This window comes from Bacillus sp. FSL R5-0603, assembly GCF_038050295.1.
Lineage (GTDB): Bacteria > Bacillota > Bacilli > Bacillales > Bacillaceae > Bacillus > Bacillus subtilis.
Map to the genome: position 1 here is coordinate 738,015 of NZ_JBBOYP010000001.1, position 115,343 is coordinate 853,357.

At 45.7% G+C, this 115,343-nt stretch carries 113 protein-coding genes, 1 rRNA gene, 1 pseudogene and 1 other annotated feature (2 of these 116 cut by a window edge); of the genes and pseudogenes, 78 read left to right on the forward strand and 37 right to left on the reverse strand.

Going from position 1 to position 115,343, the window contains the following annotated elements:
• From NYE56_RS03720 to nosA, 8 genes are all read left to right on the forward strand, one after another.
• A protein-coding gene (locus NYE56_RS03720) for an anion permease (RefSeq protein WP_015383080.1) crosses the window boundary here: on the forward strand, positions 1 to 1,201 show its 3' portion. The gene continues 236 nt to the left of window position 1, outside the view; the window shows 1,201 of its 1,437 coding nt (coding positions 237-1,437); its start codon lies beyond the left edge, outside the window; the stop codon is at positions 1,199 to 1,201.
• A 126-nt stretch (positions 1,202 to 1,327) separates the two neighbouring features.
• A complete protein-coding gene (gene yflR / locus NYE56_RS03725) occupies positions 1,328 to 2,956 on the forward strand; it encodes a two-component sensor histidine kinase CitS (protein WP_341283485.1) in 1,629 nt (542 codons plus the stop codon).
• Complete coding sequence (gene citT, locus NYE56_RS03730; RefSeq protein WP_326211414.1) at positions 2,928 to 3,608, forward strand: two-component response regulator CitT; 681 nt, start codon at positions 2,928 to 2,930, stop codon at positions 3,606 to 3,608. Before yflR ends, citT begins: the two co-directional genes overlap by 29 nt.
• Before the next feature lie 2 nt (positions 3,609 to 3,610).
• The gene (locus tag NYE56_RS03735; RefSeq protein ID WP_160244146.1) at positions 3,611 to 4,570 is read left to right on the forward strand and encodes a tripartite tricarboxylate transporter substrate binding protein; all 960 of its coding nucleotides are present in this window, start codon (positions 3,611 to 3,613) and stop codon (positions 4,568 to 4,570) included.
• Positions 4,571 to 4,596: 26 nt separating this feature from the next.
• A complete protein-coding gene (locus tag NYE56_RS03740; RefSeq protein ID WP_003233716.1) occupies positions 4,597 to 4,722 on the forward strand; it encodes a hypothetical protein in 126 nt (41 codons plus the stop codon).
• 43 nt (positions 4,723 to 4,765) lie between these two features.
• On the forward strand, positions 4,766 to 6,067 hold the full coding sequence (gene citM / locus NYE56_RS03745; protein WP_003242978.1) for a citrate transporter CitM: 1,302 nt from the start codon (positions 4,766 to 4,768) through the stop codon (positions 6,065 to 6,067).
• Positions 6,068 to 6,122: 55 nt separating this feature from the next.
• The gene (locus NYE56_RS03750; RefSeq protein WP_341283486.1) at positions 6,123 to 6,914 is read left to right on the forward strand and encodes an MBL fold metallo-hydrolase; all 792 of its coding nucleotides are present in this window, start codon (positions 6,123 to 6,125) and stop codon (positions 6,912 to 6,914) included.
• Positions 6,915 to 7,032: 118 nt separating this feature from the next.
• Positions 7,033 to 8,124, forward strand: coding sequence for a nitric oxide synthase (gene nosA, locus NYE56_RS03755; RefSeq protein ID WP_268556151.1), 1,092 nt, complete (start codon positions 7,033 to 7,035; stop codon positions 8,122 to 8,124).
• Here the strand turns inward: nosA and NYE56_RS03760 are convergent.
• Entirely contained in the window at positions 8,115 to 8,390 is a 276-nt protein-coding gene (locus NYE56_RS03760) for an acylphosphatase (RefSeq protein WP_187957317.1), read from the reverse strand. The two genes, nosA and NYE56_RS03760, sit on opposite strands and share 10 nt — an antisense overlap.
• Before the next feature lie 66 nt (positions 8,391 to 8,456).
• On the opposite strand from NYE56_RS03760, the gene NYE56_RS03765 reads away from it, so the two are divergent.
• Positions 8,457 to 9,122 carry an MOSC domain-containing protein gene (locus NYE56_RS03765; protein WP_268556150.1) on the forward strand — a complete coding sequence of 222 codons (666 nt, stop codon included), beginning with the start codon at positions 8,457 to 8,459 and terminating at the stop codon, positions 9,120 to 9,122.
• Between the two features lie 40 nt (positions 9,123 to 9,162).
• On the opposite strand, the gene NYE56_RS03770 is transcribed toward NYE56_RS03765, so the two are convergent.
• The 4 genes from NYE56_RS03770 to map all read right to left on the reverse strand — a co-directional run bounded on the left by NYE56_RS03770 (position 9,163) and on the right by map (position 10,864).
• The gene (locus tag NYE56_RS03770; protein WP_003239885.1) at positions 9,163 to 9,300 is read right to left on the reverse strand and encodes a YflJ family protein; all 138 of its coding nucleotides are present in this window, start codon (positions 9,298 to 9,300) and stop codon (positions 9,163 to 9,165) included.
• Between the two features lie 156 nt (positions 9,301 to 9,456).
• Positions 9,457 to 9,612, reverse strand: coding sequence for a hypothetical protein (locus NYE56_RS03775; protein WP_003244572.1), 156 nt, complete (start codon positions 9,610 to 9,612; stop codon positions 9,457 to 9,459).
• A gap of 106 nt (positions 9,613 to 9,718) precedes the next feature.
• Complete coding sequence (locus NYE56_RS03780; RefSeq protein WP_341283487.1) at positions 9,719 to 10,033, reverse strand: DUF3243 domain-containing protein; 315 nt, start codon at positions 10,031 to 10,033, stop codon at positions 9,719 to 9,721.
• Between the two features lie 81 nt (positions 10,034 to 10,114).
• Complete coding sequence (gene map, locus NYE56_RS03785) at positions 10,115 to 10,864, reverse strand: type I methionyl aminopeptidase (RefSeq protein ID WP_003233698.1); 750 nt, start codon at positions 10,862 to 10,864, stop codon at positions 10,115 to 10,117.
• A 171-nt stretch (positions 10,865 to 11,035) separates the two neighbouring features.
• On the opposite strand from map, the gene nagE reads away from it, so the two are divergent.
• Positions 11,036 to 12,394, forward strand: a complete 1,359-nt coding sequence (gene nagE, locus NYE56_RS03790) for an N-acetylglucosamine-specific PTS transporter subunit IIBC (RefSeq protein ID WP_341283488.1) — start codon at positions 11,036 to 11,038, stop codon at positions 12,392 to 12,394.
• Positions 12,395 to 12,427: 33 nt separating this feature from the next.
• On the opposite strand, the gene ltaS is transcribed toward nagE, so the two are convergent.
• The gene (ltaS, locus tag NYE56_RS03795; RefSeq protein ID WP_003233694.1) at positions 12,428 to 14,377 is read right to left on the reverse strand and encodes a lipoteichoic acid synthase; all 1,950 of its coding nucleotides are present in this window, start codon (positions 14,375 to 14,377) and stop codon (positions 12,428 to 12,430) included.
• A 100-nt stretch (positions 14,378 to 14,477) separates the two neighbouring features.
• Here ltaS and NYE56_RS03800 point away from each other — a divergent pair, with 100 nt between their 5' ends.
• The 3 genes from NYE56_RS03800 to NYE56_RS03810 all read left to right on the forward strand — a co-directional run bounded on the left by NYE56_RS03800 (position 14,478) and on the right by NYE56_RS03810 (position 16,566).
• A complete protein-coding gene (locus NYE56_RS03800; RefSeq protein WP_160244143.1) occupies positions 14,478 to 14,615 on the forward strand; it encodes a hypothetical protein in 138 nt (45 codons plus the stop codon).
• An 18-nt stretch (positions 14,616 to 14,633) separates the two neighbouring features.
• Positions 14,634 to 15,026, forward strand: coding sequence for a DnaJ family domain-containing protein (locus tag NYE56_RS03805; RefSeq protein ID WP_003233692.1), 393 nt, complete (start codon positions 14,634 to 14,636; stop codon positions 15,024 to 15,026).
• A 124-nt stretch (positions 15,027 to 15,150) separates the two neighbouring features.
• The gene (locus NYE56_RS03810) at positions 15,151 to 16,566 is read left to right on the forward strand and encodes an alanine/glycine:cation symporter family protein (protein ID WP_015252561.1); all 1,416 of its coding nucleotides are present in this window, start codon (positions 15,151 to 15,153) and stop codon (positions 16,564 to 16,566) included.
• On the opposite strand, the gene NYE56_RS03815 is transcribed toward NYE56_RS03810, so the two are convergent.
• Genes NYE56_RS03815 through NYE56_RS03830 form a run of 4 tightly spaced genes read right to left on the reverse strand, consistent with a single transcriptional unit; the run spans position 16,563 to position 20,555 of the window.
• The gene (locus tag NYE56_RS03815) at positions 16,563 to 17,639 is read right to left on the reverse strand and encodes an endospore germination permease (protein WP_335450401.1); all 1,077 of its coding nucleotides are present in this window, start codon (positions 17,637 to 17,639) and stop codon (positions 16,563 to 16,565) included. The two genes, NYE56_RS03810 and NYE56_RS03815, sit on opposite strands and share 4 nt — an antisense overlap.
• A 23-nt stretch (positions 17,640 to 17,662) precedes the next feature.
• Entirely contained in the window at positions 17,663 to 17,863 is a 201-nt protein-coding gene (locus NYE56_RS03820) for a hypothetical protein (RefSeq protein ID WP_003233686.1), read from the reverse strand.
• A 15-nt stretch (positions 17,864 to 17,878) separates the two neighbouring features.
• A complete protein-coding gene (locus NYE56_RS03825; protein WP_268556147.1) occupies positions 17,879 to 19,033 on the reverse strand; it encodes a Ger(x)C family spore germination protein in 1,155 nt (384 codons plus the stop codon).
• Positions 19,014 to 20,555 carry a spore germination protein gene (locus NYE56_RS03830; protein WP_341283489.1) on the reverse strand — a complete coding sequence of 514 codons (1,542 nt, stop codon included), beginning with the start codon at positions 20,553 to 20,555 and terminating at the stop codon, positions 19,014 to 19,016. The genes NYE56_RS03825 and NYE56_RS03830 overlap by 20 nt, the downstream gene beginning before the upstream one ends.
• 192 nt (positions 20,556 to 20,747) lie before the next feature.
• On the opposite strand from NYE56_RS03830, the gene treP reads away from it, so the two are divergent.
• The 4 genes from treP (at position 20,748) to NYE56_RS03850 (ending at position 25,458) form a co-directional block, all read left to right on the forward strand.
• On the forward strand, positions 20,748 to 22,160 hold the full coding sequence (gene treP, locus NYE56_RS03835) for a PTS system trehalose-specific EIIBC component (protein WP_341283490.1): 1,413 nt from the start codon (positions 20,748 to 20,750) through the stop codon (positions 22,158 to 22,160).
• A gap of 70 nt (positions 22,161 to 22,230) precedes the next feature.
• Positions 22,231 to 23,916 carry an alpha,alpha-phosphotrehalase gene (treC, locus tag NYE56_RS03840; protein ID WP_123374176.1) on the forward strand — a complete coding sequence of 562 codons (1,686 nt, stop codon included), beginning with the start codon at positions 22,231 to 22,233 and terminating at the stop codon, positions 23,914 to 23,916.
• Positions 23,917 to 23,936: 20 nt separating this feature from the next.
• Positions 23,937 to 24,653: a trehalose operon repressor gene (treR, locus tag NYE56_RS03845; RefSeq protein ID WP_003233679.1), complete on the forward strand. Its 717-nt coding sequence runs from the start codon at positions 23,937 to 23,939 to the stop codon at positions 24,651 to 24,653.
• 139 nt (positions 24,654 to 24,792) lie between these two features.
• On the forward strand, positions 24,793 to 25,458 hold the full coding sequence (locus NYE56_RS03850; protein ID WP_014476144.1) for an NAD(P)H-dependent oxidoreductase: 666 nt from the start codon (positions 24,793 to 24,795) through the stop codon (positions 25,456 to 25,458).
• A 37-nt stretch (positions 25,459 to 25,495) separates the two neighbouring features.
• Here the strand turns inward: NYE56_RS03850 and NYE56_RS03855 are convergent, their stop codons facing one another.
• Complete coding sequence (locus tag NYE56_RS03855) at positions 25,496 to 29,884, reverse strand: multifunctional 2',3'-cyclic-nucleotide 2'-phosphodiesterase/3'-nucleotidase/5'-nucleotidase (RefSeq protein ID WP_341283491.1); 4,389 nt, start codon at positions 29,882 to 29,884, stop codon at positions 25,496 to 25,498.
• Between the two features lie 242 nt (positions 29,885 to 30,126).
• On the opposite strand from NYE56_RS03855, the gene yfkM reads away from it, so the two are divergent.
• Positions 30,127 to 30,645, forward strand: coding sequence for a general stress protein 18 (yfkM, locus tag NYE56_RS03860; RefSeq protein WP_047182280.1), 519 nt, complete (start codon positions 30,127 to 30,129; stop codon positions 30,643 to 30,645).
• Between the two features lie 39 nt (positions 30,646 to 30,684).
• On the opposite strand, the gene NYE56_RS03865 is transcribed toward yfkM, so the two are convergent.
• Positions 30,685 to 31,875 (reverse strand): MFS transporter, encoded by a 1,191-nt coding sequence (locus tag NYE56_RS03865; protein WP_003243812.1) that lies wholly within the window; start codon positions 31,873 to 31,875, stop codon positions 30,685 to 30,687.
• Between the two features lie 109 nt (positions 31,876 to 31,984).
• A complete protein-coding gene (locus NYE56_RS03870; protein ID WP_010330293.1) occupies positions 31,985 to 32,200 on the reverse strand; it encodes a DUF1128 domain-containing protein in 216 nt (71 codons plus the stop codon).
• Positions 32,201 to 32,402: 202 nt separating this feature from the next.
• Here NYE56_RS03870 and yfkJ point away from each other — a divergent pair, with 202 nt between their 5' ends.
• From yfkJ to NYE56_RS03885, 3 genes are read left to right on the forward strand one after another with little or no spacing between them, the layout of a single operon-like run.
• A complete protein-coding gene (gene yfkJ, locus NYE56_RS03875; RefSeq protein ID WP_268556139.1) occupies positions 32,403 to 32,873 on the forward strand; it encodes a protein-tyrosine-phosphatase in 471 nt (156 codons plus the stop codon).
• Positions 32,874 to 32,890: 17 nt separating this feature from the next.
• Positions 32,891 to 33,211 (forward strand): hypothetical protein, encoded by a 321-nt coding sequence (locus NYE56_RS03880; protein ID WP_003233665.1) that lies wholly within the window; start codon positions 32,891 to 32,893, stop codon positions 33,209 to 33,211.
• A 23-nt stretch (positions 33,212 to 33,234) separates the two neighbouring features.
• Positions 33,235 to 34,062, forward strand: coding sequence for a YihY family inner membrane protein (locus NYE56_RS03885; RefSeq protein ID WP_268556138.1), 828 nt, complete (start codon positions 33,235 to 33,237; stop codon positions 34,060 to 34,062).
• A 198-nt stretch (positions 34,063 to 34,260) separates the two neighbouring features.
• Here the strand turns inward: NYE56_RS03885 and NYE56_RS03890 are convergent, their stop codons facing one another.
• Complete coding sequence (locus NYE56_RS03890; RefSeq protein WP_003233661.1) at positions 34,261 to 35,436, reverse strand: MFS transporter; 1,176 nt, start codon at positions 35,434 to 35,436, stop codon at positions 34,261 to 34,263.
• A gap of 167 nt (positions 35,437 to 35,603) precedes the next feature.
• On the opposite strand from NYE56_RS03890, the gene cax reads away from it, so the two are divergent.
• Entirely contained in the window at positions 35,604 to 36,659 is a 1,056-nt protein-coding gene (cax, locus tag NYE56_RS03895) for a calcium/proton exchanger (protein WP_003242902.1), read from the forward strand.
• A 70-nt stretch (positions 36,660 to 36,729) separates the two neighbouring features.
• Entirely contained in the window at positions 36,730 to 37,524 is a 795-nt protein-coding gene (locus tag NYE56_RS03900; RefSeq protein ID WP_003233657.1) for a YfkD famly protein, read from the forward strand.
• Between the two features lie 38 nt (positions 37,525 to 37,562).
• Here NYE56_RS03900 and mscC read toward each other — a convergent pair whose 3' ends face one another.
• Positions 37,563 to 38,405 (reverse strand): mechanosensitive ion channel protein MscC, encoded by an 843-nt coding sequence (gene mscC / locus NYE56_RS03905; RefSeq protein ID WP_010886444.1) that lies wholly within the window; start codon positions 38,403 to 38,405, stop codon positions 37,563 to 37,565.
• On the reverse strand, positions 38,406 to 39,527 hold the full coding sequence (gene yfkAB, locus NYE56_RS03910; protein WP_003233655.1) for a radical SAM/CxCxxxxC motif protein YfkAB: 1,122 nt from the start codon (positions 39,525 to 39,527) through the stop codon (positions 38,406 to 38,408).
• Between the two features lie 144 nt (positions 39,528 to 39,671).
• Here yfkAB and NYE56_RS03915 point away from each other — a divergent pair, with 144 nt between their 5' ends.
• Entirely contained in the window at positions 39,672 to 39,857 is a 186-nt protein-coding gene (locus NYE56_RS03915) for an SE1561 family protein (RefSeq protein ID WP_003223132.1), read from the forward strand.
• Positions 39,858 to 39,957: 100 nt separating this feature from the next.
• The gene (gene pdaA, locus NYE56_RS03920) at positions 39,958 to 40,749 is read left to right on the forward strand and encodes a delta-lactam-biosynthetic de-N-acetylase (RefSeq protein WP_341283492.1); all 792 of its coding nucleotides are present in this window, start codon (positions 39,958 to 39,960) and stop codon (positions 40,747 to 40,749) included.
• 37 nt (positions 40,750 to 40,786) lie between these two features.
• Here pdaA and NYE56_RS03925 read toward each other — a convergent pair whose 3' ends face one another.
• Both NYE56_RS03925 and corA read right to left on the reverse strand, forming a co-directional pair.
• Positions 40,787 to 41,647, reverse strand: a complete 861-nt coding sequence (locus NYE56_RS03925) for an NAD(P)-dependent oxidoreductase (RefSeq protein WP_076458582.1) — start codon at positions 41,645 to 41,647, stop codon at positions 40,787 to 40,789.
• A 98-nt stretch (positions 41,648 to 41,745) separates the two neighbouring features.
• Positions 41,746 to 42,705 carry a magnesium/cobalt transporter CorA gene (gene corA, locus NYE56_RS03930; RefSeq protein ID WP_341283493.1) on the reverse strand — a complete coding sequence of 320 codons (960 nt, stop codon included), beginning with the start codon at positions 42,703 to 42,705 and terminating at the stop codon, positions 41,746 to 41,748.
• Between the two features lie 117 nt (positions 42,706 to 42,822).
• Here corA and NYE56_RS03935 point away from each other — a divergent pair, with 117 nt between their 5' ends.
• The 11 genes from NYE56_RS03935 (at position 42,823) to NYE56_RS03985 (ending at position 54,984) form a co-directional block, all read left to right on the forward strand.
• The gene (locus NYE56_RS03935; protein ID WP_341283494.1) at positions 42,823 to 43,686 is read left to right on the forward strand and encodes a DNA-3-methyladenine glycosylase family protein; all 864 of its coding nucleotides are present in this window, start codon (positions 42,823 to 42,825) and stop codon (positions 43,684 to 43,686) included.
• A gap of 113 nt (positions 43,687 to 43,799) precedes the next feature.
• The gene (rlmD, locus tag NYE56_RS03940) at positions 43,800 to 45,200 is read left to right on the forward strand and encodes a 23S rRNA (uracil(1939)-C(5))-methyltransferase RlmD (RefSeq protein WP_341283495.1); all 1,401 of its coding nucleotides are present in this window, start codon (positions 43,800 to 43,802) and stop codon (positions 45,198 to 45,200) included.
• Positions 45,201 to 45,622: 422 nt separating this feature from the next.
• Positions 45,623 to 46,600 (forward strand): tRNA dihydrouridine synthase, encoded by a 978-nt coding sequence (locus NYE56_RS03945; RefSeq protein WP_341283496.1) that lies wholly within the window; start codon positions 45,623 to 45,625, stop codon positions 46,598 to 46,600.
• Between the two features lie 176 nt (positions 46,601 to 46,776).
• Positions 46,777 to 47,229: a DUF6884 domain-containing protein gene (locus tag NYE56_RS03950; RefSeq protein ID WP_341283497.1), complete on the forward strand. Its 453-nt coding sequence runs from the start codon at positions 46,777 to 46,779 to the stop codon at positions 47,227 to 47,229.
• Between the two features lie 29 nt (positions 47,230 to 47,258).
• Positions 47,259 to 47,948, forward strand: a complete 690-nt coding sequence (locus NYE56_RS03955) for a YfjL-like protein (RefSeq protein ID WP_341283498.1) — start codon at positions 47,259 to 47,261, stop codon at positions 47,946 to 47,948.
• A 229-nt stretch (positions 47,949 to 48,177) separates the two neighbouring features.
• Complete coding sequence (gene acoA / locus NYE56_RS03960; protein ID WP_341283499.1) at positions 48,178 to 49,179, forward strand: acetoin:2,6-dichlorophenolindophenol oxidoreductase subunit alpha; 1,002 nt, start codon at positions 48,178 to 48,180, stop codon at positions 49,177 to 49,179.
• Between the two features lie 3 nt (positions 49,180 to 49,182).
• Complete coding sequence (gene acoB, locus NYE56_RS03965) at positions 49,183 to 50,211, forward strand: acetoin:2,6-dichlorophenolindophenol oxidoreductase subunit beta (RefSeq protein ID WP_167560157.1); 1,029 nt, start codon at positions 49,183 to 49,185, stop codon at positions 50,209 to 50,211.
• A gap of 13 nt (positions 50,212 to 50,224) precedes the next feature.
• Entirely contained in the window at positions 50,225 to 51,421 is a 1,197-nt protein-coding gene (acoC, locus tag NYE56_RS03970) for an acetoin dehydrogenase complex dihydrolipoyllysine-residue acetyltransferase (protein WP_341283500.1), read from the forward strand.
• Between the two features lie 20 nt (positions 51,422 to 51,441).
• On the forward strand, positions 51,442 to 52,818 hold the full coding sequence (acoL, locus tag NYE56_RS03975) for an acetoin dehydrogenase complex dihydrolipoyl dehydrogenase (protein WP_341283501.1): 1,377 nt from the start codon (positions 51,442 to 51,444) through the stop codon (positions 52,816 to 52,818).
• A 115-nt stretch (positions 52,819 to 52,933) separates the two neighbouring features.
• Positions 52,934 to 54,751, forward strand: coding sequence for an acetoin dehydrogenase operon transcriptional activator AcoR (gene acoR, locus NYE56_RS03980; RefSeq protein ID WP_341283502.1), 1,818 nt, complete (start codon positions 52,934 to 52,936; stop codon positions 54,749 to 54,751).
• Between the two features lie 53 nt (positions 54,752 to 54,804).
• Positions 54,805 to 54,984 carry a small acid-soluble spore protein H gene (locus NYE56_RS03985; RefSeq protein WP_003244276.1) on the forward strand — a complete coding sequence of 60 codons (180 nt, stop codon included), beginning with the start codon at positions 54,805 to 54,807 and terminating at the stop codon, positions 54,982 to 54,984.
• 35 nt (positions 54,985 to 55,019) lie between these two features.
• Here NYE56_RS03985 and NYE56_RS03990 read toward each other — a convergent pair whose 3' ends face one another.
• Genes NYE56_RS03990 through NYE56_RS04010 form a run of 5 tightly spaced genes read right to left on the reverse strand, consistent with a single transcriptional unit; the run spans position 55,020 to position 58,302 of the window.
• Positions 55,020 to 55,349, reverse strand: coding sequence for a YnfA family protein (locus NYE56_RS03990; protein ID WP_341283503.1), 330 nt, complete (start codon positions 55,347 to 55,349; stop codon positions 55,020 to 55,022).
• A gap of 49 nt (positions 55,350 to 55,398) precedes the next feature.
• Positions 55,399 to 55,956 (reverse strand): YfjD family protein, encoded by a 558-nt coding sequence (locus tag NYE56_RS03995; RefSeq protein WP_336155716.1) that lies wholly within the window; start codon positions 55,954 to 55,956, stop codon positions 55,399 to 55,401.
• A gap of 23 nt (positions 55,957 to 55,979) precedes the next feature.
• Positions 55,980 to 56,747: a hypothetical protein gene (locus NYE56_RS04000; protein ID WP_015252540.1), complete on the reverse strand. Its 768-nt coding sequence runs from the start codon at positions 56,745 to 56,747 to the stop codon at positions 55,980 to 55,982.
• A gap of 11 nt (positions 56,748 to 56,758) precedes the next feature.
• Positions 56,759 to 57,982: a hypothetical protein gene (locus tag NYE56_RS04005; protein ID WP_341283504.1), complete on the reverse strand. Its 1,224-nt coding sequence runs from the start codon at positions 57,980 to 57,982 to the stop codon at positions 56,759 to 56,761.
• Between the two features lie 5 nt (positions 57,983 to 57,987).
• Positions 57,988 to 58,302: a WXG100 family type VII secretion target gene (locus NYE56_RS04010; RefSeq protein WP_341283505.1), complete on the reverse strand. Its 315-nt coding sequence runs from the start codon at positions 58,300 to 58,302 to the stop codon at positions 57,988 to 57,990.
• A 335-nt stretch (positions 58,303 to 58,637) separates the two neighbouring features.
• Between NYE56_RS04010 and glvA the strand changes: the two genes are divergently transcribed.
• The 8 genes from glvA to NYE56_RS04050 all read left to right on the forward strand — a co-directional run bounded on the left by glvA (position 58,638) and on the right by NYE56_RS04050 (position 68,520).
• On the forward strand, positions 58,638 to 59,987 hold the full coding sequence (glvA, locus tag NYE56_RS04015) for a maltose-6'-phosphate glucosidase (protein ID WP_014476180.1): 1,350 nt from the start codon (positions 58,638 to 58,640) through the stop codon (positions 59,985 to 59,987).
• Positions 59,988 to 60,051: 64 nt separating this feature from the next.
• The gene (gene glvR / locus NYE56_RS04020; RefSeq protein WP_029317468.1) at positions 60,052 to 60,816 is read left to right on the forward strand and encodes a MurR/RpiR family transcriptional regulator GlvR; all 765 of its coding nucleotides are present in this window, start codon (positions 60,052 to 60,054) and stop codon (positions 60,814 to 60,816) included.
• Positions 60,817 to 60,830: 14 nt separating this feature from the next.
• A complete protein-coding gene (malP, locus tag NYE56_RS04025; RefSeq protein ID WP_341283506.1) occupies positions 60,831 to 62,414 on the forward strand; it encodes a PTS maltose transporter subunit IIBC in 1,584 nt (527 codons plus the stop codon).
• 105 nt (positions 62,415 to 62,519) lie between these two features.
• Positions 62,520 to 64,241, forward strand: a complete 1,722-nt coding sequence (locus tag NYE56_RS04030) for an ABC transporter ATP-binding protein (protein WP_268556126.1) — start codon at positions 62,520 to 62,522, stop codon at positions 64,239 to 64,241.
• Positions 64,235 to 66,049, forward strand: coding sequence for an ABC transporter ATP-binding protein (locus tag NYE56_RS04035; protein WP_153952060.1), 1,815 nt, complete (start codon positions 64,235 to 64,237; stop codon positions 66,047 to 66,049). Before NYE56_RS04030 ends, NYE56_RS04035 begins: the two co-directional genes overlap by 7 nt.
• A 153-nt stretch (positions 66,050 to 66,202) precedes the next feature.
• On the forward strand, positions 66,203 to 66,607 hold the full coding sequence (catD, locus tag NYE56_RS04040) for a DoxX family oxidoreductase CatD (RefSeq protein ID WP_335450347.1): 405 nt from the start codon (positions 66,203 to 66,205) through the stop codon (positions 66,605 to 66,607).
• 17 nt (positions 66,608 to 66,624) lie between these two features.
• Positions 66,625 to 67,482, forward strand: coding sequence for a catechol 2,3-dioxygenase (gene catE / locus NYE56_RS04045; protein ID WP_341283507.1), 858 nt, complete (start codon positions 66,625 to 66,627; stop codon positions 67,480 to 67,482).
• Between the two features lie 93 nt (positions 67,483 to 67,575).
• Positions 67,576 to 68,520, forward strand: coding sequence for an AraC family transcriptional regulator (locus NYE56_RS04050; protein ID WP_341283508.1), 945 nt, complete (start codon positions 67,576 to 67,578; stop codon positions 68,518 to 68,520).
• A 66-nt stretch (positions 68,521 to 68,586) separates the two neighbouring features.
• Here the strand turns inward: NYE56_RS04050 and NYE56_RS04055 are convergent.
• Positions 68,587 to 68,745 (reverse strand): annotated as a pseudogene (locus NYE56_RS04055) (MFS transporter); the annotation flags it as partial.
• 146 nt (positions 68,746 to 68,891) lie between these two features.
• On the opposite strand from NYE56_RS04055, the gene NYE56_RS04060 reads away from it, so the two are divergent.
• The 7 genes from NYE56_RS04060 (at position 68,892) to lnrN (ending at position 76,463) form a co-directional block, all read left to right on the forward strand.
• Complete coding sequence (locus tag NYE56_RS04060) at positions 68,892 to 69,833, forward strand: sugar phosphate isomerase/epimerase family protein (protein WP_341283509.1); 942 nt, start codon at positions 68,892 to 68,894, stop codon at positions 69,831 to 69,833.
• Positions 69,834 to 69,842: 9 nt separating this feature from the next.
• The gene (locus NYE56_RS04065) at positions 69,843 to 71,024 is read left to right on the forward strand and encodes a Gfo/Idh/MocA family protein (protein WP_341284381.1); all 1,182 of its coding nucleotides are present in this window, start codon (positions 69,843 to 69,845) and stop codon (positions 71,022 to 71,024) included.
• Positions 71,025 to 71,147: 123 nt separating this feature from the next.
• Positions 71,148 to 72,350: a sensor histidine kinase gene (locus tag NYE56_RS04070; RefSeq protein WP_032726624.1), complete on the forward strand. Its 1,203-nt coding sequence runs from the start codon at positions 71,148 to 71,150 to the stop codon at positions 72,348 to 72,350.
• Positions 72,347 to 73,009, forward strand: a complete 663-nt coding sequence (lnrK, locus tag NYE56_RS04075) for a two-component system response regulator LnrK (RefSeq protein WP_268556118.1) — start codon at positions 72,347 to 72,349, stop codon at positions 73,007 to 73,009. The genes NYE56_RS04070 and lnrK overlap by 4 nt, the downstream gene beginning before the upstream one ends.
• Before the next feature lie 143 nt (positions 73,010 to 73,152).
• Positions 73,153 to 74,088, forward strand: a complete 936-nt coding sequence (lnrL, locus tag NYE56_RS04080; RefSeq protein WP_341283510.1) for a linearmycin resistance ATP-binding protein LnrL — start codon at positions 73,153 to 73,155, stop codon at positions 74,086 to 74,088.
• A 12-nt stretch (positions 74,089 to 74,100) separates the two neighbouring features.
• The gene (gene lnrM, locus NYE56_RS04085; protein WP_341283511.1) at positions 74,101 to 75,291 is read left to right on the forward strand and encodes a linearmycin resistance permease LnrM; all 1,191 of its coding nucleotides are present in this window, start codon (positions 74,101 to 74,103) and stop codon (positions 75,289 to 75,291) included.
• A gap of 14 nt (positions 75,292 to 75,305) precedes the next feature.
• Positions 75,306 to 76,463, forward strand: coding sequence for a linearmycin resistance permease LnrN (gene lnrN / locus NYE56_RS04090; RefSeq protein WP_341283512.1), 1,158 nt, complete (start codon positions 75,306 to 75,308; stop codon positions 76,461 to 76,463).
• Positions 76,464 to 76,535: 72 nt separating this feature from the next.
• Here lnrN and padR read toward each other — a convergent pair whose 3' ends face one another.
• Entirely contained in the window at positions 76,536 to 77,084 is a 549-nt protein-coding gene (gene padR, locus NYE56_RS04095) for a transcriptional regulator PadR (protein ID WP_335388901.1), read from the reverse strand.
• Between the two features lie 277 nt (positions 77,085 to 77,361).
• Between padR and estB the strand changes: the two genes are divergently transcribed.
• The 3 genes from estB to bstA all read left to right on the forward strand — a co-directional run bounded on the left by estB (position 77,362) and on the right by bstA (position 79,968).
• Positions 77,362 to 77,994: an esterase EstB gene (estB, locus tag NYE56_RS04100; RefSeq protein WP_251188104.1), complete on the forward strand. Its 633-nt coding sequence runs from the start codon at positions 77,362 to 77,364 to the stop codon at positions 77,992 to 77,994.
• Positions 77,995 to 78,212: 218 nt separating this feature from the next.
• Positions 78,213 to 79,301 (forward strand): acyltransferase family protein, encoded by a 1,089-nt coding sequence (locus NYE56_RS04105; RefSeq protein WP_341283513.1) that lies wholly within the window; start codon positions 78,213 to 78,215, stop codon positions 79,299 to 79,301.
• 130 nt (positions 79,302 to 79,431) lie between these two features.
• Complete coding sequence (bstA, locus tag NYE56_RS04110; RefSeq protein ID WP_341283514.1) at positions 79,432 to 79,968, forward strand: bacillithiol transferase BstA; 537 nt, start codon at positions 79,432 to 79,434, stop codon at positions 79,966 to 79,968.
• On the opposite strand, the gene NYE56_RS04115 is transcribed toward bstA, so the two are convergent.
• Both NYE56_RS04115 and NYE56_RS04120 read right to left on the reverse strand, forming a co-directional pair.
• Positions 79,965 to 81,521, reverse strand: a complete 1,557-nt coding sequence (locus NYE56_RS04115) for an MFS transporter (protein WP_341283515.1) — start codon at positions 81,519 to 81,521, stop codon at positions 79,965 to 79,967. The genes bstA and NYE56_RS04115 overlap by 4 nt on opposite strands.
• 112 nt (positions 81,522 to 81,633) lie before the next feature.
• On the reverse strand, positions 81,634 to 82,116 hold the full coding sequence (locus NYE56_RS04120; RefSeq protein ID WP_003233577.1) for a MarR family transcriptional regulator: 483 nt from the start codon (positions 82,114 to 82,116) through the stop codon (positions 81,634 to 81,636).
• Between the two features lie 171 nt (positions 82,117 to 82,287).
• On the opposite strand from NYE56_RS04120, the gene mprF reads away from it, so the two are divergent.
• The gene (gene mprF / locus NYE56_RS04125; protein ID WP_341283516.1) at positions 82,288 to 84,858 is read left to right on the forward strand and encodes a bifunctional lysylphosphatidylglycerol flippase/synthetase MprF; all 2,571 of its coding nucleotides are present in this window, start codon (positions 82,288 to 82,290) and stop codon (positions 84,856 to 84,858) included.
• Positions 84,859 to 84,875: 17 nt separating this feature from the next.
• On the opposite strand, the gene NYE56_RS04130 is transcribed toward mprF, so the two are convergent.
• Positions 84,876 to 85,853 carry an ABC transporter substrate-binding protein gene (locus NYE56_RS04130; RefSeq protein ID WP_341283517.1) on the reverse strand — a complete coding sequence of 326 codons (978 nt, stop codon included), beginning with the start codon at positions 85,851 to 85,853 and terminating at the stop codon, positions 84,876 to 84,878.
• Between the two features lie 130 nt (positions 85,854 to 85,983).
• Between NYE56_RS04130 and NYE56_RS04135 the strand changes: the two genes are divergently transcribed.
• The 4 genes from NYE56_RS04135 (at position 85,984) to NYE56_RS04150 (ending at position 89,681) form a co-directional block, all read left to right on the forward strand.
• Positions 85,984 to 86,985 (forward strand): FecCD family ABC transporter permease, encoded by a 1,002-nt coding sequence (locus NYE56_RS04135; RefSeq protein ID WP_014476204.1) that lies wholly within the window; start codon positions 85,984 to 85,986, stop codon positions 86,983 to 86,985.
• Positions 86,982 to 88,013 carry a FecCD family ABC transporter permease gene (locus tag NYE56_RS04140; protein WP_003233568.1) on the forward strand — a complete coding sequence of 344 codons (1,032 nt, stop codon included), beginning with the start codon at positions 86,982 to 86,984 and terminating at the stop codon, positions 88,011 to 88,013. The genes NYE56_RS04135 and NYE56_RS04140 overlap by 4 nt, the downstream gene beginning before the upstream one ends.
• 114 nt (positions 88,014 to 88,127) lie before the next feature.
• Positions 88,128 to 89,009: a PhzF family phenazine biosynthesis isomerase gene (locus NYE56_RS04145; RefSeq protein ID WP_335450319.1), complete on the forward strand. Its 882-nt coding sequence runs from the start codon at positions 88,128 to 88,130 to the stop codon at positions 89,007 to 89,009.
• An 87-nt stretch (positions 89,010 to 89,096) separates the two neighbouring features.
• Positions 89,097 to 89,681: a nitroreductase family protein gene (locus NYE56_RS04150; protein ID WP_268556111.1), complete on the forward strand. Its 585-nt coding sequence runs from the start codon at positions 89,097 to 89,099 to the stop codon at positions 89,679 to 89,681.
• Positions 89,682 to 89,719: 38 nt separating this feature from the next.
• On the opposite strand, the gene NYE56_RS04155 is transcribed toward NYE56_RS04150, so the two are convergent.
• The 3 genes from NYE56_RS04155 to NYE56_RS04165 all read right to left on the reverse strand — a co-directional run bounded on the left by NYE56_RS04155 (position 89,720) and on the right by NYE56_RS04165 (position 91,054).
• Positions 89,720 to 89,911 (reverse strand): YfhD family protein, encoded by a 192-nt coding sequence (locus NYE56_RS04155; RefSeq protein WP_003233561.1) that lies wholly within the window; start codon positions 89,909 to 89,911, stop codon positions 89,720 to 89,722.
• Positions 89,912 to 89,977: 66 nt separating this feature from the next.
• Complete coding sequence (locus NYE56_RS04160; RefSeq protein ID WP_003223230.1) at positions 89,978 to 90,088, reverse strand: YfhE family protein; 111 nt, start codon at positions 90,086 to 90,088, stop codon at positions 89,978 to 89,980.
• A 54-nt stretch (positions 90,089 to 90,142) separates the two neighbouring features.
• A complete protein-coding gene (locus NYE56_RS04165) occupies positions 90,143 to 91,054 on the reverse strand; it encodes a TIGR01777 family oxidoreductase (protein WP_088325474.1) in 912 nt (303 codons plus the stop codon).
• An 88-nt stretch (positions 91,055 to 91,142) separates the two neighbouring features.
• On the opposite strand from NYE56_RS04165, the gene recX reads away from it, so the two are divergent.
• The 3 genes from recX (at position 91,143) to NYE56_RS04180 (ending at position 93,589) form a co-directional block, all read left to right on the forward strand.
• Positions 91,143 to 91,937 (forward strand): recombination regulator RecX, encoded by a 795-nt coding sequence (gene recX / locus NYE56_RS04170; RefSeq protein WP_003243354.1) that lies wholly within the window; start codon positions 91,143 to 91,145, stop codon positions 91,935 to 91,937.
• A gap of 1 nt (position 91,938) precedes the next feature.
• The gene (locus tag NYE56_RS04175; protein ID WP_003244592.1) at positions 91,939 to 92,253 is read left to right on the forward strand and encodes a YfhH family protein; all 315 of its coding nucleotides are present in this window, start codon (positions 91,939 to 91,941) and stop codon (positions 92,251 to 92,253) included.
• A 142-nt stretch (positions 92,254 to 92,395) separates the two neighbouring features.
• On the forward strand, positions 92,396 to 93,589 hold the full coding sequence (locus tag NYE56_RS04180; RefSeq protein WP_003243500.1) for an MFS transporter: 1,194 nt from the start codon (positions 92,396 to 92,398) through the stop codon (positions 93,587 to 93,589).
• A gap of 31 nt (positions 93,590 to 93,620) precedes the next feature.
• Here the strand turns inward: NYE56_RS04180 and NYE56_RS04185 are convergent, their stop codons facing one another.
• The gene (locus NYE56_RS04185; protein ID WP_003223241.1) at positions 93,621 to 93,773 is read right to left on the reverse strand and encodes a small, acid-soluble spore protein K; all 153 of its coding nucleotides are present in this window, start codon (positions 93,771 to 93,773) and stop codon (positions 93,621 to 93,623) included.
• 124 nt (positions 93,774 to 93,897) lie between these two features.
• Between NYE56_RS04185 and NYE56_RS04190 the strand changes: the two genes are divergently transcribed.
• The 6 genes from NYE56_RS04190 (at position 93,898) to NYE56_RS04215 (ending at position 99,971) form a co-directional block, all read left to right on the forward strand.
• On the forward strand, positions 93,898 to 94,167 hold the full coding sequence (locus NYE56_RS04190) for a YfhJ family protein (RefSeq protein ID WP_003243789.1): 270 nt from the start codon (positions 93,898 to 93,900) through the stop codon (positions 94,165 to 94,167).
• Positions 94,168 to 94,310: 143 nt separating this feature from the next.
• On the forward strand, positions 94,311 to 94,829 hold the full coding sequence (locus NYE56_RS04195; RefSeq protein WP_015252515.1) for an SH3 domain-containing protein: 519 nt from the start codon (positions 94,311 to 94,313) through the stop codon (positions 94,827 to 94,829).
• An 84-nt stretch (positions 94,830 to 94,913) separates the two neighbouring features.
• Entirely contained in the window at positions 94,914 to 95,246 is a 333-nt protein-coding gene (gene spdL, locus NYE56_RS04200; RefSeq protein ID WP_003242803.1) for an SdpC immunity protein SpdL, read from the forward strand.
• A complete protein-coding gene (ephM, locus tag NYE56_RS04205; protein ID WP_014479220.1) occupies positions 95,233 to 96,093 on the forward strand; it encodes an epoxide hydrolase EphM in 861 nt (286 codons plus the stop codon). Before spdL ends, ephM begins: the two co-directional genes overlap by 14 nt.
• A gap of 231 nt (positions 96,094 to 96,324) precedes the next feature.
• Positions 96,325 to 97,314 (forward strand): glycosyltransferase family 2 protein, encoded by a 990-nt coding sequence (locus NYE56_RS04210; protein ID WP_123374140.1) that lies wholly within the window; start codon positions 96,325 to 96,327, stop codon positions 97,312 to 97,314.
• A 71-nt stretch (positions 97,315 to 97,385) separates the two neighbouring features.
• A complete protein-coding gene (locus NYE56_RS04215) occupies positions 97,386 to 99,971 on the forward strand; it encodes a YfhO family protein (RefSeq protein ID WP_335450304.1) in 2,586 nt (861 codons plus the stop codon).
• Here the strand turns inward: NYE56_RS04215 and NYE56_RS04220 are convergent.
• Complete coding sequence (locus tag NYE56_RS04220) at positions 99,964 to 100,947, reverse strand: metal-dependent hydrolase (RefSeq protein WP_335450301.1); 984 nt, start codon at positions 100,945 to 100,947, stop codon at positions 99,964 to 99,966. The two genes, NYE56_RS04215 and NYE56_RS04220, sit on opposite strands and share 8 nt — an antisense overlap.
• 215 nt (positions 100,948 to 101,162) lie before the next feature.
• Between NYE56_RS04220 and mutY the strand changes: the two genes are divergently transcribed.
• Entirely contained in the window at positions 101,163 to 102,281 is a 1,119-nt protein-coding gene (gene mutY, locus NYE56_RS04225) for an A/G-specific adenine glycosylase (RefSeq protein WP_335450298.1), read from the forward strand.
• Here the strand turns inward: mutY and NYE56_RS04230 are convergent.
• A complete protein-coding gene (locus tag NYE56_RS04230; RefSeq protein ID WP_003233542.1) occupies positions 102,278 to 102,502 on the reverse strand; it encodes a hypothetical protein in 225 nt (74 codons plus the stop codon). The two genes, mutY and NYE56_RS04230, sit on opposite strands and share 4 nt — an antisense overlap.
• Before the next feature lie 81 nt (positions 102,503 to 102,583).
• On the opposite strand from NYE56_RS04230, the gene fabL reads away from it, so the two are divergent.
• The 5 genes from fabL (at position 102,584) to NYE56_RS04255 (ending at position 106,595) form a co-directional block, all read left to right on the forward strand.
• Entirely contained in the window at positions 102,584 to 103,336 is a 753-nt protein-coding gene (gene fabL, locus NYE56_RS04235; protein ID WP_003223262.1) for an enoyl-[acyl-carrier-protein] reductase FabL, read from the forward strand.
• Positions 103,337 to 103,404: 68 nt separating this feature from the next.
• A complete protein-coding gene (sspE, locus tag NYE56_RS04240) occupies positions 103,405 to 103,659 on the forward strand; it encodes a gamma type acid-soluble spore protein SspE (RefSeq protein ID WP_003233541.1) in 255 nt (84 codons plus the stop codon).
• Positions 103,660 to 103,831: 172 nt separating this feature from the next.
• On the forward strand, positions 103,832 to 104,092 hold the full coding sequence (locus tag NYE56_RS04245; RefSeq protein WP_003242708.1) for a YgaB family protein: 261 nt from the start codon (positions 103,832 to 103,834) through the stop codon (positions 104,090 to 104,092).
• Between the two features lie 143 nt (positions 104,093 to 104,235).
• Positions 104,236 to 104,766, forward strand: coding sequence for a nucleoside tri-diphosphate phosphatase (gene ntdP, locus NYE56_RS04250; RefSeq protein WP_003223272.1), 531 nt, complete (start codon positions 104,236 to 104,238; stop codon positions 104,764 to 104,766).
• A gap of 86 nt (positions 104,767 to 104,852) precedes the next feature.
• Positions 104,853 to 106,595: an ABC transporter ATP-binding protein gene (locus NYE56_RS04255; RefSeq protein WP_123374138.1), complete on the forward strand. Its 1,743-nt coding sequence runs from the start codon at positions 104,853 to 104,855 to the stop codon at positions 106,593 to 106,595.
• Between the two features lie 76 nt (positions 106,596 to 106,671).
• Here the strand turns inward: NYE56_RS04255 and NYE56_RS04260 are convergent, their stop codons facing one another.
• Both NYE56_RS04260 and NYE56_RS04265 read right to left on the reverse strand, forming a co-directional pair.
• Positions 106,672 to 107,733 carry an aromatic acid exporter family protein gene (locus tag NYE56_RS04260; protein WP_003233537.1) on the reverse strand — a complete coding sequence of 354 codons (1,062 nt, stop codon included), beginning with the start codon at positions 107,731 to 107,733 and terminating at the stop codon, positions 106,672 to 106,674.
• Between the two features lie 219 nt (positions 107,734 to 107,952).
• Positions 107,953 to 109,242: a glutamate-1-semialdehyde 2,1-aminomutase gene (locus NYE56_RS04265; protein WP_015715541.1), complete on the reverse strand. Its 1,290-nt coding sequence runs from the start codon at positions 109,240 to 109,242 to the stop codon at positions 107,953 to 107,955.
• Between the two features lie 151 nt (positions 109,243 to 109,393).
• Between NYE56_RS04265 and bcp the strand changes: the two genes are divergently transcribed.
• On the forward strand, positions 109,394 to 109,867 hold the full coding sequence (gene bcp / locus NYE56_RS04270; RefSeq protein ID WP_003233532.1) for a thioredoxin-dependent thiol peroxidase: 474 nt from the start codon (positions 109,394 to 109,396) through the stop codon (positions 109,865 to 109,867).
• A 122-nt stretch (positions 109,868 to 109,989) separates the two neighbouring features.
• Positions 109,990 to 110,427: a peroxide-responsive transcriptional repressor PerR gene (perR, locus tag NYE56_RS04275; RefSeq protein ID WP_003223285.1), complete on the forward strand. Its 438-nt coding sequence runs from the start codon at positions 109,990 to 109,992 to the stop codon at positions 110,425 to 110,427.
• Positions 110,428 to 110,461: 34 nt separating this feature from the next.
• On the opposite strand, the gene NYE56_RS04280 is transcribed toward perR, so the two are convergent.
• Positions 110,462 to 110,815: a YgzB family protein gene (locus NYE56_RS04280; protein ID WP_014113119.1), complete on the reverse strand. Its 354-nt coding sequence runs from the start codon at positions 110,813 to 110,815 to the stop codon at positions 110,462 to 110,464.
• Between the two features lie 207 nt (positions 110,816 to 111,022).
• Here NYE56_RS04280 and NYE56_RS04285 point away from each other — a divergent pair, with 207 nt between their 5' ends.
• Entirely contained in the window at positions 111,023 to 111,907 is an 885-nt protein-coding gene (locus tag NYE56_RS04285; RefSeq protein ID WP_268556106.1) for a nucleotidyltransferase-like protein, read from the forward strand.
• 291 nt (positions 111,908 to 112,198) lie between these two features.
• Positions 112,199 to 113,746 (forward strand): 16S ribosomal RNA (locus NYE56_RS04290).
• Positions 113,747 to 113,912: 166 nt separating this feature from the next.
• Positions 113,913 to 115,343 (forward strand) — a sequence feature (23S ribosomal RNA rRNA prediction is too short); it runs 422 nt beyond the window's last position.

Here is a 115,343-nt window from a genome sequence, read left to right on the forward strand (position 1 = left end):
ATCAATTGAGGATACATTAAGTGGATTCGGGAATAAGACCATTTGGCTTATCGTTATCGCATTCTTTATTTCCCGGGGATTTATCAAAACCGGGCTCGGTGCGAGAATTTCGTATGTATTCGTTCAGAAATTCGGGAAAAAAACCCTTGGACTTTCTTATTCACTGCTATTCAGTGATTTAATACTTTCACCTGCTATTCCAAGTAATACGGCGCGTGCAGGAGGCATTATATTTCCTATTATCAGATCATTATCCGAAACATTCGGATCAAGCCCGGCAAATGGAACAGAGAGAAAAATCGGTGCATTCTTATTAAAAACCGGTTTTCAGGGGAATCTGATCACATCTGCTATGTTCCTGACAGCGATGGCGGCGAACCCGCTGATTGCCAAGCTGGCCCATGATGTCGCAGGGGTGGACTTAACATGGACAAGCTGGGCAATTGCCGCGATTGTACCGGGACTTGTAAGCTTAATCATTACGCCGCTTGTGATTTACAAGCTGTATCCGCCGGAAATCAAAGAAACACCGGATGCGGCGAAAATCGCAACAGAAAAACTGAAAGAAATGGGACCGTTCAAAAAATCAGAGCTTTCCATGGTTATCGTGTTTCTTTTGGTGCTTGTGCTGTGGATTTTTGGCGGCAGCTTCAACATCGACGCAACCACAACCGCATTGATCGGTTTGTCCGTTCTCTTATTATCACAAGTTCTGACTTGGGATGATATCAAGAAAGAACAGGGCGCTTGGGATACGCTCACTTGGTTTGCGGCGCTTGTCATGCTCGCCAACTTCTTGAATGAATTAGGCATGGTGTCTTGGTTCAGTAATGCCATGAAATCATCCGTATCAGGGTTCTCTTGGATTGTGGCATTCATCATTTTAATTGTTGTGTATTATTACTCTCACTATTTCTTTGCAAGTGCGACAGCCCACATCAGTGCGATGTATTCAGCATTTTTGGCTGTCGTCGTGGCAGCGGGCGCACCGCCGCTTTTAGCAGCGCTGAGCCTCGCGTTCATCAGTAACCTGTTCGGGTCAACGACTCACTACGGTTCTGGAGCGGCTCCGGTCTTCTTCGGAGCAGGCTACATCCCGCAAGGCAAATGGTGGTCCATCGGATTTATCCTGTCGATTGTTCATATCATCGTATGGCTTGTGATCGGCGGATTATGGTGGAAAGTACTAGGAATATGGTAGAAAGAAAAAGGCAGACGCGGTCTGCCTTTTTTTATTTTCACTCCTTCGCAAGAAAACGGATTTTGAAAAATGAGAAAATTCCCTGTGAAAAATGGTATGATCTAGGTAGAAAGGACGGCTGGTGCTGTGGTGAAAAAGCGGTTCCATTTTTCCCTGCAAACAAAAATAATGGGGCTTATTGCGGCTCTGCTGGTCTTTGTCATTGGTGTGCTGACCATTACGTTAGCCGTTCAGCATACACAGGGAGAACGGAGACAGGCAGAGCAGCTGGCGGTTCAAACGGCGAGAACCATTTCCTATATGCCGCCGGTTAAAGAGCTCATTGAGAGAAAAGGCGGACATGCGGCTCAGACGCAAGAGGTCATTGAACAAATGAAAGAACAGACTGGCGCGTTTGCCATTTATGTTTTGGACGAAAAAGGAGACATTCGCAGCGCCTCTGGAAAAAGCGGATTAAAGAAACTGGAGCGCAGCAGAGAAATTTTGTTTGGCGGTTCGCATGTTTCTGAAACAAAAGCGGATGGACGAAGAGTGATCAGAGGGAGCGCGCCGATTATAAAAGAACAAAAGGGATACAGCCAAGTGATCGGCAGCGTGTCTGTTGATTTTCTGCAAACGGAGACAGAGCAAAGCATCAAAAAGCATTTGAGAAATTTGAGTGTGATTGCTGTGCTTGTACTGCTGCTCGGATTTATTGGCGCCGCCGTGCTGGCGAAAAGCATCAGAAAGGATACGCTTGGGCTTGAACCGCATGAGATCGCGGCTCTATATCGTGAGAGGAACGCAATGCTTTTCGCGATTCGAGAAGGGATTATTGCCACCAATCGTGAAGGCGTCGTCACCATGATGAACGTATCGGCGGCCGAGATGCTGAAGCTGCCCGAGCCCGTGACCCATCTTCCTATAGATGACGTCATGCCGGGAGCAGGGCTGATGTCTGTGCTTGAACAAGGAGAAATGCTGCCTAACCAGGAGGTAAGCGTCAACGATCAAGTGTTTATTATCAATACGAAAGTGATGAATCAAGGCGGGCAGGCGTATGGGATTGTCGTCAGCTTCAGGGAGAAAACAGAGCTGAAGAAGCTGATCGACACATTGACAGAGGTTCGCAAATATTCAGAGGATCTCAGGGCGCAGACTCATGAATTTTCAAATAAGCTTTATGCGATTTTAGGGCTGCTTGAGCTTGGGGAGTATGATGAAGCCATTGATCTGATTAAAGAGGAATATGCGATACAAAATGAACAGCATGATCTTTTATTCCATAACATCCATTCGCAGCAGGTGCAGGCCATTTTGTTAGGGAAAATAAGCAAGGCATCGGAAAAGAAGGTCAAGCTGGTGATTGATGAGAACAGCTCACTCGCGCCTCTTCCTGCGCATATCGGCTTGTCCCATCTTATTACGATTATTGGCAATTTAATTGATAACGCTTTCGAAGCTGTAGCGGAGCAAAGCGTGAAGGAAGTTTTGTTTTTTATCACGGATATGGGCCATGACATTGTCATTGAAGTATCAGACACAGGGCCCGGTGTGCCGCCAGAGAAAATAGAAGCTGTGTTTGAGAGAGGCTATTCTTCAAAGGGGATGAGGAGAGGCTACGGTCTGGCCAATGTGAAAGACTCAGTGCGTGAACTGGGCGGCTGGATCGAACTGGCGAATCAAAAAACTGGCGGGGCGGTATTCACTGTGTTTATACCGAAGGAGAAACAAAGGGGGAATCCATTTGATTCACATCGCGATTGCGGAGGATGATTTTCGAGTTGCGCAAATCCATGAGAGATTGATTAAACAGCTTGATGGATTCAAGATTATCGGCAAGGCGGCCAACGCAAAAGAGACATTGGCGCTTTTGAAGGAACACAAGGCTGATTTGCTTCTGCTGGATATTTATATGCCGGACGAGCTTGGTACCGCGTTGATTCCTGATATACGAAGCCAATTTCCTGAAGTGGACATTATGATTATCACAGCGGCAACAGAAACCCGGCATTTGCAGGAAGCGCTAAGAGCAGGAATTGCCCACTATTTGATCAAACCCGTAACGGCTGACAAATTCAGGCAGGTGCTGCTTCAGTATAAAGAAAAAAGGAAGCTGCTCATGTCTCAGCCGGAGGTCAGCCAATCCATGATCGACCATATTTTTGGGAACGGTGTGAAGACAGCTTTGACGGCAGAGGATTTGCCGACTGGCATTAATTCGATTACACTGCGAAAAATTAAGGAAGCGCTTCAGACTGCGTCAGAAGGATTGACAGCGGAGGAACTTGGGGAAAAAATGGGGGCGTCACGAACAACTGCCCGCCGTTATGCCGAGTACCTTGTGTCAAAGGAAGAAGCAAGAGCCGAGCTTGAATACGGGATTATCGGCAGGCCGGAGAGAAAATATTATTTGGCGGCGGATTAGTTATGAAAAAATCTATAAGCCTATTGATTTTTCTATTGATCTTTATGCAGGGTGATATCAGGCAGGCGGCTGCGCCGCGCCTTCCGGACGGGCCGATAGAAATTGTCGTCCCTGCCGAACCTTCTGGCGGCTGGGATGTCACAGCGCAGGCGATCCAATCTATTTTGAGGCAGAAGCAGATCGTGAAGGGTGATGTTCATATCGTCTATAAATCCGGCGGCGGGGGAGAGAAAGGCTGGAAATATGTCAAAAATAGCAGCAAACAAACCATCAGCATGACGTCCAGCCTAATATTGAGCAATGATCTTCTCGGGCAAAGCAAATTAAAAATGTCCGATTTTACGCCGCTCGCCATTCTCTCCAAGGAATGGCAGACGGTTGCATTGCCAAAAGGGTCAGCGTTAACAAATGGCAAGGATGTGCTGAATGAGATCAACATGCATCCCGGCAAGGTGAGAATCGGCTTTGCCCCGGGGTTTGGCAATGATGATCAGCTCTCGTTCGTCAGAGCGGCAGATATGTACGGCATTGACCCGTTTGACATTCAATTCTCACAGTATGACAGCAGTGAACAGCTCATTCAGGCGCTGATCAGACATGAGATAGAAGCGGCTTCCATGACACTTTCTGAAGCGAAACCATATGAACGAAACGGCGATATCACGTTAGCCGCTGTAACGTCTGATAAAAGACTTCCCGGTTTTCCAAATGTACCGACGTGGAAGGAGCAGGGAATCCCGTTTGTTTTTTCTCATTGGAGAGGGATTTTGGGCCCGAAAAATATGTCTGAGGAAGAGATTTCTTACTGGGATCAAGCGCTAAAGAAGGTCACCTCTTCACCTGAATGGAAGCGGAAAATAAACGAACAGGACTGGGAAAGCTTTTATTTGAACAGCAGGGAAACGAAACGGTTTTTAGAAGAGCAATCTGCTTTTTATCAAAGCATCATGACAGGAAATTAAGATCCCGGCATCCCGGGATTTTTTTCATGCCGAAAATTGATCAAAAAGAACAAAACGGTTTTAAAAAATTAAAAATACAAAAAAACCAAATTATTTACTTGCGGTTGGTTTTCCCATACGATGGCAAAAAGGCAAGACAAAAAGGGGAGTAAGGGAGAAAAAAATGTAAGCGGATTCATTTAAGGGGGAATGGATGTGTTAGCAATCTTAGGCTTTCTCATGATGCTTGTGTTTATGGCATTGATCATGACAAAGCGGCTTTCTGTTTTAACAGCATTGGTTTTGACGCCGATTGTGTTTGCGCTTATCGCCGGATTTGGATTTACTGAAGTTGGGGACATGATGATTTCGGGGATTCAGCAAGTCGCGCCGACTGCGGTCATGATTATGTTTGCGATCTTATATTTTGGAATTATGATTGATACAGGCCTGTTTGATCCAATGGTTGGCAAAATTTTAAGCATGGTCAAAGGAGACCCTTTAAAAATTGTTGTCGGGACAGCGGTTCTTACAATGCTCGTCGCCTTGGACGGAGATGGCTCGACAACGTACATGATTACGACAAGCGCCATGCTTCCGCTCTATTTGCTGCTAGGCATCCGGCCAATTATCTTGGCGGGAATCGCGGGAGTCGGCATGGGAATCATGAACACGATTCCATGGGGCGGTGCGACGCCGAGGGCGGCGAGTGCGCTGGGGGTTGATCCAGCTGAGCTTACAGGGCCGATGATTCCTGTCATTGCAAGCGGGATGCTTTGTATGGTGGCGGTTGCGTATGTGCTTGGAAAAGCGGAACGAAAGCGCCTTGGTGTGATTGAACTGAAACAGCCAGCCAATGCCAATGAACCGGCTGCTGCGGTTGAAGATGAGTGGAAGCGGCCGAAGCTTTGGTGGTTCAATTTGTTGTTAACGCTTTCTTTAATAGGATGTTTAGTATCGGGTAAAGTCAGTTTAACCGTACTGTTTGTCATTGCGTTTTGTATTGCGCTGATTGTGAATTATCCCAATCTCGAGCATCAGAGACAGCGCATCGCGGCGCATTCCAGCAACGTGCTGGCTATCGGTTCAATGATTTTTGCCGCGGGGGTGTTCACGGGGATTTTGACAGGCACGAAAATGGTTGATGAAATGGCGATCTCGCTCGTGTCCATGATACCGGAACAAATGGGCGGATTGATCCCAGCGATTGTTGCCTTAACAAGCGGCATTTTCACATTTTTGATGCCGAATGACGCGTATTTCTACGGGGTGCTGCCGATTTTATCAGAAACAGCTGTCGCATACGGTGTGGATAAAGTGGAAATTGCCAGAGCCTCTATTATCGGCCAGCCGATTCATATGCTGAGTCCGCTTGTGCCATCCACTCATTTGCTTGTCGGACTCGTCGGAGTTTCTATTGACGACCATCAAAAATTCGCATTGAAATGGGCGGTTCTCGCAGTGATCGTCATGACGGCTATCGCTCTATTGATCGGTGCGATCTCTATTTCCGTATGATAATTCAGGCGTAATGACACACACTAACGGCATACAACATTCCGGAGGTGTCATTATGAGTGATCCTTATATGCCGCTGACTTCAGTCAGAAGCGCGGGGTTCGAAGCGGCAAAAGGGGTGCACGGCCTGACTGTGCAAATTGCGAATGTCTATTTTATTCAGCTGCCTTCTGAACCTCACTCATTTGTTTTAATTGATGCCGGCATGCCTCAATCAGCCGGCATGATTGTCAATGAAGCCAAACAAAGATTCGGTGAAGGGTTTCAGCTGAAGGCGATTATCCTTACACACGGGCACTTTGACCATATCGGGGCAATCGAAGAGATTCTTGAGCATTGGGATGTACCTGTTTATGTTCATTCTCGGGAAATGCCCTATGTAACAGGTAAAGAAGATTATCCTCCGGCTCGTCCTGACAGCAAGAGCGGGCTGGTCGCCAAGCTGTCGCCGCTGTTTCCGCGGCACTCCATCGATATTTCCTCACATGTCCAGGCACTGCCGGAAGACGGTTCAGTTCCTTTTCTTGACGAGTGGATGTGGATCGCGACACCAGGACACACGCCGGGCCATATTTCGTTATTCCGCGATGACGGCCGCGTGCTTGTGGCAGGTGATGCTGTTATTACAGTGGAACAGGAGAAAATGGCTGACGTCTTGATACAAAAACAGGAGCTTCACGGGCCGCCGGCTTATTTCACGCCTGACACAGAGACGGCCGCGGAGTCCATTCTAAAGCTGGCCGGTCTTGAACCGGAAGCGTTATTGACCGGGCACGGCATACCGATGACCGGCAAAAACTTTCGAAGTGACTTAACTGAATTGGCAAATCGGTTATCGTCTATTTGACACCCGCACCACGCGGGTGTTTTTTATTGTTTTCCAGGAAGTTGCAGAAAAATCATTTGTCTTGCCGCTTAAAAACGATACAATGAAAAGCATGAAGTGATGTGAAGGGGAGAGTTTGTTGGAAGAAAAAGAAATACTCTGGAACGAAGCGAAAGCGTTTATTGCCGCATGCTATCAGGAATTGGGAAAGGAGGAGGAAGTGAAAGACCGTCTCGAGGGCATTAAAAGTGAAATTGACCTGACCGGAAGCTATGTACATACGAAGGAAGAGCTGGAGCACGGAGCGAAAATGGCTTGGAGAAATAGCAACCGCTGCATCGGCAGATTGTTCTGGAATTCGCTGAATGTTATTGACAGACGAGACGTCCGGACGAAGGAGGAAGTGCGTGACGCCCTCTTTCACCATATTGAAACCGCCACCAATAACGGGAAAATCAGACCGACCATTACGATTTTCCCTCCGGAAGAGAAGGGTGAAAAGCAAGTCGAGATTTGGAATCATCAGCTGATCCGGTACGCTGGATATGAGTCAGACGGAGAAAGAATCGGCGACCCGGCTTCCTGTTCCCTGACAGCAGCCTGCGAAGAGCTCGGCTGGCGCGGAGAACGAACGGATTTTGACCTTCTGCCGCTCATTTTTCGCATGAAAGGCGACGAACAGCCTGTCTGGTATGAGCTGCCGCGTTCACTTGTGATCGAGGTTCCAATCACACATCCGGACATCGAGGCGTTTTCTGATTTGGAGCTGAAGTGGTACGGCGTGCCTATTATTTCTGATATGAAGCTTGAGGTCGGGGGCATTCATTATAATGCCGCGCCATTTAACGGCTGGTATATGGGCACGGAGATCGGAGCGAGAAACCTCGCAGATGAAAAGCGGTACGACAAGCTCAAAAAAGTAGCGTCCGTGATCGGCATCGCCGCTGATTACAATACGGATTTATGGAAGGATCAAGCGCTAGTTGAATTGAATAAAGCTGTGCTGCACTCGTATAAAAAGCAGGGTGTCAGCATCGTTGACCATCATACAGCGGCAAGCCAGTTTAAACGGTTTGAAGAACAGGAGGAAGAAGCGGGCAGAAAGCTGACGGGGGACTGGACGTGGCTGATTCCGCCAATTTCACCCGCTGCCACTCATATCTTCCACCGCTCCTATGATAACTCAATCGTTAAACCGAACTATTTTTATCAAGATAAGCCTTATGAGTAAACAATAGAAAATCGATGATGGCCTTCAAGGCTGCGGGATTCAGTCACAGAGATGTCGGTAACCTTTGAGAAAGGGCTGCCTTTCTTTACTGCCTCAACAAACGATTGCAGGGCGTTTTCCGGACCCTCTGCCAAAATCTCGACACGCCCGTCATCACGGTTTTTGACCCAGCCGGCCAGTTTTCGTTTATCAGCTTCCATTTGAACAAAATAGCGAAAGCCCACACCTTGAACCCGGCCGTCAACAATGATTCGGTATTGAAGCATGTAAAAACCACCTTTTCTTTTTATGATAATCAATCATTTTACAACCTGTAAAGGGGATGTGTTTGTATGAAACCAGAGCGCTATTCAGTTCTTTCTCTTAATCTGGGAAAACCGCAGACGCTTGAATATGACAGAAAGAAAATCGAAACCGGCATCATGAAGCGGCCGGCTGAATCAGCCGTCATGCTGTATCGGGAGAATTTTGAAGGAGACGGACAGGCGGACCTCGTCAACCACGGCGGACCTGATAAGGCTGTCTGTGTCTACCCGGCGGAGCATTATCCGTTTTGGGAAGAGTTCCTCTCAAGACCGCTGTCAAATGCCGCATTTGGAGAAAATCTGACGGTCGCGGGCCTGACTGAGGAGAATGTTTGCATCGGGGATGTGTTCAGGCTTGATGAAGCTGTTGTTCAGGTCAGCCAGCCGCGCCAGCCGTGTGTAAAGCTGGCGAAAAAGTTTGGTGTAAAAGAAATGGTGCTGAAGGTCCAGCAAACCGGCTATACAGGGTTTTATTTTCGCGTGCTGGAGGAGGGCAGGGTGTCTCCCGGCGCGAACCTTGAATTGCTGTCCAGAGGAGAGAAGGGCATATCCGTCCAGTTCGCCAACCGCATCAACTACCATGATGCAAAAAATCTCACCGCCATTGAACGGATTTTAAGTGAGGCTGCACTATCGGAAAGCTGGAGAGCGTCCTTTATGAAAAAAAAGGACAGGCTGCTGCCGGTTGAATAGAAAAAAGCCGCGCATATCAACGTGCGCGGCTTTGCCATATTTAAGATTGTTTTTTCTTTGTTTCAAGCAGGTTGGCAAGAAAATAGGTTTTATAGCTTTGAAGCTTTCTTCCCTCATGGTGCGTGATCCCCTGCTTTTTTAGTTCTGCCACATACCAGCCTTTACTGCCGTAATGCATGTCAGAAAACTCCTTTCCCTATCTGATTTCGAAACGATTGGCATTGTAACATCTATAAAAAGATGCTGAAAAGAGATGCGGAGAAAACTGAGCCTTTCGCACTAGATGTACGAATGTTCTTCTGTATGTATATGCGGAGCAAAAGCCGAATATGATTTAATGGCCGGTTAGTTTGATCATGACAACGCCAAATGTCATAATGGCGAAAACAATGCCGATATATGTGAGCATCCCGTTTTTTTTCTTAACGCCGTAAACGGTCATAATGATGCCTTCAATGAAAAAAATGATGCCGAAAATAATAAACCACATGCAGATAAAGGCTCCTTTCACAGACATAATAGTAGTGTAGCATATCTGAAAGAGCCGGGCTGTGACAATATCAAGAAAGCCGGGCGCATATCGCCCGGCTCATGTTTTATTGTTTAGCAACCAATTTGACCAGAAGCTGTGCCAAATGTTCTTTCTCATCTTCGTCTGCAACGCTCCAAAGCTCTTGCAGCAGCATTTCTTCACCGTTTTGCGGCTCTTCATGCTTTGCGAGGTAGTCTCCCAGGATCGCAGCGCTTTTTACAAGCTTGTCGTCATCCAATCCCAGCTTTTTGCCTCGGTTGACTTGTTTTTTCAGGTAGCCTTTAAATTCATCAAAGTCTTTTAAAATGTCTTCTTTTATTGTGCAATGCATCGCGTTCATTTCGTTTTCAATTTGGATTTTTTCTTGATCTCTGTGCATTGCAAGACCTCCTCGTGCAGAATAATGATGTTTTACCTGCTATTGGAGGAGGTTAAACCTGCCGGAAGCCCGGAATGTGTTTTACAGTTTCGTCAGGATAATCGGTTCATCTTTTGTGATGACGATCGTGTGTTCAACTTGGGCAACCATGCTTTTATCCGGCGTCTTGAACGTCCAGCCGTCTCCAGCTTCAACAATCGTTTCTGCTTTCGTTGAAATAAACGGTTCAAGCGCGATGACTGTGCCATTTTTGAACAGTGCGTTATCAAACGGATCATAATAGTTCATGATGTGGTTCGGCGCTTCATGCAGGCTTCGGCCGATTCCGTGGCCGGTCAGGGTTTTGATGACGGTAAAGCCTTGAGAGCGTGCTTCATGATAAACGGCTCTTCCGATCTGGTTTTGGCGCTTGCCCGCTTTTGCCTGCTGAAGCCCCTTTTGAAATGCGTTTTCCGCGCATTGGCAAAGCTTATGAAGGCGTTCTTCTCCTTCACCGAGCACAAATGAGATGCCTGTGTCGGAATAGAAGCCGCCAAATTCAGCGGAGATGTCGATGTTGACAAGGTCTCCTGCTTTTAAAATTTTGGATGTGCTTGGTATGCCGTGAGCCACTTCATCATTTACGCTGATGCATGTCACGCCTGGAAAATCATATTCCTTCTCAGGAGCTGAAACGGCGCCGTGCTCATCAAGCACAGCTTTTCCGATAAGGTCAAGGTCTTTTGTGCTCATGCCGGGCTCTGCCTTCCGCTTCATTTCTTCACGCGCAAGCGCGACGATTCTTCCGATTTTTTTCAGGCCTTCTAATTCTTGATCGTTTGTTACAATCATCTGTCATTCCCGCTTTCTTTTTAAATAATCTAGATTAAGCTTACCACAACTGTCTTAAAAATAGGAAACACACGGACCTGGGAAAAAAGAAATACCCCCGGGAAAATTGGTATAGATCACTAGATATCTTATATGGTATATTTGAAAAAAAAGGGTATGAGGGGGATGGGTATGCTTTCATTTTTACAAAAACTCGGGAAGTCATTTATGCTCCCGATTGCAGTTCTGCCTGCGGTTGGAATTATCCTTGCGCTTGGCAGAGAGGATGTATTTAATATCCCGTTTGTCTATCAGGCGGGGACGGCGGTTTTTGATCATCTGCCGCTTATTTTCGCGATCGGAATTGCCATCGGCATTTCAAAAGACAGCAATGGGGCCGCGGGTTTATCAGGGGCGATATCGTATCTGATGCTTGACGCGGCAACAAAGACAATTGATAAAACAAATAACATGGCGGTGTTTGGGGGAATTATTGCCGGTTTAATTGCCGGTTACACCTATAACCGCTTCAAGGATACCAAGCTGCCTGAATATCTCGGGTTCTTCAGCGGCAGACGGCTTGTGCCGATTATAACAGCCATTATTACGATCATTTTAGCGGGCATATTCGGAGTCGTCTGGCCGCCGATTCAATCGTGTATAAACTCGTTTGGAGAGTGGATGCTCGGGCTCGGCGGCATCGGGGCAGGCATATTCGGCCTATTCAACAGGCTGTTAATTCCGCTTGGCCTTCACCATGTGCTGAACAATATTTTCTGGTTCCAATTCGGAGAATATAACGGAGTGACAGGGGATCTGGCGCGCTTTTTCGCGAAAGATCCGACAGCGGGCACATATATGACCGGATTCTTCCCAATCATGATGTTCGGTCTTCCGGCGGCGTGTCTGGCTATGGTTGTGACTGCGAAGCCGTCTAAACGGAAAGCGACGGCTGGAATGATGATTGGGTTTGCTTTAACGGCGTTTATCACAGGGATTACGGAGCCGATTGAGTTTGCATTTATGTTTTTATCTCCGCTTTTATACGCTGTTCACGCGGTCTTAACCGGGTTATCTTTATTTATCGTCAACTGGCTCGGCATCCGCTCAGGCTTCTCTTTTTCAGCCGGTGCTATCGATTATGTGCTCAGCTATGGAATCGCAGAAAAACCGCTGCTTCTGCTTTTGGTAGGTATATGCTATGCGGCAGTATACTTTATCGTGTTTTATGTACTGATTAAGGCTTTGAATTTAAAAACACCTGGACGGGAAGACGATGATGTAGATGAAGTGCTGGATGAAAATACTGTTCAGGATGTAAATGAAAACATCATGCTGAAAGGGCTCGGCGGAAAAGAAAACCTTCAAACCATTGATCATTGCGCCACAAGGCTGCGACTGACTGTGAAGGATACCGCTTTGGTGGATGAAGCGCTGCTAAAGAAAGCAGGCGCAAAAGGGGTTGTCAAATCGGGCGGGAAATCGGTTCAAGTCATTATTGGCCCGAATGTGGAATTTGCGGCGGAAGAATTGAGAGCTGCTGTCAAATAAAAAAAGCGGAGAGGGCAACCTCTCCGCTTTTTCTTATTTATCTTCGTTATCCTTTGACGTTTCGGAAGAATCTTCGTCATGTTTTGTGTAATCATAATCAGAAGGATTCACCTTCTTAAAACCTTTCGGCTCGTAGAACCGCAGCAGGTCTCCGTTTATGATTTTATCGGACATTTCAAGTTCCTTCTTGACGAGCGAGTCTTCAGACTTGTCGACTTCGGATTCATCGAGTTCTTTTCCGGTTTTCGTGTCGTAATACTTACCGGATATTTTCGTGTACTTCGGTGAAATAAAGTCTCCGTTTCGGAACGGAATCACTTCACGGTGTTCTTTCGATAAAATATCAGAACCGGACATCAGATAGTCCTTCGTATCCACTCCGAGCAGATGCAGAATGGTAGGAGCCACATCAACGTCTCCGGCATATTTATGAACTTTCTCGCCCTTCACGCCGGCAGCGTGGATAAAGAGCGGCACCCGTTGAAGCTGGGCGTTGTCGTAATCAGTGATTTCATCCTTGCCAAGCACTTTCGCCATCGCTTTATTGTGGTTTTCAGAGATGCCGTAGTGGTCTCCGTACATCACAATAATCGATTTATCATATAACCCGTCTTTTTTCAGATCATTGAAGAATTGTTCAATGGACTGATCAAGGTAATGGGCTGACTGGAAGTAGTTATCGACGACAGAGTCACCAAAGTCTCCAGCCGGGAAGTCTGTATCCCCCTCATCCATTCCGAATGGGAAGTGGTTAGACAGGGTAATGAACTTCGTATAGAACGGCTGCGGCAGGCTTTCCAGCAGCGGCATTGATTCTTTGAAGAACGGTTTGTCTTTCATGCCGTAGTTTTTCGTGTTTTCTTCGTTCATGTCATAGTAAGCAGAATCAAAGAATTTATCAATGCCTTCCGCTTTGTACATTTCGTTACGGTTCCAGAACGTCTGCGTGTTCCCGTGGAAAGTAGCAGATGTGTAATTCTTAGACTTCAGAATCGCCGGAACGGATTGCAGCGTGTTTTGCGCTTTGTTTACGAAAACTGAACCTTGAGCCAGCGGGTACAGAGAGTTTTCCATCATAAATTCAGCATCAGATGTTTTACCTTGTCCCGTTTGGTGAAAAAAGTTATCAAAGTAGAACGTTTCGTTATCATGTGCCAGTTTATTTAAGAACGGTGTCACTTCTTTGCCGTCAATTTTATAGTCGATGATAAATGACTGCAAAGATTCAAGTGAAACGTAAATGACGTTTTTTCCTTCCGCTTTGCCGAAATACACGTTATTCGGCACATCGTAATTGGCTTTCATGTAGTTTTCTACTTCCGTCACGTCGCTGGAATCGGCAAGCGCACGCTGGCTGTTGGACTTGATATTCTGTACAGCGTCATAAATCGTGAAATTGTATGTTCCCAAGTATTTCACAAGATAGTTCCGGTCGAATGATCTTGTCAGCAATTCAGGACGGTCTGATTCCGCAACTGCCAGGTTGATCAAGAACACAAGAATTGAAGATGCAAAAATAATTCGGAACGATTTTTTGCTTGACGTTTCGGCAGGCTTGTTCACTTTGATCGCCAAGATGATCAGGATGATCGTATCGATAAAGTAAAAGGCGTCAGTCGGTCTCATCAGCGAAAATGCGCTGTCACCGAGTTGGCCGCCGTTTGTTTTAGCCTGCATAATGACCGGAATTGTAATAAAATCATTGAAAAATCTGTAGTACACAATGTTTGCGTACAGTAAAAAAGACATTAAAAAATGAATCACTATAATGGCTGTCTGCTGTAATTTTTTCTTGAACAAGAGTCCAAAGCCAAGAAAGAACAAGCTTGAGCTAAGAGGATTCACAAAAAGCAATATTTTTTGTATCGTGTTGTCTATTCCTAAGTTGAAGTTCAGGACATAACCGACATACGTTTTGATCCATAACAGGACGACCGCGATTAAAAAGAAGGCCAGTCCTCTTTCTTTTATAAATGTTTTCATTGTTACACTCCTTTTTTCCGATCCAGTTCGAGCGAAACGATAGAAAAAACGAACGTATCCAATATAACACGAATCAGCAGATTAGAAAAGTGAAAATCGTATGATGGAGAAAGTGGCGAAAAACGCCGTCGAATCAACGTTTCGCTTTGAAATTACCAAATGTAAAACAAGGTATCTTTCTAGAAATAAAGGAATAAAATGGTACATTAAGAATTGTATGATAAAATATAAGGTATAGATAAAAAGAGGTGAAATGATGGATTTTTCCCATATTGTGTCTGAAGATAAAATTAAGCGCGCCATCAAAGACGGGGACTTTCAAAACCTCCCGGGAATGGGGAAGCCGCTGCCGAAGGATGACGCGGCACACTTGCCGGAATCGCTGCGCATGGGCTATCGTATTTTGAAAAACGCGGGAATGGCAGAGGACGAGGGCGCGCTCAAAAAAGAGCTTATGACCATCGACCATTTAATCGAAAAGTGCTATGACGAAAAAGAACGCGAGCAATTAATCAGAAAAAAATCTGAAAAGCAATTGCTGCTTGATAAGCTTGTCGACAAAAAAGGCATGTTTTCAAAGCCAGCATCCGCTTTTTATAAGAATAAAGTATATGACCGGCTTGGACGAAACAGACCTTCTTCCAGCTGATTTGTCTTGTCTGCAGGATGGCGATTGATAAAAGCCATCCTTTTTATGTTCCAAGTTCTATGTCAAAAGGTTTATGTTTTTCCATCTATGGGAAATGACCCATAAACGAAAAAAGGGTGATGGGATGGAACGACTATTAGTATGGATAGAGCATATATCTGATTGGCTGTGGGGCCCGCCGCTAATCATCCTGCTGACGGGGACGGGGTTGTATTTCACTATTTTGCTGAAAGGTTTTCAATTTCGCTATCCTTTATACATTTTCAAACAGACAATCGGCAGCGTAGGAAAAAAGCCGAAGGGAGAGGGCACAGTCACACCGCTTCAGGCATTGACCTCAGCCCTCAGTTCAACGATCGGTGCAGCGAACATTGTCGGTGTGCCCGCCGCTATTATGTTTGGAGGACCAGGAGCGGTTTTTTGGATGTGGCTTATTGCCTTATTTGCCATGGCGATTAAGTTTTCTGAAAGTGTTCTTGCTGTTCATTACAGAGAAAAAAATGAGCAGGGTGAATACGTCGGGGGACCGATGTATTACATAACAAAAGGGCTGCGCATGAAATGGCTCGGCGTATTCTTCTCTGTTGCGCTGATTGTGGAGCTGATCCCGAGCATTATGGTTCAGGGAAATTCGGTTTCAGTCTCGCTTGCCGAGACGTTTTCTTTCAATAAAATATACGCAGGAATCGGAATTGCATTTTTGATTGGGTTAGTGGTGATAGGAGGGGTAAAGCGGATCGGAAAAGTAACAGAGTTTGTCGTGCCTCTTATGGCAGGGGCATACGCGGGAGCCGGTCTCCTGATTGTTCTCATGAATCTATCATCAGTGCCGGCGTTTTTCTCTCTCGTCTTTTCAAATGCGTTTACCTCTTCTTCAGCAGTTGGAGGTTTCGCAGGTGCTGCGTTGGCGGAAACCGTTCGCTGGGGATTTGCCCGCGGCCTTTATTCTAATGAAGCCGGAATGGGAACAGCCCCGATTGCACATGCGGCAGCAATGACTGATCATCCTGTGCGGCAAGGGTTTTGGTCTGTGATCGGCATTGTCATTGACACCTTGATCATCTGCACGACCACCGCTTTTGTCGTTCTTGCATCTGGTGTCTGGACAGGGAAGAACGCCTCAATTGACCCGGCAGCACTGACGACGGCTGCATTTCAGCATTATTTCGGTTCTGGCGGAGGGTACTTCGTTTCGGTTTCCCTGGTCTTCTTTGTCGTATCAACCATTATGGTTGTCATTTTTTACGGCGTAAAGCAAGCTGAATTTCTGTTCGGGCGGCTGGCAGGACACGTGATCAAATTCGTTTATTTAGCGGCTATTATCATAGGTGCCGCAGGCGGAGCAAAAGCCATTTGGGGTTTTTTGGACTTAGCATTGGCTTTTATTCTCGTTCCAAATGTGATTGCGCTGTTGTTATTGAGCAGAAAGGTAAAAGCGCTGTACACCGAATTCTTTACATCTGAACAGTACTACCTGAAAGATATAAGGAAAACAAAACAGAATCCTGTTTATCAAACAAAAGAAGCTAAAAACTCCTAGTGCTTTGCTTTGGCGCCGAACAACGCTTTGCTTTTTATGATCAAATAAATGAGTAAAGGCAGCAAAAGAGAAATCACTACATTAATGATTGGTTTGATTCTGTTAAAGTCGATTAGCTGATTTGTATTTAAAAAGAACCAAAAGCTGCATACGACTGAGAACATGCCGATTGGTGTATACATGGCTTTCGGGTCGATTTTTGAGTGTAAAAACGAAAGGCCGTATACCACGATATATAGGGAACCTGCTATCTTCACCATAATGACCGGAATCCAAAAAGCCGCGATGATCAGGTCTGAGCGATCCAGAAAATCCGTAATGCGGATCTGCCTGATGACCATATAAGCAGGATCAAAGAAAGTAGATGTCAGGTTGGGACCAAAGACAGAAATTGAAGAAAATAACATCACGGCCAGCAATAAAGCGCCCAGCAGTATCGCGAAAATGGTGTATTTTAGCGGGACGCTTCGGTTTGAGAAGAGAAGCGGAAGGATAATCAATTCCCCCATTGTCCCAAACGCGTAATAGCCTGATTGAAGATATGGGATTAGACCTTCAAAAACAGGCGTCAAGTTTTGAAGCTCAATTTGTGTGGCCAGCGTAAATGGAAGGAACAAGACCAGGATGCCGAATGGAAATAGGAATATCTGCGCCATTCTGGTCAATGTTTCTTTTCCCTCTCTGGCAATACAGATCGCCACAAAGATAATAACACCGCCAAGAACAGCCATTGGTGTTCTCGGGAGAAATAAAATGTTAATCAAATTGATGAAAAAACGTAAATCATGAGCATTGATTAACAGGAAATACAAAGAAAACAGTAAAATGATAATCCGGCCTGCGATTGGTGAGTCATCGCTCAGCAGCTCATAGATATTTTTATCCTGATGCTTTTTCATCAGCCTATGCATGAGCCAGAGTGCCGGAATCACGATGACAACGCCGAGGATGTAGCTGTGCCAGGCATTTTGTTTTGCTGATTCGATCATGAGAATCGGAGCATGCTTTAATCCGACCGCTAACGTATACAGAGCTCCGAAAAATAATCCTTGGTATGCAGAGGTCTTGTCCATAAAGCACATCCTTTCTGTCATGTTCAAAACGGAATATATTTAAACAGGTGTCCCAGCCGCGGAAGCAGGGGATTCACTCTCATATAAATCCATAGAAAAGCACTTCCTGCAATTAGCAGGCTGAAGGCCCATTTTGTTAGATTGTTAGCGGAACGAAAATTCTTCCACTCATATGCGTATATGGCAATGCACACAATCAATGTCTGTACGATATAGCTGATCATGCTGACGCACCTCCATTAATGGCTGATCGTTTTGTATAGGACACCGCCCTGCTCAATCGTCACAATTGGGACGACGTGAACCTCCATATCCTTATATACCTCTTCCCATTCCTTTTTCAGCAGATTCTTCGTGGTTGCCGTGCTTCTGATGGTCCTGTCTTGAAAGCCGGCCGGGTCCGCCTTTAGCTTTTGCAAACGATGAACGGTGCTGATCACGTCCTTCTTTATGGTTCTATTTAGTGCTTTTTGAATGATGTAATACTGGTCATTTTCTCTCGTCTCATAGGTTGATTGGTTTTCCATAATAATTCCTTTAGCTCTGATCTCGATTGTCATTGACAGCTTTCCGTTTTTTTCAGCGGCATGAAAGGATGCATTGGACTTTTGAAGCTGAATGGATGCTTGCCCCATTTGATTCGGCAGGTCTACTATGAATTCTGGCTGGCGGGCTTGATTCAGCAACATCAGGGCTGCTGTCATGTGTTCATCTTTGAAAATATCCATCAATCTGTCCTTTTTAAAGATCGCAAGCCCGTCAATTTTCAAATTAGATTTGCCTTTACCTCCAGGTTTTGTTTTAGATGCAGAGATGACCGGTGCATACGGATCACTGCCTATTTCTACTAGATCAGACATGAATCTGCTTAAGAAAACGGGGCGGCTCGTTGCGATAATGGCCAGCTCCCGAATCATTTCCGCCGGAAACTGTTCAAGCTGGACATCGGTGTTTAAAATGTCCCGCGCTTCTCCCCGGCTGACTAAAATGAGCGCCGTTAATCTGTTCTGCGGATTTCGCGTTAAAATATCAAAGACTGGGGCAACGCCGTCTCTCGCCATATCCTCTCCAATAATGACTGTACGTCTGTGGGACGTATTGATTGTCCGTGACAAGGAGGTTTGCAGCTTGTTGTTCGCTTCTCTGATCGTAGTGCCGGAAGCTGAATCAACATACCATGTTTTTGAACCGGCAGTTCCGCCGCCGCCCCCTGTTTGTCCGCCTAATTGGCCGACCAAGGGAATCTGCATGGCCACTCGATACTGATCTTTTTTCTTATCAATGGCTGAGCTGACAACAAATGCAATGTCATTGATTTCTGTCCGGTCCCAGCACCCCGTTAGAAGGATACAAATGAGAAGCGGCACAACACACTTATATATTGTTTTCTTCATCTTTTGGGTCCTCTCTTTTCGCTCCCTTCTGTCCGTTGCCGCGCGAATACGTGCCCGGCCTTCTGGTCATCGTCCACCAAGGCGCCCTGACAAAAATATCTTTTACTTCTTCTCGTTTAAACGGAGAAATCCCGGATAAATAAGGAATACCGAAAGATTGCAGCTTGCATAAATGGAGCACTAAGATAATCGTGCCGAGCATAATGCCGAAAATCCCGAAAATACTCGCCAAAAACATAAGCGGGAAACGAAGCATCCTGATGGAGATAGCTAAGTTAAACCGCGGAATTGTAAATGACGCGATCCCTGTTAACGATACGATGATCACCATGGGGGCAGACACAATTCCCGCTTCAACAGCGGCTGTCCCAATGACTAGGGCCCCGAGAATACTGACGGTCTGGCCGATGGTTTTCGGCAGGCGCACTCCCGCCTCACGGAGAGCCTCAAAAGAAATTTCCATAATCAATGCTTCTATGATGGCGGGGAAAGGAATCGGTTCACGCGCAGAGGCCACACTGAACATTAAGTTTGTCGGCATTAAGTCCTGGTGGTATGTAATAACGGCAACATAAATAGCCGGCAAATATAAAGCAACGAATAAAAACATATAGCGAAGCCAGCGGATTAAGTTAGACATCAAATAACGTTCATAGTAATCTTCACTGGCCTGCATAAGCTGCCAAAACGTAATCGGGCCTGTTAAGACAAAGGGCGTATTATCTGTGAAAATGGCAAATCGGCCTTCGAGAAGCTGGGCGGCGACGGTGTCCGGCCTTTCTGTGTATTGCAGCTGGGGGAATGGCGAGTACGTGTCGTCTTCGATAAACTCTTCAATATATCCGCTTTCTAAGACAGCATCAATCTTAATCTTTTTGATTCTTTTTTTTACTTTGTCAATGACCTTTGGATCGGCAAGCCCGTCAATATAGGCCAAGACAACATCTGTTTTGGTTTTTGTGCCGATTTTAAACGAGATCATTTTAAGCTGAAACGTTTTGACGCGAAAGCGCACAAGAGCGGTATTGACCCTGAGGCTTTCAGTGAAGCCCTCTCTTGACCCTCTGATGGTCGATTCTGTTATCGGCTCTTCAATGCTTCTTCTTTGTCCGCCTTTTATATTTAAGATCAGGCCTTTTGAGTGCCCGTCGGCAAATAAAACCGCGTTCCCCTCAATGATGGATGCAGCCACTTTGCTCATACTCGTTTCTATTGCAACACTTGAAATGGATAGAGTATTTTGCAGCGCCTCTTCATGTTCATCTATTTGATCCGTCAAATGCATTAAGAAAGGGCGGAGGGCGTGATCCTGAATATGTTCAGATTTTACAATTCCTTCGATATAAACAATAAATCCGCACAGCCCGTTTCCAAAGTCAAATTGTCTAAATACGATGTCTGAGCAGTCTTCTGTTAATAAGGTCAGATTATCGAGGTTTTCCTTCAAATTGGGAGAGATCGGTCTGTCCTGATTGTCTTCAAGCTCTTTGATGAGCTGAAGCGCTTTGTCGCGTTTATTCATAGAGGCTCACCCTGCTTTTTAATGTCATATTCAATAAGTGATTGTGACTTTTAGGGTAACCTTGTCTGTTTCATATATTCCAGACTAGGATGAAAGCGCTATAAAAAAATGTTGACTACCTGTATATACAGGAATACAATATGATTATAAGTTGTATATACAAGTTATAAAAACGGATACGGAGGGGTTGGCATGGGGGAACTGAACAAATCGGCACGTCAGATTGTCGAAGCAGTCGGCGGTGCTGAAAATATTGCAGCGGCAACTCATTGTGTTACACGTTTGCGTTTTGCTTTAATAGATGAAAGCAAGGTTGACCAAGAGATGCTTGATCAAATTGATGTGGTAAAGGGATCATTCTCGACAAACGGACAGTTTCAGGTCGTAATCGGTCAGGGAACTGTCAATAAAGTATATGCTGAACTGGTTAAGGAAACGGGGATTGGCGAGTCAACAAAGGATGAAGTGAAGAAGGCCTCAGAAAAAAACATGAATCCTTTGCAGTGTGCTGTGAAAACGCTTGCAGATATTTTTATTCCAATATTGCCTGCGATTGTCACGGCGGGTCTTTTAATGGGGATCAATAACATTTTAACGGCGGAAGGCATTTTCTTCAGTACAAAATCGATTGTGCAGGTTTATCCGCAGTGGGCGGATCTTGCTAATATGATTAACCTGATTGCAGGCACGGCCTTTACGTTTTTGCCTGCGTTAATCGGATGGTCTGCCGTCAAGCGGTTCGGCGGCAATCCGCTTCTCGGCATTGTGCTCGGAGTTATGCTCGTGCATCCTGATTTGCTGAATGCGTGGGGATATGGCGCGGCAGAACAAAGCGGAGAGATCCCGGTATGGAATCTATTCGGCCTAGAGGTGCAGAAAGTCGGCTATCAGGGCCAGGTGCTCCCAATTTTGCTTGCTTCTTATATGCTGGCGAAGATTGAGGTATTTTTAACAAAACGCACACCTGAGGGCATACAGCTGCTCGTTGTCGCACCAATTACGCTTCTATTAACAGGATTTGCCTCTTTTATCATTATCGGCCCGATTACATTTGCGATCGGTAATGTACTGACTTCAGGGCTTATCTCGGTGTTTGGTTCTTTTGCCGCACTGGGCGGTCTGTTATATGGCGGTTTCTACTCAGCGCTCGTGATTACCGGTATGCATCACACGTTTCTTGCAGTCGACCTGCAGCTCATCGGTTCAAAGCTCGGCGGCACCTTTTTATGGCCGATGCTGGCGCTTTCTAATATAGCACAAGGTTCGGCAGCTCTGGCCATGATGTTTATCGTGAAGGATGAGAAACAAAAAGGCCTCTCCCTTACATCAGGGATTTCTGCTTATCTTGGCATTACAGAGCCTGCCATCTTTGGGGTGAATCTGCGATACAGATTCCCGTTTATCATTGCAATGGTCAGCTCTGGCCTGGCCGGAATGTATATTTCTTCTCAAGGTGTGCTGGCAAGCTCCGTCGGTGTCGGCGGCGTGCCGGGGATTTTCTCAATCATGAGCCAGTACTGGGGCGCGTTTGCAATCGGGATGGCTATTGTATTGATCGTGCCGTTTGCCGGAACATACGCGTATGCGAGATTCAAACATAAATAACAAATGGGGAGCGGGACGTGTTGCACGTTCCCTTTTCCCGTTTTCAATTTAAATATGGTGGTGGAAACAGATGAAAACAGAACAAACGCCATGGTGGAAAAAAGCTGTGGTTTATCAAATTTATCCGAAAAGCTTTAACGATACGACGGGAAACGGTGTCGGCGATTTGAACGGCATTATTGAAAAGCTGGATTACTTAAAAACACTTCAAGTGGATGTGCTATGGCTGACGCCGATTTATGATTCTCCTCAGCATGATAATGGGTACGATATTCGTGATTATTACTCGATTTATCCTGAATATGGTACGATGGAGGATTTTGAGCGGCTAGTGTCCGAAGCACATAAAAGAGACCTGAAAGTCGTCATGGACCTTGTTGTCAATCATACGTCAACAGAGCACAAATGGTTTCGCGAGGCGATCTCTTCAATAGACAGCCCGTACCGTGATTTTTATATATGGAAAGACCCGCAGGAAAACGGTTCTCTTCCGACAAACTGGGAATCGAAATTCGGCGGCTCGGCATGGGAGCTTGACGAAGCATCGGGCCAATACTATTTGCATCTGTTTGATGTGACGCAGGCTGATTTGAATTGGGAAAATGAAGAGGTCAGAAAGCATGTCTATGACATGATGCATTTTTGGTTTGAAAAGGGAATAGACGGCTTTAGGCTTGATGTCATCAACCTGATTTCTAAAGATCAGCGCTTTCCGAATGCGGAGGAAGGCGACGGCCGCTCTTTTTACACTGACGGGCCGCGGGTGCACGAATTTCTGCATGAAATGAACGAAAAGGTGTTTTCACATTACGACAGCATGACGGTCGGTGAGATGTCTTCAACAACCGTAGACCACTGCATCCGGTATACGAATCCTGACAATAAAGAACTTGATATGACATTCAGCTTCCATCATCTCAAGGTTGACTATCCTAACGGCGAAAAATGGGCCTTGGCGCCGTTTGATTTTTTGAAGTTGAAGGAGATCCTATCTGACTGGCAAACGGGGATGCACGCAGGAGGAGGATGGAACGCTCTGTTCTGGTGCAATCATGATCAGCCGCGCGTTGTATCAAGATATGGAGATGATGGCGCATATAGGGTGAAATCGGCGAAAATGCTTGCTACGGCCATTCATATGATGCAGGGCACGCCTTATATTTATCAGGGCGAGGAGCTGGGGATGACGAATCCTAAGTTTACTGACATCAGCTCCTATCGGGATGTCGAATCGCTGAACATGTATCACGCCTTTAAGGAAAAAGGAATGGCTGATCAAGAGATTACAGCCATTTTACAGGCGAAATCCCGTGACAATTCCAGAACCCCCGTTCAGTGGGATGCTACGGAGAATGGCGGTTTTACAACGGGCACACCATGGATACCGGTTGCAGGAAATTACCGGGAAATCAATGCTGAAGCGGCGCTGAGGGATCAGAATTCGGTGTTTTACCATTATCAAAAATTGATTCAGATTCGCAAAATGTATGACATTGTGACAGAGGGTACGTATGAGATAATCGCAAAGGATGACCCGAACATTTTTGCGTATCTCAGACACGGCAGCAATGAAAAGCTGCTCGTGATCAATAATTTTTACGGGACAGAGGCGGCCTTTACACTGCCGGACTCTTTAGCGCCTGACGAATGGAAGGCAGAGGTGCTGTTGACGAACGATGAAGCAAGGGAAGGGCTTCAGAACATGACGCTTCGCCCGTATGAGTCCATTGTTTATCGTTTAACGAAACCGTGTTAAACTAAGCTGGGTGGTCCATAATGAAGGTGAATAAATTCATCACAATTTATAAAGACATCGCACAGCAAATTGAAGGCGGCCGATGGAAAGCGGAGGAGATTCTTCCGTCTGAACATGAGTTGACCGCACAGTACGGTACATCAAGAGAAACGGTCCGAAAGGCGCTTCATATGCTCGCGCAAAACGGTTATATCCAGAAAATCAGGGGAAAAGGCTCCGTCGTGCTCAATCGTGAAAAAATGCAGTTTCCCGTTTCGGGCCTTGTCAGCTTCAAGGAGCTCGCGCAAACGCTTGGCAAAGAAACGAAAACAACTGTACACAAATTCGGGCTGGAGCCTCCGTCAGAGCTGATCCAAAAACAGCTCCGGGCCAATCTGGATGACGACATCTGGGAAGTCATCAGGTCTAGAAAGATTGACGGAGAACATGTGATTTTGGACAAGGATTACTTTTTCAGAAAGCATGTCCCTCACCTGACGAAAGAAATTTGTGAAAACTCCATATATGAATATATAGAAGGAGAGCTCGGTCTTTCGATCAGTTACGCCCAAAAAGAAATTGTCGCCGAGCCGTGTACGGACGAGGACAGAGAGCTGCTCGATTTACGCGGCTATGACCATATGGTCGTGGTGAGAAACTACGTCTTTTTGGAGGATACCAGTTTGTTTCAATATACGGAAAGCAGACACCGTCTCGACAAATTCCGATTTGTTGATTTTGCGCGGCGGGGGAAATGAGAGAGGCGCCTGCCTGCGGCAGCGCGCTTTTTTGTTTGGTATCAAAATTGATACTATCCAACAAAAATGTGCGTACTTTTACTTTTTATCATAATGGCTACAATAGAGATGAGAGTAACCTAAAGGAGAGGTGTTTTACATGGCAGATCTAAAGAAACAAATTCTGGATGCATACAATTTCAGGCATGCAACTAAGGAATTTGACCCGAATAAAAAAGTGTCAGACAGCGATTTTGAATTTATTTTAGAAACAGGAAGACTGTCTCCGAGCTCACTCGGCCTTGAGCCTTGGAAATTTGTCGTCGTCCAAAATCCGGAATTCCGCGAGAAGCTTCGTGAATACACATGGGGCGCGCAAAAGCAGCTGCCGACCGCAAGCCATTTCGTCCTGATTCTTGCGCGTACAGCGAAGGATATCAAATATAATGCGGACTACATCAAACGTCATTTAAAAGAAGTAAAACAAATGCCTCAAGACGTATACGAAGGCTATTTAAGCAAAACAGAAGAATTCCAGAAAAACGATTTGCATTTGCTTGAAAGTGACAGAACATTGTTTGACTGGGCATCAAAACAAACCTATATCGCGCTTGGCAACATGATGACTGCCGCTGCGCAAATCGGTGTTGATTCCTGCCCGATCGAAGGCTTCCAGTATGATCACATTCACCGTATTCTTGAAGAAGAAGGCCTTCTGGAAAACGGAAGCTTTGATATTTCTGTGATGGTGGCATTTGGCTACCGAGTGAGAGACCCTCGTCCGAAAACAAGATCTGCTGTTGAAGATGTTGTGAAGTGGGTTTAAATAAAGAAAGCTGCTCGCTTAGCGAGCAGCTCTTTTTTTATGCCTGATTCGCTCTATTCTGTTTTCTCCTCTGATGTAAGTACATTGCGGTGCCGAGTGCGCTGATCAGAAATCCGGCCAACAGGATCGAGTACATGGATGTGGCTGTGTCCGGAAGCAGGCCGCCAGCCGGACCGTCTGTTCCTGATCCGCCCGAACCGTTTCCTCCAGAGCCGTTAGTCGGTTGAGTGCCGGGAGGCGTATCATTTCCTCCGTTTCCGTCAGTTGGCTGTTTTCCGCCTGGTTTGTCGGAGCCGCCGCCATGATTGCCGTCATCACCGCCTGTCGGTTGATCTGACGGGAATGCAGGCGGTTTGTTGTTCTCTCCGGAATTTAAGATCGTGTATTCGCTGAAGTGGTTTGTATATCCTGTCACCATATCATCGTCAACTGATCCGTTATCTGTCTTTATGAAAGCTTTCTTTTTCCTGTCGACATGATAAATGGCAGGGTTATGGGCTTCTTCAATATCAAACATGCGAAGCGAAAGCTGAACGGGCTCCTTGAATGAATTTATTTCTTTTCCTTTTTGCTTCACTGTAAAGTCATATACATCTGCCAGTGACACATCCAATTCTCCCGTCGACTTGATTCCGATTGCAGTGTCTGCGGTTTTAAGGTTCGCCATTGGCATCTTCATGCTGTACCAGTAGTTGAACACCGTCAATGAAGGATCTGATTCTCTATCTTTCAAAAGTTTGACCTGATCTTTTTTTACTTTAAGTTTGATAGGCTTCTCTTGAGATCCTTCATGTGTTCCATAATAGACAAGTGGCGTGTTGGCATTTTTAGCGTAAATCGCAAATTTGTCTTTATCAAGTGTCCAGCTGCCGTCCTTCTGCTTTGTCGGCAGGAATACTTCTTTGATCCGTCCTTCAACTTTAGGAGAGACCTTGTTTCCTAGTTTTTTCAGCTGTTCGGTGAAAATCTCATAATCAACGTAGCCAAGGTCTTCACCATGGGAGGCTTCTGTAAAGACAGAATATCCGTCTCCTCCGGCACCGACAAAATTATTCGTTGCCACGCGGTAGGTATTGTCAGGATCAAGATTAACTGTTTTTCCGTCACGCATTTCCAATTTGACTTCAAGAACACGGTGTCCGGGTTCCTTGTTTAATGTAAACGTATATTGGATTCCGGCCACCTGAGGGAAGGCGCCGCCTCCGTTTTCCACATTGCTTAATCCTTGTTCAAGAGCTTCTTTAATTTGTTTTCCGGTTAAATCGGCCACGTAAAGCGTATTGCCGAACGGCATCACGTTGAGCACCTCGCCGAGTGTGATATCACCTTTGTCAATGCCGGCTCTGATGCCGCCGCCATTTGTTATCGCTATTCTGGCGCCGGCTGCTTCTTTCGCTTTTGCCAGCATACCGTCCGCAATGAAGTTTCCGAGATTTGTTTCCTTCGTGCGCACATGCTCACGCTGGCCGTCAAGCGCCACATCCGTATAGCCGACTTTTTCATTTTTCACGTCTTCTAATTCACTTTTGAACTGATCAAGCTCTTGTTTTGCTTCTGCGTTTTCTTCTGTATGCTCATCAATTGGCAGCACGCTCAGATTTGATTTGTCTGTTTGCACAACGCCATTTTCATCAAACGCGACATCAACGCGCCCCAAGAATTGGCCGTATTCTTTTGCCTGCGCCACGATCGTCGGTTCTTCGTTGTTTACGACCTCCATTTTGTCAACGAGGGTGTGAGTGTGTCCGCCGATGATCAAGTCAATGCCTTTTACTTTTTTGGCTAGCTCAAGATCACGGTTATGACCGATATGGGTTAAAGCAATAATTTTATTTACCTGTCCTTCTTCCTGAATCGCTTTGACGGTGTTTTGTGCTGTTTCAAAGGCATCATTGAATACGATGCTTTTGCCCGGGCTTGATGTGGTGGCCGTATCTTCCGTTGTCAGGCCGAATACGGCGACTTTCTCCCCGTCAACGTCTAACAGAATGTAAGGATGGATGCCGGCCTCTTTCTTTTCACCTGCGGTAAAGGTTTGCGGTTTTTTGACAAATGATTTCAGTTTGGGCTCATTTGACACATCAACGTTTGCGCTGACAATCGGAAATTCCGGCGCTTCAAAGTGATAGCGGTTCGCCGGATCAACGGTCGCGCTGTTTCCGCTTAGAAAATCAGAAAGCACTGTCGGGCCTTTGTCAAATTCATGATTTCCGAAGGTCATGGCGTCATAGCCCATCATGTTCATCATTTTCAGATCGGCCAAACCGTTCCATTTTGTAAAATACAGATCGCCGGAAAACACATCTCCCGCATCAAGGAGAATGTTGTGATTTGTTTCGCTGCGTACTTCGTTGATTTTCGTCATTCGTCTCGCTGCATCATCGAGATGTGCGTGCGTATCATTGGTGTGCATGACGGTCAGATCCCACAGTCCGTCTTTAGGAGGATCTGGATTTGAATCATCATCGAATTGCAGCTTATACACACCATAGCCTTCATTCGCAGACTTGCCTACATAAGCGACGTCGTCTGCTTTATCGGCAAATGGCTTGGCCAAAAGCGAGGATTCAAACGTCAGATTCGTGCCGGAAACAGGCGCGATTGACCAGTTGTTGTCTGCCTTTGGATTGACTGTTTTTTGTTCAATAATGTAATCCATCAGCACCTGCCTATTTTCAACTGCAGAGCCGTGGACAATTTTATCGCTTGTCAGATGAGGGAACCCGCCGCCTCCGGACGCACGATAGTTATTGGTGACTACGAGAAATTCCTGGCTTGGGCTGATCGGCTTGCCTTCATAGGAAAGGTTGATGATCCGGGATGAATCCGCATTGATCACTTTTCCGTTCTCATTGTATTTAGCCGGTTTTGTCACATCGACCTGATATGTGACACCGTCAATCACGTCAAAATTATAGGAGCGGAAATTCTCGTTCAGCAAGGCCTGATCGCCGCCTTTGGCTGGATCAATTTGGTTGAATTGGCCTGCTGACATCTCCAGCCAGTCCTTCACTTCGCTGCCTGTCAGCTTGACGATTTGAACAGTATTATCGTAAAGGTACAAGTCACCGACATTTTTAATCGCAAGATCTCCGGCTGGAATGTTTGTATAGTAATTGGCTCCGTTTCTGCCGCCTGCTTTAAACGGCGCCCCCGCAGACAAAATTGGAAGGTCCTTGTACTCAGTATCCTTCATTTCTTTTTCGGCATACCATTTTTGCGCGTCAGTCACGATCTGAATGGAAGGATCATCTTTGACCTGTGCAAAGAAGCTGTTAATATCTGCTTCGGTTTTGCCGACTGGCTTTCGGACATACTCCAGTGTGTTTTGGTGTGTTTGCTGAATGGTGTTTGTAACGGTTTCGTTTCTTGATGTGACGTTGCCGGCAATGGACTCAATACTTCCTTTGGAATCTGCTACCTTCCATGAGCCGTCCGCCTTTTCAAGCTTGAGGTCAATCACGCCTAAATATTTGCCCCAGCTGCTTGGCATGACGACAGGAATGCCGTTAATTGTTCCCTTTTCCACATCGAACTGAGCAACACCCGCATACTCGGCGGAAGGAAAGAGTCCGTGCTGATGGCCCGAGATAATCGCGTCAATGCCTTTCGTTTTGGTGGCAAGGTCAAACACGGCGTTTTCTGCACCTGTTGATTGTGACTGCTTTTCAATGCCGGTGTGGGCGAGGGCAATAATGACATCTGCGCCTTCCGCCTTCATTTTCGGGATCGTTTCATTGGCGGATTCTACGATATCCTGCACCTGCACCTGCCCCTCGAGATTCTTTTTGTCCCATGTCATGATTTGCGGCGGGACAAAGCCTATGTAGCCGACTTTTACTTTTTGCTCATTACCGTTTTCATCAATGAGGGTTTTTTCATTAATCACATACGGCGTATAACGGTTTTCACCGCTAGTTGTTTTGACGTTGGCATTTACAATCGGGAAATCGGCTCCTTTGATTGTGCCGTCGAGAAAGTCGAGCCCGTAGTTGAATTCATGATTGCCAAGCGTTCCGGCGTCGTATTTCAGCGCATTCATGACGCTGATAATCGGATGGGTTTTCGTGCCGGAGATAATGTCGTCTTTTTGATATTTCACCGCGTATTCACCCAGCGGATTCCCTTGAATCAAGTCGCCGTTATCCACAAGCAGGGTGTTAGGGTTTTGCTCGCGGTGCTTTTGGATCAATTGCGCTGTTCTCGCCAGACCGAAATCCGCCGTTTCTTTGTCGCTGTAGTAATCGTAATCCATCATGTTGGCATGAATATCAGTCGTAGCCAAAATATTCAGATGCACCTGAGGAGCCGCGCTTTCTTCTGCATGAATGGGTGGTGTTGGGAGGATTAGGCTAAGTATCATAATTGGGGGCAAAAGAATACGGAGAATGTTTTCGACGTGTGTTCGTCTTTTCTGTATTCTCACCAGTTCTCCACCTTTCAACGAAATTTGTATTACAGCTCCTATTGTAAGAATATTTTGTAACTATTTGTAGGTGTTTCTTTATGATTATTGTAAAAGGGAGAAAAATGAGTATTATGTAGCAGTATCAAACGACAAATACTGGGTACTTATGCTTATCGTTTGTCACAATCGCGGAATGTTTATTTTAGTGTGGCTGGGGTAGAGTGTTTTATGTAGACATATAAAGCGGGAGGTTATGAATCATGGGGAAAAAAATTGCAGTTGTTTTGACAGATTATTTTGAGGACAGCGAGTACACTGAGCCTGCGAAAGCCTTTAAAGAAGCGGGACATGAACTGACTGTCATTGAAAATGAGAAAGGAAAAACAGTAAAAGGCAAGCAGGGAAATGCTGAAGTGACGGTTGACGCGTCCATTGACGACGTAAACCCTTCAGACTTTGATGCGCTTTTGATTCCCGGAGGATTTTCACCAGACCAGCTTCGCGCTGACGATCGTTTCGTCCAATTTGCAAAAGCGTTTATGACTGACAAAAAGCCGGTATTCGCTATTTGCCATGGCCCGCAGCTTTTAATCAATGCGAAAGCGCTCGATGGCCGAAAAGCGACAGGCTATACGTCCATTCGTGTTGACATGGAAAACGCCGGTGCCGACGTTGTGGACAAGGAAGTGGTTGTTTGCCAGGATCAATTGGTCACTAGCCGCACACCGGACGATATACCGGCATTTAACCGCGAGTCATTGGCATTGCTTGAGAAATAAGAAAAAACGGACGCTCTTGGGCGTCCGTTTTTTTGTTGCTTAGGCTTGAGCACCTGTCAGTTTCTTGTACCTGTAATACAAGAAAGCAGCTGCAGCCGTTCCGATGACCGCAATGCCGAAGTCGAATATGAAAATATGGGCGATGCCCCCCGCTTTTGCGATAAGCCCTGTTGCAATCGGCAGCAGAATCGATGCAAGGCTTGAAGCGGTCGCTACAATTCCGGTAACGGTTCCTTTTCGCTTCCAGAAAAGCTCTGTCATTAACGTAATGGTAATTTGAAACACACCCGCAGTTGAAAAGCCTAAGAAAAAGGCAGTGATGTCCAGCACAACTGGGATATGAACGGTCAGCATGACTGCGAGCGTACATAAAGTAATAATAGGATATAAGAGCGTTATGAAGACAGGTTTGACCCATCTGTTCAGCAAAACGGCTAATAATAAAACAGATGCCAGAGATCCTATACTATAATAGCTCAGCAATTGTACGGATGCTGATTCAGCTAAACCGGCTGCCTTTTGCGCGTAGCTCGGGAGCCAGATTTGAGAAACCGTAAATAAAGCCGTGGATGTAAAACCGATGATAATCAGTGCGGTGCCTTCTTTCTGAAAAACGGGTTCAGACAAGAAAACGGGAGATTCCTGTTGGCCGCTATTCGTTGGTTTCTTATGTTTTTTAGGAAACGAAAGCGTTGATAAATAAATAATATTCAGGAGATAGACCGCTGCAGGCAGATAAAAAGCAAATCCGTAAAACATGCTGTGGTCTGCTAAAAATGTGATCAAAAGCGGCAAAAGTGCGGCCCCGACAGACATAAAGGCTTTGACCAAGACATTCGCCGAACCGGAAGCAGACGGAAAGAGCTCGGTTAGGGCCGGATATGTTCCGGCATCCATCGCTGAATTTGCGACTCCGGCTAATAAGGCGAACACAAACGCCAGCTCATAGCTTGGTGATAAAGGAATACCGACTAAAAAGACGGCCATAATTCCCGCAGAAGCGACAACAAGCGGCTTTCTGCCGATTTTATCTGATAGAACTCCGGAAATGCCGTATGTCAGCAGTTTGCCAAACCCGATAGCGGCAATGACATAACTGATGCCGGTCGGATCGGTATTCCACTGTTTTGTTAATGAGGACATATTGGATGCGAGAATGATGTTGACCATCCCCAGAAAGAAGTAGTTGATATACATTCCGGATGCTGTTTTGATAGATGTCGTTTGCATGCTTGTACTCCTTCAAATCTTATTCGAACATTTTGCTGTTTACTGTTCTAAGGAAAATTGGTTTGGGGAAATGATAAAAAAGACTCGCCGAGTTTCCGGCCAGTCTCCATCATTTACGAAGCGAGGCTAATTCTTGAGCAATCGCCTGCATTTCACTTGGGCTGAATGATTCTTTTTTCATCACCATGCTGTGAAGGTACGTGAGGTCTTCAATCTTCTCATCACTGAAATCCTCTGCTTTGATTACGCCGACGTTCAGCATGTTCAGCTTTTGGGAAATCTCTTCAATCATTTGAGTTAATGTTTCTGTATTTGGGCTGGACAAATGGTTCCATCCTTTCTATGCGCAATATAGGTATGTTTTATTCTAACAGAATTCCATCAGAAAAAAACCCTATTCTAAAAGCAGGCTTTTCATTCCAAAAAAGTGAAGACATCAGTTGAAAAGGAAATGAACATCCTACTAAGATATTGATGAAGGTTTCTTTTTAGAGAAATAGGGGCAAAGAATAGGGAGGTTGGACAACATGATAAGCGTGTTATTTGTTTGTTTAGGAAACATTTGCCGGTCTCCGATGGCGGAAGCGATTTTTCGGGATCTGGCAGCCAAAAAAGGATTAGAGGGGAAAATCAAGGCGGACTCAGCGGGAATCGGCGGCTGGCACATCGGCAATCCGCCGCATGAGGGAACGCAGAAGATATTGCAGAGAGAAGGAATCAGCTTTGATGGCATGCTGGCGCGTCAAGTCAGCGAACAGGATCTGGACGATTTTGATTACATCATTGCAATGGATGCAGAAAATATCGGAAGTCTCAGAAGCATGGCGGGATTTAAAAACACCTCGCATATCAAAAGGCTTTTGGACTATGTTGAAGATTCAGATCTTGCCGACGTTCCCGATCCTTACTACACAGGGAATTTTGAAGAAGTCTGCCAATTAATCAAATCGGGCTGTGAGCATCTGCTTGCGTCTATTCAAAAAGAAAAACAATTGTGAGTGAAAGGAGAATTTGCATGAACAACGAACGTTTAATGCTGAAAGGGATATTTCTCGGAGCTGCGGCAGGCGCGGCGTTATCACTGCTCCATAAGCCGACAAGACAGGCGTGCGGCATGAGATGGCTGACATGCAAGCATAAACTTTCACTGTACAAAAGCAACCCAGAGCTGTTAAAAAACACTGTCATCACAAAAGTGGATGAGGCCAAAAAGCTCGCCCAAACGCTTTCAAAGGAAGTCGACTTTGTGAACCAGCAGGTGAAAGAACTGAAGAAAACAACGCCGCAAGTGATGGAACTCGTGCAAGAAACGAAAGAGCATTTTTCAAAAAAATGATCAAACATGCGAGGTGAGACGACATGAATTTTTTGAAAGAGCTTTTCAGCAGATACACCCTTCATGAAGGACAAAGTAAATCAGCGGAGCTGGCGTATTTTTTTCTATTGTCACTGTTTCCGTTTTTGATTTTTATGCTGACGCTCACCGCGTATCTTCCGCTTTCTACCGATGATGTTTTAGGAGTCATAGAACAATATGCTCCTGCCAGTGCGATGTCACTCGTTGAATCCATTACCCATCAAACCTTAAATAATCGAAATGGCGGTTTGCTGTCATTCGGGATTATCGCCGCATTATGGTCTGCGTCTAATGGTATGAACGCGATCGTCCGGTCGCTGAACCACGCGTATGATGTGGAAGAAAACCGCTCTTTTATCATTGTTCGTCTTACCTCGATTTTTTTGACGATTGCCATGGTATTTACGATTTTAGTGGCTTTGCTTCTGCCGGTATTTGGCCGGGAGATTGGAAGGCTCGCTTCTGACTTTGTCGGCGCGTCGGATCTGTTTTTATCCGTCTGGGCCGCCATTCGCTGGGGTGTCAGCCCGCTTGTGCTGTTGATTGTTTTTTCCGCGCTGTATGTGATTGCGCCGAACAAAAAGCTTTCTCTCCGGTTTGTCATGCCGGGTGCGGTCTTTGCGACCATCGGCTGGATCATTGTCAGCACATTGTTTTCGTTTTACGTCAGCACGTTTGCGAACTATAGCGCCACTTACGGGAGCATCGGGGGAATCATCGTTCTGATGATTTGGTTTTACTTGAGCGGCATTTTAATTATCCTAGGCGGAGAAATCAACGCCCTTTTACATAAACGTAAAAAGCTTCCTGATGAAAATCCCTACCATTAGCGCACCCTATAAACGAACTTCGGTTCAAAAAGAAGTCGGGGGGATATCGTGATGACCAAGCATACAAAAAAAGGCGGAAGCCATAACAAACAAAATTCGAAAAGCAAATCGAGCCATAAAACAAGCGGAAGCGCCAACGGACAAAACGGCTACCATTAGCATAAAAGCCTCCTGACATGATGTCAGGAGGCTTTTTGATTAAGAAGATGAAGAATAGGTTTCAGCCGGTGACCAGCTTTTCGGTTTTCCCAGCACAAGGGCCAGCCACACAGCGCTAAGCGTAAGAGTAATGAAGTAGAACAAGTTTGCGCTTTCAAATGTCTGCATATACCAGCCGCCGGCAACCGGACCGAGGATGCTGCCGAGACTGAATGTAATGCCGCAAAGCAGGTTTCCCGCCGGCAGGAGGTGAGGCGGAAGAAGATCTGTCATATAGCTGATGCCAAGTGTAAAGGTTGATCCTACTGCCATTCCTGCAATAAAAAAGCAGCCGCCGATCACGTAAGGCGAAGGAAATACACCGGCGATGAAAAAGCAAAGAGCCCCAGTCAGTAAAATCACCAGCAGCACATTCCGCCTGCCGTATCTATCGCTGAGGATGCCGAGTGGAAACTGAAAGATAATGCTTCCAATCGCAAATGCGGGAAGGATGATCGCTACTGCGTCTACTGATATCCCCAAACGGAGCGCGTAGACCGGAAAGCTTCCGTTCAGCGCCGTTTCCAGAAAGCCATAGCCAAATGTAGGCATAAAGGCAACCCACCCAAACAGCATGGCCTGATAAAATCGCCTGAAACTATTGTCTGATTTGGTTTCATGAGGACTGGTTTCCGGGTATGCATTTTGTAGAAAGAAAACAAAAAGCCACGCAAACAGACTGATGCAGCCGGACACGATAAAAGGAAGCGACGGACTCAGCTTGACAAGCGGCACCATGAACGGGCCTGCGGCAAAGCCAAGGCCAAAGGAAAGCCCATAAATAGACAGGTTTCTTCCGCGATTTTGTTTTGATGACATGGAGGTCACCCACGTTTGCGTAGAAAAGTGAAGCATGTGGTCGCCGATTCCAATGAACAGGCGAAGCAGGAACCAGACCCAAACTGACTGAAGCCAAATAAATCCGAATAAGCTTAAAATGACAATGCTTCCGCCCATGACGATCAGCGGCTTGAACCCGAGCTTTCTGAGCGGCGCTTCCATAAACGGCGAAGCCAAAAGCACACCGATATACAGCCCGGTCGCGTGCAGGCCGTTGATAGCAGCGGATTCTCCATTTGTTTCAAAAATGATTGAAATGACAGGCAGCAGCATGCCTTGTGAAAACCCGGAAATGGAAACGAGCAAGACAAGGATAAAGAAATGAAATCGTGACATCGTGTCAGTTCTCCTTATGTGGAATCTATGTTGATCGTACAACGTTTTCCAAAAGCAGGCAACCTGAAAAAAGCCTATATCACGCTATACATTTGCCCTCGTGTAATCATGAAGGTTTTTGTGAAGAATAAAAATAAAACAAGTCATAAAAAAGGAGCTATTTCACCATGAATCGTATCTTTTTTATTTTAGTGGCGGCCGGTGTTCCGCTTTCTGTGATTGGCAGTTTGATGCATTGGCCTTCCGCGGTTCTATTTGCCGTTTATTGCGTGACGATTATCGCGCTTGCAAGCTATATGGGGAGGGCGACAGAATCACTGTCCATCATTGCAGGACCGCGTATCGGCGGTTTGTTGAATGCCACCTTCGGGAATGCGGTGGAGCTGATTATTTCCCTTTTTGCATTAAAAGAAGGCCTGACAGGAATCGTGCTTGCCTCTTTAACCGGTTCAGTGCTGGGGAACCTGCTGCTGGTAGCGGGCCTATCGTTTTTTGTCGGCGGTTTAAAATATAAGCGGCAGGAATTTAATATCCATGATGCCCGCCATAACTCCGGGCTTCTGATTTTTGCCATCATTGTCGCCTTTGTGATTCCGGAGGTATTCTCTGTTGGTATGGGAAACGCCAGCAAGCTCAATTTAAGCATCGGCATCAGCATCATTATGATTCTGTTGTATGTGGCGGCGCTGTACTTTAAACTTGTCACGCATCGGGGCGTTTATCAGCCGAATAATGCCGCTCAGACTGAAGAAGAGGAAGAGCCGGAATGGTCAGGGAAGGTTGCGACGATTGTCTTGTTTGCGGCAACGATTGTGGTTGCATACATATCCGAAAACCTGGTCCATACCTTTCACTCGGTTGCTGAACAGTTCGGGTGGAGCGAGCTGTTTATCGGGGTCATCATCGTGGCGATTGTAGGAAATGCGGCGGAGCACGCGTCAGCGATTATTATGGCCTTCAAAAATAAAATGGACATTGCCGTTGAAATTGCAGTCGGCTCTACGCTGCAGATCGCTATGTTTGTCGCACCGGTTCTCGTCATCTGTTCTATCTTTTTTCCGACAAGCATGCCGCTTGTATTTACATTGCCCGAGCTCGTCGCGATGGTATCAGCGGTTCTCTTGATGATCGCGATTTCGAATGACGGGGATTCCAACTGGTTTGAAGGGGCGACACTGCTTGCTGCATATGTCATTATGGCGATCGGCTTTTTCCTTCTTTAACCTGAAAAAATGATGGATAACAACAAAGCGGGATGAAAAGACTAAGGGAAAATGCCATAGAAAGAGTGATATGATGAAAAAGCTATTTCATTCCACACTTATCGTGTTGTTATTCTTTAGTTTTTTCGGCGTTCAGCCCATCCACGCGAAAAAGCAGTTTAAGGTTCCTAATTCTGTCGCAAGCATTTCAAAGGAAAACACGTATCCGAATGCTTCACAGGATCAGCCAATGCTTCAGCCGAGCAAGCTGGCAAAGGAATTGCTCGATCATTCTGAGGTGAAGATTGAAAATCCGCATCTCATCAAAATGCTGAATGAATCCAACATATCCGGCACACCGCTTGCAGTAGGATACCGGGCGACAATATTTCTCGGGAAATGGGCGCTCGGCTATGAATCAAATGAAACAGTCGCAAACTGGGAATATAAAAAAATCAATACAAACCGTGCGGATAACCGCGGCGGGAAAGAAACGGCTGAAATGCATTATGCCCAGGAACAGCAGTACAGAGTGAAGGGCGGCCTCACAGCTAAAGTTCCAAATGCTGAAGATGTCAAAAGCATGATGATGCAAAAAGCAATGAAGAAAACGAACCTTCCGCTTGCATTTGAGACGGTCATTGGGGCTGGCACAAAACGGGATCAGATTTATAAAGTCGCTCCTAAAAAAATCGGTTATCTACATGCATATGCACCGGCTGTGAATGAAAAAGGAAAAGTGACTTACGGAGAAGTGTACTTAGTGCTGAAAGGAAATAAACGAAAACTCGTCGTGAAAAATGTCACGTCACAGGGCATCGGCGCCTGGATTCCGGTTCAAGATCATGTCACATTTGGCTTTCAGCTTTCCTCACTGCCAAGATAAATAAAAAACTGATTCCAACTCGGAATCAGTTTTTTTGTTTATTGGGTTCTCTCGATTCGGACCGCTTCCTCAAGCATTTGCACATTGTTTTGGTAGAGCTGGCGAACGAGAACCCGTCTTACTGCAAGGCTGGCACTGAAATAATCATCATCTTTCACCATGCCTTTAACCGTAAATTCGACGCCGCGATTGATTTTATTCAATGCGGTGATGCCGTGGATTTGAAATGGTTCTGTCGGATTGCCGAATTCATCCCGCTTCAATGAATCACGAAGCTCTTCGTTCAGCATGTCACATGCCTCTTCCAACACGCTGTACACGCGGTCCGGATCTTCTTTAAAGCTGATAAGAAAGGATTCGGTAATCCGCATAAAATCAATATTATAGTTCTCTATTTGTCTGACCTCGCCGTTGCTGATGGTGAGCAGCTTCCCGCTCCATTCCCTGATTTGCAGCGAGCGGAGGCCGATTTCCTCCACTGTCCCGTTGAACAAGTTGTTGACAGTGACATAATCGCCTTTGTGCAGCTGGCGTTCATATATTAAGAACACACCAGCCAGCACATCTTTGATCAGCGATTGGGCGCCAAAACCGATCACGATACCTGCTACGCCCGCCCCGGCCAATATCTTGCCGAAATCATGCACAAATAAAGAAATAACGTAAAAGATAAAACCAATTGTTGCCGTATATTGGGTGACAGAACGGACAAGGCTTTCAATCGTTTTTTCCTTTTTTTCTTCAATAAAATCCGTCCGTTTAAAAAATAGCTGTACCAGCCGGTTGATGATAAAGACACCGATCCAAAGGATAACGGCAACGAGGAGAATATCGACGATTTTATTTTGAAAAATCTCCGTAAGTGTTTCTTTCATCCGCATCTAACTCCTGGCTTGACGTTTTGTGAAGTCTGTATCCTGATAATAACTGTTTTTGACAAGAACATTCGGTCCGAGGCACCGGACATTCGGGCAGTGGCAACTCAGTTCTTTCGCAAGCTTGGTCTCTCTCCACTTTTCATAGGCGGAAGGGAGGCTGTCCGTCTGAATGTTGCCAAGCGGCGGGGTATCACCGAAATCGGTCACGATAATGTTTCCGTCGAAAATGTTCACATTCAGGCGGGACCGGCCGTCAGGGTCATTTCGCACTGTGACGTTTTTCGCCGCGCGAAGCCGGCGAAGCAGCTTTTGGTCGTCTTCGTCCGGACTGCAGGCATAAAACGGCAGCGTTCCGAACAGCATCCACGTATTTTCATCACGAATATCCAGCAAGCGGTGAATGGCCTGTCTCATCTCTTTCAGGCTGAGGGATTCAAGAGCGCTTGCGAAATCGCTTGGATACATTGGGTGGACCTCGTGACGCTGACATTTCATATCTTCTGTGATTTGGCGGTGAATATGCTCAATATGCGGAAGTGTTCGTTTGTTCAGCATCGTTTCCGCAGATACCATAACCCCAGCGTCCACGAGCGTGCGGCTGTTTTCGATCATTTTTTCAAAATAGCGCGCGCGCTGTTCGAAGGTCGGTTTTCTGTCCATCATGGCAAAGCCGATTTCAGCAAAATCTTCAACTGTACCCCAGTTATGAGAAATATGTAGCACATCGAGATACGGAATGATCCATTCGTACCGCTCGATGTCGAGGGTCAGATTTGAATTAATTTGTGTCCGCACACCCCGTTCATGGGCATATTTCAATAAAGGAACAACATATTCTTTTACTGATTTCAACGAAAGCATCGGCTCTCCGCCTGTGATGCTGATGGATCTGAGGCGCGGGATTTCCTCCAGCCGTTTTAACAGAAGATCTATTGGCAGAGCATTGGGGTCTTTAGGCTGCAATGTATAGCCTACAGCACAATGCTCGCATCTCATATTGCACAGTGTCGTCGTTGTGAATTCAACGTTTGTCAGCTGCATGTCTCCGTATTGGTCAACATCCATATAGGCTTCCCAAGGATCAAACTCAGGCGTAATCGGACGCAGCTTCGTGTTTTGTGTCATGACTATCTAACTCCTTTATAAATGGGCATACTAACGCTGCCAACAGTTAATTTTAGACCTGATTTGCCAAGATCGCAAGTAGCGCGGCGATTGAAAAACGGCAAAAAATGAGCTACCATAATAAAAAATGAATGGAGGAACAGAATGGGGAACGCCGTAAACAATAAAGATCAGCAGATTGATTATTTAAAGAACAGACTTGACATGTTTATGAACGTCATCGATTCATTAGACCCTGAAGCAACCGACGTTGAAGATATAGACAGGCTTATCAGCATGCTTGATGACCTGGAAGCCAAATACGAACGTTTTAAAAAAGATTGGGAATAAAACCGCGCGCCCGCTGCGGTTTTTTTATTGGCATAAAGCAACAGTATAAAACAAAGCCCCTATCTGTAAAATAAGAAAAAATGCAGAAGGAGCGCTGGCCATGAAGTGGATGTGTTCAATATGCTGCGCCGCCGTATTGCTTGCCGGAGGTGCAGCACAGGCGGAAGCGGTGCCGAATGAGCCGATTAATTGGGGCTTTAAACGAAGTGTCAATCATCAGCCGCCAGATGCCGGGAAGCAGCTGAACCGCTTAATTGAAAAATATGATGCGTTTTATTTAGGGAATACAAAGGAAAAAACGATTTACTTAACGTTTGATAACGGGTATGAAAATGGCTATACGCCAAAAGTGCTTGATGTCTTAAAAAAACATCGCGTAACAGGAACGTTTTTTGTCACCGGGCATTTCGTAAAGGACCAGCCTCAGCTGATTAAACGAATGTCAGATGAGGGCCATATTATCGGCAACCATTCCTTTCACCATCCGGATTTAACGACAAAAACAGCTGATCAGATTCAGGATGAACTTGATTCAGTCAACGAAGAGGTTTATAAAGTTACGGGAAAGCAGGACAATCTGTACTTGCGTCCGCCGCGCGGCGTGTTCAGTGAGTACGTACTGAAAGAAACGAAACGCCTCGGCTATCAAACCGTTTTCTGGTCGGTCGCTTTTGTTGATTGGAAAATCAACAACCAAAAGGGAAAGAAATATGCCTACGATCATATGATCAAGCAGGCGCACCCGGGAGCCATTTACCTGCTTCACACCGTATCGAGGGACAATGCAGAAGCGCTGGATGACGCGATTACAGATCTGAAAAAACAGGGCTACACATTTAAAAGCATTGATGATCTGATGTTTGAGAAAGAAATGAGGCTGCCGTCTTTGTAAAAGAGAAAAACCTCTCCTTAAACGGAGAGGTTTTTCTTTATTTTATACATTTAATCAGTGCGGCCCAGTCCAGATCCCCGAAGCCTTTCTCAATCCCGCATTCAAAATGGCTCTTGGCCAGCTCGGCAAGAGGAAGATTTGCAGAAACCTGTTTTGCGGCGGCGAGTGCCAGGTTGGTATCCTTCAGCCCTAAAGACATTTTGAAGCCGGCCGGCTCAAATTTCTGCTCGGCCATAATGGTTCCGTAATTTTGATAGACTGGAGAACCAAAGAGCGCGCTGGCGATTTCTAAAAATTGTTTTTGTTCTAAGCCGTATTTCTCCATCATTAAAAAGGATTCAGATAACGCCTCCAGCATGGACACAAGCAAGAAATTGATGCTGATTTTGGCTGCATTTGCCGTCTTGCTTTCTTCGCCGACATCAAATACCTGCTGGCTCAGGCTGTCGAGCAAAGGCTTGGCAGCTTGCTTTGCTTCCGCCGGTCCGGCTGTTATGATACGGAGCGCGGCTTTGGCTGCGGCATCCGGTCTGCCAAGGACAGGAGCGGCGAGAAAAAATTGTCCTTTCTCTGCATGAGCTGCTGCGAGCTTTTCTGAGAACTCAACACTGATTGTGCTCATCGAGATGTGAATGCCGTTCTCTGCTAATCCTTCAAGCAGCCCGTCTTCTCCGAATGTCACGGTGCTGACAGAATCATCATCTGCAAGCATTGTGATGACAATATCAGCGGACTTTGCCGCCAGCCGCGGCGTATCAGCTGCCTGTGCGCCTTCTGTGACAAGGTCTTCTGTCTTTTGTTTCGTCCGGTTATAGACAGTCAATTCGTAGCCTGCTTGAAGAACATTTCGGGCAATGGGCTGTCCCATATTGCCGAGCCCGATGACAGCAATTTTCAATCTGATCACTCCCTGAATATTTTTTCCATTATAAACAATATGAACAGAATATGCATAGCGATCGGCTTACAACAAAAAAGAACAGCTGCTCGCTGTCCTCATTTAAAAATATTGAACCATCCTTTATGTACAAACCAAATCAGCATTCCAATCACAAGCGCGGCCATCAGGCCAAGTACAGCGAAATATCCGTATTTCCAATGCAGCTCCGGCATAAAGTCGAAGTTCATACCGTATACACCGGCAATAAAGGTGAGCGGGATGAAAATGGTTGATACGATCGTCAGTGTCATCATAATCGCATTCATCCGGTTTGAGTTTAGCGTCACGTAGCTGTCACGCAAGTCGGACGTCATGTCACGGTTGGATTCCACAATTTCAGACAACTTTAACAAATGATCATATATGTCGCTGAAATAGGCTTTCGTTTCCCGCTGTTCTTTCACATGGTCAAGGCTTAAAATCCGGTAGAGCAAATCACGCATCGGAATAATTGTCCGTCTCAAATGCAATAGGTCTGTTCTGAGATCAAACACCTCGTTCATCAGCGTTCCATACGTTTTGTGGGGACGGCTTTCTTCAATTTCATTCAGCCGGTCTTCGATTTTATACACGAGAGGAAAATATTCATCGACAAGCTGATCCATGATCATATAAGAAATATGCCCGGGTCCTTTTTTCAATATGTCCGGTGAAGCATACAAACGCTCCCGGACTTTAGCGATACCGGGCGTTTCGTGTAAATGAAAGGTGACGACAAATTTTTCACCTTGAAAGATATCGACTTCCTCCGTCTCAAGTGTTTCCTTATTCAGCGCATGAATCACGTAAAAACGATAGCCGTCATAATGGTCAAGCTTCGGCCGCTGCATATGCTGGAAGCAATCCTCAATGGCAAGCGGGTGAAAATGAAAAAAATCTCTCAATAATGCTGTTTCCGTATCCTCCGGGCCGTAAAAATCAACCCAGTACCATGCAATATCAGGGTGTTCCACTCGTTCGATCGGTATATTTTTCAGCAGCTGATGCTCTGTTGTGATTGCGGTAATGTTGATCATAAACAACCCTCCACCTGCCATTATATCATGCGGTCTTTATGAGAAAAGTATACGGTACTCTCTGCCTAATTCCAGCGGCATGTTATACTGAACAAAAACGGAAAAAGGGTGGATCTCATGTGGAAGGAAAAAGTATCTGTCACGCCTCCGTATCATTTTGACCGCGTGCTGGACAGGCTGTCTTTAGACCCCCTCAATGCTGTTGATCGAGAGGCGAGGGAAGTCCGTGTGCCAATCAGAAATCAAGCAGGGGACGTATGTATTGTAAAGGTACAGGCGTTAGGCCATGCGGGCGAGCCTGAGTTCCTCGTCAGCGGGGAAACGGATCAGGAAGAAATGATGAAGGAAATCAAGCGGATTTTTCAATGGGAAAATCATTTGCAGCACGTTCTGGATCACTTTTCAAAAACGAGCCTGTCCGCCATTTTTGAAGAGCATGCCGGGACGCCGCTTGTTCTGGACTATAGCGTGTACAACTGCATGATGAAATGCATTATCCACCAGCAGCTTAATCTTTCCTTCGCTTACACGCTAACAGAACGATTTGTTCATGCGTTTGGCGAGCAGAAGGATGGCGTGTGGTGCTATCCAAAGCCGGAAACGATTGCAGAACTCGAGTATCAGGATCTGCGTGATCTGCAATTCAGCATGAGAAAAGCGGAATACACCATTGATACATCAAGGATGATCGCAGAAGGCACACTCAGCTTGTCAGAGCTGCCGCATATGGCGGATGAAGACATTATGAAGAAACTGATCAAAATCAGGGGTATCGGCCCGTGGACCGTGCAAAATATCCTCATGTTCGGACTTGGCCGTCCCAATTTATTCCCGCTTGCCGATATCGGCCTCCAGAATGCCATCAAACGCCACTTTCAGCTGGACGATAAGCCGGCAAAGGATGTCATGCTGGCGATGAGCAAGGAGTGGGAGCCTTATTTAAGCTATGCGTCTTTATATTTGTGGAGGAGTATAGAATAATTCATCTGACAATGAAGGAAATTCTGCAAACGTGTTATACTAGAAAGATGTGAAAAAACCATTTCACTTTCTGCCATCCGCAGAAAGCTTCATATAGAAACGGAGAGAACAACGTGAACCAACAAAAGAAACAGGCGCCCGTCGAACTGAAGGTCGGACAAACCTTTCCGCTGACGATTAAGCGTCTCGGCATTAACGGAGAAGGTGTCGGCTATTTTAAGAAAAAAGTCGTCTTCGTGCCCGGCGCGCTTCCTGGTGAAGAGATTGTTGTGCAGGCCACAAAGGTCCAGCCTAAGTTTTCGGAGGGCCGCATTAAGAAAATCCGCAAAGCGTCTGAGCACCGGGTGGCACCGCCTTGCCCCGTGTACGAACAATGCGGCGGCTGTCAGCTTCAGCACCTTGCATACAGCCAGCAGCTTCGGGAAAAACGCGACATCGTCATTCAGTCTCTTGAACGCCATACGAAGTTTAAAGTAGAGAACATGGAAATCAAAGAAACGATTGGCATGGACAACCCGTGGAATTACCGCAACAAAAGCCAATTCCAGATCGGACGCTCGCAAAGTGGGAGCATCATCGCCGGCTTATACGGCCTTGATTCTCATGACATCGTGCCGATTAAAGACTGTATCGTTCAGCATCCGGCAACGAACAAAACAACAGGCATCGTCCGCCGCATTTTAGAGGACTTCAATGTGTCTGTTTATAATGAAAGAAAACGAAAAGGCGACGTTCGCACGATCGTGACGAGAGTCGGCTTTGAAACAGGCGAAGTGCAGGTCGTGCTTGTAACCGCAAAAGAAACGCTTCCGCACAAGGAAGAAATCGTCAAAGCGATTCAAAAGCGATTGCCAGAGGTCAAATCCATTATTCAGAATGTAAACGGGGCGAAAACCTCAGTGATTTTTGGTGAGAAAACAAAACCGCTCGCCGGAAAAACAGTGATTCAAGAAGTGCTCGGCGACGTATCTTTTGAATTGAGCGCCCGCGCTTTCTTCCAGCTCAATCCGGAACAGACCGTCAAGCTGTATGATGAAGTGAAAAAAGCGGCGCAGCTGACCGGAAAAGAAAAAGTCGTTGATGCGTATTGCGGCGTCGGCACTATCGGCATGTGGGTGGCGGACGGAGCGAAGGAAGTCCGCGGCATGGACGTCATCAAGGAATCAATTGACGATGCCAAGAAAAACGCCAAAAAACACGGCATGGCAAATGCCACATACGTAACAGGAACAGCCGAGCACTGGCTCCCGAAATGGACGAAAGAAGGCTTCCGCCCGGACGTCGTCATCGTAGACCCGCCAAGAACCGGCTGTGACAGCACGTTCCTGGACACGATCAAAAAAGTCAAACCGAAACGCTTCGTCTACGTTTCCTGCAATCCATCCACGCTTGCGAAGGATTTGCAGACGCTGTCGAAGGACTATAGCGTGGACTATATCCAGCCTGTCGATATGTTTCCGCAGACGGCGCATGTTGAAGCAGTGGCGAGACTTGTATTGAAATCGTCTCATTAATTCCTAATTAGATCTGGATTTCGGTAGAATGAACATTGCCGATTTCCGGGTCTTTTTCATGCATAGCCTGCCCGGACTATCTGTTCTTGAGATCACTAAAGATGGAAATTTGGTTGGAAACTTTATGTTTACTCACACATAGTGTGTGGGTTTCAATTTTCACTTTTTGATCAGGTCATTTCTCGATTTTTCAGGAGTATAAAACCGAAATCAGGATCATGTACCTTACCGTATGCCCCAAACTGCCTTTTCTATTTTTCGGTTTACTTTTTAAGTGTAAAGAGTGAAATGTTCAAAATTTACTATAGATTGATAAGAAATGCTTTCGCATGCGATAAGTGTAAAAAGAAAGCATGGTCAGTTTTTAAATATTGAGATACAGGTATAGCTGTATCCTCTAATGAAAGGATTTGATTTTTGTTATGACAGAAAATTTCTGGCGTGAATTGCCACGGCCATTTTTTGTACTGGCACCAATGGAAGATGTGACAGATGTTGTTTTCCGGCATGTAGTAAGTGAAGCAGGCAGACCGGATGTGTTTTTTACAGAGTTCACAAACTCAGAGAGCTATTGCCACCCGGATGGGAAGGATAGCGTGCGCGGCCGTTTGACTTTTACAGAGGATGAACAGCCAATTGTGGCCCATATATGGGGAGATAAGCCTGAAAACTTCCGTAAAATGAGTATTGGCATGGCAGAGTTAGGATTTAAAGGACTAGATATCAATATGGGCTGCCCTGTGCCTAATGTTGCGGGGAATGGAAAGGGAAGCGGCCTTATTTGCCGTCCTGCAGTTGCGGCAGAATTAATACAAGCTGCAAAAGCAGGGGGATTGCCTGTAAGCGTGAAGACAAGACTTGGATACACGGATGTGGATGAATGGCGCGAGTGGCTGACACACATTTTGAAACAGGATATTGCCAATCTTTCTATTCATTTGCGTACAAGAGCGGAAATGAGCAAAGTAGATGCCCATTGGGAACTCATCCCGGAGATTAAGAAACTTCGTGACGAGGTGGCACCAGATACACTGTTGACAATCAACGGGGATATCCCTGACCGCAAAATTGGCTTAAAACTTGCTGAACAATACGGTGTTGATGGAATTATGATTGGGCGTGGTATTTTTACAAATCCATTTGCCTTTGAAAAGGAGCCGAAAGAGCATAGCAGCAAGGAATTGCTTGATCTCTTAAGGCTGCATCTGGATCTTCATGATAAATATTCAGCATTAGAAGCCCGTCCGTACAAGCCTCTTCCTCGCTTTTTCAAAATTTATCTCCGCGGGTTCCGAGGGGCAAGTGAATTAAGAAATCAATGCATGAACACAAAGTCAACAGATGAAGTGCGTGCATTGCTCGACGACTTTGAGAGAAAGTATCTTGATGGGATAGAGTAACTGCAGTGCTTGATTCAAAAAAGGCTAACACAATTCTTGACTAAAATAAACCTGGATTTTCGGTAAATCCGGGTCTTTTTTGTACGCAGCTTTTACTCAGCCTGTCTGTTCTCTAATTTATTGTAAGAAAATAATGGTATATTTAGTGGAGATATCTTATAAAGGGGGAGAGAAAAATGAAACGGCTATGCATCATCCCCTGCGGCAAGAAAAAAATCTGGGACGTCCAGCCTGATGCCGGGCCGGTAAGAGCAGAGGACGCTTATCTCAGCCCGTTTCATCAGGCGTGCGAGCGGTATGCGAAAACATTTTTCGATGAGTGGGTGATTTTGTCTGCGAAGCACGGGTTCCTCCGTCCTGGTGATCTCGTATCGGGAAATTACGATGTCACTTTTGGCACCGGTCATCCGGAAATCATGACAGCGGACGAGCTGCGCCGCCAATTTCACGAAAAAGGCTTTTCAGACATCGAAGAGCTTGTCATGCTTGGCGGGAAAAAATATCGAAGCGTTCTAAACGCCGTCATCGGAGAACACCAGCATATCAGCTGGCCGCTATCATCTTACAAAGGCATAGGCTATATGCTCCAAGCGCTGAACCGGGCTGTTGAAGAAAAGCATGAACTGTAACACGTACATATGAAGAAAAGAGTGGGAACATGAAAAAACTTGTGTTTGGCTTGCTTGCCATTGCGTTATTCGGATGCGGACTATATATCTATCATGTATGGTTCGGTGATCCATTTTCGAAAAATGCTGCAGAACAGAAGCTAGTCTCTTATGTGAAACAAACCTATTCTAAGAAAGAAATCAAGATCACGAATGGGGTATATAACGCTAAAACCTCTGAATATGTATTCGAAGCAACCTCCCAATCTCATCGCTACCCAATGTGTACGAAGGGATTTCTGCATCCTAAAGTAACGTGCGATGGAATTGAAGAAGCGTATACCGAATCAGTATCAAAACATGTAAATGAAGAATCAACGAAGGCAATCGAAGCAGATCTGAAAAAAGCGGTTCCTCGACTTATAAAAGCTGATGCTGCTTTGAGTATTGAAAACGGACAGTTCACGTTAGATACAAAATGGAACAAACAGCTGGCTGAAAAAGCGCCTATGAGCATGACGATTCAGTTAGACGCCAGCGGGTTATCAAAAACAGATGCCGCAAAGATGGCGGAAACGGTCAGAAAAACGCTTAATGAAAAGGGATATACATACTCAAACGGCACGATAGACTGTATGCAGAAGGACGGGGACGGCGATATTGGATATGTCAAATATTCAATTGATTTTCTTTCAAAAGCAGCTATTCAGTCAAACGATGCAGAGAAACTAGGAAGTTAAAAAGATTTCCAAGGAAATAAATACGTCGATCATTGTCAAAGGCCGGGTGATATCCGGTCTTTTTTGCATGCTGTAAAACGAGACAAATGAATCAGTTTGAGACAAAACGAGACACACGTCTCAAACTGTCTCCAAAGTGAAGACGAGAAGACTGATTTTACGGGCTCAAAAGACTGGCACACTTCTTGCATTTATAATGGTGAACCCTAAATAGAAGGAGGCGCACAAAATGAAATTGTTAAAACGAGAAGGCTTGTCATTAACTGAGAAAAAAGCGCTGTGGATGTACCAAAAGATGCTGGAGATCAGGGGCTTTGAAGACAAAGTGCATGACCTGTTCGCCCAGGGAGTGCTTCCCGGATTTGTTCATTTATATGCCGGTGAGGAAGCCGTGGCTGTAGGGGTGTGCGCTCATTTACATGATGGCGACAGCATTACAAGCACTCACAGGGGACATGGACATTGTATCGCCAAAGGCTGTGATCTGGACGGCATGATGGCGGAAATTTTCGGGAAAGCGACCGGATTGTGCAAAGGCAAGGGCGGTTCTATGCACATTGCGGATCTTGATAAAGGCATGTTAGGCGCAAATGGAATCGTCGGGGGCGGCTTTACGCTCGCATGCGGATCAGCGCTAACGGCTAAATATAAACAGACTAAAAATGTAAGCGTTTGCTTTTTCGGGGACGGGGCAAATAACCAAGGCACCTTCCACGAAGGGCTGAATTTAGCGGCTGTATGGAACCTTCCTGTCGTATTTGTTGCTGAAAACAACGGCTATGGCGAAGCTACCCCATTTGAGTACGCATCAGCCTGTGATTCAATCGCCGATCGGGCGGCTGCTTATAACATGCCGGGGGTGACAGTTGACGGCAAAGATATTTTAGCAGTTTACCAGGCAGCCGAGGAAGCGATAGAAAGAGCAAGAAACGGCGGCGGCCCGTCTTTGATTGAATGTATGACCTACAGAAACTACGGCCATTTCGAAGGGGATGCCCAGACCTATAAAACGAAGGATGAAAGAGTTGAGCACCTTGAAGAAAAGGATGCCATTCAAGGTTTTAAAAACTACCTTTTAAAAGAAACAGATGCTAATAAGCTGTCAGACATTGAACAGCGTGTCAGCGAATCGATTGAAAAAGCCGTCTCGTTCAGCGAAGACAGCCCATATCCAAAAGATTCGGAGCTGCTGACAGACGTGTACGTTTCATATGAAAAAGGAGGAATGTAAGAGATGGCGAGAGTCATAAGCATGTCAGACGCGATCAATGAGGCAATGAAGTTTGCGATGAGAAGAGACGAAAATGTGCTTTTGATCGGTGAGGATGTCGCCGGGGGAGCGGCGGTCGATCATTTGCAGGATGATGAAGCATGGGGTGGTGTATTAGGGGTCACAAAGGGACTCGTACAGGAATTCGGGCGTACAAGAGTGCTGGACACTCCGATTTCTGAGGCGGGCTATATGGGTGCGGCTATGGCTGCGGCATCAACCGGTTTGAGACCGATTGCCGAGCTGATGTTTAACGATTTTATCGGCACGTGCTTTGATCAGGTGATCAACCAAGGGGCGAAATTCCGTTATATGTTCGGCGGAAAAGCGCAAGTGCCGATTACCGTCCGCACCACATACGGAGCAGGGTTCCGGGCCGCTGCCCAGCATTCACAAGCGCTTTATGGCCTTTTCACGAGCATCCCTGGACTGAAGACGGTTGTTCCATCCAATCCGTATGATGCCAAAGGTCTTCTGCTTGCAGCAATAGAAGATAATGATCCGGTGTTCTTCTTTGAAGACAAAACGTCCTACAACATGAAGGGCGAGGTGCCGGAAGATTATTATACAATTCCCCTCGGAAAAGCGGATATCAAACGCGAAGGCAATGATGTTACGCTCTTTGCAGTCGGCAAGCAGGTCAATACTGCGCTTGAAGCGGCTGCACAGCTTTCAGAGAGGGGCATCGAAGCCGAGGTCCTTGATCCGCGCAGTCTGTCTCCTCTGGATGAGGATGCGATTTTTACATCGTTAGAAAAAACAAACCGGCTGATCATCATTGATGAAGCCAATCCGCGATGCAGCATTGCCACGGATATTGCTGCGATTGTCGCTGACAAGGGCTTTGATTTGCTTGATGCGCCGATTAAACGGATTACAGCGCCGCATACACCGGTTCCGTTTTCACCAGTGCTTGAAGATCAATATTTGCCGACACCAGATAAAATTGTCAGCGTCACGCTTGAATTGCTTGGCGAGCCGGCAATGAATTAAAGGGGGGACACAAATGGCGGTAAAAGTAGTGATGCCAAAATTGGGAATGGCCATGAAACAAGGGGAAGTATCGATATGGAATAAAAAAGTAGGCGACCCGGTTGAAAAGGGAGAAAGCATTGCCAGCATTCAATCGGAGAAAATTGAAATGGAGATCGAAGCGCCTGAAAAAGGAACGCTGATCGATATCAAAGTGAAAGAGGGAGAAGAGGTTCCGCCCGGCACAGCTATCTGCTATATCGGGGACGCCAATGAGTCGGTGCAGGAAGAGGCGGGGGCGCCTGTTGCTGAAGACAATATGCCGCAAGCCGTTCAGCCCGTCAAACAAGAAAACAAACCCGCAGCCTCCAAAAAAGATCGAATGAAAATATCTCCAGTCGCCAGGAAAATAGCAGAAAAAGCAGGATTAGACCTAAAACAGCTGAAAGGTACTGGACCAGGCGGAAGAATCGTGAAGGATGACGTAACAAAGGCGCTGGCTGAACAGAAAAAAGCTCAGGCAAAACCTGTTTCTGATCAGAAAGCGCAGGAAACCCCGGTGACAGGCATGAGAAAGGTCATCGCTGCCCGAATGCAGGAAAGCCTGGCAAACAGCGCGCAGCTGACGATCACGATGAAAGCTGATATCACCAAGCTTGCCACTCTTCAAAAACAGCTTTCACCAACTGCGGAAGAGAGATACGGCACAAAACTGACGATCACTCATTTTGTCTCAAGAGCCGCCGTTCTCGCTCTGCAAGCTCACCCTGTGCTGAACAGCTTTTATCAAAATGAGCGCATTATCACACATCCCCATGTACACCTTGGTATGGCTGTAGCCTTGGAAAATGGCTTAGTGGTGCCTGTCATCCGCCATGCTGAAAAGCTATCGCTGATTGAACTGGCTCAATCCATCTCAGAAAATGCCAAAAAAGCACGCGAGGGACGTGCGGGAAGCGAAGAACTGCAAGGCTCTACCTTCTCCATTACAAACCTTGGCGCGTTTGGAGTTGAGCATTTCACACCGATACTAAATCCGCCGGAAACAGGCATTCTCGGCATCGGAGCAAGCTATGACACACCGGTGTATCAAGGGGAGGCGATCGTCAGAAGCACGATCCTGCCGCTCAGCCTGACATTTGATCACAGAGCGTGTGACGGCGCCCCTGCCGCTGCATTCCTGAAGGCGATGAAAACATATTTGGAAGAACCCGCAGCATTAATTTTATAGGAAAAGCAGGTGAAAACGACATGACATTAGCCATTATCGGCGGCGGACCTGCAGGCTATGCGGCTGCGGTTTCCGCGGCACAGCAGGGCAGAAACGTGCTGCTCATTGACAAAGGCCAGCTTGGGGGGACCTGCCTGAATGAAGGCTGCATCCCGACAAAGTCTTTGTTAGAAAGCGCAAACGTTCTTGATAAAATCAAGCATGCCGACAGCTTTGGAATCGAACTTCCGGCAGGTGCGATATCAGTCGATTGGAGTAAAATGCAAAGCCGAAAACAACAGGTTGTCAGTCAGCTTGTCCAAGGCGTTCAGTACCTAATGAAGAAAAATCAAATACAGGTTGTAAAGGGAACAGCCTCCTTTCTTTCTGAAAGAAAGCTCTTGATCGAAGGAGAAAACGGAAAAGAAATCAGAGAGGCGGACCAAGTATTGATTGCCTCCGGGTCAGAGCCAATCGAGCTGCCTTTTGCCCCGTTTGACGGCGAATGGATCATCGACAGCAAAGACGCGCTTTCTCTTTCCGAGATTCCGTCTTCACTAGTCATTGTCGGCGGCGGTGTCATCGGGTGTGAGTATGCAGGGCTGTTCGCCAGATTGGGCTCGAAGGTGACCATCATTGAAACAGCGGACCAGCTGATCCCGGCTGAAGATGAAGATATTGCCCGTCTCTTTCAGGAGAAACTTGAGGAAGACGGTGTCGAAGTGCATACCTCATCCAGATTAGAGCGGGTGAATCAAACGGCCAAAACGGCAATATGGAAAAGCGGTCAGCGAGAGTTTAAAACGAAGGCCGAATATGTGCTGGTGGCGATCGGCAGAAAACCCCGTCTTGACGGATTACAGCTGGAACAGGCCGGAGTTGATTTTTCTCCAAAGGGCATTCCGGTGAATGGGCACATGCAGACGAACGTGCCTCATATTTACGCGTGCGGAGATGCTATAGGGGGCATTCAGCTGGCGCATGCCGCTTTCCATGAGGGCATCATCGCTGCTTCTCATGCTTCCGGAAGGGATGTCAAAATCAATGAGAAACATGTGCCGCGCTGCATCTATACGTCCCCGGAAATCGCGTGTATCGGAATAACAGAACGACAGGCAAGAAGCATATACGGGGATGTGAAGATCGGTGAATTTCCATTTTCCGCAAACGGCAAGGCGCTCATTAAACAGCAAGCGGAAGGAAAGGTCAAAATCATGGCTGAACCGGAATTCGGCGAAATCGTGGGTGTCTCGATGATTGGCCCGGATGTAACCGAGCTCATCGGCCAAGCGGCAGCGATCATGAATGGTGAGATGACGGCAGATATGGCGGAGCATTTTATCGCCGCCCATCCGACTTTATCGGAAACATTGCATGAGGCGCTGTTAAGCACGATCGGCCTTGCGGTACATGCATAATAAAGGAAAAAGCAGGCGCATGGATATAAGGCGCCTGCTCTTTTATTGTTGAAAGCGCTTTATTTTTCCCCTACAATAGATGAAAACGGCGTGTAAGGGAGGAGCGATCAAGGAAATGAATTCGGTCCCAAACGATTTGCAAACCTGGAAACGTTTTGTGAAAGACGGTGTGCTTGACGAAGCCCGATTAAGAAAACGGATTGCCGAGTCATGGCATCGCTGCAAAAAAGCTGAGGTCAATCCTTATTTAGAAAAAGGCCCGAAGGTTTTACAGCAAACGGAGCTGGATCAGCAGTCAAAAAAACATTCATTCTTCTTGACGACCGCAAAGCCTTACCTCGAAAAACTGCTGCCTGCCATAAAAGAAATGGAAATGATGGCGCTGCTAATTGATTCAGACGGTGTTGTTCTGGCATTGGACGGCCATCCCCGCGCGCTCTATGAAGCCAAACGCATCAACTTTGTTGAAGGGGCATGCTGGACGGAAACGGCTGTCGGAACAAATGCGATTGGCACGGCGCTCCACATCAGCGAGCCGGTTGCGATACAAGGATCAGAGCATTACTCCATTGCTTCCCATCTTTGGAACTGTTCAGCTGCTCCGATTCACCATGAGGATGGCAGCCTTGCGGGTATGATTGACATATCGTGTCCGGCTATGGGCGCTCATCCTCATATGCTCGGTATTGCCACTGCGATCGCCTATGCAGCTGAACGGGAACTCGCAGCTAAAAGCCGTGAGAAAGAGCTCGAGCTGATCAGCCGTTTTGGAGAGAGGGCTGCATCCAGTGTGCCGATGGTGCTATGCAATAACAAGCAGCACATCATCAGTGCGAGCATACCGATTCGAACCTCAATGCCTGATTGGCAGGGCCGGCACCTGTATGAGTTGAAGGAACGGGGCTACTCAATCGAAAAAGCTGTCACCATAGGAGATGGCGGCACTTGTTTTTATCTTTCGGAACAAAAGAAAAAGAAGGTGTTTCGATTCAATGGAGTGATCGGGAAAAGCGGCCGATCGCAAGCGATGCTGATGAACCTAGAACGTGCAGCTGCGGCAGATGCAACGGTCTGTTTGTCGGGCGAAACTGGTACGGGAAAGGAAGTCGCGGCTCGCGCTCTTCATGAGAACAGTGAGAGACGGCACGGTCCGTTTGTTGCTGTCAATTGCGGAGCGATTCCGTCTGATTTGATTGAGAGCGAACTGTTCGGATATACAGAGGGCGCTTTTACGGGAGCGAAACGAAATGGCTATAAAGGCGCCTTTCAAAAAGCGAATCAAGGCACATTATTTTTAGATGAAATCGGAGAAATTTCCCACTCGATGCAGGTTGCACTTTTACGAGTGCTTCAGGAACGCAAGATAACGCCAATCGGCGGGACGAAAGAAATTCCGGTTGATATCAGAGTTATTGCCGCCACACATTGTGATTTACGCGAGCTTGCCGAAAACGGAAAAATCAGAGAGGACTTGTTTTACCGTCTTCATGTCTATCCAATTGAACTCCCTCCATTACGCGATCGCACCGAGGATATCCCAGACCTCTTTGAGTACTACAAACAGAAGAATCATTGGCCTGGCGAACTTCCTTCTGATTTTTGTAATGTGCTGAAGCAATGGAAGTGGCCGGGAAATATTCGCGAGCTGTTTAATGTGTTTGAACGTCTTTCTATCAGATTTCCGGACGGCCGGCTGGGGGATGAACCGCTTTCCGCTTTACTGGAAGCCGCTGGGCTGCCGGCCAGCTCTGCAGAAAAAAAGCCTGCTGCTGCCGGCGTGCTTACCTTTCGTGAGCAAATCCAAAAAGATATGATGATCAAAGCGCTTGAATCTGCAAAAGGAAACGTCTCTCAAGCCGCAAAAATCAGCGGGATCCCCCGAAGCACTTTCTACAAACGCCTGAAAAAATTCAACTTGTCCGCTGAATCATAAAGCATACTTCCTTCAGGAAATGGAAACGTTATGTATTGAAGGAGGGTGTTACGATGAATATTCAAAGGGCGAAAGAAATTGTAGAATCTCCCGATATGAAAAAAGTAACATACAACGGCGTTCCTATTTACATTCAGCACGTAAATGAAGAAACTGGAACAGCAAGAATTTATCCGCTTGACGAACCGCAAGAGGAGCATGAAGTGCAGCTGAACAGCTTAAAAGAGGATTAAACAAAAATGGCCCGCTTCATAAGCAGGCCATTTTGTTATCCGCGTGGCGCAAATAAAATAACACAGACACCGATGAGACAAATGGATGCGCCGATCCAGTCATACAGATCAGGTGTTTTCCGGTCAACAAGCCATCCCCACAGGACCGCAAGCACGATGAATACTCCACCATAAGCGGCGTATACACGGCCGAAGGATGGGAAGGACTGAAACGTCGGAAGAATGCCGTATACAATGAGGATCAGCGCCCCGGCGATTCCGTAGCCGGCTGGCTTTGCCTCTCTCAGCCATAGCCAAACCAGATATCCGCCGCCAATTTCGGCAAGCCCTGCCGCGAGAAATAAAAGAATGGTAATCAGCATCATGAGCACTCCTCAATTTGCATTTATCTTTCATTATAGAGGAGGAGAGCTTTTAAAGCTTCGGATGATTCTCAAATTCCTTCAAATACGCTTTTCGCTGAACCTCTGTAAATTGGCTGATCCAATTGTTTTGAGCCTCTTCATTCAAATGGGGAAGGATATAGCGTTCAACCGCTTCGAAAAACAGCGGATTCGCGATGATGTTCCAGGTAGGGATGCGAACGATTTTCCCGTCTGTTTTCTCGATGATAATATCCTCAAAAAAGATCCCTTTCAAACTGTATTGATGACGTCCCATATAAAGCCGCTTCACCTCGGAAAACAGCACGCTGCGCTTTCTCGAAAAGATCTCGCCACTAGGTCCGGTCTTTATGCTGAAAATGACATTTCCACGGCTTGTGAACGCAGGAAAAGCCATAAAGAATGTGATCAATCCATAAATTATCGCCAGTAATCCGCCGCCCAAATAAAGCAGGGCATATTTAGATTCAAACGTGAGAGCTTCAGACACCAGCCAGACTCCCACAATAAAGGCGCCCCCTGTAGCGAGGAACAGCCATATTCTAAAAAACAGTCTGCTTTTGACCTTAATTACTTCATTGTTTTTCAATTGCTATTCTCCTTTATCGCTCTTTAGCAAAAAAGTATTCCTTTTATCACATCTTTATTTGCTGTTACGATAGAAAATTCATTTTGGGTAATACCTGTTACCAGCCAAGTATGATGGCTGCCAGGCAGAACGAAAGCCATGTCAGCCACTTCCGGGGAGTTGTCTTTGTCATAAACCAGCCGCATCAGCGTATCCATTTTTCCTTTTCGCAAAGCCAGATCATTTACAAAACGGGTAACGTCCTCTTGGTGATCATGCTTATCTAGAAACTCCTTGAGATGTGTGGGAGTGTCTGAAGCGCCCTCCAAAAGCAATTCAAATTCAGTTGATGTCAGAGAGATCAGTGATTCTTTGTGATCTTCTGCATCTATTATATTTAAAAACTCGGATGTTTTAGAGAGTAATCCATTAGTTGAATCCATTTTTTTGATTCTATGCACCTGTTCATCAAACAGCAATTCATGAGAGTAAGTGCCAAACTTTGAAACATGGCAGGATATATTCTGTTCTTTGCCTTGTTCATCAAATTTGGACAGCTTCACTGTATAGTCGGCGTCGTTTAACACATGGATAAACGGACAGTATTCGTCCTTTAGCCGATATTGATGATTCCGATATTCCGCCGCATCCTTGGCTAAGAGTGAGCGGCACGCGGCTTCAAATAAGGCGCCGAGCTGTTCATCTTCTATTTCGGGAAAATAGGCTTGTTTTAAGGCCATTCCCTGTTCGAAAAACCCTTCGCTGTAAAAACAAAACAAGAGTTCTTCTATGCTGATTGTAAACTGCTTCATTGTTTATTCTCCTATCCAAATGAAAATTTCCCTTTAAGGAAATGGGTTGCGCCGTGTATGAGCGAATCCGCTGTTTTCTTTGCTTTTTCTATTCCTTTTTTCGCACTGTCTATCCCTTTATGTATCGTTTTATTCGCCGCATCTATGCCGTCATTCACTGATTTGACGACTTTGCCGGCTGATTCCAGTCCTTTTTTGGCTGTATCAACGACAGCATGGATCGGTTCTTTAAGTTTTATCGCTGCTTTTTCAGCATAGACTGATGTGAATTTTGCGATTTTTTCCCCAACAAACCCTCCTACTGCCGAACCAATTGTGCCTCCGATTACTGTGCCGACAGGACCTAACACACTTCCTAGGGCACCGCCCACAACAGCACCAGCTGTCGCACCGCCCGCAATAAAAATGGTGTTATTCACAGCATTTCCGACAGCCTTGGCGTTTTCACGCTTGAGAACTTCGGGTTTGTCCTGGTATTTTGCATAATTTTCAGCAATTTTCACGCCTGCTCCGAATGTTTCGGTCGCACCGGTAATCAGTGTGGCGGTAATGGCATTTCCTTTCGCGAATTTCAAGCCCGTTTTTCCCACATCCTTCAAAGTGGAGCGTACGCCGGCTTCATTAAGAAATCCTTTTGTATAGCTTCTGACGCTGTTTGAAAAATCCACCGTGTCCTGAGGGAAGTATTTTGTAAACTTTTTATGTACCAAATCTGAAAAAGGACGGTTTGTCTTTTTCAACAAATATTTAGGATTCAAAAGCACTCTTGCCGCTTTTTGATAACGTGAGCTGTCAACGGCCCTGGAAATATCCAAGAGCAGTTTTGAGTGCTGTGCTGTATGCAAGCCGCTTGGCTGTTTCACAAATTTCGTAAGCCCTAATCCGTAATATTTTCCCTGCGTCAGCATAAGAGCGGTTAAGCTTGTCATCGTACCGTATTTGTCGTAGGCATTGTAGAGCTTTCGCAAAATATCATCTTGTTCCACAAATTTATCGCCCGTTTTTCTGATGAAAATCTCATTGTCACTTAGCTTAGTGACGAGCGCTTTTCCTGAGCTCCACGCATCGCCCACTCCGGAAAAACAGCTGCTGTAGCGGGGATCGCATTGCAAAATCATCTGCCCCAGCTCCACATGCAGGTCCTTATATTTGTTTTCCATATCAGTTAATTCAGTGACTACATCATTTGCAAGCTGTTCGAGCTTATCCGGATCAACTGCAATGTTTCCTGACACACCGTTCACCCCCCGAGTTTATGTCTTTCCTCTCTTGCTTTACGCTCCAGTTCTTCCATTCTGGCAATTTCAGCTTTTCGTTCTTCTATTTTGACAGCGGCAGCCTTCAGCTCTTGGCTTGTTTCAAGCAGCTCCTGTTCGAATTGATCGTAGGCGGCTTTCGTTTCCTCGAAATCCTGGTCAAACGAATCTCTTGATTTGCCCTGCCAAGCATCTCCCAATGCAGATAACCGGGATTCAAGCAGCATTTTGGAGCTTCTGACCTCTTCTGCGGCCGCACTGTACTTGTTTGCCAGCTCAATGACTTTATATGAGTCCAACTTTTGTCCCCTGCCTTTTCTAAATTCACGCACAATTGGATGTTTTATATAAATGATTATAAATAATTCGGCATGTATCCGAATCGTACAAAAGAACCTTTTCATAAGAATTGGAAGGGCGTATATTCACTTAAAATTCACAGTTGGTGAGACTTTAAGATTACAAAAAAGGTAAAAAAAACAAATCCCTCAGATATAAGCCAAATGAGAAATTTCCCGCTCTATGGGAAAAAACACTAAAGTTGATCAAATGACCTAAGTGCTCCAAACGTGTTACGGGACGGGCTATCTCATGGTATAAATGGAATTGTAAACGTTATCAAGGAGGTCGTCATATGAAGAAAAAATCATTCTCAATCGTAATAGCGGGCGGAGGGAGCACTTTCACTCCAGGGATCGTACTCATGCTCTTGGACCATTTGGAGGAGTTTCCGATCAGAAAGCTGAAGCTGTATGATAATGATAAGGAGAGACAGGATCGAATTGCAGGCGCCTGTGACGTTTTTATCAGAGAAAAAGCGCCGGATATTGAATTTGCAGCGACGACTGACCCGGAAGAAGCTTTTACAGATGTCGATTTTGTTATGGCGCACATCAGAGTAGGGAAATACGCGATGCGTGCGCTTGATGAGCAAATTCCGTTAAAGTACGGAGTTGTCGGCCAGGAGACGTGCGGGCCGGGCGGGATCGCATACGGTATGCGCTCGATCGGCGGTGTGCTTGAAATATTAGATTACATGGAAAAATACTCGCCTGATGCGTGGATGCTCAATTATTCCAATCCGGCGGCGATTGTGGCTGAAGCTACGAGACGCCTCAGACCGAATTCTAAAATTCTCAATATCTGTGATATGCCGGTTGGGATCGAAGACCGGATGGCGCAAATTCTTGGCTTATCCTCAAGAAAAGAAATGAAGGTCCGCTATTACGGATTAAATCACTTCGGCTGGTGGACATCAATTCAGGATCAAGAGGGCAACGATTTAATGCCGAAGCTGAAGGAGCATGTATCTCAATACGGCTATATTCCGAAAACAGAGGCTGAAGCGGTGGAGGCGAGCTGGAATGACACATTCGCCAAAGCGCGTGACGTGCAGGCCGCAGATCCTGACACCCTGCCGAATACGTATTTGCAATATTATTTGTTCCCGGATGATATGGTGAAAAAATCAAATCCGAATCATACGCGGGCAAATGAAGTGATGGAAGGGCGCGAAGCTTTTATTTTCAGCCAATGTGACATGATTACACGTGAGCAGTCCACGGAAAACAGCGAAATCAAAATCGATGACCACGCATCATATATCGTTGATCTTGCCCGGGCGATTGCCTACAACACAGGTGAAAGAATGCTGTTGATTGTTGAAAATAACGGTGCAATTGCGAACTTTGACCCGACTGCGATGGTCGAGGTGCCATGCATTGTCGGCTCAAATGGGCCTGAACCGATTACCGTCGGCACCATTCCGCAATTCCAAAAAGGGCTTATGGAGCAGCAGGTATCCGTTGAGAAGCTGACTGTTGAAGCGTGGGCGGAGAAATCGTTCCAAAAGCTGTGGCAGGCGCTAATTTTGTCAAAAACAGTGCCGAACGCGCGTGTGGCAAGACTCATTCTCGAGGATTTAATGGAGGCCAACAAAGACTTCTGGCCTGAGCTTGATCAAAGCCCGACCCGTATATCATAACTGAAATTCCCCCATTTTCGAATCTGTAATTGTATATAATAGAAAGAAAATGGGGGGATCTGATATGCAGCTCGAAGAACTGATCAATCAGCACTACAGCAAATTGAATGACAACGATTTTCATATTTTAAAATATATATTGAATCATAAGCACACATGCTATCACCTTGGAATCGACGCGCTGGCCAAAGCTTGCAGTGTATCGCGTTCCTCAATTTTACGGCTTGCCCAAAAGCTCGGTTTCAGCGGTTACAGTGAATTTCGCGTCTTTTTAAAGTGGGAAGATCAGCCGGAAGAAGGCGAGAGTATGAGTTTTGAAAAGCTGCTTGATGATATTGAAGCAAATTTGAAGTTTTTACGGACAAAGGACATGACGGACATGTGCCAGCTGATTGATGCAGCTGACCGCATTTTCGTCTACGGTTCTGGAAATGCGCAAAAGATATGCGCCCGCGACCTGCAAAGAATGTTTATTCCGCGCCATCGCTATCTTATTTTAATTGAAGACACAAATGAATTTAATTTGATGCGCGATGATTTTAAAGTAAACGATCTGTTTATCATCATTTCTCTTTCCGGAGAAACACCGGAGCTGATTCCTCAGGCAAGAATGCTTTCTGCAAAGGGTATTCCCTTTATTTCCATTACGAATTTAAAAAACAATGTCCTCGCCCAGCTGACTCCGCATAATCTTTATGCGACAAGCAAACCTGTGACATTAAGCGATAAAACGGAAATTGTCGCTTTTGCACCGTTTTTTCTCGTTGGCGAAGCATTGTTCCGCGCATATGTTGATTACAAAGAGGCAGAAAAAAATGACAATGAGTAGCAGGGGGTTCTGGTATGATGCAAAAAATTCAGCGCTTTGGAAGCGCGATGTTTGTGCCTGTTTTATTATTCGCGTTCGCCGGCATTATCGTCGGTATCAGCACGCTCTTTAAAAATAAAACCCTCATGGGACCGCTCGCCGATCCTGACGGTTTTTGGTATCAGTGCTGGTATATCATTGAGCAGGGCGGCTGGACTGTTTTTAACCAAATGCCGCTCTTATTCGCCATTGGCATCCCGGTTGCTTTGGCGAAGAAAGCTCAGGCACGCGCTTGCTTGGAAGCGCTTACTGTCTACCTGACATTCAACTATTTTGTCAGCGCGATATTGACGGTATGGGGAGGAGCATTTGGCGTCGACATAAATCAAGAGGTCGGCGGAACGAGCGGGTTAACGATGATTGCGGGCATAAAAACGCTCGATACCAACATCATCGGAGCCATCTTTATTTCTTCGATTGTCGTCTTTTTGCATAATCGCTATTTTGATAAAAAACTGCCCGATTTTCTCGGCATCTTTCAAGGCTCAACATATATCGTGATGATTTCCTTCTTTATTATGATCCCAATTGCCTTGGCTGTGTCTTATATTTGGCCGATGGTTCAATCGGGAATCGGCTCGCTTCAAAGCTTCCTGGTTGCTTCTGGGGCGGTGGGCGTTTGGATATACACGTTTTTGGAACGGATTTTAATTCCGACCGGCCTTCATCACTTTATTTACACGCCGTTTATTTATGGCCCGGCTGTAGCGGAAGGCGGGATCGTCACGTATTGGGCACAGCATCTTGGCGAATATTCGCAAAGCGCCAAACCGCTGAAGGAGCTCTTTCCGCAAGGCGGATTCGCGCTTCACGGCAACTCGAAAATCTTCGGTATTCCGGGTATCGCCCTGGCTTTTTATGTGACAGCCAAAAAGGAAAAGAAAAAACTCGTCGCAGGGCTGCTGATTCCTGTCACACTGACAGCGATTGTCGCCGGGATTACAGAGCCGATTGAGTTTACGTTCTTATTCATTTCACCTTTCTTATTTGCGGTTCACGCCGTGCTTGCCGCCACAATGTCGACAGTTATGTATATGGCCGGCGTCGTCGGAAATATGGGAGGCGGACTGATTGAGGCGGTGACCTTGAACTGGATTCCGCTCTTTGGCAGCCACGGTATGACATATGTGTATCAAATTTTGATCGGGCTCTCGTTTACAGCAATTTATTTTTTCGTCTTCAGATTTTTAATCCTCAAATTCAATATCGCTACACCAGGACGGGAAAAGGATGAACAGCAGGAAACAAAGCTATATTCGAAAAAGGAATATAGAGAACGAAAAAACAAGGATGAAACGGCCTCCGCTGCTGAAACGGCTGATGACACCGCTTTTCTGTATATTGAAGCGCTGGGCGGAAAAGACAACATCACTGAAGTCACAAACTGCGCCACCCGCCTCAGAGTCAGTGTCAAGGATGAAACAAAGGTTGAACCCGACAGCGTATTCCGCGCGCTTGGCGCACACGGCGTTGTCAGGAACGGGAAAGCGTTTCAGGTGATTATCGGATTAAGCGTGCCGCAGATGCGGGAGCGTGTGGAAAAAATATTGAATCAATAAAGACTGCCCTCCTTTTCGGGAGGGTTTTCGTTTGCCGTCAAAAAGACCGCCATAGTAAAGTAAAGAAAGAGACAATCGAGTAAAAAGGGGTTTGGAGGCTTTTACATGCAAAAGGCTTTGTCGTTTTTAAAACCATATTCATTGCTGGCGGGAATTGCTCTGATTCTTATGCTGACGGAGCTTGCAGTTGAACTGATGCAGCCTTTATTGATTGCAAAAATCATCGACGATGGGATATTGAAGCAAGATCTGCGGCATGTATGGATATGGGGCGCGGTCATGATCGGGCTGACCGTGTTATCCTTTGCGGCGGGGATGCTGAATTCCTTTTATGCCGCCCATGTCAGCCAAAGCTTTTCCTATGATACAAGAAAAGGGCTTTTTCAAAAAATCCAGTCCTTCTCCTATTCCACATTTGGACAGTTTTCGTCCTCTTCTTATATTACAAGGCTGACAAACGACGTCACACAGGTTCAAAATATGATTTTTATGAGTTTGCGGTTTATGCTGCGGGCTCCCTTAATGATTGCAGGCGGCATTGTGCTGTCGCTTGCCGTTAATGTGAAACTCGGCTTTTTTCTGCTTGTGACTATTCCGATCCTGATCTTGTTTTTGCTGTGGGTATTAAGGAAAGGCGGGGCACTGTTCCGCTCAGTGCAGAAAAGGCTGGATCAAGTGAACACCATCATGCAGGAAAATTTAATCGCAATCAAGCTGATCAAAGCGCTGCTTCGCGGCAGCCACGAAGTCAAACGATTTATCAAAGCCAACACAAGGCTGATGGAAAAAACGGTTTCGGCCTTTCAGCTTGTGGAATTCACGATGCCTGTACTGATGCTGATGATGAATCTCTGCATCCTTTTGATTTTGTGGGCGGGGTCCTACAGTATTACGAGCGGAAGCACTCAGGTTGGCGATGTTGTTGCGATAATTAACTACGCAACACGAATTACAGGCGCGCTTTCGATGTTTCCGTTTTTGATTATGATTTTCACCCGGGCGAAGGCTTCAGGGGATAGAATCGGTGAGGTGCTTGAAACAGAAGGCGACGAGCGGGAGGAAGGCATCATATCTGATCGTTTGTCAGGACGGATTGAGTTTCAGCATGTATCCTTTCGCTATCCTGAAATGGACAGAGAAGCGCTCAGGAATGTCTCATTTTCCGCAAAGCCAAGAGAAACGATCGCGATTCTCGGTGCGACGGGCTCGGGCAAGTCCACGCTTTTTCAGCTCATTCCGCGGCTTTATCAGCCGGATTCAGGCCGCATTTACATAGATGAAAAGCCGGTTCAAGATTTTCCGGCTGAAGGGCTGCGCAGGCAAATTGGATATGTACCTCAGGAAGTCCTCTTGTTTTCCGGCACAATCAAAGAAAACATCGCTTGGGGCAAAGAAAATGCTTCACTAGATGAAATAATGGATGCGGCCAAACATGCGCAAATTCATGAAACGATTTTGAAGCTCCCAAATGGATATGACACTGTTTTGGGGCAAAGAGGCGTCAACCTGTCCGGTGGCCAAAAACAGCGAATTTCCATTGCGCGGGCGCTGATTCGAAAACCGGCTATCCTTCTATTAGATGACAGCACAAGCGCGCTTGATCTGCAAACGGAGGCGAAGCTGCTTGAAGCAATCAGCACATACCATTGCACAACTTTGATCATTACACAAAAAATAACCACGGCGATGAAAGCTGATCAGATTTTGCTGCTTGAGGACGGCGAACTGATTGAAAAAGGCACTCACAGTGAGCTGCTTTCTGAATCTCAGTTATACAAGCGCATTTACGAGTCACAATTCGGAAGGGAGGGGAGCGAGTCATGCTAAAAGACATCCGCAAGCCTTTCCAATATCCCAAACTGCCAATTGACAAAAAAGAAGGCGCGAAAAAGCGGGCGAAAGCAAAGGATACAAAGGGCACACTGAGACGAATCTGGTCTTACTTGGCTGAAAGAAAAGGACTGCTCATACTTGTCATGCTAATGGTTGTCATCAGCGCCATATTCGGACTCCTTGGTCCCTTTGTGATCGGAAAGGCCATCGACCATTTTATCGTCGGGAAAACGGTCAGCGGCTTGATTCCTGTTTTGCTTCTTCTGCTCGCTATCTATATCATTCAGTCCCTGTCGCTTTGGTTTCAAAACTATTGGATGATTACGATCTCGCAGGGCACGGTTTTCAGAATGAGAAGCGAATTGTTCACCCATCTGCATGAGCTGCCGATTCCATTTTTTGATAAACAGCGGCACGGCGAGCTGATGAGCCGGGTGACGAATGACATCGAAAATGTCAGTTCTACCTTAAACACGTCAGTCATTCAAATTTTGTCAAGCGTGATCACCTTTGTCGGGACGATTGCGGTGATGCTGTACATGAGCCCGCTCCTTACATTGATTACGCTGGCCATTATTCCGGTGATGGCAGCGAGCCTGAAATGGATCACCAACCGAACGGGAAAGCTGTTTAAAGAACAGCAGAAAAACCTTGGTGATCTGAATGGGTATATTGAGGAATCTGTTTCAGGCGCAAAGGTCATCAAAGCATATTCACGTGAGAAGCAGATTACTGCTGAATTTCTCGAAAAAAACGCTGCACTCAAGACGTCGGGCTTTTGGGCGCAGACGATTTCCGGGTTTATCCCGAAGGTCATGAACTCTTTGAATAACTTAAGCTTTACAATGATAGCGGCAATCGGCGGTTTGTTTGCGCTGAAAGGCTGGATCTCGATCGGCTCCATCGTCGTCTTTGCCGAGTATTCAAGACAATTTACACGCCCTTTAAACGATCTGGCCAACCAGTTTAATACGATGCTGTCCGCAATCGCCGGCGCTGAACGGGTGTTTGACGTGCTTGATGAAAAAGAAGAGCGCGAGGATGAAAAGAACGCCGTGCATCAGCCCATCCAAACAGGCAGCATTGAATTCCGGGATGTGTCCTTCGGTTACGATAAAGGGCAGCAGACGCTGAAGCATTTACAGTTTACCGTGCCTGCCGGGCAGTCCATCGCGTTTGTCGGGCCGACGGGGGCGGGGAAGACAACCGTCACTAACCTTCTCGCCCGTTTTTACGAGCCTAACGAAGGAAAAATTTTAATCGACGGTACAGATATTAAAACCCTTACTAGAGCAAGCCTCAGAAAAAACATGGGGTTTGTTCTTCAGGATTCTTTCTTATTTCAGGGAACGATCAGAGAAAACATTCGCTATGGCAGGCTCGATGCTTCTGATCAGGAAGTCGAAGCCGCTGCAAAAACAGCGAATGCCCATAGCTTTATTGAAAGGCTGCCAAAAGGGTATGACACCGTGCTGACGCAAAACGGTTCGGGCATCAGTCAAGGACAGAAGCAGTTGATTTCTATAGCGCGGGCGGTGCTTGCCGATCCGGTTCTTCTCATTTTGGATGAAGCGACAAGCAACATTGATACCGTAACAGAAGTCAACATTCAAGAAGCGCTCGCCCGTTTAATGGAAGGAAGAACAAGCGTCATCATTGCCCACAGGCTGAACACCATTCAAAGAGCGGACCAGATTGTGGTGCTAAAAGACGGTGAAATGATTGAAAAAGGCAGCCATGACGAGCTGATTCGGCAAAAAGGATTTTACAGTGACTTATATGAAAGCCAATTTGAGAAATAGACCTTTGTCCTGCACAGAGGTCTTTTTTGTTACAGATTTATAGTACTTTTATTTCATTTTCGTAAAATGTAACAAAATTACTTGACGTAAACAAGTTATGTATATATACTAGCTTACATTAAGTAAGTGATAACATTTATCAGGGAGGATAAAATGAATAAATCATTTGAAATTGGCACATTACTTTTAAGAGTTATTACAGGTATTATCTTTTTTGTTCACGGTTTATCAAAGTTTCAGGGAATGGAGGGCACCATCCAATTTTTCGGCAGCATAGGCCTTCCAAGCTTTATGGCGTATGTCATCGCAGCGATTGAACTCATTGGCGGAGTGCTTGTCTTCTTCGGATTGGCTACACGTATTGTCAGTGTACTGTTCGCTCTTACACTGATCGGCGCCATCATCACTGTTAAGCTGAAAGCGCCATTCATGGGCAATGCAGAATTTGATTACCTTCTGCTTTTGACATCCATTCACCTGGCGCTTACTGGAAGTCGATTCCTGGCGCTGGACCCATTTGTGTTTAAAGGAAAAAAGAACGAAAACGTTTCAGCATAAGAAAAGAGGCATGCAGCATGACCAGCATTCATGAGGATACACACATTGGCTATGCCAAACTCACAATTCGCAGTCTGGAGCGTTCGCTTCAGTTCTACTGTAACGTTATCGGTTTTCAAGTCTTAAAAAAGACGGATCGCCAAGCTGAATTAACGGCTGACGGGAAACGCGTACTGCTTATTCTTGAAGAAAATCCGAGCGCTGTCGTCTTGCCTGAACGGTCTGTGACAGGCCTTTATCACTTTGCGATTCTTCTTCCGGACAGGAAAGAACTTGGGATCGCGCTCGCCCGCCTGATTGAACACGGCATTGCTATCGGACATGGAGACCATGCTGTCAGCGAAGCGCTCTACCTGTCTGATCCTGACGGAAACGGCATTGAAATGTACGCTGACCGCCCCCGCAGCACGTGGCAGCGTGATCGGGAAGGAAACTACGTCATGACGACAACCGCTGTTGACATTGAGGGCCTTCTGGAAGAGGCAGGAGATGAGCGGAAATCATCGCTTCCGAACGATACAATCATCGGACACATTCATCTGCATGTCAGTGATTTGAAAGAAGCAAAGGCGTTTTATACAGATGTACTGGGCTTTGACATTGTCGGAAACTATGCGGGCATGTCCGCCCTCTTCGTTTCAGCCGGGGGGTACCACCATCATATCGGCTTAAACATTTGGGCGGGAAGAAATGCGCCGCCTAAACCGACAAATGCCAGCGGACTAGACTATTATACTGTTGTCCTGCCTCACCAAGAGGAGCTGGATTTGGTGGCAAACCGAGTCAAACATGCCGGGTATTCAATTGAAGAGACGGAAAACAGCTTTCGTGTGAAAGACCCTGTTTCCGGCGCCTATATTAGATTTGTGATTTGACTGTAATCCCTTTGCCGAAAAAACGGCAGGGGGATTTTTTATTTTTGTCCGCCTTGTTATGATGGGAGAACCAACTTGTTAGGAGGCGTTAACATGGAACTCAACCACCTTGTGACGGGCAAAATAGCATTAAATCAATATGTGCATCGCTTAGAGCAAAAGGATGTTTCATTTTACGTCCATTATTGGGGAGCAATGACGAACCACTATAACACACTGCTTCATAAGCATTCCTTTTATGAAATTTGTTACGTGGTAAGAGGTGAAGGATATTACCTTGAAGGCGATCGTACATATCCGCTTCGGGAACAGACGATTTTTTTGTCAAAGCCGGATCATTTGCACCAAATCAAAAGTGAAACAGGACTGTTCATTTTTTATGTCGCTTTTGAGCTGAGCGAGGATCAATCAAGCGCTGAATGGATCAACGTGATGGAAGAAGTGAAACAAAGCCCCCTTGTCACAGTGCAAATAAAAGATGGCGAACCTCCGGGCATTCTTTGGAAAACGTTAATGCTGCAAGCAGCACAGCCAGTCAATGCTTTTGACAAAGAGATCCTATCCCAATTGTCGCACGCATTGATCCTGTCATTAATCCAAACCTTTCTCCCGTCCGCCCGCCGCCCGAAAAACAAGCAGCTCATTCAAAGCTCATCTGCTTTGCTGACTGAGGTCAAACTGCACATTAAAGACAATCTGTCACAGCCGTTAAAGCTGACGGATGTCGCCGGCCATTTTCATATCTCAGGCAGGCACTTATCGCGTTTATTTGCAGCAGAACTGGGTGTCAGCTACTCTGAGTTTGTCCAAAATGAAAAAATCAATAAAGCCGCCGCGCTGCTGAAGTCAACGAATCTATCGATAAAGGAAATAGCAGAAGAAATAGGATTCTCTGTACATTATTTTACACGCGTATTTTCTGCCAAAATCGGCAGCTCTCCAGGGCTTTTCCGTTCCCTTTATAAAGACTCAAAAATGACCGCATTTCAAATCAATAAGCCTTTTCAAAAAATCGAACAGGCCGAGCCGTACGAATAAGATGTCCTGAAATGACAAAATAATGTCTCCATATGATAAAGACGCGAGAAATCTCGTTGTCTTATAATTTTTTAAGAAAGCGGTTTCTATTTGAAAGCCATCTTTTCTTAAAATTTCTGTCCCATAGTACATGATCGAATTGACATCGGTAATTTGCTGTACGATGGCGATTCCGATCTCAGTAAATAGCATGCGCCTGATCTACGGCTCTTGAAAATCTTTAAAAATATGTGCCTGAGACGAAAGGGCGGTCACTTGAACGGCTTTAGCATTCATTTCGCCAATATGAATATGGCCGGCAAGTTGATCAGGACATGCCGAATCAATCGACTCACTTATCGTAATCTGCAGATATGAGGAGGAATCTATCAATGAAACTATCTTATGTAACAGACAGCCTAGGGCATTTGCCTTTTGAAGACATGCTCGATTTTGCCGCAAAGCTTGGGATCGATACACTTGAAATGACAACCGGGGGCTGGTCGCCGGCACCTCACTTGAATCTTGATGAACTGCTGCAAAGCAGCGAAAAAAGAAAAGAATTTTCACAAGCGCTGGAAAAGCGGAACATGACACTTTGCGCATTAAACTGCTCGGGGAACCCTTTAGATCCGGGTGAATTGGGCAAATCGCACAGAGACATAACTGACAAAACGATGGAGCTGGCTGGATTATTAGGCGTCAAAAAAGTGATCATGATGAGCGGCCTGCCAGCCGGCGGCCCGGACGACAAAGTGCCGAACTGGATCACATACACAGTGAGCTGGCCTCCCGTTTTAAAAGATATCCTCAACTATCAATGGGAAGATGTTGCGATTCCTTATTGGAAGGAGCTTGTCCAAAAAGCGGAAGCCTGCGGTGTTGAAAAAATCGCGCTTGAAAATTTCAGCTCTCAATTAGTCTATAATCCTGAGACTCTCTTTCGGCTCAGAAATGCAGTCGGCCCGATGGTCGGTTTGAATCTTGACCCGAGCCATTTATTATGGATGGGCGCAGACCCGATCATCGCGGCAAGGGAGCTCGGAGAAGCCATTCACCATGTTCACGGAAAAGATGTCAGAATTGAAAGACATTTAGCTGCGGTTAACGGGCTGTTAGAAACAAAAGAAGTGACAGATCCTGCGAACCGGGCATGGAATTACGTAGCAGTCGGCTGCGGACAGGATTTACAGTGGTGGAAGGAATTTTTTTCAGTTGTAAAAATGATGGGATATGATGATGAGGTTTCTTTAGAAATGGAGGATCTGACGATGTCACCTGAAGCGGGCATCCGCACTTCTGTAGAAGCATTAAAACAAACCATCTGCCAATAGGAGGTTTTTCTGATGCTAAATGGAGAAAGAATCATTTCAAAACCGCTGCGCTGGGCAATGGTAGGCGGCGGGCGGCTCAGCCAGGTTGGATATAAACATCGTATTGGAGCGCTGAGAGACAATACTGCCTTTCAATTAACTGCAGGCGCCTTTGATATCAATGCCGAAAGAGGAAAAGACTTCGGGGTGAACCTCGGAGTGGATGCGGAACGCTGTTATCCCGACTATCAAACAATGTTTGCGGAGGAAGCGAAAAGAGAGGATGGCATAGAGGTAGTATCGATTGCCACTCCGAACGGCACTCATTATGAGATTTGTAAGGCGGCGCTTGAAGCAGGACTGCATGTCATCTGTGAAAAACCGCTGTTCTTCACTTCAGAAGAGGGCTATGAAATCAAAGCGCTCGCAGAGAAAAAAGGGAAAATTGTCGGCGTGACATACGGGTTTTCCGGCAATCAAATGCTCCTTCAAATGCGTGCGATGATTGAGCAGGGCAAGATTGGCGATATTCGCGTGGTTGACTTGCAGTACACACACGGTTTTTGTACAGCAGATGAAGGCGAAAACATAAGCGCTGCACAGAAATGGCGTGTCGATCCCGCGATCGCCGGGCCAAGCTTTGTGCTGGGCGATTTATCTACCCACACGTATTATATGTCGCAGCTTATTATGCCGCAGATGAAAATGAAAGAGCTGCTGTGTGACCGCCAGAGCTTCGTCGGCAGCCGCGCGCCGCTAGAGGACAATGCCCATGTGCTGATGCATTATGAAAACGGGGCGGTCGGGACGATGTGGACATCATCAATCAATGCAGGGTGTATGGATGGCCACAGAATCCGGATTGTCGGCTCAAAAGCAAGCCTCGAATGGTGGGACAGCAAACCGAACGCACTGAGGTATGAAGTGCAGGGAGAGCCGGTTCAGACACTCGTTCGCGGCATGCCATATTTAGATGGTGCATGCAGCGCCGATGAACGACTAGGCGCCTTACACAGCGAAGGGCTGTCTGAAGCATGGGCCAATATTTATCTTAAATTTGCCATTGCGATAGACGCCAAAAACCGTGAAGAGGAAGAAATCTTGAATAACTTGGTTTATCCTGACATTGATGCAGGGATCGAGGGCATTCGCTGGATTGAGAACTGCGTGCGCTCGGCAAACCAAGGGTCAGTTTGGGTTGAATTTAAATAAATGAGGGGATGCGCCGCATATGACATAAAGTTCATATGCGGTTTTTATTTTCCAGAAACTCCTGTCAAAAATGTCCTCAGGCAGGTATGATAAGAAGGGAATTGGGTATCGGGAGTGATGAGCGTGAAGGCTCTTTTTTTTACTAGGATTTTCACCTTAATGGTAAGCTGTTCGGTTTATTTTTTTCTTGTAGAGGATGACAGCTGGTTTGAGTATTTGTTCATCGCTGGCGGTGCAAGTGTATTCTTAGCAAATCATCTCTTATTAAGGGTACAGAAATATGCAATTATTTTTTGTCTAATTGATATTGCAGTTGGCTTTTCGTTCGGTTTCATGTTTCCGGGTACAGGTTTATATATTACATTGCTCAGCCCGGTTGCAGTTACCTTTTTTCTGAAGGGATTTGACCGAAAAACTGTATGGTCTGTCCTGTGTTTTTGTTTTATGATGTGGCTGATTGTTCTATTACGCACATATCATATGCTTGGTGATGAATATGTGATGGATCATTGCATCAGCATGACATTCGTTGTCTTCTGCGGTGTCGTGGGCAAATTAATCCGCAAGCTGTTGGAGGCTCAGGATACGGCAAAACAGCAGTTTCAGGAACTGACGGAGTCCCATCTGGCGCTGTCTGCTGCACATCAGGAGCTCCATTTATATGCGAAGCAAGTTGAAGAGCTGACTGCCATTTACGAGCGGAACAGAATGGCGCGGGAAATCCATGATACAGTGGGGCATAAAATGACGGCCCTTCTTGTCCAGCTGCAGCTTTTGCGTGAATGGCAAAAAAGAGACAGCCAAAAAGCGGATGAGACAGTAGGTGTCTGTGAAACACTTGCCCGTGAAGCGCTTGATGATGTCCGCTTATCAGTACGCACTCTGCAAACTGAAAACGATCCTTCGCTAATCGAATCGCTGAAACAGCTGACAGAGGACTTTTGCAAAAATGCAGGAGTCACAACAGAATTTGCGGTCAGCGGCGATCCTGCAATCATCCCGCTGTCTCTCCATCCGACCCTGATCAGAACGGCGCAGGAAGCACTGACCAATGCCAAACGGCACGGCGGCGCCACAGCTTGTTCGATACAGCTTGCCTGCACAACGGACAGCATCAGCCTTGTCATTAAGGATGACGGTAAAGGCAATCCCGAGGCAGCACTTGGTTTTGGCCTCTTGAATATGAAAAAGCGGGCAGCGGAACATGGCGGAATGATCCGCTTTGAAAGCGAACAGGATCAAGGATTTACTGTGAATGCAGAATTTTCACTTGCCAATAAAAAATGGAGCTTCAGGCCCGTGCAGCAAAAGGAGAGTTTATCATGATTAAGATCATCATTACCGACGATCAGGATATCGTCAGAGAAGGGCTGGCATCCCTGCTCCAGCTCCGAGAAGAGCTCGATGTGATCGCAACGGCGCGAAACGGACAGGAAGCCTTCGAAAAGGCGAAAGAGCTGGAGCCGGATATCGTGTTAATGGACATCCGCATGCCGGTTTCCAACGGGGTGGAGGGAACAAAATTAATCACAAGCTCACTGCCAGGCGTAAAGGTTTTGATGCTGACAACCTTTAAGGATTCAGCGCTGATTGCTGAAGCGCTTGAAGAAGGAGCAAGCGGGTATCTGCTGAAGGATATGTCTGCAGATACGATTGTAAAAGCAGTGATGACTGTTCATTCTGGCGGAATGGTGCTTCCGCCGGAATTGACTGCCCAAATGCTGAATGAATGGAAGCGTGAAAAACAGCTGAAAGGAATAAAAGAGATAGAAAAACCTAACGAGCTGCTCGACCTGACCGAGCGCGAAATCGAAGTTCTGGCTGAGCTGGGATACGGGCTGAATAACAAAGAAATTGCCGAAAAGCTTTACATTACAGAAGGCACAGTCAAAAACCACGTTTCAAATATTATCAGCAAGCTGGCTGTCAGGGACAGAACCCAAGCCGCCATTTACTCGGTCAGATATGGTGTATCTGTCTTTTGACATATGACGTTTTGCATATACGCTTCTCTGAAAAGGCCTTTTACAGGCCTTTTTTTCATGCCCTATGTTCTATCTGCCGCTACATGCCGCACGCCTTTCTTTCTTCTACAATGGCAATGGATCAAAAAAAGGAGTGAGACGACGTGCTGCAAGCAGAAAACATCAAAAAGGCATACGGAAAAAAAACAATCGTGAAAGGCATTTCTTTTTCCCTCAAAAAGGGGGAGTCGTTCGGTCTGCTCGGGCCTAACGGTGCGGGGAAATCCACAACCATCTCGATGATTTCCGGCCTTGTGCCGCATGACAGCGGGAACATCACGGTGGGCGGCTATGTTATCGGAAAAGAAACGGCCAAAGCGAAACAAAAAATCGGCATTGTTCCGCAGGAAATTGCATTATATCCGACGCTGACGGCTCATGAGAATCTTATGTTTTGGGGGAAAATGTACGGACTTACGCACGGTGAGGCCAAAAAAAGAGCGGCAGAGGTCCTTGAATATGTCGGTCTGGTTGAGCGGGCTAAAGATAAGATTGAAACATTTTCCGGGGGGATGAAACGAAGAATCAACATCGGTGCGGCTTTAATGCATAAGCCCGAGCTGCTGATTATGGATGAACCGACTGTCGGTATTGACCCTCAATCGAGAAATCACATTTTAGAAACGGTCAAACAGCTCAACGAAACGGGCATGACGGTGATCTATACGAGTCATTACATGGAAGAAGTTGAGTTTTTATGCGACCGGATCGGGATAATTGATCAGGGGGAAATGATTGCGATTGGCACAAAAACTGATTTGTGCAGCCGTCTTGGAGGCGATACCATCATTCAGCTCACGGTCAGCGGAATCGATGAAGCGTTTCTTTTGGCGATCCGTTCCCTGGCTCATGTGAATGATGTAACAGTACATGACACAGAGCTCAAAATTGACATTTCTGCGGCCCATCATGAGAAAGTCGTCACAAGTCTGCTTGCTGAAGCCGCTGCTCATCATATAAACCTGCTGTCTCTTCAGGTGCAGGAACCGAATCTGGAGCGCCTGTTTCTGAATCTGACCGGCCGCACGTTGCGGGATTGAGGAGGGACGGCAATGAAAAAAAGCATATGGATCGCATGGAAAGATGTCAAAATCAGAATCACGGACAGAAAAGGGTTTATGATGCTTATCCTAATGCCGCTCATCCTAACCTGTATTTTAGGCGCGGCGCTCGGATCAGTTGTTGACGGAGGCAGCCGGATTGATGACATCAAAGTCGGCTACATTCAATCAGACCAGTCAGATGCAGCAAACATGTTTACAAAAGATGTTCTCAAAAAAATGAAGTCGATAAAGGTCACAAAAGCCGGCAGCAAAGACAAGATGAAAAAGCTGATTGATGAAAAGAAAATCAATGTAGGCATCGTCATCCCAAAAAATTGGGAAGCCGGCAAAACCTCAGCTGTTGTTAATGCCGCTCCTGATCAAACATTGAAAAGTTCCATCATTGAAACAGCTGCAAGCTCATTTATAGAGCAATATAAAGCGGTAAAGGAAGCCGCGTCAGGCTCAATGGACTACATCAGCAAAACGGAAGCTGTAAAGCAAGGAAAACTTGACCCTGCACAGTTTGCAGAAAAGCTGGCAAAGACGCTAGAAAAAGAAACAGGTGACAAGCTTACTATTGCGGAAAAATCTGTGGGCAGCAAAGCCGTTACCAGTTTTCAATACTATTCGGCGGCAATGCTTTGCATGTTTATGCTGTTTCATATGACAGTTGGGGCGAAATCGTTTTTACAGGAAAAGGATACGGAGACGCTTGCCAGAATGCTGATGACGCCTGCGCAAAAATCCGTCATTCTCTTCGGAAAATGGCTTGGGACGTATCTGTTTGCTATCATGCAATTTTTCATATTTCTGATCGTCACAATCAATGTTTTTGGTGTGGACTGGGGCGGCAATTTGCTGTTTGTGAGTGTACTCGGGCTTTCTTACGCTGCCGCTGTATCTGGCATTTCAATGCTGCTTGCGTCGTGCATCAGCGATATGAAATCTGCAGATGCGATAGGCGGCTTCGGTATTCAATTGCTTGCGGTTCTCGGCGGATCCATGCTGCCGCTGTATCAATTTCCGGACGTCTTGCAGTCTGTATCCAAAGCGGTGCCAAATCGCTGGGCGCTTGACGGCTTTCTTTCTTTAATGGAAGGAGGAGGCTGGTCTGACCTTCAAAAGCCTGTGCTTCTTTTTGCGGCGATCGGCCTTTGTTCACTTGTAATTGGTATCAGACGGCTTCATACAAGATAAGGAGGGTACAAAAGGTGAAAAAAATCATAGCCATTTGCGGCATTGAGCTTTCTCTCATTTTTAAGAAGCCGCAGAACTATTTGATCATGTTTGCTGCCCCGCTTTTGCTTACCTTTGTATTTGGGAGTATGCTCGGCGGCAATGATGATAAGGTGCGGCTTGCAATCGTTGATCAGGACGATACGATTCTGTCACAGCATTATATTCGGCAGCTGAAGGCACACGATGATATGTATGTATTCGAAAACGTGCCTGAAAACAAAGCGTCAGAAAAGCTGAAACAAAAGAAAATTGCCGGGATCATCGTCATTTCCCGCTCGTTCCAGACACAGCTGGAAAAAGGCAAAAACCCTGAGCTGATTTTCCGTCACGGCCCTGAGCTGTCGGAAGCGCCGATGGTCAAACAATATGCAGAAAGCACATTGGCAACGCTCAATATTCAGGTGACCGCTGCAAAAACGGCATCTCAGACAGCGGGAGAGAACTGGAAGGCGGCGTATAAAACGGTTTTCGCCAAAAAACATGAAGATACAGTTCCGGCAGTAAAACGACAGACGCTCAGTGATAACAAAGAGGGTGCGGAAGCAAGTGACACAGCCTCCAGAGCAGCAGGTTTTTCCATCCTGTTTGTCATGCTGACCATGATGGGAGCGGCTGGAACCATTTTAGAAGCAAGAAAAAACGGCGTATGGTCCAGATTGCTTACAGCCTCTGTCAGCCGAGCCGAAATCGGTGCTGGGTATGTGCTTTCCTTCTTTGTCATTGGCTGGATTCAATTTGGCATATTGCTTCTTTCCACCCATTGGCTGTTTGGCATCAACTGGGGGAATCCCGCTGCGGTTATGGTGTTGGTGTCGCTTTTTCTGCTGACCGTTGTCGGCATTGGATTGATGATTGCGGCCAATGTCAGAACGCCAGAACAGCAGCTTGCGTTCGGCAACTTGTTTGTCGTCGCAACATGTATGGTTAGCGGGATGTATTGGCCGATCGACATTGAACCGAAATTGATGCAATCCATCGCTGAATTTCTTCCGCAAAAGTGGGCGATGAGCGGGCTGACGGAGATTATCGCTAACGGTGCCCGCGTCACAGATATTCTCGGAATCTGCGGCATTTTGCTTTCATTTGCTGCGATCACTTTCGCAGCGGGGCTGAAAGCGCTCCGAGCCTAAAAAACATCTGCCGTTTAGGCAGATGTTTTTTTGCATGTGGGTACATTCGTATGGGTGCAGCCTGAACTGCGGTTATTCCTTATCGATCATAGCTAAAATTGATTCCAGCCAAGAAACGTAATTTTTCTCCCGCTCCAGCGCTTTCGTCAGCACAAGATAGTGGCCGAAGTCCGGTGAAGAAAATGACATTGGCTCTGCTGAAGCCATAAGCTTTTCATAGCTTCCCTGTAAGTCAGAAAGCTTGGCCTGGCGTTTTTGCAGCTGGTCTTTGAACAAATCAGAAGCCTCCTGGCGCGATAGACAAGAAATGAAATAAGCCTTCAGCATAAATTCATCCTTCACCGTCTCGGGTATCGGCTGGTGGCGGATCAGCCAGTCATGCAGCTCCTGCTTTCCGCAGTCTGTCAGGGTGTACATCTTTTTCTCCAGCTTTGTGCCCTGAATCGTTGTCCGGAACGTGATAAACCCTTCATCCGTCAGCTTTTTGAGCTCAGGGTAAATCTGGCTGTGCTTGGCGCTCCAAAATTGGCCGAGCTCCTCTTTAAAATAACTCGTAATATCGTATCCGCTCAATTCGCCTTTTCGCAAAAGCCCTAATATGGCGTATTTTAATACTCTCATGCGATCCTCCATGTCTATGGCTGTTTCACAAAAAAGATGAGACCGTGCTCATCTGTGATCCTAACTGCCTATTCCCCTTATTATAGAAAAGGGAGAAAGGGAACACAACCGGGCTCTTTGGAAATGAAAATAAAATTTTTGTCAGAAGGTATCCGATTTATCTCCGTCAATGATATAAAAGAGATTTAAATTTAATTTTCAGAAAAAATATTAACTATATTGATTTTTTATGTATAATAGGAAATTGGTGGTATGAACATTTTAAGGGGGAATAAACGTGAAAAAAGTACTTATGTCATTCATTATTTGTTTATCGCTGATTCTATCTGTTTTAGCCGCTCCGCCGTCAAGTGCAAAAGCTGAATCAGTACATAATCCTGTCGTTCTTGTTCATGGAATAAGCGGGGCATCATACAACTTTTTCGCTATTAAAAACTACTTAATTTCTCAAGGCTGGCAAAGCAACAAACTGTACGCAATTGATTTTTATGATAAAACAGGAAACAACCTAAATAACGGCCCGCAGCTTGCTTCATATGTTGACCGTGTTTTAAAAGAGACGGGGGCCAAAAAAGTAGATATTGTGGCTCATAGTATGGGAGGCGCCAATACGCTGTACTATATTAAATATTTAGGCGGGGGCAATAAGATTCAAAATGTCGTAACGCTTGGAGGGGCTAATGGTTTAGTATCATCAACCGCGCTGCCGGGTACAGATCCTAATCAAAAGATCCTCTATACATCTATTTACAGTCTCAATGATCAAATTGTCATCAATAGCTTGTCTCGGTTACAAGGAGCGCGAAACATCCAGCTTTATGGCATCGGTCATATTGGCTTGCTCTCTAATAGCCAAGTGAACGGCTATATCAAAGAAGGGCTGAATGGCGGAGGCCTCAATACAAATTAATATCTTCATCAAAAACCTGCAGTCTATGTTACGGCAGGTTTTTTGCATTTTTCTAGCAATCTCGTCTGAGAAAGATACATCAAAAAGCCAGAGGGGTTTATGACCTTAGTCTATCATGCATACGTCAATTTATGACATCAGGCACTTTTTCAAATAGAGCGGACATGTTAAGGTACAACCATCGATTTCTATCAATTTGAAATAAAAGGAGCGCTGTTATGCAAATTAAAGAAATTTTTATGATCCGCTGCATTTCGTGCTTAAGTGTCGTCTTGCTCCATATCATTTCAATGGTCCTGATGCTTCAGGCAGAAGCTCTTGCAGATATTTCTCACACTGTTGATTCTTTCCGCACACTCCTGATGTTCAGCACGCCCGCTTTTATTTTCATCTCTGAATTTTTACTGGCCCGTTCTTATCCTGACGGGGTGCCGGACGGTTTTTTAAAGAAGCGGGGAAAAGTGATTTTTGTTCCTTTTTTATTTATTGCGGCCATTGATGCGCTGCTGATGACCAGTGCGATGGGGGGAGAGGTAACCTTTCTCGCGTTTGTGCAAAAGTACTTGGCGAACGTATTCTTAGGAAACTTTATCGGATACTTTATTCTCGTCATCTTTCAATTTTACATGCTGCATATGATGTTTCATGAGTATTTGAAAAAAGCATCGCCGAAATGGGTGCTGTCTATCTCATTTGTGGTGACAGCCGCTTATTTAGACTATTTCTCCGCAGCCAGCCCTGCTCCTGCTTCTGAAGAGGGAGGGGCATTTCCGTTCTTCTGGGTTCCGTTCGCAGGCTGGCTTTTCTACTTTTGTCTAGCCTACTATTGCGGAAAAGAATACAAGCGTTTTTTAGCGCTGCTGAACCAATACCGCTGGGTGGTGTACGGCGCCGCAATTGCTTCTGGGGCGCTGGTTGTCGCTGTTTCTTATGTGGGTGAAATCGGCATGATCAGCTCGAAGCGGCCTGATATCATGCTGTATTCAACAAGCATGATTTTCCTGTGTTTTCACTTGTTTTCCAAAATGAAGCATGTGCCGAAAATCATGATGTTTATCAGCAACTATTCCTTTTCGATTTATCTGCTTCATGCCTATTTTATGATTATAGGCTACGTGTTGCTTTTGAATATGCCCGAAATTCCTGCCGTACCGGCTGTTCTCCTGTTGTTTGCCGTGTGCACAGCCGGCCCGATTCTGACCTCATGGACGCTGAATAAGTTCAAATACGGGTATTTATTTGTGGGGAAAATTTATCAGCCAAAACAGAAGAAGGTAACAGTCGAAGTGCGTGATCACGCAGGGTGAAAAACAATCGGCAGGGGCTCCTGCCGATTGTTGCATATTTTTTTACTGTAAGACTGTTTTAAATCATACAGTATACACAATTTTTTTCTTGTAAAATAAAGGAGAAGAGTGAAAAGAAGGGGGAACATGCATGACAACAGACAACCTAAGCTACCCAATAGGAGAATACAAGCCGAGGGAATCCATATCGAAGGAGCAAAAAGATGAATGGATACAAGCCCTTGAAAAAGTGCCTGTCCAACTGAAGCAAGCCGTAGAAGGCATGACGGACAGCCAGCTTGACACACCGTACCGGGACGGTGGATGGACCGTTCGGCAAGTTATTCATCATCTGGCTGACAGTCATATGAACAGCTATATTCGTTTTAAATTGAGCTTGACGGAAGAGACACCGGCTATTCGTCCGTATGATGAAAAAGCATGGTCGGAGCTAAAAGACTCGAAAACGGCAGATCCGAGCGGCTCACTCGCGCTTTTGCAGGAGCTTCACGGAAGATGGACGGCTCTGCTCCGCACTCTGACGGATCAGCAATTTAAGCGCGGGTTTTATCACCCTGATACAAAGGAAATCATTACCTTGGAGAACGCGCTCGGCCTGTATGTCTGGCACTCACATCACCATATCGCTCATATTACGGAGCTTTCCAGACGGATGGGGTGGTCTTAACGCTTTTGCCGGCGGAAAGCCGGAATACTGATAGCAGCAATCACCAGAAGTGAGATCACAGCAGCCGCTGCAAATAAATGATCATAGCCGCTGGCGACACTCGCATGAATGGCGTCGCTTATCGCGGTTTTGACTTCAAGAACGGGAATGCGTTCGATTTGTTCTTGTAAAGAAGAAACATCAGAACTGTCGATCTCCGGAATCATCTGCATCGCCTTTTCTGAATATCCGCTGTCCGATAAGCGGCTGTTGATCTCATCACCTATTTGGTCAAACCCGGCTGTGATAAAACCTGCATAAAGAGTAGGCGCCAAGGTCAGTCCAATTTGCCTTACTAATGAAAGCGTGCCAAGAGCTGTACCCTTATTTGTTTTTGCCGCTTCTGATACAAGGACGTTCAGCGGAGCGCCTAACAGAAAGCCAAAACCGATCCCAGCTGCCACACTTGCGATCACAAACTCCCATTTTTCCGTCACCCAGAGCGGAAATAAAGCAAACCCCGCACATGAGATGATTCCCGAAAGAATAACGGTTTTTACAGGACCTTTTTTGTCGGTAAGCGCTCCGCCAAGCCAAGCGCCGATTCCGGAAGCCAACGCAAGCGGTGTCATCCAATAGCCTGCTTTTGCGGCAGGGACACCCAAATACTGCTCGACATATGACGGGATAAAAATGACTGCCGCCAAGAGCCCCCCGGATAACAAACCGATGATAAGCGTGCGCTGAAACATATGGTTTCGCAGCAGAGAATACGCCAAAATGGGATCGCCTCCTCGCATTTCAACTCTCTTTTCATACGAGATAAGCGCTGCAAAACAAAGTATGCCAAAAATAATACATCCATAAACCTCCGGATTCCCCAAGCTGTGTAAGAGATTTGCCCCGTCAAGGTTCGTCATGCCGTACATCACGGCTAAAATCGACAGGGATAGAAGGAAGATTCCGGCCGCATCGAGGCGCTTAGCTTCAGGTGCTTTTGTTTCCGCGATAAAACATGCGCCGAAAACAACCAATAGCACGGCAATCGGCAAATTAATCAAAAACAGCCAATGCCAAGACCCGGTCCAATCAAGCAGAAAGCTTCCGATATTTGGCCCGAGCACAGCGGCCATCCCGTTCATTGCGCCAAGCAGCCCAAGCGCCTTCCCCTGTTTTTCCTTTGGGAGGGTCGCGAGAATGTGAGAGCTGCCGATGATGAAAATCCCGCCGCCTCCAAGCGCCTGAATCAGCCGCGATATCAGAAAGAGCGGGAAGCTTTGGCTCAAAGCAACAAGCAAAGAACCAAGTCCGAACAGGCAAACCTCAATGAGAAAGAGTTTTTTTCTGCCGTAGCGGTCGGAAAGCTTTCCGACGATTGGCACACTGACGCTAAGACCGAGCGTATAAAGGGTAATGCCCCATGATCCCCAGGAAGGAGAAACGGAAAACGACTCGTTTATCGTTGTTAAGGCAGCTGAAATAATTCCGTTATCTAGCGCAGCCATAAACACACCAATCGTAAACAGGCTGATCGCCCACTTTTGGCTTTTCTGCTCTGTTAATGCTTCAGACATATTCATCAACCCCTTTTTTGATTCACTCAAAATATATTATTCATTTTAAATGAACTAAATGTCAAATAAAAAAAGCCTGCTCCCGCAGTTTGCGGATGACAGACTTACAGATTTATTCTTTTTTCGCTTTCTCTAATGCTCTTGAAAGGATAGACAGCCCTTCGGAAACAGCCTGCTTTTCTTCAGGGGACAGCAGCTCTAATGAACGCTTCAATTTCAGGTGGCCTTTTTCATACAAACCCCGAAAAATCTTTTTCGCATTCTCTGTCAACTGAACAACTACAGAGCGGCGGTCCTCTTCAGAATGTGAGCGTTTGACAAATCCTGATTTTTCAAGCCGGTCAAGCAGCCCAGTTGTATTGGACAGGGAAGCCCCCATTTTTTCAGCAATGTCGCTCACTTTCAATGTTCCATGGTTGTTTAATAGCATCAGCACCTTCATTTGCGGCATGCTCATATCCAGCTTCATCCACTCGGACACATCACCGAGCCCGGCGGAAGTTAAGACTTTCATATAGAGCACCCATATTTCCCGTTCTTCCGATGAAAGAATGTTTTCGTTTAATACTGTTGTATCGTGTAAATTATATTCCATTTCATCACTTCCTCATCATTCACTCCTCTTACCATATTACTCGATTTTCATACCTGAAAGAAAGTGAGCAGAAACCGCATGCGGGACTTTGTCCGAAAAATAACGGTAGTGTATAATGAGTTGGAGATTATTGGGGGAGAGGATCGAACTAGAATATGATTGGAGAGACCATTGCTGATTAAAAAGAATGCTATATCAATATTAAAAATCGTTTTTCCTATTGCTGTTTTGCTATTTGTTATTTATCAATCGAAAAAAGAACTGACAAATCTGTCATTCAAACGTACGCTCATGGTCATCAACGGACTGGAACGAACGGACTTATTCATGCTTGTGTTGATCGGCTTGCTGGCTGTTGCGGCCATGTCGCTGTATGATTACGTCCTGAAATACTCACTGCGCCTATCGATCACAAACGGAAAAGTATTCAGGGTTTCCTGGATCGCCAATTCATTTAATAATGTGCTGGGCTTCGGCGGTTTAGCCGGCGTCGGGTTAAGAATGATGTTCTATAAGGAGCATACGAAAGACCATAAGGCACTCGTGAAAGGAATCGCCTGGCTCACATCATCTATGCTACTCGGATTATCTGTTTTCAGCATTTTCGTTGCTGCGAGAGTGCTGCCAGTTGATGAAGTGATTCATGAGAAGCCTTGGCTGTGGGCGGTCGTTATCGGTTTTGCACTGATATTGCCGTTATCTTTAGCGGTGTCCAAAATAAAAGACCGCAAAGCTGGGGACGAAGAGAATGCGGACAAAGTGAAAAATCCGATTTTCGCATATATTGGAGCTTCAGTTGTTGAATGGCTCATGGCCGGGATCGTCATCTATTTTGCTTTGTTCGCTATGGGCATTCATGCAGATATCAGGTATGTGTTCGGGGTGTTCGTCATTGCGGCGATCGGAGGAATGATCAGCCTCGTGCCGGGCGGCTTCGGCTCGTTTGACCTTTTATTTTTGCTGGGGATGGAGCAGCTTGGCTATCATCAGGAGGCCATCGTTACTTCTATTGTGCTGTACAGGCTCGCCTATTCATTTATCCCATTTATCTTGGGACTGTTCTTTGCCGCAGGCGACCTAACGGAAAATACAATGAAGCGGCTCGAAACGAACCCGCGCATCGCACCGGCAATTGAGACGACAAACGTTCTGCTTGTTGTTCAGCGTGCGGTATTAGTGAGAATTTTGCAAGGCTCGCTTTCCCTTATTGTGTTCGTAGCAGGTCTGATTGTCTTGGCCTCAGTTTCCTTGCCGATTGACAGGCTGACGGTTATACCGCACATTCCGCGCCCGGCGCTTTTGCTGTTCAACGGCCTGTCCTTAAGCTCAGCGCTCATTCTGCTGATTCTGCCGATCGAGCTTTATAAACGGACAAAACGTTCCTATACGATGGCCATTACAGCGCTTGTCGGCGGCTTTGTGTTCAGCTTTTTAAAAGGGCTTAACATCAGCGCGATATTCGTACTGCCGATGATTATCGTATTGCTTGTGCTATTGAAAAAACAATTTGTCCGCGAACAGGCATCCTATACACTGGGACAATTGATATTCGCTGTGGCGCTGTTTACTGTGGCGCTCTTTAACTACAATCTGATCGCGGGCTTTATTTGGGACCGGATGAAGAAGGTGCTGCGTCACGAATATTTCGTCCACAGCACCTCGCATATTACACATGCAACCATCATGGCGATCATCATTGTGCCACTGTTCTTCTTGATATTTACAGTGGTCTATCATAAGAGAACGAAACCGATCGGAGAGAAAGCTGACCCTGAGCGTCTTGCTGCGTTTCTCAATGAAAAAGGCGGCAACGCGCTGAGCCATCTTGGTTTTCTTGGAGATAAGCGGTTTTATTTTTCTAGTGATGGGAATGCACTGCTTCTATTTGGGAAAATCGCCAGAAGGCTGGTCGTGCTCGGCGATCCATCTGGCCAAAGAGAATCATTCCCGCTCGTGCTGGAAGAATTTCTGAACGAAGCGCATCAGAAGGGATTCAGTGTTTTGTTCTATCAAATTGAACGAGAGGACATGGCGCTGTATCACGATTTTGGCTACAATTTCTTTAAATTGGGCGAGGAAGCATATGTAGATTTAAATACATTTACCTTGACTGGGAAGAAAAAAGCCGGCCTTCGGGCAATCAATAACCGCTTTGAGCGGGAGGAGTATACTTTCCATGTGGATCATCCCCCATTTTCTGATGCGTTTTTGGAGGAGCTGAAGCAAATCTCAGACGAATGGCTCGGCTCGAAAAAAGAGAAGGGATTCTCGCTCGGATTTTTTGATCCTTCCTATTTACAGAAAGCGCCGATCGCCTATATGAAAAATGCAGAAGGAGAGATCGTTGCATTCGCAAATGTCATGCCGATGTACCAGGAAGGAGAGATATCGGTTGATCTGATGCGCTATCGCGGCGACGCTCCAAATGGCATTATGGACGCATTGTTTATCCGTATGTTTTTATGGGCAAAGGAAGAGGGCTGCACGTCATTTAATATGGGGATGGCACCCTTGGCCAATGTCGGCACTGCCTTTACATCCTTCTGGTCCGAAAGGTTTGCCGCTGTCATTTTTAATAATGTCAGATACATGTACAGCTTCAGCGGCCTAAGAGCCTTTAAAGAAAAATACAAACCGGAGTGGCGAGGGAAATACTTGGCGTATCGGAAAAACAGATCTCTTTCTGTCACCATGTTCCTCGTTACACGTCTGATTGGCAAAAGCAAAAAAGACTCCGTCTAATAAGACGGAGTCTTTTTTTATTTCGTTTTTAAGAAGTAGGTTTCAATATCATCAAGCAGATAGTTTGCGGCTTTAATTCCGCCTGCGGTTGTCCACACGACGTCATCGACTTCATGTGCATTACCTGACTTCACGGCCTTTAGGTTTTTCCATAGTGAACTGCTTGTCCACTGATTGGCCCATTTTTCATTTTCTTTTGCATTATCGGCTTTATAAGTGAAATAAAACAGCACATCAGCATCCATATCAGGAATAGATTCTTTACTGTCGGTTGAGAACATAAATTGGTCCTTTTGTTTCTTAAACAGCTCCACTTGTTTTTCAGGGCGTTTGAAGCCAAGCTGGTCTAAAATAATCCCAGGAAATGAATCGGTATAATAGATTCTTGACTCACCGGATAAAAAGCGTACGACAGAAACGGTTTTGTTTGTCTGGTCGCCCAGCTTGTTTTTTAAATCAGAAACGCGTTTATCAAAATCGGCAATGACTTCCTTGCCTTTGTCCGCCTTATTCACCGCGTTGGCGTATAGAGTCAGGTTATCCTTCCAGTTCCCGGCCAAAGATTCAGCAAAAACAGTCGGCGCAATCGCATTTAGCTGATCATAAATTTTTTCCTGGCGCACTTTGTTTCCAATAATCAAATCAGGCTTTAATTCTGCGATGGCTTCCACATTCGGTTCCGTTTCAAGACCGACGTTTTTAACGCCTTTCATGTCATCTTTCAGATAGTCATACCACGGGTCGCCCTTCCATGACTTTACGGCTCCGACCGGCTTAATGCCAAGCGCTAAGAGCGCCTCTGTTCCTTCATTAGTTAAAACAACAATCCGTTTTGGAGTGGCGGGGATGTTGTCTGATGTCCCCATTGCATGTTTGACCGTTCTTGTTTTGCTGCTTGACCCCTCGCTGTTGCTTGAACTTTCTGAACTATTACAGGCAGAAAGTACCATAACGGCCATTAAAAATACGAATAGCATGCTGATATGCTTTTTCATCTTTTTCCTCCCAATATTGAAATTCATTATCATTTAGATCATAATAAGCAGTGTTAAGAGTGTCAATCCCTAATTGAGGATTATTCTCAAAAACAAACATTACATAGTAAATAACTAGGAGAATTAGATCATGATCTGCAAAAAGGCATCTTCAAAATGGATTGTGTTAGTATGTCTGATTTTCATTTTACTGGCGGCTGTCTGCTCAAGCGTCGTGTACGGCTATACAGGTACGTCATGGAGACAGGTCTATCAGGCGTTTACTTCCTTCAACGGAACAAATGAGCATGTCATCATCAAGGATGTCAGGCTTCCGCGCGCTTTGGTTGCGACAGTCGTCGGCGCCTCGCTTGCAGCCGCGGGCGCTCTCATGCAGGCGCTCACAAAAAATCCGCTTGCGTCACCGGGGATTTTCGGGATTAACGCCGGTGCAGGTTTTTTTATTGTTGCCGGATCGTTTTTTCTGCATATTCAGTCACCTCAGGCATTAGTATGGAGCTCGTTTCTGGGGGCAGCATTTACCGCCGCGATCGTCTATGCAGCAGGCTCGCTTGGGAGGGAAGGGCTGACGCCAATCAAACTGACGCTGGCGGGAGCTGCCATGGCAGCCATGTTTTCTTCTCTGACACAGGGCTTGCTGTCTGTCAACGAACTCGAGCTTGCCCAGGTGCTTTTTTGGCTGACTGGCTCTGTGCAGGGCCGGAGTCTGGATCTGTTGATGACGATGTTTCCATATGCAGCGGCAGCGCTGGTAATCTGCTTCTTTCTCGGCCAAAAAATTAATCTCCTCGTTATGGGAGAAGATGTGGCAAAAGGACTCGGCCAAAAAACAGGCCTGTTGAAATTTGTGATGGCGCTTTGTGTTGTCATGCTTGCAGGGTCCGCTGTCGCCATTGCCGGGCCGATTTCTTTTATCGGCATCATTATTCCGCATTTTGCCCGCTTTGTCGTTGGTAATGATTATCGCTGGGTTCTGCCATTTTCCGCTGTTTTGGGTGCCATTTTGCTTGTTTGCGCGGATATCGGTGCGCGATATATCATTATGCCTCAGGAAGTTCCTGTCGGGGTCATGACCGCCATCATCGGAATGCCTGTGTTTGTGTACATCGCAAGAAGGGGGGCGAAGCTATGAAACTTCGTTTTGGCGTTACTGCGGCTGAAAAGAAAGCATGGATCGTCTTTTTGATTTTACTGGGGTTAACAGCTGCTGTACTCATCATAAGCGCAGGTCTCGGACAAAGGTTTATTCCTCCCTGGGATGTAGCAAAAACATTCTTTGGTGCAGGTTCCAAGCTGGATGAACTGATGATCATGTCGTTCCGCATGCCAAGAATTTTGACGGCTTTATGCGCCGGTGTCTGCTTGGCAGCGGCAGGCGCGATATTGCAGGGGCTCGTCAGAAACCCTCTCGCATCTCCGGATATTATCGGAATAACAGGAGGAGCGGCGGTAGCGGTCGTGCTTTTAATGATGTTCTTCTCAGACCGCAGCAGTTCACTTACGATCAGTCTGTCATGGCTTCCAGCAGCCGCATTTATCGGCGCATCGGCTGTCGGGCTCATCGTCTATTTACTGGCATACAAAAATGGTGCCTCCACATTTCGGCTGGTGCTTATCGGAATCGGATTTTCAATGTCGGCGCAGGCGATGACTACCCTGCTGATGATCAAAGGTCCGATTTACCGGGCATCACAAGCCAATGTATATATCACTGGGTCAGTTTATGGGTCAAACTGGCAGCATGTAAAAATAGCTATTATCTTATCTGTCATTCTCTTATTCATTTGTTTTGTCGCGCTAAAAAATATGAATATACAGGTGCTGGGTGAAGATATTGCGGCGGGTGCAGGAAGCGCTGTGCAGCGAAATCGTTTTTTCTTGCTCCTTTTGAGTACGGCTCTTACTGGTTGTGCAGTTTCAGTTGCCGGCACAATCGGTTTTGTCGGGCTGATGGCGCCCCATATTGCAAGACGGCTTGTCGGCTCATCTTATGGCGCCCTGCTCCCAGCGTCGGCACTTATTGGAGCTCTGCTCGTTTTAACAGCTGATATCGTCGGCAGAACCTTATTTGCTCCGGTGGAAGTGCCGGCCGGCGTCTTTACAGCGGCTATCGGCGCACCTTATTTTATTTATTTGCTCTATAAAACAAGAAATTCTTAATCGTTACACCCATTTTCTTAAAAAAGAAAATGGGTTTTTTTGATAATGACTGAAGATTCGTAATTATTTTTGCTATACTGACAAAGACATTGATAAAGAAAGGGCGGCAGATGAATGAAAGAAGCAGAGGTATTAAAATATGAAGCATTTACAAGCAGTCCCGGCAAAGGAAACCCCGCAGGCGTCGTTTTGCAGGGAGACGATTATACGGAAGACGAGATGCAGATCATAGCTGAGCGTGCCGGGTATTCAGAAACCTCCTTTATCCGAAAAAGCGAGTCGGCCGATCTTGAACTCCGTTACTTTACACCTGGACACGAAATGAATTTGTGCGGTCATGCGACAGTTGCTTCTCTTTACGCATTATGTGAGAAAGGAATGCTGGAGAGCGGTAAAACGTACAGCATCCAAACGAAAGCGGGTATCCTGCCTGTGAAGATTTCTGAAAAAGATGGCCGTATTCATATCACGCTTGAACAGGCCTCTCCGCAATTCAAACCATTTACAGGCGATCGGAAAAAACTTGCGGACGCACTGGGTATCACTGAAGAGGATTTTCATGAAGACCTTCCGATTGTGTTTGGCAGCACTGGCATATGGACAGCCATCGTTCCGCTTAAATCATTGGAGGCTTCCAAAAAAATGGTGCCAGATAACAAACAATTTCCGGAGGTGTTAGTTGATCTGCCAAATGCTTCAGTCCATCCGTTTACCTTTGAAAGCGTCCATCCCGACAGCGACCTGCACGGGCGCCACTTTTCATCCCCGTATTCGGGAACGATTGAAGACCCCGTGACCGGCACAGCATCCGGCGTGATGGGGGCTTATATGAAACAATATGGCAATGCCAAGCAGCATAAATTTATCATTGAACAAGGGCAGGAAATTGGAAAAGACGGAAAAGTGGAGATCGAAATGAACGAAGCCGGCGGCCATGTGAAAGTGAACATGACAGGAACAGCCGTTTACTCAGAAACCCGTATTCTTAAAATCTAATACGGATGATGGTTTACAAAAAGATGCACTTTCCGTTATCATTATGAAATGATAATCATTTTCAATTGCATAGGAAGGTGAGACGGTATGCCTCAAACCGAACAAATACATCAGCATTCAGCACTGCGGGACATCATACGCAGCAGAAGATCGATTCGAAAGTTTAAACAAGATCCAGTACCTTCAGCAGTCATTCTTGACATGCTTGAAACGGCAAAATATGCGCCAAATCACAGAGTGACAGAGCCATGGAGATTTATTTACGTTTCCAGTGAGACAGGTAAAGCGAACCTCATCAATACATTTGCAGCGTTCTCTAAGAAATCCAAGCCGGATATGACAGAGGAAAAGCTTCAAAATTTCAAAAACACACTTGGGCGCGTTCCGGGATTTCTCCTCGTCGTGTTTCAGGAAGATGAAAACGAAAGAGCGCGGGACGACGATTTTGCGGCAACAAGCTCGTTGATTCAAAATCTTCAGCTTCTTGCTTGGGAAAAAGGAATCGGCATGGTTTGGAAAAGCGGAAAAATCCTTTATGACAAAGAAGTCCATCAGGCCTTTGGTTTGCAGGATAATGAGCGTTTCGCCGCCATCATACAAACAGGTTATCCTGACGAGGCGCCGGAAGTGAAAAAACGCACACCGATCCGCGACCGGTTCACTGAAATGTAAAAAGCCCCTTGTCTCAAACGGAGACAAGGGGTTTTTCATTAACGAGATTTCTTTTTCGCTCTGTTGTCGGCTGCTTTCGCACGCTCTTGCGCTTCGCGGTCATCTGCATCAGCAAGCTCGGTTGAATATTCTTCGTAAACGCCGTCAGTTTCCCTTTTTAATGCATCGGGAACTTGTGGAAGCTTTTGTTTGTTTTTATCACGGTTTTTGTGGATATGATTTCTGCCCATATCAAATTCCCCCTAAAAAGTGATATCAAACAAATATAGTATTTGGTTTTAAGGGGCTATGTATTCCTACTTCCGCTTAGCAGCTTTTTCCGCTTTTTTAAATTCGCCTGAATAAAGAACTTCCTGCATTTTTTTCAGGTTGGCGCCTTGCTGATGCTTCTCCCTCTTTTTTTCCATAAAAAGAACCTCCTTCAACCATGTTATTCTTAAGGTTGACGCTTCCTGCTGTTTTTATACAGTCTTTCGGTCCGCTATCAGCTGTGAGAGTGCAAATTCAAGATCCGAATATGTAAAACGAAATCCAGAGGTTATCGCTTTTTTAGGAAGAGCGCGCTGTCCTTTCACAATCAAAAGACTCATTTCACCCAATGCTTTTGATAAAAAGAATTCCGGGACGGGGAGCCAGTGCGGGCGGTGCTTCACCCGTGCAATCGTTTTTCCGAATTGCTTCATGTCCACAGGATTGGGCGCGGTAACATTCATTGGGCCTGAGATGCCGGCGTTTTCCACCGCATATCGGATCATCTGGGCCGCATCCTCGACATGAATCCATGACAGCCACTGCCTTCCCGTTCCGATCGTTCCGCCGGCCAGAAACTTATAGGGGAGAATCATAAGAGGGAGAGCGCCTTTTTCTCCAAGCATCACGCCAAATCTCGCATAAACTGTCCGGATGCCCATCGCCTCAATATGCTGTCCTTCCTTTTCCCACAGGTGTGCAGTATGGCTGAGAAAATCCTCATCTGACGTTGCAGAATCCTCTGTAAAAGTTTTCTCAAGGCTTGTGCCGTAAATACCTACGGCACTGGCTTGGATCAATGTCTTCGGCTTCTCCTTCTGTTTCTGAATAAGCCGCTGCACTTCACGCGTCGCATTGATACGGCTGGAGAGAATGTGCTGCTTTGTTTTATTTGTCCAGCGGCCAAAAATCGATTTTCCCGCAAGATTTATCCAGACATCAATATGAGGAAGTTCCTGCTCCGGGGCAGCTCCTTCCGTCAGCCATTGGACATATGTCATATTTTTTTGTTCAGTTTCCCTTGCGTTTCTTGATAAAATATAAACATGGTGTCCCTGGCGGGTAAGAACGCCTGTCAGATGCTGGCCGAGAAAACCGGTTCCGCCCGTCATTGCGATATTCATGAACATCTCTCCTCATCGTTCTAATAAATATACTTTACCTCATTGTAATAAAAGAAAACGCGTTTCAGGCCTGAGAAGGGAGATTAAGATGCCGTTTATTACAAAAATATCAACGCAAAAAAAGAATACGGAACGCTTCAATATTTTTCTGGATGATAAATACGCCTTCAGCGTGGACGCGGATGTGCTCGTGAAATTTGAGCTCAAGAAGGGAAAAGAACTCGATGATCTTGACATCATTGAGATTCAATACGGCGATGAAGTGAAGAAAGGCTTCAACCGTGCGCTTGACTTTTTATCCTATCGAATGCGGTCGACGAAAGAGGTCGAGGACCACTTAAAGAAAAAAGAAACCTCGCCCCCCGTCATTGCGGAAGTCATCCATAGGCTTAACGATTACAAGTACTTAAACGACCAGGAATTTGCCGCAGCCTATGTCAGCACTCACAAAAAAACAAACGGAAAAGGCCCTGATGTTTTGTTCAGAGAGCTAAGAGCGAAGGGAATTGATGACGATACAATTAAGGAGGCGCTAAGTTCCTTTTCCTTTGAAGATCAGACAAGAGAAGCGGTCAAGCATGTTGAAAAGCTTCTCAAAAAAGATAAAAAGCTTTCGACGAAAGAACTCAAACAGCGCGCCCAGCTGCAGCTTCAGCGCAAGGGCTTCTCATTTGATGTTATCAGCGCGGCGATGGATCAGATTGAATATGAAAATGATGAAGACACAGAGAAAGAAGCGCTGCGCCTTCACGCGGAAAAAGCGTTTAGAAAATACCGCTACGACGGCTCATATGAAAGCGCCATGAAGGTCAAACAATTTTTATTCCGCAAAGGATTCTCACTCGATTTAATCGAGCAATTACTGCAGGAAGAGGAGTACTGAAATGGAGAAACGATACAGTCAAATGACACCGCACGAACTCAATACCGAAATCGCATTACTTTCTGAAAAAGCAAGAAAAGCCGAACAGCATGGAATCATAAACGAACTGGCAGTGCTCGAACGGAAAATTACGATGGCAAAAGCATATTTGCTGAACCCGGAAGATTACTCACCGGGAGAAACATATCGTGTGGAAAACACTGAGGACGAGTTTACCATTAGTTATTTAAATGGCGTTTTCGCATGGGGATACAGAACCTCTTCCCCTCAGCAAGAGGAAGCGCTGCCAATCTCAGTATTGCAAGAAAAAGAATAAAGCGTAACAGGAGGCTGATGATCAGCCTCTTTTTGTTTGCAGCACATTTACACGAATTCTTAAAGAAAAAATCATTGAATTCACTTGAAAAATCTTTTAAGATGAAACTCGTTGTTTTTTAAAATCAAAGGAGGCGATGACGTTGAGTATCAAAAACCCATCTGTAAAATTTATTATATTTGTTCTTATGATTTGTACATTTTCAATCGGCTATACAGAATACGCGGTGATGGGTATTTTGACGTCGATTGCCAATGACTTTCATATACAGGTTTCATCCGCAGGGCTTCTTGTCACGGCTTATGCGGCAAGCGTTTGTTTGACAGGACCGCTCGTCACCATCATTTCCGTCAAGCTTCCGAGAAAGCCTGTGCTTCTTGGGCTTATGGCGATATTTATCCTTTCAAACCTGATGAGCGCACTGGCGCCGAATTTTGCGGTATTGGCCATTTCAAGAATTTTATCTGCGTCCATTCACGGCGCTTTCTTCGCGATTGCCATGGTATTCGCAAGTGAAATGGTTCCGCCGGAAAAGCGTGCTGCAGCTGCTGCTTCAATGAACGGCGGACTGACAGTGGCTCTAATGCTTGGTGTTCCATTCGGCTCTTATCTCGGAGATGTCCTGAATTGGAGAGCGGTGTTTTCCATCATTACGGCACTTGGTGTCATCGGATTTTTAGGCCTTATGGCTGCCGTGCCGAACAGAAAACCAAAAGTGATCCCAATGCTTATGAATGAGTGGGGGGTTTTTAAACACAAACAAGTGCTGTTTTCCTTCGCGATTACCATTTTAGGCTATTCCGGTGTCTTTATCGCCTACACCTTTATCGAACCCATTTTAAGGCATTCAGCCGGATTCAGCACGGTTGGCATTACAGGTGCTCTCTTTGCGTATGGATTGGGAGGCGTTGCCGGGAATTTCTTTGCTGGAAAAGTACCGCTGCCTTTGCTGACTCGGACGATGATCGGCGTAATGATCGGTTTAATCGGTGTTCTGGCTGTATTTCCTTACATCGCCATTTACCCGGCTGCAGCCATTGTGGCAACGTTCCTATTCGGGGCATGCGCATTCGGCACGCCGCCTCTTCTGCAAACAAAGGTCATTTCCTCATCTGAGGGCGGCACAACCATTGCCGCAGCTGTCAGCGTATCAGCATTTAACCTTGCCAATGCCCTTGGTGCATGGATCGGCGGAATGATTTTAAACGGAACAGGCTCTTATTCCTGGCTGTTTGCAGGAGGTGCGCTTATGACCGCATGCGGACTTGTGCTTTCTACCTTCGCACACTTATCAGAAAAGAAGAGCGTCTACGAATATCAAGTCAATAAAGGGTAAAAACAGCTGCAGTGTATGCAGCTGTTCTTCTTTACCGTTTGCCTGAGGCTCTCATTCTTTCTTGAGGATGCTGATTGATAGATCCGTCAGCACGCTTTGAAGCATAGTCGTCCTTTGCTCTCGGTTCACCCTGAAATTTGTTTTCGTTTTCGTAAGGAAATCCTTTTTCTTTATTTCGGACCATGTCATATCCCCCTAGTTTCGAGATCAAAAAGTTGCGTCTTTCCAGATGAAGACGTAAGGTTAGTATATGGAGAACACCACGTAATAAAGCGTTATTTTTTTCCTGAAGAAAGGAGACTGCACACATGAATATGTACATTGAGAAACTGACTAATCTGCTTCTGGAAAAGAACGAGATGATCAGCTATATACAGGCAAAAACGTGGGTGGAATTGTTATGGAGCGATTTCGAAGCAACCTATGCAAAAGCCGGACACGCCTATCAAGGTGAAAAAATGACTGAAAAAATCGTCACACAATGGATTGAAAACTATGGCGGCCAGCTCCACCTTTTTCAAAGCTCCCGTAACGACGTGAATGATTACTTAAATCAAAGCAGAGGCCTTTTGCACTAAAAACCTGCCGTTAACGACCGGCAGGTTTTTTATTTTCTTAAAATTACCTTAACAGGAAGAAATCATAAACAAAACATGTTTCACCAGCCTGTCAATCAGGGAATACCACTTATATCTTGTCAAAATGCGAGGAGGAGCTTTATATGAAAAAGAAACAAGTAATGCTCGCTTTAACAGCTGCCGCAGGACTGGGTTTGACAGCACTTCATTCCGCTCCCGCAGCAAAAGCTGCGCCCCTTCACGACATATCTGTCAGCATGCCATCATCCGATTCTTACATCATAAAAACAGGAAAGCTGAATGTCCGTACTGAGCCAAATCATAAAGGTGACATTCTCGGCACTGTATCATCAGAACAAAAAGTAAAAGTCTATGGATTTGTAAATGCCGATTGGGCTCAAATTCATTTCAAAGGAAAAAAAGCGTATATTTCAACCCACTTTTTAATGAAAACCGCAAGCCAAGCGAAAACAATGAAACAGACAGCCTTCTATGCACCGACGCCCGAAAATGGAAAAGCTAAGCAGCTCTCATCTGGAACAGAGGTGACAATACTTGGGTGGGGATTCAGTGAAAACGGCGGATTTGACTTCACTTGGGCGTTCGTGGATTATGGCGGAGTTAAAGGCTATATTCACACAAAGGATTTACAAATGCGATAAAAAGGCAGGCCGAGGCTTGTCTTTTTGCCTATGCATGAAACATTTCTTCTTTCTGCACGTAACAATGAGAAAGGAGATGATGATATGACGGGTTTAGTCGGCGGAGGGCTTATGATCATTGCTGGCATACTGATCAAACTGTTTCCTCCCAAATCGATCAACAGTGTGTACGGATACAGAACGAGACGCTCAATGTCAGATCAAAGATTATGGAATGAAGCGAACCGTTACAGTGCATCATTAATGATCCTGTCAGGCTTGGTGATTGCGGGAATGGGTTTGCTGCTGGGATCAAACTTGTTTATTCTTCAGCTTATCCTGCTGATTGCCGCCTGTGTCATAACATTTATGCTGACGGAGAAAAGGCTGAAAATCATGACGCACAGTCAAGGAGGAGATAGAAGTGGACGGAGTTAAATGCCAGTTTGTCAATACGAACGGAATCACGCTCCACGTTGCAGCCGCAGGACCGGAAGATGGCCCGTTAATTGTCCTGCTCCATGGATTTCCTGAGTTTTGGTACGGCTGGAAAAATCAAATCAAACCGCTTGTTGATGCGGGTTACCGGGTCATTGCTCCTGATCAGCGGGGCTACAATCTCAGTGACAAACCGGAAGGAATTGATTCGTATCGGATTGATACATTAAGAGATGATATCATCGGGCTTATTACGCAATTCACTGATGAAAAAGCAATTGTCATCGGGCATGACTGGGGAGGGGCTGTTGCATGGCATTTGGCTTCCACACGCCCGGAATATCTTGAAAAACTGATCGCGATCAATATCCCGCACCCGCACGTCATGAAAACCGTAACGCCGCTTTATCCGCCGCAATGGCTGAAAAGCTCGTATATCGCATACTTCCAGCTCCCCGATATACCGGAGGCATCACTAAGGGAAAATGATTATGAAACATTAGACAAAGCGATTGGATTATCCGACCGTCCCGCGCTTTTTACATCCGAGGATGTCAGCAGGTACAAAGAAGCGTGGAAACAGCCGGGCGCACTGACAGCTATGCTGAACTGGTACAGAGCCCTCAGAAAAGGAAGCTTGGCAGAGAAACCCTCTTACGAAACAGTACCTTACCGAATGATCTGGGGAATGGAAGACCGCTTTTTGAGCAGAAAGCTTGCGAAAGAGACGGAAAGGCATTGCCCGAATGGACATCTCATCTTTGTTGATGAAGCTTCCCATTGGATTAACCACGAAAAGCCAGCCATCGTCAATCAGCTGATTTTGGAATATCTTAAGAACCAATAAGCCAAAATTTCTCTCCATCCGTCTGTCATAATGGCAGACTTTTTCTGTGCGTTTTTTTCATAGTCTGTTTTAAACATGACAAAATAACATTAAAAATCATGAATGTCACCATAAAATTGTAACAAAAAACAGGTTTAAACGACTTTAAAAAAAGGAATAGCCTTACTGAAGATTTGTGTAAAACTCCCCTAAGGCAATACTTAAAAAGAATAATAAAAAGAAGGTGCCTTAATGAAGCAAGGATTAATCTCGATTATTATCCCGTCTTACAATGAAGGGTATAATGTCAAACTCATTCATGAATCTTTAAAAAAGGAATTTAAAAACATTCATTATGACTATGAAATATTCTTCATAAACGACGGAAGTGTTGATGACACGCTTCAGCAGATCAAAGACTTGGCAACGACGTGCAGCCGGGTAAAATATATATCTTTTTCTCGAAACTTTGGAAAAGAAGCCGCAATTTTGGCGGGCTTTGAGCATGTTCAGGGCGAGGCGGTTATTGTCATGGATGCCGATCTGCAGCATCCGACATATTTGCTGAAGGAATTTATCAAAGGCTACGAAGAAGGGTATGACCAAGTCATTGCTCAAAGGAACAGAAAAGGGGACAGCTTTGTCCGCTCACTCTTATCATCTATGTATTACAAGTTCATTAATAAAGCGGTGGAAGTCGATTTGCGTGACGGTGTCGGTGACTTCAGATTGTTAAGCCGCCAAGCTGTGAATGCACTTTTGAAGCTGAGCGAAGGAAACCGCTTTTCAAAAGGCCTTTTTTGCTGGATTGGCTTTGATCAGAAAATTGTATTTTATGAAAATGTCGAACGAAAAAACGGCACCTCCAAATGGTCGTTCAGCAGTCTGTTTAACTACGGAATGGACGGCGTCGTTTCATTTAATCATAAGCCGCTGAGATTATGTTTTTATACAGGCATTTTCATCCTGCTGCTTTCCATCATTTATATCATTGCCACATTCGTTAAAATTCTGACTAACGGTATTTCTGTGCCTGGGTATTTCACCATTATCTCAGCAGTGTTATTTCTCGGCGGAGTACAGCTGTTAAGCCTCGGAATTATAGGCGAATATATCGGCCGAATCTATTATGAAACAAAAAAACGCCCGCATTATTTGATCAAAGAAGCGAATATCCCGAACAAAGACCTGCCTGAAACGAACGAATTAAAAAGCATGCGGCGTCTGACAAAAATGCACTGAAAATACCAAGCGCCATTGGCAGTGCTTTTTTTGCGTGTCTATTATCTTAAAAGCAAGACTGGAGAATTCATATGAAAAGAAAACATATCATGATCTATGCGGCCAGTCTGCTGGTGTCCGTTCTGGCACACGCTTTTTTTGTGAAAGAATGGGCGGAAGGCAGGTATATGACAGGTCCGGGTGACGGGCTTGCGCAAATGATCGTATTTAAAAAATTATTATTTGACCAATATACACACGGGAATTTTTTCTACAATTATTCATTCGGACTTGGCGGCGGCACATTCAGTCAGCTCGGCTATTATTTTTCCGCGTCTTTTCTTTTTCTTGCTGTGTCCGCCGCTGTTTGGCTGCTTCAAGCCGTACAGCTGATCGGAGAAGCGGATACGCTTTTTTGGGCTGAGTCAGCTGTTTTTATCAGTATTTTCAAATTGAGCTTGATCATCTTTACGTCCGCTTCTGTTTTTCATTATCTTCTTAAGCACAAGGCGGCATCGTTCACGGGAGCCGTGTTATACGGCGTCTCAATTATTTATTTCCGTCACGAAGCGTATTGGGAATTTTTCACCGATACAATGGTTTGGCTTCCGCTGCTTGTGCTTGGCGCAGAAAAAATTATTAGAGAGCGGCGTCCGGCGTGGTTTATCGTTGCGTGTTCGCTGACGTTAATCAACAATTTTTACTTTGCATACATAAACCTTATATTCATCGGAATCTATGTGCTGTTCAGATGGCTGATCCGTTTGGAACCACATGAAGAGAAAAGATGGATTCAAATCAGATTATTTCTGGTTTCAGGCTTCATTTCTTTTGGCATCAGTGCGGCGGCGTTTGTGCCGGTAGTATACGGTTTTTTAAACAACCTGCGCCCTCCATACAGCCAGAAAATAGAGTGGCTCAATTTCGATGATAATATCTTATTTTCGAGCCGGATCATCATTGTGCCGGCCGCTTTTCTGCTGTTTTTGTTTATGATTTCTTTTTACAAAAACCGTGTGTTTCGTCTCTTTGCCGGGTTGAGCCTGCTGTTTATTCTGTTTCATTTCAGTCCGTATGCGGCAAGCGTCTTTAACGGTTTTTCCGCCCCGCAAAACCGGTTTGAATATATTCTGGCCTTTACCATTGCGGGAGCAGCTGCGGCTGGTTTGTCACAGCTGTCTGAATTGAAACGGAAAGAACTGCTCCCGGCCGCAGCTGTCGTCCTGCTTCTTTACTTATATCATATTCAAAGGTATAAGCTCGATATATGGAAGCCTGCGAATGAAAGTATTCTATTGCTCTTACTCATGACAATCGCAGCCTTGTTTGCTGCAGCTTTTGCGAAAAAACGGGCAAAAATGGCTGTGTACGGTATAATCATTCTTTCTTCGCTGTTTGTCGCCAACTCCTATCAAAAATACGCGCTCTCAGAAGGCGGCGATTTGGATAGTGTGACAAAAGAATATCTTACAAGTGAGGAATACAGAGGGCGGGAATCATCTGAGCTCATCAGACGTTTACAGAAGGAAGACGATGATCCGCTCATGAGAATCGACTGGATGAACGGGGTCCGCAATAATACGCCAATCATTTACGGATTTAATGGCTTCAGCGCCTATTCCAGCATTTTAAACAAAGATCTGCTGGCCTTCTATTGGAATGATTTAAGCATCGATATGGGCAGGGAAAGCGTCAGCCGTTACGCGTCATTGGGAGACAGGGCGAATTTATACAGCCTGCTTTACGGCAAATATTATATGACCGAAAAAACAAACGAAGCCAGCGTTCCGTACGGCTTCAAAAAGCATTTAGAAACAGAGCATTATGCAGTTTATGAGAATCAGTACATGCTTCCATTCGTCAAAACAGCGGATGCCATATACAGCGAAAGTGAGCTGGACCGATTGCCCGCTCTTGCGAAAGAACAGGCGATGTTGAAAGGAATCATATTAAAAGATCCATCAGGAAAAACGGAGCAGACACCAAAACCGTCCAATTTGATCACCAAGTCGGACATCACCGCAAAACAAGCCCAGTATCAAAACGGGCTGCTAACCGTAACTGGAGAAAACGGAGGAGAGCTGATCATCACCCCGAAACAGCCATCATCCGCTCCGGGAGACTACTATGTCAGTTTTTATTTGAAAAGCAAAGCAAAAGACAAAGGATTTACGTTAAAGGTAAATGATTATGTCACAACAAGGAAATCGAACAAATCGATATATAAAACCGGAGTAAATAATATAACGGTAAGAGTGCCTAAATCAGGCCATATCTCAATCAATCTTCCGAAAGGAACCTATGAGCTGAGAAACATAGCGCTCTATGAAGAAAATTACCAAACGCTGAAAAACGCTGTAATGCAAAATAAAACAGAGAAAGCAGACAAACTGAATTGGAACAAAAATCGACTGACCTTTGCCTATCATTTGTCAAAAGACCAGTACATCATGCTTCCCATCCCATATGAAAAAGGCTGGGAGCTGAAGATCAACGGAAAAACACAGAAGATCGAAAAAGCGGATTATGCTTTTATAGGCTTCAAGGCGCAAAAGGGAGACAATCACATTGAGCTGACTTACTATCCGCCATACTTCAAAATATCGGCGATCATATCTCTCGTCAGTCTGCTGCTTGCTGTTTTTTATATAAGACGTAAAAAGCCCGGCTCTATATAGAGCCGAGCTTTAATTTTTTCTGAAGTTTTTCTTCGCTGAATATCCATCCCGTATAGGACGAACGAATCGTGAGATCAAGGCCGATATGAACAATTGCGACAAACGGATAATGGCCTTTGCTCCGATAACGCAGGTCGATAAATCTCACCTCATAATGATCTTTAAACGTATCCACTTCCCACCGGTAAACCGGAGAAAAGGACAGAAACGCCGCGATGTTATCATCCTGCTTTGCCGCATGCATTACATCGGTTTCAGGAACAGGCACCCGATTAAATGTATCCAGAATTACGACATGTCCTTCCATGCTTCTTCCTACATAGAAAGCATGTGCTGTCGTCACTGCGATTCGCCATTGCCTGAATTTCATCGTTGGAGAAATAATAATGCTTTCGATCTCATCATGAATCATCTCATGAAGCTTCCGTTTAATTCTCAGCTGCATGATCAGGCGCACCAAATAATAGCCTGCCAATATGATATATAAGCTGAGGAATGTGATGCCGGGACTGCCGCCTGCATACCAAATCGCGATAGCTGCCAGATGGCTGATAAAAATAAACGGATCAAACGTATTAATCAGCCCGAGCGCAACCCATTTTTTCGAAAACGGACGAATGGCTTGTGTTCCATAGGCGTTGAATATATCAACAAAGACATGCAGAACGACTGCCAGCAGTGTCCACAGCCACAGGTGCAGAAAATCGGCCTGAGGATAAAATAAATACAGAATCGCCGGGATGATGACAGACCAAAACAAAACGGCGGGAATTGAATGGGTAAATCCTCTGTGATTCCTTATATAAACAGCATTGTTTTTAAGCTTTAACACAGTATCAATATCCGGAGCCTGAGAGCCCGCAAGCGTTGCGATCATAACAGCGTGAGCCATTGCCGGATCTGATCCGACAACAGGATCAAGCGTCGCAATACCGCCCAGTGCGATGCCCATAACGACATGTGTGCCCGTATCCATAGGTGACCTCCTTGCAGGATGATCCTGCACATTCACTTTGTAAGAAATTCCCCATTTTCATATACCCAATTTTTAAACTCATTCAATCGTTCTCATATGTTTCCGCTTTTTCTTTATTACTATTTAATGTAACATATTATCGTACTGTGCCCTTAGTGTACAACAAAAAACAGTCTAAAGAAAAGCGGGGCGCGAAAGACTGGGGAGAAACACATATGAACGTACTTGAAGACAAATTAAAACAAAAAGACATACAGCAATTTCGCGATGATTTAATCTCATGGTTTGAACGAGAGCAGCGCGTTCTGCCGTGGAGAGAGGACCAAGATCCATATAAAGTGTGGGTATCTGAAGTGATGCTGCAGCAAACGAGAGTAGAGACAGTGATTCCTTACTTTCTCCGGTTTGTGGAACAATTCCCGACAGTGGAAGCGCTCGCTGATGCTGATGAAGAAAAGGTGCTGAAAGCATGGGAAGGGCTCGGCTATTATTCGCGAGTCAGAAACCTGCAAAGCGCGGTAAAAGAAGTGAAACAGGAATACGGCGGCATTGTCCCTCCAGACGAGAAAGATTTTGGCGGGTTAAAAGGCGTCGGCCCTTATACAAAGGGAGCGGTGCTCAGCATTGCCTACAATAAACCCATTCCCGCGGTTGACGGAAATGTGATGCGTGTCATGTCCAGAATTCTTTCTATTTGGGATGATATTGCCAAACCAAAAACAAGAACGATCTTTGAAGACGCCATACGAGCTTTTATTTCCAAAGAAAAACCATCTGAATTTAATCAGGGCTTGATGGAGCTTGGAGCCTTGATCTGTACGCCAAAATCACCCTCATGCCTGCTATGCCCGGTTCAGCAGCATTGCTCAGCATTTGAAGAAGGCTCTGAACGGGAGCTTCCGGTAAAAAGCAAAAAGAAAAAGCCCGGGATCAAAACCATGGCCGCGATCGTACTGACTGATGAAGACGGACAAGTGTATATCCACAAACGGCCGTCTAAAGGTTTGCTCGCCAACCTGTGGGAATTCCCTAATCATGAAACACAAAAAGGGATCAAAACTGAGCGTGAACAGCTCATTGCTTTCTTAGAAAACGAATATGGCATACAAGCTGATATCAGTGATCTGCAAGGTGTAGTCGAGCATGTTTTCACCCACCTGGTATGGAATATTTCAGTGTTTTTCGGTAAAGTAAAACAAGTGTCGGATACCAGCGAGCTGAAAAAAGTAACGAAAGAAGAGCTCGAACAATTTGCGTTCCCGGTGTCACATCAAAAAATCTGGAAGATGGCAGTAGAAGCAGCCGCCATCGGCTGCTCCGTAAACCATTCTTAATCGTAAGAGACGCGCGTGCCGTGGCTGTAGTCCGCTTCATTGCGCTTCATTCCGCCGCGCGCTTCAATTTCTTGCGTTAATTCCCGGTATTTTGATTGGCCTTCTTCGTTCAAATAAGGCATAATTTGCTGAAAGGCATGATGAAAATAAGCGAGTTCACTGTTCTTCCAATCTTTTTTGGAAACCATGTTCAATTCGCTCATATCACGTCCGACATACATAACAGAAGACCCCCTTTAAAGTTCTTGCCATTATTGTTTGTGGAAATAAAAGAACTATACGCTACAAGGAGATGAGGAAAAATGGAACAAAATAAATGTGCACTCGTTACAGGAAGCAGCCGCGGTGTCGGAAAAGCGGCCGCGATCAGACTTGCTGAGAACGGCTATAACATCGTCATTAACTATGCACGCAGCAAAAAAGCAGCATTAGAAACAGCGGAAGAAATCGAAAAGCTTGGCGTTAAAGTGCTTGTCGTAAAAGCAAACGTAGGACAGCCTGCAAAAATCAAAGAAATGTTTCAGCAAATTGATGAAACGTTCGGCAGACTTGATGTTTTTGTCAATAATGCCGCTTCAGGAGTACTGAGACCTGTCATGGAATTAGAAGAAACACACTGGGACTGGACGATGAACATTAATGCGAAAGCATTGCTTTTCTGCGCTCAGGAAGCTGCCAAGCTAATGGAGAAGAACGGTGGCGGGCATATTGTCAGCATTAGTTCATTAGGCTCTATCCGCTATCTTGAAAACTACACCACGGTCGGTGTATCAAAAGCAGCGTTAGAGGCTTTAACCCGTTATCTTGCCGTTGAGCTTTCACCAAAACAAATTATCGTCAATGCTGTTTCAGGCGGAGCGATCGACACAGATGCGCTGAAGCACTTCCCGAATAGAGAAGATCTGCTTGAGGATGCGCGCCAAAACACGCCGGCAGGACGCATGGTCGAAATTAAAGACATGGTTGATACTGTGGAGTTTCTAGTGTCTTCCAAGGCTGACATGATCCGCGGACAGACAATTATCGTTGACGGCGGACGCTCACTGCTCGTTTAAAAATTTTTAAAAAAGAGGAATAGCTATACGATCACCTGCACATTCTAATGACCGTGGAGGTGATAACAATGGCTAACTCAAATAACTTCAGCAAAACAAACGCTCAACAAGTTAGAAAACAAAACCAACAATCAGCTGCTGGTCAAGGTCAATTCGGCACTGAATTTGCTAGCGAAACAAACGCTCAGCAAGTCAGAAAACAAAACCAGCAATCAGCTGGACAACAAGGTCAATTCGGCACTGAATTCGCTAGTGAAACTGACGCACAGCAGGTAAGACAGCAAAACCAATCTGCTGAACAAAACAAACAACAAAACAGCTAATCACTGAAACAGAAAAAAGCACTTCATCTTCGGGTGGAAGTGCTTTTTTCTGTTTGAAAAACGACAAAACTTGTGGAAGGTCTACAGAATGAGTCAAAGGGTTTGCTTTATGGAGATCGAAATGATTAAAGGAAGAAATGTTTATACTTTCATCAGGCTGAAGGAGGAACCGATGACGGAATTTGAAAAGCTGGTAAGTGAACAGATGAAAACGATGGATAAGCTTCTCGATCTCCAATCAGAGCTCGACCGCTGCAAACAAATTGAGGCGGAACTCCGGCATTTGGAAAGGGATGCAAGGCTGCGTGGGATTCAGGCTGAAATTGCGGTAAAACGGAAACACCTTGCTGATATACAGGATATGTTTCAAAAGCAGACAGAGCAGGTCATTCGTTCATATCGCAGCTCAGAAAAGCCGTCTTCCTTTGTGTAGTGCAGGAATGTGCCATTCCCCGGCCGGAATGGCTCTTTTATTTTCATTTTTCAATTTGTAACGTTATAATAGGTAAAAGACGTTGTCGGTAAGCAAATTTGGACATACTAACTGTAGGGCTTTATAGAAAGTAGGGGAGAAATATGGGCTATCCCAAGGAAGGAGAAACCATTCAAATTCACAGCTATAAGCACAACGGGCTGATTCATAGAATTTGGAATGAGACAACAATCTTAAAAAGTACAGAAATGTGTGTCATCGGAGCCAATGACCGGACGATGGTAACCGAATCAGACGGCCGGACATGGATAACCAGAGAGCCCGCAATCTGTTATTTTCACGCAAGACAATGGTTTAATGTCATCGGGATGCTGAGGGAAGACGGGGTTCATTATTATTGCAACATCAGTTCTCCGTTTGCCTATGATGGCGAAGCAATTAAATATATTGATTATGACTTAGATGTTAAGGTTTTTCCTGACATGACCTACAATATTCTCGATGAAGACGAATATGATGATCATCGGAAAGCCATGAATTATCCAAAAGAAATCGACAGTATTTTAAGAGACTACTTAAATACGCTGCTCCATTGGATTCACCAGCGTCAGGGACCGTTTGCGCCCGAGTTTGTCGATATGTGGTATGAACGGTATTTGCGCTATACAAAATAATGGTTACGTAAAAACCTGTTGCGGGGTACAACAGGTTTTTCACATGGGCTCACACACATCATGATAAAGAGAGAGGGGGAATCAACGTGGGGGTTATGAAACGCTACATGCAATTCGTCAAACCTTATAAGAAGCAAATTTTCGTTACAGTATTAATCGGGATTGTAAAATTTTCCATTCCGCTTGCTCTCCCATTGCTTCTGAAGTACGTAGTTGACGACATTATTCAAGGAGGCGGCACGGCCAGTGACAAAACCACGCAATTGTTCACGATTATGGCGATCATGTTCGCCTTATTTTTAATTTTGCGCCCGCCTGTTGAATATTATCGGCAATATTTTGCCCAGTGGACTGCCAGCAAGGTGCTTTATGATATAAGAGCTAAGCTGTTTGACCATATACAAAAACTGAGCCTTCGTTTTTACGCGAATACAAGAACAGGGGAAGTCATTTCCCGAGTGATTAATGATGTAGAACAAACAAAGGATTTCGTCATCACAGGGCTGATGAATATATGGCTCGATATGCTGACGATTTTGATTGTAATCTCTATCATGCTCACACTGGACGTTAAATTAACGCTGATCTCTATCGTATTATTCCCATTATACGGAATATCAGTGAAGTATTTTTACGGCCGTTTACGAAAGCTGACAAGGGAGCGCTCACAGGCTCTTGCTCAAGTGCAGGGGCATTTGCATGAACGCATTCAAGGCATGCCTGTCATCAGAAGCTTTGCGATAGAAGATCATGAACAGGCTCAATTTAATGAGAAAAACGGGCATTTCTTAGATAAAGCCATCCGCCACACGAATTGGAACGCCAAAACCTTTGCGGTCGTTAATACCATTACAGATTTGGCGCCGCTCATCGTCATAGCGTGCGCCGGGTATTTTGTCATTAATGGACCGCTGACAGTCGGAACAATGGTCGCGTTTGTCGGATATATTGACAGAATGTACAACCCTGTTAGAAGGCTGATCAATTCTTCTACAACTTTGACACAGTCAATCGCATCAATGGACAGGGTGTTTGAATTTATTGACGAGCCCTATGAACTCACTGACAAACCAAATGCGATAAAGGCCGATCAGATTCGCGGAGGAGTGGAGTTTCAAAACGTTTCGTTTCAATATGAGAAGGACAAAGAAAATATTCTTCATGATGTATCCTTAAAAGTAAATAGAGGAGAAACTGTAGCTCTCGTCGGCATGAGCGGAGGAGGAAAATCAACGCTCGTCAGCCTGATCCCAAGATTTTATGATGTAACAAGCGGCAGACTGCTGATTGATGGGACGGATATTCGCGATTATGAAGCAAGAAGCCTTCGCAACCAGGTTGGTATGGTGCTTCAGGATACCTTTTTATTTAGTGAAACGATTCGGGAAAATATCGCGATCGGCAAGCCTGATGCCACACTTGAAGAGATAATCGAAGCCGCCAAAGCTGCAAATGCCCATGAATTTATCATGAGTTTTCCAGAAGGATATGAGACCCGGGTGGGGGAACGAGGCGTTAAGCTTTCAGGCGGACAAAAGCAGCGGATCTCAATTGCGCGGGTATTCCTGAAAAATCCGCCGCTCCTCATTTTAGATGAAGCTACATCAGCTCTGGATTTGGAAAGTGAGCATTACATTCAAGAAGCGATGGACAAACTGGCGAAGGATAGAACAACTTTTGTTGTCGCCCACCGTTTATCGACAATCACCCATGCGGATAAGATTGTTGTCATGGAAAACGGCACAATCATTGAAATCGGAACCCATGATGAACTCATGGACTATGAGAGCCAGTACAAGCACTTATTTACCATTCAAAATTTGAACTAAAACATCAATCTTATATCCTTTTAACGAAGGATATAAGATTTTTTTGTATATAAAAAAACCCGGCTGTTTAACCGGGTTACTCTTCTGTTTCTATTTCGCAGTCTTTCGGATGATACGTTTGAAAACTTGTGATAAGTGTTTCTAAATGTTCAAGCTGCTCGCGATATTCCACGGCGCTTGCCATAATATTGAGCATGTTGTAATCAATAAGCTCCTCATCCGTATTCTGCTGATTTTTTAAAAATGACTTTGTTAAAAGCTGCTTATACCGGATGCCTTCTTCAACCGCGTCATCATGCGGCTTGATTTTTCCGACAAACCTCATCAAAATTCGTTCGTGCCAGTAAAGCAGGTAATCAAGTTCTTCAGTCAATGTTTCCTGAAACTCTTCCGGCATATGATAGATCTCGTTTTCCAGACGATGCAGCTTCTTCAATGTATCAAGCGCCCGATTTGCAGTAATAATGGCCTGTCTGAACAGGACAAGCTTTCTTGATTTCACATAGGTCGTTTTCTTAAAGTAACTTCTTTCTTCTTTATATAGAAGATATGTCTGATCAAGCTTGATCATTTTTTCTTTCAGTTTTTCAATATCCTCTTTCAAAATCGAATGCTCTGTCGACTGCCGCATGGACAATCTGATCCACTTCATAATTTCTTCGGTGTTTTCGACGGTATTATGAATCAGCTTTGTTTCATACTTAGGGGGTAAAAATACAAGGTTGACAATAAAAGAAGAAAGCACCCCTAAGATGACTGTGCTTGTTCTGATCAGCGCGAACATTAAAAAGTCGTCACCGGCGGATTCTAATATCGCAATAACTGTTACAAGAGCAATCGAAATTGTATGTTCAATTTTAAGTTTCAGCATGATTGTAATAACAATAACTGCTGTTAACCCGATCATAATCGGGCTGGGTCCAAAAATAAGGCCGAACACTGTGGCAATCACAGCTCCGATAATATTTGCCTGAACCTGATCAATAATAATGAGAAAAGAGCGGTAAATCGACGGCTGGATCGCAAATATCGCTGCAATCCCAGCGAAAATCGGCGCGGGAAGCCCGATCCACGAAGCCAAATAAAGAGCAAGTGTAATCGCAATCCCGGTTTTGAAAATGCGGGCACCAAGTTTCATTGGTTTGTGCGTGCATTCCTTTCTATAGTAAATTGTGTGACATAGCAAATGGGCTAATCCTTAAAATTCCCGGTTAGTTTATTTGCTAAACAATTAAGTAATATACAGGGATCGATACAAATATTCAAGCTATTTTTCTAGAAAAAGACCAAAATCTTACACGCTGTTTGATTCCATAAAAAAACAGGAGCCCAATGCTCCTGTCCAAGTTGTCTGATTCTAGTTTTTAAGGTGTTTAAAAGCATCCTCGACCGCTGCAAGCGTGTCTTTAATATCCTGCTCTGTATGTGCTGTTGTAATAAACCAGGCTTCATATTTAGAAGGTGCTAAATTAATTCCGCGTTCCAGCATCAGTTTGAAAAACGTCGCGAACGTTTCTCCGTCACTCCGTTCAGCCTGCTCGTAATTTTCCACTTTCTCATCAGAGAAATATACCGTGAGCGCACCTTTTAACCGGTTGACCGTAATGGTGATGCCGTGTGTTTCTGCGTGCTTCAAAATGCCTTCCTCAAGCATAGCGCCAAGGTGATCAAGCTTTTCATACACGCCTTTTTCTTTGAGCACTTCCAGACAAGCGATGCCTGATAGGATGGAAGCGGGGTTCCCTGCCATTGTTCCTGCCTGATAAGCAGGCCCTAGCGGAGCTACCTGCTCCATGATTTCTTGTTTGCCGCCATAGGCGCCAATCGGAAGTCCGCCGCCGATAATTTTCCCGAGTGCTGTTAAATCTGGTTTCACCTGTAAGAGATCCTGAGCGCCGCCATACATAAAGCGGAAAGCCGTAATGACTTCATCGTAAATAACGAGAGCGCCTGCATTATGTGTCAATTCATTTACTTTTTCTAAGAAGCCCTCTTTCGGCTCCACGATACCGAAGTTGCCGACAATCGGTTCAACGAGAACCGCCGCGATTTCACTGCCCCATTTATCAAGAGCTGCTTTATAGCTATCGATATCATTAAATGGTACTGTGATCACTTCGTTTGCAATGCTTTTCGGTACACCGGCTGAGTCTGGTGTGCCGAGAGTAGACGGGCCGGAGCCTGCGGCGACAAGCACAAGGTCCGAATGCCCGTGATAGCAGCCCGCAAATTTAATGATTTTTGTCCGGCCTGTATATGCGCGAGCCACGCGGATGGTCGTCATAACGGCTTCTGTACCCGAATTGACGAATCTTACTTTGTCCATAGCGGGAATGGCTTCTTTGAGCATCTTTGCAAATGTAACCTCGTGTTTCGTTGGTGTTCCATACAATACACCGTTCTCTGCCGCTTTTTTAATCGCTTCTGTAATATGCGGGTGGGCATGTCCTGTAATAATCGGACCGTACGCCGCTAAATAATCGATGTATTTGTTGCCGTCCACATCCCAAAAATAAGCGCCGCTTGCTTTCTCCATTGCAACAGGAGAACCGCCGCCGACTGCTTTATATGATCTAGACGGGCTGTTTACACCGCCGACAATGTGCTGTAATGCCTCATTGTGAAGTTCAATTGATTTTGTATGCAAGAATAAAAACCTCCTATATCTCCATGCGTCCTTTCTATTGTAGCATGCTTCCGAACAAGAACAATGGCTTCGGGCTTCAGATTCAGCTGAGATGGTTGTAATCTGGACAAGAATTGGATACGCTTAATAAAAAACATCCGGAGGTAACGTAATGACTATAGAAATCGGACAAAAAGCGCCTGATCTTGAGTTAAAAGGCGATCATGGGGAAACAGTAAAATTATCGGATTATAAAGGAAAGTACATCGTGCTTTATTTTTATCCAAAGGACATGACACCGGGATGTACAACTGAAGCATGCGATTTTCGGGACAGTCACGAAAGCTTCGCCGAACTGGATGCCGTCATTATCGGCGTCAGCCCGGACAGCCAGGAAAAACACGGAAAATTTAAAGAGAAGCATAACCTTCCATTTCTGCTTCTTGTTGATGACGAGCATAAGCTGGCGGAAGCATTTGATGTGTGGAAGCTGAAGAAAAACTTCGGAAAAGAGTATATGGGAATCGAGCGTTCCACTTTTTTAATTGATAAAGAAGGCCGGCTCATTAAAGAATGGAGAAAAGTAAAAGTAAAGGACCATGTAGCCGAAGCGCTTCAAACCCTCAAAGATATGTCGGAAAAGTAAATCTCTATGAGCCTATGCTTACTTTTACCCTGATATCAATTGACAAATTATCGTAGAAAGAGTTACACTAATTATAAACATTACAATGTAAGAATTTTTTTTAGAAGAGAGGTGCATGACGGATGGCTGCACATGAACTAAAAGAAGCCTTAGAAACGTTGAAGGAAACCGGAGTTCGCATTACTCCTCAACGTCATGCGATTCTGGAATATCTCGTTAACTCTATGGCTCATCCAACAGCGGACGATATATATAAAGCTCTGGAAGGGAAATTTCCTAACATGAGCGTAGCGACAGTATATAACAATTTGCGTGTGTTCCGAGAATCAGGTTTGGTAAAAGAGCTCACATACGGTGATGCTTCCAGCAGATTCGATTTTGTCACATCTGATCACTATCACGCGATTTGCGAAAACTGCGGTAAAATTGTGGACTTCCACTACCCGGGCCTTGATGAAGTGGAGCAGCTCGCTGCCCACGTCACGGGCTTCAAGGTAAGCCACCACCGTTTAGAAATTTACGGCGTCTGCCAAGAGTGTTCGAAAAAAGAAAATCATTAAAAATAAGCTGACCGCACGAAACGGTCAGCTTATTTTATTTCGACATTTTCTTTTTATTATAAGACTCATCAAATTCTTTTCCTTCTAATCCCTTATCTAAAGTCAGCGGCTCTCGGCAATGCATGCACATATCGACTCTTCCTAAAACCTTTGTCTCTTTTTCACAGCCCGGACAAATGACGCGAACCGCTTTGGTCGAAAGCATTCCGATCCAAAAGTAAACAACCGTGCTGAGACCGATGGATAAAAGTCCAAGTATCATAAACAAACTAGATAGCAAAACTGACTCTTTGAAAAAGATCCCGATGTACATAATGATAAACCCAACGAAAACCAAACTTAACGCAAATGTTCTGATTTTATTAATTTTGCTGGAGTATTTCGCCATGTCCATCCCCCTCTGATTTAACTATAGCACAAACTCGATGGGATTTTCTTCATGTTTTCGGTTGAATTGGAATTTACTTATGGAGACTTACTGTGAAATTGTTTATAATAGTTCAATGTGTTTAGAAAAAAGGAATTTCGTTTTAACCATAGAATTGAATCAAATAGAGAATAAAAAAATTTGAACAATTGCATTGGAGGAATAGTGATGGAAAATCTTCTCCGTCCAATTTACCAAGAAAGAGCAAGTCACCCCAATACATTGGCTGTCATTATGATTGAGAGAAGAAACAAAACATCTTCCTTAACAGATAACTTTGATGCAGCTTTGCTGGTGATTGTAAAGGATGCTGATGAGCCAGTTTTTATAAAGCATTATGAATTTGATCATCAAACAGCTTCTTTGCATGTGGTAACAGATTCTCAGATTCAAGAATGGATTTTGCTCGGAACAAATAGAAGAATCATAGATTGGATTGTAAATGGCAGAGTTTTGTTTGACCGTAATGAATACGTAGTTGAACTGATTGAGAGGCTGAATACATTTCCGTTTGCCGAACGTAAACTGAAGATCGGACTCGAATACGGCAAATTAATCAGAAGGTATGTTGAAGGGAAAGCTTTTTTTGAAGCCAATCAATTTTTAGATGCTTACAACGCCGTTGTTCATGCGTTGCATCATTTAGCACGCATTGAAGTAATCGACAGAGGATTCCATCCCGAAACCACGGTGTGGAGCCAAGTGCGGCAGATGGAGCCGCAAGTGTACAAGTTATATTCCGAGCTGATTGAAAGTCACGAGAGCCTGGAAAAAAGACTTGAATTATTATTCTTAGCAAATGATTTTCTCATCCATTCCAAAGCCGAGATCGGTTCGGCGCATCTTTTCGAAGTAATGAAAGAAAAAGACATTTGGCAATTCGGTGAGCTTCTTCAACATCATGACCTAAAGCACTTTACCCAAGATCTTGGCGTTATGCTTGATTACTTGACAGAAAAGGGGCTTATCAACGTCTGCCAGATAGAAACGAAAGGACAGGCTGTCTATCACCGAGGATATTCTTTTAAAAAAGGTGTTGACTCTGATTCTTGACCGTGTTATATTATTAAACGTCGCTGATGCGCTTCTGAGAAAACAAGCTCACAGCGGCGGGAAAATAAAACAAAAAAACATTTGACAAAAGAAAGTCAAAATGTTATATTAATAAAGTCGCTTCAACAAGAAGTGAAAATGATCTTTGAAAACTAAACAAGACAAAACGTACCTGTTAATTCATTTTTAAAAATCGCACAGCGATGTGCGTAGTCAGTCAAACTAGGGCCTGCGCGATGCAGGTCACACAGGTGTCGCCGCAGGATGCGGTGAACTTAACCTGTGATCCATTTATCGGAGAGTTGGATCCCGGCTCAGGACGAACGCTGGCGGCGTGCCTAATACATGCAAGTCGAGCGGACAGATGGGAGCTTGCTCCCTGATGTTAGCGGTGGACGGGTGAGTAACACGTGGGTAACCTGCCTGTAAGACTGGGATAACTCCGGGAAACCGGGGCTAATACCGGATGGTTGTTTGAACCGCATGGTTCAAACATAAAGGTGGCTTCGGCTACCACTTACAGATGGACCATGGCGCATTAGCTAGCGGGTGAGGTAACGGCTCACCAAGGCATCAGATGCGGCTGACCGAGAGGGTGATCTACCACACTGGGACTGAGACACCTACCTAGACTCCTACGGAGGCAGCAGTAGGGAATCTTCCGCAATGGACGAAAGTCTGACGGAGCAACGCCGCGTGAGTGATGAAGGTTTTTGGATCGTAAAGCTCTGTTGTTAGGGAAGAACAAGTACCGTTCGAATAGGGCGGTACCTTGACGGTACCTAACCAGAAAGCCACGGCTAACTACGTGCCAGCAGCCGCGGTGTCACGTAGGTGGTGCGTTGTCCGGAATTATTGGGCGTAAAGGGCTCGCAGGCGGTTTCTTAAGTCTGATGTGAAAGCCCCGGCTCAACCGGGAGGGTCATTGGAAACTGGGGAACTTGAGTGCAGTAGAGAGTGGAATTCCACGTGTAGCGGTGAAATGCGTAGAGATGTGGAGGAACACCAGTGGCGAAGGCGACTCTCTGGTCTGTAATCTGATGCGAGGAGCGAAAGCGTGGGAGCGGAACAGGATTAGATACCCTGGTAGTCCACGCCGTAAACGATGAGTGCTAAGTGTTAGGGGGTTTCCGCCTTCCCTTAGTGCTGCAGCTAACGCATTAAGCACTCCGCCTGGGGAGTAAGCATGGTCGCAAGACTGAAAACCAAAGGAATTGACGGGGCCGCACAAGGTGGAGCATGTGGTTTAATTGAAGCAACGCGAAGAACCTTACCAGGTCTTGACATCCTCTGACAATCCTAGAGATAGGACGTCCCCTTCTGGGGGCAGAGTGACAGGTGGTGGTGCATGGTTGTCGTCAGCTCGTGTCGTGAGATGTTGGGTTAAGTCCCGCAACGAGCGCAACCCTTGATCTAAGCCAGCATTCAGTTGGGCACCTCTAAGGTGACTGCCGGTGACAAACCGGAGGAAGGTGGGGATGACGTCAAATCATCAGCGCCCCTTTAAGGGACCTGGGGCTACATTACTAAAGGCTAATGGACAGAACAAAGGGCAGCGAAACCGCGAGGTTAAGCCAATCCCACAAATCTGTTCTCAGTTCGGATCGCAGTCTGCAACTCGACTGCGTGAAGCTGGAATCGCTAGTAATCGCGGATCAGCATGCCGCGGTGAATACGTTCCCGGCCTTGTACACACCGCCCGTCACACCACGAGAGTTTGTAACACCCGAAGTCGGTGAGGTAACCTTTTAGGAGCCAGCCGCCGAAGGTGGGACAGATGACAAGGAAGTCGTAACAAGGTAGTACGTATCGTAAGTGTGGCTGGACTTCACCTCCTTTCTAAGGATATACGGAATATGGCATCCCCGGGGCCTGAGAAGAGAACGTTCCCTGTCTTGTTTAGTTTTGAAGGAGTTCCTTCGAAACGTGTTCTTTGAAAACTAGATAACAGTAGACATCATATTCACTCAGTAATACAAGATATCACATAGTGATTCTTTTTAACGGTTAAGTTAGAAAGGGCGCACGGTGGATGCCTTGGCACTAGGAGCCGATGAAGGACGGGACGAACACCGATATGCCGGGGGAGCTGTAAGCAAGCTTGATCCGAGATTTCCGAATGGGGAAACCCACCACTCGTAATGGAGTGGTATCCATATCTAACCATAGGATATGAGAAGGCAGACCCGGGGAACTGAAACATCTAAGTACCCGGAGGAAGAGAAAGCAAACGGTTCCCTGAGTAGGGCGGCGGAGCGAAACGGATTAGCCCAACCAAGCAGGCTTGCCTCTTGGGGTTGTAGGACACTCTGTACGGAGTTACAAAGGGACTGAGGTAGATGAAGAGGTCTGAAATACTCGCCATAGGAGGTAACAGCCCCAGTCAAAACTTCGTTCTCTCCCGAGGTGATCCTGAGTACGGCGGAACACGTGAAATTCCGTCGGAATCCGGGAGGACCATCTCCCAAGGCTAAATACTCCCTAGTGACCGATAGTGAACTGTACCGTGAGGGAAAGGTGCAAAAAGCACCCCCGGAAGCGAAGTGAAAGTAGATCCTGAAAGTCCGCAAAGTCATAAGTAGTCAGAGCCTGTTAACGGGTGATGGCGTGCCTTTTGTAGAATGAACCGGCGAGCGGATGATCCTGCGGCGCGAAGAAGATGCGGAGCCGCAGCGAAAGCGAGTCTGAATAGGCTATGAGTACGTGGTCGTAGACCTTGAAACCAGGTGATCTACCCATGTCCAGGGTGAAGTTCAGGTAACACTGAATGGAGGCCGAACCCACGCACGCTGAAAGGGATGAGGTGTGGTAGGGTGGAAAATGCCAATCGAACCTGGAGATAGCTGGTTCTCTCCGAAATAGCTTTAGGGCTAGCCTCATGTAAGAGTCTGGAGGTAGAGCACTGATTGGACTAGGTAATTTTACCGAAAAAAAAAATCTGGGCACTGTCTCAACGAGAGACTCGGTGAAATTATAGTACCTGTGAAGATGCAGGTTACCCGCGACAGGGACGGGAAAAGATTCTGTGGAGCTTTACTGCAGCCTGATATTGAATGTTGGTACAGCTTGTACAGGATGTGGAGCCTTGAAACCGGAGCGCCAGCTTCGGTGGAGGCATCGGTGGATACTTACCCTGGCTGTATTGACCTTCTAATCCGCCGCCCTTATCGGGCGGGGAGACAGTGTCAGGTGGGCAGTTTGGATTGGGGCGGTCGCCTCCTAAAGGTAACGGAGGCGCCCAAAGGTTCCTCTGTGGAACGTTGGAACGCTCCAGAGGAAGGCACAAGGGAGCTTGACTGGGTGAGATTCCATGCAAGTCGAGCAGGGACGAAAGTCGGGCTTAGTGGATCCGCGGGTTCCGGTGGCGAAGCGGCCCATCGCTCAACGGATAAAAGCTACCCCGGGGATAACAGGCTTATCTCCCCAAGAGTCCACA

Coding starts and splice junctions, on each gene's coding strand:
- NYE56_RS03735 (WP_160244146.1), top strand. CDS start 3,611: ATGAAAAAATCTATAAGCCTATTGATTTTTCTATTGATCTTTATGCAG.
- NYE56_RS03740 (WP_003233716.1), top strand. CDS start 4,597: ATGCCGAAAATTGATCAAAAAGAACAAAACGGTTTTAAAAAATTAAAA.
- NYE56_RS03750 (WP_341283486.1), top strand. CDS start 6,123: ATGAGTGATCCTTATATGCCGCTGACTTCAGTCAGAAGCGCGGGGTTC.
- NYE56_RS03760 (WP_187957317.1), bottom strand. CDS start 8,390: ATGCTTCAATACCGAATCATTGTTGACGGCCGGGTTCAAGGTGTGGGC.
- NYE56_RS03765 (WP_268556150.1), top strand. CDS start 8,457: ATGAAACCAGAGCGCTATTCAGTTCTTTCTCTTAATCTGGGAAAACCG.
- NYE56_RS03770 (WP_003239885.1), bottom strand. CDS start 9,300: ATGCATTACGGCAGTAAAGGCTGGTATGTGGCAGAACTAAAAAAGCAG.
- NYE56_RS03775 (WP_003244572.1), bottom strand. CDS start 9,612: ATGTGGTTTATTATTTTCGGCATCATTTTTTTCATTGAAGGCATCATT.
- NYE56_RS03780 (WP_341283487.1), bottom strand. CDS start 10,033: ATGCACAGAGATCAAGAAAAAATCCAAATTGAAAACGAAATGAACGCG.
- map (WP_003233698.1), bottom strand. CDS start 10,864: ATGATTGTAACAAACGATCAAGAATTAGAAGGCCTGAAAAAAATCGGA.
- nagE (WP_341283488.1), top strand. CDS start 11,036: ATGCTTTCATTTTTACAAAAACTCGGGAAGTCATTTATGCTCCCGATT.
- ltaS (WP_003233694.1), bottom strand. CDS start 14,377: ATGAAAACATTTATAAAAGAAAGAGGACTGGCCTTCTTTTTAATCGCG.
- NYE56_RS03800 (WP_160244143.1), top strand. CDS start 14,478: ATGATGGAGAAAGTGGCGAAAAACGCCGTCGAATCAACGTTTCGCTTT.
- NYE56_RS03805 (WP_003233692.1), top strand. CDS start 14,634: ATGGATTTTTCCCATATTGTGTCTGAAGATAAAATTAAGCGCGCCATC.
- NYE56_RS03810 (WP_015252561.1), top strand. CDS start 15,151: ATGGAACGACTATTAGTATGGATAGAGCATATATCTGATTGGCTGTGG.
- NYE56_RS03815 (WP_335450401.1), bottom strand. CDS start 17,639: ATGGACAAGACCTCTGCATACCAAGGATTATTTTTCGGAGCTCTGTAT.
- NYE56_RS03820 (WP_003233686.1), bottom strand. CDS start 17,863: ATGATCAGCTATATCGTACAGACATTGATTGTGTGCATTGCCATATAC.
- NYE56_RS03825 (WP_268556147.1), bottom strand. CDS start 19,033: ATGAAGAAAACAATATATAAGTGTGTTGTGCCGCTTCTCATTTGTATC.
- NYE56_RS03830 (WP_341283489.1), bottom strand. CDS start 20,555: ATGAATAAACGCGACAAAGCGCTTCAGCTCATCAAAGAGCTTGAAGAC.
- treP (WP_341283490.1), top strand. CDS start 20,748: ATGGGGGAACTGAACAAATCGGCACGTCAGATTGTCGAAGCAGTCGGC.
- treC (WP_123374176.1), top strand. CDS start 22,231: ATGAAAACAGAACAAACGCCATGGTGGAAAAAAGCTGTGGTTTATCAA.
- treR (WP_003233679.1), top strand. CDS start 23,937: ATGAAGGTGAATAAATTCATCACAATTTATAAAGACATCGCACAGCAA.
- NYE56_RS03850 (WP_014476144.1), top strand. CDS start 24,793: ATGGCAGATCTAAAGAAACAAATTCTGGATGCATACAATTTCAGGCAT.
- yfkM (WP_047182280.1), top strand. CDS start 30,127: ATGGGGAAAAAAATTGCAGTTGTTTTGACAGATTATTTTGAGGACAGC.
- NYE56_RS03865 (WP_003243812.1), bottom strand. CDS start 31,875: ATGCAAACGACATCTATCAAAACAGCATCCGGAATGTATATCAACTAC.
- yfkJ (WP_268556139.1), top strand. CDS start 32,403: ATGATAAGCGTGTTATTTGTTTGTTTAGGAAACATTTGCCGGTCTCCG.
- NYE56_RS03880 (WP_003233665.1), top strand. CDS start 32,891: ATGAACAACGAACGTTTAATGCTGAAAGGGATATTTCTCGGAGCTGCG.
- NYE56_RS03885 (WP_268556138.1), top strand. CDS start 33,235: ATGAATTTTTTGAAAGAGCTTTTCAGCAGATACACCCTTCATGAAGGA.
- NYE56_RS03890 (WP_003233661.1), bottom strand. CDS start 35,436: ATGTCACGATTTCATTTCTTTATCCTTGTCTTGCTCGTTTCCATTTCC.
- cax (WP_003242902.1), top strand. CDS start 35,604: ATGAATCGTATCTTTTTTATTTTAGTGGCGGCCGGTGTTCCGCTTTCT.
- NYE56_RS03900 (WP_003233657.1), top strand. CDS start 36,730: ATGATGAAAAAGCTATTTCATTCCACACTTATCGTGTTGTTATTCTTT.
- mscC (WP_010886444.1), bottom strand. CDS start 38,405: ATGCGGATGAAAGAAACACTTACGGAGATTTTTCAAAATAAAATCGTC.
- yfkAB (WP_003233655.1), bottom strand. CDS start 39,527: ATGACACAAAACACGAAGCTGCGTCCGATTACGCCTGAGTTTGATCCT.
- NYE56_RS03915 (WP_003223132.1), top strand. CDS start 39,672: ATGGGGAACGCCGTAAACAATAAAGATCAGCAGATTGATTATTTAAAG.
- pdaA (WP_341283492.1), top strand. CDS start 39,958: ATGAAGTGGATGTGTTCAATATGCTGCGCCGCCGTATTGCTTGCCGGA.
- corA (WP_341283493.1), bottom strand. CDS start 42,705: ATGATCAACATTACCGCAATCACAACAGAGCATCAGCTGCTGAAAAAT.
- NYE56_RS03935 (WP_341283494.1), top strand. CDS start 42,823: ATGTGGAAGGAAAAAGTATCTGTCACGCCTCCGTATCATTTTGACCGC.
- NYE56_RS03945 (WP_341283496.1), top strand. CDS start 45,623: ATGACAGAAAATTTCTGGCGTGAATTGCCACGGCCATTTTTTGTACTG.
- NYE56_RS03950 (WP_341283497.1), top strand. CDS start 46,777: ATGAAACGGCTATGCATCATCCCCTGCGGCAAGAAAAAAATCTGGGAC.
- NYE56_RS03955 (WP_341283498.1), top strand. CDS start 47,259: ATGAAAAAACTTGTGTTTGGCTTGCTTGCCATTGCGTTATTCGGATGC.
- acoA (WP_341283499.1), top strand. CDS start 48,178: ATGAAATTGTTAAAACGAGAAGGCTTGTCATTAACTGAGAAAAAAGCG.
- acoB (WP_167560157.1), top strand. CDS start 49,183: ATGGCGAGAGTCATAAGCATGTCAGACGCGATCAATGAGGCAATGAAG.
- acoC (WP_341283500.1), top strand. CDS start 50,225: ATGGCGGTAAAAGTAGTGATGCCAAAATTGGGAATGGCCATGAAACAA.
- acoL (WP_341283501.1), top strand. CDS start 51,442: ATGACATTAGCCATTATCGGCGGCGGACCTGCAGGCTATGCGGCTGCG.
- acoR (WP_341283502.1), top strand. CDS start 52,934: ATGAATTCGGTCCCAAACGATTTGCAAACCTGGAAACGTTTTGTGAAA.
- NYE56_RS03985 (WP_003244276.1), top strand. CDS start 54,805: ATGAATATTCAAAGGGCGAAAGAAATTGTAGAATCTCCCGATATGAAA.
- NYE56_RS03990 (WP_341283503.1), bottom strand. CDS start 55,349: ATGATGCTGATTACCATTCTTTTATTTCTCGCGGCAGGGCTTGCCGAA.
- NYE56_RS04000 (WP_015252540.1), bottom strand. CDS start 56,747: ATGAAGCAGTTTACAATCAGCATAGAAGAACTCTTGTTTTGTTTTTAC.
- glvA (WP_014476180.1), top strand. CDS start 58,638: ATGAAGAAAAAATCATTCTCAATCGTAATAGCGGGCGGAGGGAGCACT.
- glvR (WP_029317468.1), top strand. CDS start 60,052: ATGCAGCTCGAAGAACTGATCAATCAGCACTACAGCAAATTGAATGAC.
- malP (WP_341283506.1), top strand. CDS start 60,831: ATGATGCAAAAAATTCAGCGCTTTGGAAGCGCGATGTTTGTGCCTGTT.
- NYE56_RS04030 (WP_268556126.1), top strand. CDS start 62,520: ATGCAAAAGGCTTTGTCGTTTTTAAAACCATATTCATTGCTGGCGGGA.
- NYE56_RS04035 (WP_153952060.1), top strand. CDS start 64,235: ATGCTAAAAGACATCCGCAAGCCTTTCCAATATCCCAAACTGCCAATT.
- catD (WP_335450347.1), top strand. CDS start 66,203: ATGAATAAATCATTTGAAATTGGCACATTACTTTTAAGAGTTATTACA.
- catE (WP_341283507.1), top strand. CDS start 66,625: ATGACCAGCATTCATGAGGATACACACATTGGCTATGCCAAACTCACA.
- NYE56_RS04050 (WP_341283508.1), top strand. CDS start 67,576: ATGGAACTCAACCACCTTGTGACGGGCAAAATAGCATTAAATCAATAT.
- NYE56_RS04060 (WP_341283509.1), top strand. CDS start 68,892: ATGAAACTATCTTATGTAACAGACAGCCTAGGGCATTTGCCTTTTGAA.
- lnrK (WP_268556118.1), top strand. CDS start 72,347: ATGATTAAGATCATCATTACCGACGATCAGGATATCGTCAGAGAAGGG.
- lnrM (WP_341283511.1), top strand. CDS start 74,101: ATGAAAAAAAGCATATGGATCGCATGGAAAGATGTCAAAATCAGAATC.
- padR (WP_335388901.1), bottom strand. CDS start 77,084: ATGAGAGTATTAAAATACGCCATATTAGGGCTTTTGCGAAAAGGCGAA.
- NYE56_RS04105 (WP_341283513.1), top strand. CDS start 78,213: ATGCAAATTAAAGAAATTTTTATGATCCGCTGCATTTCGTGCTTAAGT.
- bstA (WP_341283514.1), top strand. CDS start 79,432: ATGACAACAGACAACCTAAGCTACCCAATAGGAGAATACAAGCCGAGG.
- NYE56_RS04115 (WP_341283515.1), bottom strand. CDS start 81,521: ATGTCTGAAGCATTAACAGAGCAGAAAAGCCAAAAGTGGGCGATCAGC.
- NYE56_RS04120 (WP_003233577.1), bottom strand. CDS start 82,116: ATGGAATATAATTTACACGATACAACAGTATTAAACGAAAACATTCTT.
- NYE56_RS04130 (WP_341283517.1), bottom strand. CDS start 85,853: ATGAAAAAGCATATCAGCATGCTATTCGTATTTTTAATGGCCGTTATG.
- NYE56_RS04135 (WP_014476204.1), top strand. CDS start 85,984: ATGATCTGCAAAAAGGCATCTTCAAAATGGATTGTGTTAGTATGTCTG.
- NYE56_RS04140 (WP_003233568.1), top strand. CDS start 86,982: ATGAAACTTCGTTTTGGCGTTACTGCGGCTGAAAAGAAAGCATGGATC.
- NYE56_RS04145 (WP_335450319.1), top strand. CDS start 88,128: ATGAAAGAAGCAGAGGTATTAAAATATGAAGCATTTACAAGCAGTCCC.
- NYE56_RS04150 (WP_268556111.1), top strand. CDS start 89,097: ATGCCTCAAACCGAACAAATACATCAGCATTCAGCACTGCGGGACATC.
- NYE56_RS04155 (WP_003233561.1), bottom strand. CDS start 89,911: ATGGGCAGAAATCATATCCACAAAAACCGTGATAAAAACAAACAAAAG.
- NYE56_RS04160 (WP_003223230.1), bottom strand. CDS start 90,088: ATGGAAAAAAAGAGGGAGAAGCATCAGCAAGGCGCCAACCTGAAAAAA.
- NYE56_RS04165 (WP_088325474.1), bottom strand. CDS start 91,054: ATGAATATCGCAATGACGGGCGGAACCGGTTTTCTCGGCCAGCATCTG.
- recX (WP_003243354.1), top strand. CDS start 91,143: ATGCCGTTTATTACAAAAATATCAACGCAAAAAAAGAATACGGAACGC.
- NYE56_RS04175 (WP_003244592.1), top strand. CDS start 91,939: ATGGAGAAACGATACAGTCAAATGACACCGCACGAACTCAATACCGAA.
- NYE56_RS04185 (WP_003223241.1), bottom strand. CDS start 93,773: ATGGTCCGAAATAAAGAAAAAGGATTTCCTTACGAAAACGAAAACAAA.
- NYE56_RS04190 (WP_003243789.1), top strand. CDS start 93,898: ATGAATATGTACATTGAGAAACTGACTAATCTGCTTCTGGAAAAGAAC.
- NYE56_RS04195 (WP_015252515.1), top strand. CDS start 94,311: ATGAAAAAGAAACAAGTAATGCTCGCTTTAACAGCTGCCGCAGGACTG.
- spdL (WP_003242803.1), top strand. CDS start 94,914: ATGACGGGTTTAGTCGGCGGAGGGCTTATGATCATTGCTGGCATACTG.
- NYE56_RS04210 (WP_123374140.1), top strand. CDS start 96,325: ATGAAGCAAGGATTAATCTCGATTATTATCCCGTCTTACAATGAAGGG.
- NYE56_RS04215 (WP_335450304.1), top strand. CDS start 97,386: ATGAAAAGAAAACATATCATGATCTATGCGGCCAGTCTGCTGGTGTCC.
- NYE56_RS04220 (WP_335450301.1), bottom strand. CDS start 100,947: ATGGATACGGGCACACATGTCGTTATGGGCATCGCACTGGGCGGTATT.
- mutY (WP_335450298.1), top strand. CDS start 101,163: ATGAACGTACTTGAAGACAAATTAAAACAAAAAGACATACAGCAATTT.
- NYE56_RS04230 (WP_003233542.1), bottom strand. CDS start 102,502: ATGTATGTCGGACGTGATATGAGCGAATTGAACATGGTTTCCAAAAAA.
- fabL (WP_003223262.1), top strand. CDS start 102,584: ATGGAACAAAATAAATGTGCACTCGTTACAGGAAGCAGCCGCGGTGTC.
- sspE (WP_003233541.1), top strand. CDS start 103,405: ATGGCTAACTCAAATAACTTCAGCAAAACAAACGCTCAACAAGTTAGA.
- NYE56_RS04245 (WP_003242708.1), top strand. CDS start 103,832: ATGACGGAATTTGAAAAGCTGGTAAGTGAACAGATGAAAACGATGGAT.
- ntdP (WP_003223272.1), top strand. CDS start 104,236: ATGGGCTATCCCAAGGAAGGAGAAACCATTCAAATTCACAGCTATAAG.
- NYE56_RS04260 (WP_003233537.1), bottom strand. CDS start 107,733: ATGAAACTTGGTGCCCGCATTTTCAAAACCGGGATTGCGATTACACTT.
- bcp (WP_003233532.1), top strand. CDS start 109,394: ATGACTATAGAAATCGGACAAAAAGCGCCTGATCTTGAGTTAAAAGGC.
- perR (WP_003223285.1), top strand. CDS start 109,990: ATGGCTGCACATGAACTAAAAGAAGCCTTAGAAACGTTGAAGGAAACC.
- NYE56_RS04280 (WP_014113119.1), bottom strand. CDS start 110,815: ATGGCGAAATACTCCAGCAAAATTAATAAAATCAGAACATTTGCGTTA.
- NYE56_RS04285 (WP_268556106.1), top strand. CDS start 111,023: ATGGAAAATCTTCTCCGTCCAATTTACCAAGAAAGAGCAAGTCACCCC.